The organism is uncultured Bradyrhizobium sp., from assembly GCF_947648125.1.
Taxonomy (GTDB): domain Bacteria; phylum Pseudomonadota; class Alphaproteobacteria; order Rhizobiales; family Xanthobacteraceae; genus Bradyrhizobium.
Genome location: NZ_CANSMR010000007.1, coordinates 113,111 through 228,453, shown reverse-complemented (window position 1 = coordinate 228,453; position 115,343 = coordinate 113,111). Strand labels below are relative to the sequence as shown.

General features: G+C 64.2%; 103 protein-coding genes (2 of these 103 running past the window's edge). 44 read left to right on the top strand and 59 right to left on the bottom strand.

All coding sequences use genetic code 11. The annotated features are described in order from the left end of the window. The 12 genes from phoU to Q0030_RS15675 all read right to left on the bottom strand — a co-directional run. Positions 1-58: the start of a phosphate signaling complex protein PhoU gene (gene phoU, locus Q0030_RS15730; RefSeq protein WP_050403109.1), read on the bottom strand. 659 nt of this gene lie to the left of the window's left edge; the window shows 58 of its 717 coding nt (coding positions 1-58); the start codon lies at positions 56-58; its stop codon lies off the left edge, out of view. Between the two features lie 122 nt (positions 59-180). Beyond that, positions 181-999 (bottom strand): phosphate ABC transporter ATP-binding protein PstB, encoded by an 819-nt coding sequence (gene pstB / locus Q0030_RS15725; protein ID WP_050403108.1) that lies wholly within the window; start codon positions 997-999, stop codon positions 181-183. Further along, complete coding sequence (gene pstA, locus Q0030_RS15720) at positions 996-1,841, bottom strand: phosphate ABC transporter permease PstA (RefSeq protein ID WP_298368574.1); 846 nt, start codon at positions 1,839-1,841, stop codon at positions 996-998. The genes pstB and pstA overlap by 4 nt, the downstream gene beginning before the upstream one ends. Positions 1,842-1,845: 4 nt before the next feature. Continuing rightward, positions 1,846-2,835, bottom strand: a complete 990-nt coding sequence (gene pstC, locus Q0030_RS15715) for a phosphate ABC transporter permease subunit PstC (RefSeq protein ID WP_298368571.1) — start codon at positions 2,833-2,835, stop codon at positions 1,846-1,848. Between the two features lie 228 nt (positions 2,836-3,063). Next, entirely contained in the window at positions 3,064-4,074 is a 1,011-nt protein-coding gene (gene pstS, locus Q0030_RS15710; protein WP_298368569.1) for a phosphate ABC transporter substrate-binding protein PstS, read from the bottom strand. Between the two features lie 136 nt (positions 4,075-4,210). Continuing rightward, complete coding sequence (locus Q0030_RS15705) at positions 4,211-5,524, bottom strand: ATP-binding protein (RefSeq protein ID WP_298368566.1); 1,314 nt, start codon at positions 5,522-5,524, stop codon at positions 4,211-4,213. An 84-nt stretch (positions 5,525-5,608) separates the two neighbouring features. Then, positions 5,609-6,664 carry a lysylphosphatidylglycerol synthase domain-containing protein gene (locus tag Q0030_RS15700; protein WP_245452840.1) on the bottom strand — a complete coding sequence of 352 codons (1,056 nt, stop codon included), beginning with the start codon at positions 6,662-6,664 and terminating at the stop codon, positions 5,609-5,611. Positions 6,665-7,017: 353 nt separating this feature from the next. Continuing rightward, complete coding sequence (locus Q0030_RS15695) at positions 7,018-7,245, bottom strand: Rdx family protein (RefSeq protein WP_298368562.1); 228 nt, start codon at positions 7,243-7,245, stop codon at positions 7,018-7,020. 19 nt (positions 7,246-7,264) lie between these two features. After that, positions 7,265-8,173, bottom strand: a complete 909-nt coding sequence (locus tag Q0030_RS15690) for a haloalkane dehalogenase (RefSeq protein WP_298368561.1) — start codon at positions 8,171-8,173, stop codon at positions 7,265-7,267. Further along, complete coding sequence (locus Q0030_RS15685; protein WP_298368559.1) at positions 8,170-8,760, bottom strand: TetR/AcrR family transcriptional regulator; 591 nt, start codon at positions 8,758-8,760, stop codon at positions 8,170-8,172. Before Q0030_RS15685 ends, Q0030_RS15690 begins: the two co-directional genes overlap by 4 nt. Positions 8,761-8,868: 108 nt before the next feature. After that, complete coding sequence (locus Q0030_RS15680) at positions 8,869-9,165, bottom strand: hypothetical protein (RefSeq protein WP_298368557.1); 297 nt, start codon at positions 9,163-9,165, stop codon at positions 8,869-8,871. Positions 9,166-9,167: 2 nt separating this feature from the next. Then, the gene (locus Q0030_RS15675; protein WP_298368556.1) at positions 9,168-10,562 is read right to left on the bottom strand and encodes an OmpA family protein; all 1,395 of its coding nucleotides are present in this window, start codon (positions 10,560-10,562) and stop codon (positions 9,168-9,170) included. A gap of 169 nt (positions 10,563-10,731) precedes the next feature. Between Q0030_RS15675 and Q0030_RS15670 the strand changes: the two genes are divergently transcribed. Together Q0030_RS15670 and Q0030_RS15665 are read left to right on the top strand one after the other, a co-directional pair. Continuing rightward, a complete protein-coding gene (locus Q0030_RS15670) occupies positions 10,732-11,784 on the top strand; it encodes a polysaccharide deacetylase family protein (protein ID WP_298368555.1) in 1,053 nt (350 codons plus the stop codon). A 187-nt stretch (positions 11,785-11,971) separates the two neighbouring features. Next, positions 11,972-12,772 carry an SDR family NAD(P)-dependent oxidoreductase gene (locus Q0030_RS15665; protein WP_298368553.1) on the top strand — a complete coding sequence of 267 codons (801 nt, stop codon included), beginning with the start codon at positions 11,972-11,974 and terminating at the stop codon, positions 12,770-12,772. A gap of 153 nt (positions 12,773-12,925) precedes the next feature. Here the strand turns inward: Q0030_RS15665 and Q0030_RS15660 are convergent, their stop codons facing one another. After that, entirely contained in the window at positions 12,926-13,351 is a 426-nt protein-coding gene (locus Q0030_RS15660) for a helix-turn-helix domain-containing protein (protein ID WP_298368551.1), read from the bottom strand. A gap of 116 nt (positions 13,352-13,467) precedes the next feature. Between Q0030_RS15660 and Q0030_RS15655 the strand changes: the two genes are divergently transcribed. Beyond that, complete coding sequence (locus Q0030_RS15655; RefSeq protein WP_298368548.1) at positions 13,468-14,340, top strand: NmrA family NAD(P)-binding protein; 873 nt, start codon at positions 13,468-13,470, stop codon at positions 14,338-14,340. 123 nt (positions 14,341-14,463) lie between these two features. Next, complete coding sequence (locus tag Q0030_RS15650) at positions 14,464-14,823, top strand: DoxX family protein (protein ID WP_298368546.1); 360 nt, start codon at positions 14,464-14,466, stop codon at positions 14,821-14,823. Between the two features lie 121 nt (positions 14,824-14,944). Here the strand turns inward: Q0030_RS15650 and Q0030_RS15645 are convergent, their stop codons facing one another. The 5 genes from Q0030_RS15645 to Q0030_RS15625 form a co-directional block, all read right to left on the bottom strand. After that, a complete protein-coding gene (locus tag Q0030_RS15645) occupies positions 14,945-15,784 on the bottom strand; it encodes an alpha/beta hydrolase (RefSeq protein ID WP_298368544.1) in 840 nt (279 codons plus the stop codon). A gap of 230 nt (positions 15,785-16,014) precedes the next feature. Next, positions 16,015-17,451, bottom strand: a complete 1,437-nt coding sequence (boxB, locus tag Q0030_RS15640; RefSeq protein ID WP_298368817.1) for a benzoyl-CoA 2,3-epoxidase subunit BoxB — start codon at positions 17,449-17,451, stop codon at positions 16,015-16,017. A 136-nt stretch (positions 17,452-17,587) separates the two neighbouring features. Then, the gene (boxC, locus tag Q0030_RS15635; protein ID WP_298368542.1) at positions 17,588-19,276 is read right to left on the bottom strand and encodes a 2,3-epoxybenzoyl-CoA dihydrolase; all 1,689 of its coding nucleotides are present in this window, start codon (positions 19,274-19,276) and stop codon (positions 17,588-17,590) included. 164 nt (positions 19,277-19,440) lie between these two features. Then, positions 19,441-20,250, bottom strand: coding sequence for an alpha/beta hydrolase (locus Q0030_RS15630; protein WP_298368539.1), 810 nt, complete (start codon positions 20,248-20,250; stop codon positions 19,441-19,443). 150 nt (positions 20,251-20,400) lie between these two features. Then, positions 20,401-21,933, bottom strand: a complete 1,533-nt coding sequence (locus Q0030_RS15625; RefSeq protein WP_298368537.1) for a benzoate-CoA ligase family protein — start codon at positions 21,931-21,933, stop codon at positions 20,401-20,403. 126 nt (positions 21,934-22,059) lie between these two features. On the opposite strand from Q0030_RS15625, the gene Q0030_RS15620 reads away from it, so the two are divergent. Further along, complete coding sequence (locus Q0030_RS15620; protein WP_298368815.1) at positions 22,060-23,010, top strand: helix-turn-helix transcriptional regulator; 951 nt, start codon at positions 22,060-22,062, stop codon at positions 23,008-23,010. Positions 23,011-23,248: 238 nt separating this feature from the next. Here the strand turns inward: Q0030_RS15620 and Q0030_RS15615 are convergent, their stop codons facing one another. After that, a complete protein-coding gene (locus tag Q0030_RS15615; protein WP_298368534.1) occupies positions 23,249-24,031 on the bottom strand; it encodes an IclR family transcriptional regulator C-terminal domain-containing protein in 783 nt (260 codons plus the stop codon). 105 nt (positions 24,032-24,136) lie between these two features. Here Q0030_RS15615 and Q0030_RS15610 point away from each other — a divergent pair, with 105 nt between their 5' ends. Then, positions 24,137-25,495 carry an aromatic ring-hydroxylating dioxygenase subunit alpha gene (locus tag Q0030_RS15610; protein ID WP_298368532.1) on the top strand — a complete coding sequence of 453 codons (1,359 nt, stop codon included), beginning with the start codon at positions 24,137-24,139 and terminating at the stop codon, positions 25,493-25,495. 130 nt (positions 25,496-25,625) lie between these two features. Next, entirely contained in the window at positions 25,626-27,062 is a 1,437-nt protein-coding gene (locus tag Q0030_RS15605) for a glutamine synthetase family protein (protein WP_298368529.1), read from the top strand. A 165-nt stretch (positions 27,063-27,227) separates the two neighbouring features. On the opposite strand, the gene Q0030_RS15600 is transcribed toward Q0030_RS15605, so the two are convergent. The 5 genes from Q0030_RS15600 to Q0030_RS15580 all read right to left on the bottom strand — a co-directional run bounded on the left by Q0030_RS15600 (position 27,228) and on the right by Q0030_RS15580 (position 31,986). After that, positions 27,228-27,956 (bottom strand): ABC transporter ATP-binding protein, encoded by a 729-nt coding sequence (locus Q0030_RS15600; RefSeq protein WP_298368526.1) that lies wholly within the window; start codon positions 27,954-27,956, stop codon positions 27,228-27,230. Beyond that, positions 27,949-28,716, bottom strand: coding sequence for an ABC transporter ATP-binding protein (locus tag Q0030_RS15595; RefSeq protein ID WP_298368812.1), 768 nt, complete (start codon positions 28,714-28,716; stop codon positions 27,949-27,951). Before Q0030_RS15595 ends, Q0030_RS15600 begins: the two co-directional genes overlap by 8 nt. Before the next feature lie 4 nt (positions 28,717-28,720). Continuing rightward, on the bottom strand, positions 28,721-29,668 hold the full coding sequence (locus Q0030_RS15590; protein ID WP_298368524.1) for a branched-chain amino acid ABC transporter permease: 948 nt from the start codon (positions 29,666-29,668) through the stop codon (positions 28,721-28,723). Beyond that, positions 29,665-30,582: a branched-chain amino acid ABC transporter permease gene (locus tag Q0030_RS15585; RefSeq protein WP_097673862.1), complete on the bottom strand. Its 918-nt coding sequence runs from the start codon at positions 30,580-30,582 to the stop codon at positions 29,665-29,667. Before Q0030_RS15585 ends, Q0030_RS15590 begins: the two co-directional genes overlap by 4 nt. A gap of 231 nt (positions 30,583-30,813) precedes the next feature. After that, on the bottom strand, positions 30,814-31,986 hold the full coding sequence (locus Q0030_RS15580) for an ABC transporter substrate-binding protein (protein WP_050426229.1): 1,173 nt from the start codon (positions 31,984-31,986) through the stop codon (positions 30,814-30,816). A gap of 396 nt (positions 31,987-32,382) precedes the next feature. Between Q0030_RS15580 and Q0030_RS15575 the strand changes: the two genes are divergently transcribed. After that, positions 32,383-32,937 carry a hypothetical protein gene (locus Q0030_RS15575; RefSeq protein WP_298368519.1) on the top strand — a complete coding sequence of 185 codons (555 nt, stop codon included), beginning with the start codon at positions 32,383-32,385 and terminating at the stop codon, positions 32,935-32,937. 181 nt (positions 32,938-33,118) lie between these two features. On the opposite strand, the gene Q0030_RS15570 is transcribed toward Q0030_RS15575, so the two are convergent. Next, entirely contained in the window at positions 33,119-34,015 is an 897-nt protein-coding gene (locus Q0030_RS15570) for a sigma-70 family RNA polymerase sigma factor (RefSeq protein WP_298368517.1), read from the bottom strand. 29 nt (positions 34,016-34,044) lie between these two features. Then, positions 34,045-34,353 carry a hypothetical protein gene (locus Q0030_RS15565; protein ID WP_298368515.1) on the bottom strand — a complete coding sequence of 103 codons (309 nt, stop codon included), beginning with the start codon at positions 34,351-34,353 and terminating at the stop codon, positions 34,045-34,047. Between the two features lie 193 nt (positions 34,354-34,546). Here Q0030_RS15565 and Q0030_RS15560 point away from each other — a divergent pair, with 193 nt between their 5' ends. Next, positions 34,547-35,953, top strand: coding sequence for an MFS transporter (locus Q0030_RS15560; RefSeq protein ID WP_298368512.1), 1,407 nt, complete (start codon positions 34,547-34,549; stop codon positions 35,951-35,953). A gap of 115 nt (positions 35,954-36,068) precedes the next feature. Then, the gene (locus Q0030_RS15555) at positions 36,069-37,343 is read left to right on the top strand and encodes an NAD(P)/FAD-dependent oxidoreductase (protein WP_298368510.1); all 1,275 of its coding nucleotides are present in this window, start codon (positions 36,069-36,071) and stop codon (positions 37,341-37,343) included. A gap of 23 nt (positions 37,344-37,366) precedes the next feature. Here the strand turns inward: Q0030_RS15555 and Q0030_RS15550 are convergent, their stop codons facing one another. Then, a complete protein-coding gene (locus Q0030_RS15550; protein ID WP_298368507.1) occupies positions 37,367-38,317 on the bottom strand; it encodes a helix-turn-helix domain-containing protein in 951 nt (316 codons plus the stop codon). A gap of 149 nt (positions 38,318-38,466) precedes the next feature. Here Q0030_RS15550 and Q0030_RS15545 point away from each other — a divergent pair, with 149 nt between their 5' ends. Further along, a complete protein-coding gene (locus tag Q0030_RS15545; protein ID WP_298368505.1) occupies positions 38,467-39,126 on the top strand; it encodes an isochorismatase family cysteine hydrolase in 660 nt (219 codons plus the stop codon). 326 nt (positions 39,127-39,452) lie between these two features. Here the strand turns inward: Q0030_RS15545 and Q0030_RS15540 are convergent, their stop codons facing one another. After that, the gene (locus tag Q0030_RS15540; RefSeq protein WP_298368503.1) at positions 39,453-40,631 is read right to left on the bottom strand and encodes an ABC transporter substrate-binding protein; all 1,179 of its coding nucleotides are present in this window, start codon (positions 40,629-40,631) and stop codon (positions 39,453-39,455) included. A gap of 117 nt (positions 40,632-40,748) precedes the next feature. Beyond that, a complete protein-coding gene (locus tag Q0030_RS15535) occupies positions 40,749-41,951 on the bottom strand; it encodes a cytochrome P450 (RefSeq protein WP_298368501.1) in 1,203 nt (400 codons plus the stop codon). A gap of 82 nt (positions 41,952-42,033) precedes the next feature. Here Q0030_RS15535 and Q0030_RS15530 point away from each other — a divergent pair, with 82 nt between their 5' ends. Further along, on the top strand, positions 42,034-42,558 hold the full coding sequence (locus Q0030_RS15530) for a MarR family winged helix-turn-helix transcriptional regulator (protein WP_029082941.1): 525 nt from the start codon (positions 42,034-42,036) through the stop codon (positions 42,556-42,558). 454 nt (positions 42,559-43,012) lie between these two features. Here the strand turns inward: Q0030_RS15530 and Q0030_RS15525 are convergent, their stop codons facing one another. Then, positions 43,013-44,872, bottom strand: coding sequence for a feruloyl-CoA synthase (locus Q0030_RS15525; protein WP_298368496.1), 1,860 nt, complete (start codon positions 44,870-44,872; stop codon positions 43,013-43,015). A 156-nt stretch (positions 44,873-45,028) separates the two neighbouring features. Between Q0030_RS15525 and Q0030_RS15520 the strand changes: the two genes are divergently transcribed. Then, positions 45,029-45,559, top strand: coding sequence for a MarR family transcriptional regulator (locus Q0030_RS15520; protein ID WP_298368493.1), 531 nt, complete (start codon positions 45,029-45,031; stop codon positions 45,557-45,559). Between the two features lie 205 nt (positions 45,560-45,764). Then, complete coding sequence (gene atzF / locus Q0030_RS15515) at positions 45,765-47,585, top strand: allophanate hydrolase (RefSeq protein ID WP_298368491.1); 1,821 nt, start codon at positions 45,765-45,767, stop codon at positions 47,583-47,585. A gap of 43 nt (positions 47,586-47,628) precedes the next feature. Here atzF and Q0030_RS15510 read toward each other — a convergent pair whose 3' ends face one another. The 10 genes from Q0030_RS15510 to ugpB all read right to left on the bottom strand — a co-directional run bounded on the left by Q0030_RS15510 (position 47,629) and on the right by ugpB (position 58,991). Continuing rightward, positions 47,629-48,366 (bottom strand): GntR family transcriptional regulator, encoded by a 738-nt coding sequence (locus Q0030_RS15510; protein ID WP_298368488.1) that lies wholly within the window; start codon positions 48,364-48,366, stop codon positions 47,629-47,631. A gap of 42 nt (positions 48,367-48,408) precedes the next feature. Continuing rightward, the gene (gene hpxZ / locus Q0030_RS15505) at positions 48,409-48,801 is read right to left on the bottom strand and encodes an oxalurate catabolism protein HpxZ (RefSeq protein ID WP_298368486.1); all 393 of its coding nucleotides are present in this window, start codon (positions 48,799-48,801) and stop codon (positions 48,409-48,411) included. A 1-nt stretch (position 48,802) separates the two neighbouring features. Then, entirely contained in the window at positions 48,803-50,179 is a 1,377-nt protein-coding gene (locus Q0030_RS15500; protein ID WP_298368810.1) for an AtzE family amidohydrolase, read from the bottom strand. Between the two features lie 28 nt (positions 50,180-50,207). Further along, a complete protein-coding gene (locus Q0030_RS15495) occupies positions 50,208-50,387 on the bottom strand; it encodes a DUF4089 domain-containing protein (RefSeq protein ID WP_298368483.1) in 180 nt (59 codons plus the stop codon). Between the two features lie 19 nt (positions 50,388-50,406). Beyond that, positions 50,407-52,221: an ABC transporter ATP-binding protein gene (locus Q0030_RS15490; RefSeq protein ID WP_298368480.1), complete on the bottom strand. Its 1,815-nt coding sequence runs from the start codon at positions 52,219-52,221 to the stop codon at positions 50,407-50,409. 97 nt (positions 52,222-52,318) lie between these two features. Further along, positions 52,319-53,218 (bottom strand): ABC transporter permease, encoded by a 900-nt coding sequence (locus tag Q0030_RS15485; protein WP_298368477.1) that lies wholly within the window; start codon positions 53,216-53,218, stop codon positions 52,319-52,321. 9 nt (positions 53,219-53,227) lie between these two features. Further along, complete coding sequence (locus Q0030_RS15480) at positions 53,228-54,241, bottom strand: ABC transporter permease (RefSeq protein ID WP_298368475.1); 1,014 nt, start codon at positions 54,239-54,241, stop codon at positions 53,228-53,230. A gap of 393 nt (positions 54,242-54,634) precedes the next feature. Then, a complete protein-coding gene (locus Q0030_RS15475; RefSeq protein ID WP_298368472.1) occupies positions 54,635-56,257 on the bottom strand; it encodes an ABC transporter substrate-binding protein in 1,623 nt (540 codons plus the stop codon). Between the two features lie 245 nt (positions 56,258-56,502). Continuing rightward, the gene (locus Q0030_RS15470) at positions 56,503-57,450 is read right to left on the bottom strand and encodes an aminoglycoside 3'-phosphotransferase/choline kinase family protein (RefSeq protein WP_298368469.1); all 948 of its coding nucleotides are present in this window, start codon (positions 57,448-57,450) and stop codon (positions 56,503-56,505) included. A gap of 230 nt (positions 57,451-57,680) precedes the next feature. Beyond that, positions 57,681-58,991, bottom strand: a complete 1,311-nt coding sequence (ugpB, locus tag Q0030_RS15465; protein WP_298368807.1) for a sn-glycerol-3-phosphate ABC transporter substrate-binding protein UgpB — start codon at positions 58,989-58,991, stop codon at positions 57,681-57,683. Positions 58,992-59,207: 216 nt separating this feature from the next. On the opposite strand from ugpB, the gene Q0030_RS15460 reads away from it, so the two are divergent. From Q0030_RS15460 to Q0030_RS15430, 7 genes are all read left to right on the top strand, one after another. Beyond that, positions 59,208-60,197, top strand: a complete 990-nt coding sequence (locus Q0030_RS15460) for a TRAP transporter substrate-binding protein (protein WP_298368466.1) — start codon at positions 59,208-59,210, stop codon at positions 60,195-60,197. 34 nt (positions 60,198-60,231) lie between these two features. Continuing rightward, positions 60,232-62,286: a HAMP domain-containing sensor histidine kinase gene (locus Q0030_RS15455; RefSeq protein WP_298368464.1), complete on the top strand. Its 2,055-nt coding sequence runs from the start codon at positions 60,232-60,234 to the stop codon at positions 62,284-62,286. Next, positions 62,256-64,004, top strand: a complete 1,749-nt coding sequence (locus Q0030_RS15450) for a DUF3369 domain-containing protein (RefSeq protein ID WP_298368462.1) — start codon at positions 62,256-62,258, stop codon at positions 64,002-64,004. Before Q0030_RS15455 ends, Q0030_RS15450 begins: the two co-directional genes overlap by 31 nt. Further along, positions 64,001-64,738 (top strand): response regulator, encoded by a 738-nt coding sequence (locus Q0030_RS15445; protein WP_029082958.1) that lies wholly within the window; start codon positions 64,001-64,003, stop codon positions 64,736-64,738. The genes Q0030_RS15450 and Q0030_RS15445 overlap by 4 nt, the downstream gene beginning before the upstream one ends. A gap of 206 nt (positions 64,739-64,944) precedes the next feature. Next, positions 64,945-68,010, top strand: coding sequence for a DNA polymerase I (gene polA / locus Q0030_RS15440; RefSeq protein WP_298368456.1), 3,066 nt, complete (start codon positions 64,945-64,947; stop codon positions 68,008-68,010). Between the two features lie 45 nt (positions 68,011-68,055). Then, positions 68,056-68,673, top strand: a complete 618-nt coding sequence (locus Q0030_RS15435; RefSeq protein WP_298368453.1) for a LysE family translocator — start codon at positions 68,056-68,058, stop codon at positions 68,671-68,673. Positions 68,674-68,921: 248 nt separating this feature from the next. After that, positions 68,922-69,557 (top strand): LysE family translocator, encoded by a 636-nt coding sequence (locus tag Q0030_RS15430; RefSeq protein WP_279710040.1) that lies wholly within the window; start codon positions 68,922-68,924, stop codon positions 69,555-69,557. A 105-nt stretch (positions 69,558-69,662) separates the two neighbouring features. Here the strand turns inward: Q0030_RS15430 and Q0030_RS15425 are convergent, their stop codons facing one another. Further along, positions 69,663-70,289 carry a glutathione S-transferase N-terminal domain-containing protein gene (locus Q0030_RS15425; protein WP_298368444.1) on the bottom strand — a complete coding sequence of 209 codons (627 nt, stop codon included), beginning with the start codon at positions 70,287-70,289 and terminating at the stop codon, positions 69,663-69,665. 225 nt (positions 70,290-70,514) lie between these two features. On the opposite strand from Q0030_RS15425, the gene pyrE reads away from it, so the two are divergent. Continuing rightward, complete coding sequence (gene pyrE, locus Q0030_RS15420; protein WP_092122894.1) at positions 70,515-71,078, top strand: orotate phosphoribosyltransferase; 564 nt, start codon at positions 70,515-70,517, stop codon at positions 71,076-71,078. A 407-nt stretch (positions 71,079-71,485) separates the two neighbouring features. Next, positions 71,486-72,283, top strand: coding sequence for a DUF2865 domain-containing protein (locus Q0030_RS15415; protein WP_298368805.1), 798 nt, complete (start codon positions 71,486-71,488; stop codon positions 72,281-72,283). Between the two features lie 19 nt (positions 72,284-72,302). On the opposite strand, the gene Q0030_RS15410 is transcribed toward Q0030_RS15415, so the two are convergent. Then, the gene (locus Q0030_RS15410; RefSeq protein WP_212317066.1) at positions 72,303-72,734 is read right to left on the bottom strand and encodes a hypothetical protein; all 432 of its coding nucleotides are present in this window, start codon (positions 72,732-72,734) and stop codon (positions 72,303-72,305) included. A gap of 197 nt (positions 72,735-72,931) precedes the next feature. On the opposite strand from Q0030_RS15410, the gene Q0030_RS15405 reads away from it, so the two are divergent. Next, entirely contained in the window at positions 72,932-73,225 is a 294-nt protein-coding gene (locus Q0030_RS15405; RefSeq protein WP_298368433.1) for a GIY-YIG nuclease family protein, read from the top strand. A 266-nt stretch (positions 73,226-73,491) separates the two neighbouring features. Here Q0030_RS15405 and Q0030_RS15400 read toward each other — a convergent pair whose 3' ends face one another. Next, positions 73,492-73,725, bottom strand: a complete 234-nt coding sequence (locus Q0030_RS15400; RefSeq protein WP_298368430.1) for a hypothetical protein — start codon at positions 73,723-73,725, stop codon at positions 73,492-73,494. Positions 73,726-73,968: 243 nt separating this feature from the next. Between Q0030_RS15400 and Q0030_RS15395 the strand changes: the two genes are divergently transcribed. From Q0030_RS15395 to rocF, 3 genes are all read left to right on the top strand, one after another. Next, positions 73,969-76,479 carry a glycogen/starch/alpha-glucan phosphorylase gene (locus tag Q0030_RS15395; RefSeq protein WP_298368427.1) on the top strand — a complete coding sequence of 837 codons (2,511 nt, stop codon included), beginning with the start codon at positions 73,969-73,971 and terminating at the stop codon, positions 76,477-76,479. Between the two features lie 224 nt (positions 76,480-76,703). Next, positions 76,704-77,522, top strand: a complete 819-nt coding sequence (locus Q0030_RS15390) for a thioesterase family protein (protein WP_298368425.1) — start codon at positions 76,704-76,706, stop codon at positions 77,520-77,522. 190 nt (positions 77,523-77,712) lie between these two features. Continuing rightward, positions 77,713-78,690: an arginase gene (gene rocF, locus Q0030_RS15385; protein WP_298368422.1), complete on the top strand. Its 978-nt coding sequence runs from the start codon at positions 77,713-77,715 to the stop codon at positions 78,688-78,690. Between the two features lie 242 nt (positions 78,691-78,932). Here the strand turns inward: rocF and Q0030_RS15380 are convergent, their stop codons facing one another. The 3 genes from Q0030_RS15380 to Q0030_RS15370 all read right to left on the bottom strand — a co-directional run bounded on the left by Q0030_RS15380 (position 78,933) and on the right by Q0030_RS15370 (position 82,172). Beyond that, the gene (locus Q0030_RS15380; RefSeq protein WP_298368419.1) at positions 78,933-80,549 is read right to left on the bottom strand and encodes a phosphoenolpyruvate carboxykinase; all 1,617 of its coding nucleotides are present in this window, start codon (positions 80,547-80,549) and stop codon (positions 78,933-78,935) included. A 180-nt stretch (positions 80,550-80,729) separates the two neighbouring features. Next, entirely contained in the window at positions 80,730-81,149 is a 420-nt protein-coding gene (locus Q0030_RS15375; RefSeq protein WP_298368417.1) for a hypothetical protein, read from the bottom strand. A gap of 288 nt (positions 81,150-81,437) precedes the next feature. After that, positions 81,438-82,172 (bottom strand): DUF2470 domain-containing protein, encoded by a 735-nt coding sequence (locus tag Q0030_RS15370; protein ID WP_298368415.1) that lies wholly within the window; start codon positions 82,170-82,172, stop codon positions 81,438-81,440. 240 nt (positions 82,173-82,412) lie between these two features. On the opposite strand from Q0030_RS15370, the gene Q0030_RS15365 reads away from it, so the two are divergent. The 5 genes from Q0030_RS15365 (at position 82,413) to Q0030_RS15345 (ending at position 86,409) form a co-directional block, all read left to right on the top strand. Continuing rightward, positions 82,413-83,114, top strand: a complete 702-nt coding sequence (locus Q0030_RS15365) for a response regulator transcription factor (RefSeq protein WP_016843287.1) — start codon at positions 82,413-82,415, stop codon at positions 83,112-83,114. A 110-nt stretch (positions 83,115-83,224) separates the two neighbouring features. Next, positions 83,225-85,033 (top strand): sensor histidine kinase, encoded by a 1,809-nt coding sequence (locus tag Q0030_RS15360; RefSeq protein ID WP_298368412.1) that lies wholly within the window; start codon positions 83,225-83,227, stop codon positions 85,031-85,033. Further along, positions 85,030-85,470: an HPr kinase/phosphatase C-terminal domain-containing protein gene (locus Q0030_RS15355; RefSeq protein WP_298368409.1), complete on the top strand. Its 441-nt coding sequence runs from the start codon at positions 85,030-85,032 to the stop codon at positions 85,468-85,470. Before Q0030_RS15360 ends, Q0030_RS15355 begins: the two co-directional genes overlap by 4 nt. Positions 85,471-85,684: 214 nt before the next feature. After that, positions 85,685-86,086, top strand: coding sequence for a PTS sugar transporter subunit IIA (locus Q0030_RS15350; protein WP_021076632.1), 402 nt, complete (start codon positions 85,685-85,687; stop codon positions 86,084-86,086). Then, entirely contained in the window at positions 86,083-86,409 is a 327-nt protein-coding gene (locus tag Q0030_RS15345; RefSeq protein WP_298368407.1) for an HPr family phosphocarrier protein, read from the top strand. The genes Q0030_RS15350 and Q0030_RS15345 overlap by 4 nt, the downstream gene beginning before the upstream one ends. 154 nt (positions 86,410-86,563) lie before the next feature. Here the strand turns inward: Q0030_RS15345 and Q0030_RS15340 are convergent, their stop codons facing one another. The 3 genes from Q0030_RS15340 to Q0030_RS15330 form a co-directional block, all read right to left on the bottom strand. Then, complete coding sequence (locus Q0030_RS15340; protein ID WP_298368404.1) at positions 86,564-88,177, bottom strand: glycosyltransferase family 39 protein; 1,614 nt, start codon at positions 88,175-88,177, stop codon at positions 86,564-86,566. A gap of 174 nt (positions 88,178-88,351) precedes the next feature. Beyond that, complete coding sequence (locus Q0030_RS15335) at positions 88,352-89,119, bottom strand: M15 family metallopeptidase (RefSeq protein WP_298368402.1); 768 nt, start codon at positions 89,117-89,119, stop codon at positions 88,352-88,354. Next, entirely contained in the window at positions 89,120-90,493 is a 1,374-nt protein-coding gene (locus tag Q0030_RS15330; RefSeq protein ID WP_298368400.1) for a YARHG domain-containing protein, read from the bottom strand. A 161-nt stretch (positions 90,494-90,654) separates the two neighbouring features. Here Q0030_RS15330 and lepA point away from each other — a divergent pair, with 161 nt between their 5' ends. The 4 genes from lepA (at position 90,655) to Q0030_RS15310 (ending at position 95,142) form a co-directional block, all read left to right on the top strand. Next, a complete protein-coding gene (gene lepA / locus Q0030_RS15325) occupies positions 90,655-92,466 on the top strand; it encodes a translation elongation factor 4 (protein ID WP_298368398.1) in 1,812 nt (603 codons plus the stop codon). 945 nt (positions 92,467-93,411) lie between these two features. After that, positions 93,412-93,774 carry a hypothetical protein gene (locus Q0030_RS15320; protein WP_298368395.1) on the top strand — a complete coding sequence of 121 codons (363 nt, stop codon included), beginning with the start codon at positions 93,412-93,414 and terminating at the stop codon, positions 93,772-93,774. 15 nt (positions 93,775-93,789) lie between these two features. Further along, positions 93,790-94,338, top strand: coding sequence for a hypothetical protein (locus Q0030_RS15315; protein ID WP_298368393.1), 549 nt, complete (start codon positions 93,790-93,792; stop codon positions 94,336-94,338). A gap of 30 nt (positions 94,339-94,368) precedes the next feature. Next, complete coding sequence (locus tag Q0030_RS15310) at positions 94,369-95,142, top strand: hypothetical protein (protein ID WP_298368391.1); 774 nt, start codon at positions 94,369-94,371, stop codon at positions 95,140-95,142. Between the two features lie 44 nt (positions 95,143-95,186). Here the strand turns inward: Q0030_RS15310 and Q0030_RS15305 are convergent, their stop codons facing one another. After that, a complete protein-coding gene (locus Q0030_RS15305) occupies positions 95,187-95,339 on the bottom strand; it encodes a hypothetical protein (RefSeq protein WP_298368390.1) in 153 nt (50 codons plus the stop codon). Between the two features lie 28 nt (positions 95,340-95,367). On the opposite strand from Q0030_RS15305, the gene Q0030_RS15300 reads away from it, so the two are divergent. From Q0030_RS15300 to Q0030_RS15290, 3 genes are all read left to right on the top strand, one after another. Continuing rightward, the gene (locus Q0030_RS15300; protein ID WP_298368387.1) at positions 95,368-95,703 is read left to right on the top strand and encodes a hypothetical protein; all 336 of its coding nucleotides are present in this window, start codon (positions 95,368-95,370) and stop codon (positions 95,701-95,703) included. 151 nt (positions 95,704-95,854) lie between these two features. Continuing rightward, positions 95,855-97,081, top strand: a complete 1,227-nt coding sequence (locus Q0030_RS15295) for an MFS transporter (RefSeq protein ID WP_298368385.1) — start codon at positions 95,855-95,857, stop codon at positions 97,079-97,081. Between the two features lie 146 nt (positions 97,082-97,227). Further along, complete coding sequence (locus Q0030_RS15290) at positions 97,228-98,400, top strand: acyl-CoA dehydrogenase family protein (RefSeq protein ID WP_298368383.1); 1,173 nt, start codon at positions 97,228-97,230, stop codon at positions 98,398-98,400. Between the two features lie 293 nt (positions 98,401-98,693). On the opposite strand, the gene Q0030_RS15285 is transcribed toward Q0030_RS15290, so the two are convergent. The 6 genes from Q0030_RS15285 to Q0030_RS15260 form a co-directional block, all read right to left on the bottom strand. Next, on the bottom strand, positions 98,694-99,746 hold the full coding sequence (locus tag Q0030_RS15285) for an adenylate/guanylate cyclase domain-containing protein (protein WP_298368380.1): 1,053 nt from the start codon (positions 99,744-99,746) through the stop codon (positions 98,694-98,696). Continuing rightward, positions 99,739-100,086 carry an Hpt domain-containing protein gene (locus tag Q0030_RS15280; RefSeq protein WP_298368377.1) on the bottom strand — a complete coding sequence of 116 codons (348 nt, stop codon included), beginning with the start codon at positions 100,084-100,086 and terminating at the stop codon, positions 99,739-99,741. Before Q0030_RS15280 ends, Q0030_RS15285 begins: the two co-directional genes overlap by 8 nt. A 7-nt stretch (positions 100,087-100,093) precedes the next feature. Next, positions 100,094-103,024 (bottom strand): response regulator, encoded by a 2,931-nt coding sequence (locus Q0030_RS15275; RefSeq protein ID WP_298368375.1) that lies wholly within the window; start codon positions 103,022-103,024, stop codon positions 100,094-100,096. Between the two features lie 11 nt (positions 103,025-103,035). Beyond that, positions 103,036-103,560, bottom strand: a complete 525-nt coding sequence (locus Q0030_RS15270; protein WP_298368373.1) for a cache domain-containing protein — start codon at positions 103,558-103,560, stop codon at positions 103,036-103,038. Positions 103,561-103,570: 10 nt separating this feature from the next. Continuing rightward, the gene (locus Q0030_RS15265; RefSeq protein ID WP_298368370.1) at positions 103,571-104,041 is read right to left on the bottom strand and encodes a cache domain-containing protein; all 471 of its coding nucleotides are present in this window, start codon (positions 104,039-104,041) and stop codon (positions 103,571-103,573) included. 709 nt (positions 104,042-104,750) lie between these two features. Further along, entirely contained in the window at positions 104,751-106,208 is a 1,458-nt protein-coding gene (locus Q0030_RS15260; RefSeq protein WP_298368368.1) for a calcium-binding protein, read from the bottom strand. A gap of 180 nt (positions 106,209-106,388) precedes the next feature. Here Q0030_RS15260 and Q0030_RS15255 point away from each other — a divergent pair, with 180 nt between their 5' ends. Continuing rightward, positions 106,389-107,426: an AraC family transcriptional regulator gene (locus Q0030_RS15255; protein WP_298368365.1), complete on the top strand. Its 1,038-nt coding sequence runs from the start codon at positions 106,389-106,391 to the stop codon at positions 107,424-107,426. Positions 107,427-107,655: 229 nt separating this feature from the next. Here Q0030_RS15255 and Q0030_RS15250 read toward each other — a convergent pair whose 3' ends face one another. Then, positions 107,656-108,618, bottom strand: a complete 963-nt coding sequence (locus Q0030_RS15250) for an alpha/beta hydrolase (protein WP_298368363.1) — start codon at positions 108,616-108,618, stop codon at positions 107,656-107,658. A gap of 625 nt (positions 108,619-109,243) precedes the next feature. Between Q0030_RS15250 and Q0030_RS15245 the strand changes: the two genes are divergently transcribed. The 3 genes from Q0030_RS15245 to Q0030_RS15235 all read left to right on the top strand — a co-directional run bounded on the left by Q0030_RS15245 (position 109,244) and on the right by Q0030_RS15235 (position 113,330). Next, positions 109,244-111,211: a methyl-accepting chemotaxis protein gene (locus Q0030_RS15245; protein ID WP_298368361.1), complete on the top strand. Its 1,968-nt coding sequence runs from the start codon at positions 109,244-109,246 to the stop codon at positions 111,209-111,211. Positions 111,212-111,281: 70 nt separating this feature from the next. Further along, the gene (locus Q0030_RS15240; protein ID WP_298368360.1) at positions 111,282-111,737 is read left to right on the top strand and encodes a DUF1801 domain-containing protein; all 456 of its coding nucleotides are present in this window, start codon (positions 111,282-111,284) and stop codon (positions 111,735-111,737) included. A gap of 321 nt (positions 111,738-112,058) precedes the next feature. Next, positions 112,059-113,330: an adenylate/guanylate cyclase domain-containing protein gene (locus Q0030_RS15235; RefSeq protein ID WP_298368357.1), complete on the top strand. Its 1,272-nt coding sequence runs from the start codon at positions 112,059-112,061 to the stop codon at positions 113,328-113,330. Between the two features lie 189 nt (positions 113,331-113,519). Here Q0030_RS15235 and Q0030_RS15230 read toward each other — a convergent pair whose 3' ends face one another. Beyond that, positions 113,520-114,422, bottom strand: a complete 903-nt coding sequence (locus Q0030_RS15230; RefSeq protein WP_298368355.1) for a LysR family transcriptional regulator — start codon at positions 114,420-114,422, stop codon at positions 113,520-113,522. Positions 114,423-114,601: 179 nt separating this feature from the next. Between Q0030_RS15230 and Q0030_RS15225 the strand changes: the two genes are divergently transcribed. Further along, positions 114,602-115,009 (top strand): GFA family protein, encoded by a 408-nt coding sequence (locus Q0030_RS15225; RefSeq protein ID WP_298368353.1) that lies wholly within the window; start codon positions 114,602-114,604, stop codon positions 115,007-115,009. A 244-nt stretch (positions 115,010-115,253) separates the two neighbouring features. Here the strand turns inward: Q0030_RS15225 and Q0030_RS15220 are convergent, their stop codons facing one another. Continuing rightward, positions 115,254-115,343 carry the 3' end of an EAL domain-containing protein gene (locus Q0030_RS15220; protein WP_298368803.1) on the bottom strand. It continues 2,019 nt past the right edge of the window, so the window shows 90 of its 2,109 coding nt (coding positions 2,020-2,109); its start codon lies beyond the right edge, outside the window — the gene reads right to left on this strand; the stop codon is at positions 115,254-115,256.

Below are 115,343 nucleotides of genomic sequence, written 5' to 3'. Positions count from 1 at the left end.
GGCGGGTCAACTCCTGCAGGTCGCTGTCGAATGCCTTGGCGGTATGTTCAGAAGCCATCGCTTGTCTCCCTCAATCATGATCCCGGGGATCATGATTTCGTGTCCTCAGTTTCGCATGATCCTTGCGCAAACGCTTCGCGTTTGTCGCGGGAAAACCGGTGCGGCTTTCCGGATCATGCTCTAGCCGAACCGGCCGGTGATGTAGTCCTGGGTGCGTCGATCGCTCGGCGAGGTGAAGATCTTGTTGGTATCGTCGAACTCGATCAGCTCGCCGAGATACATGAAGGCGGTCTTGTCGGAGACGCGCGCCGCCTGCTGCATGTTATGGGTGACGATCGCGATTGTGTAGTCCTCGGAGAGCTCCTGGATCAGCTCCTCGACCTTGGCGGTCGAGATCGGATCGAGCGCCGAGCACGGCTCGTCGAACAGGATCACCTCGGGACGCACCGCCACGGTGCGCGCGATGCACAGGCGCTGCTGCTGGCCGCCCGAGAGCGACAGGCCGGAGGCGTTCAGCTTGTCCTTGACCTCGTTCCACAGCGCGCCGCCGCGCAGTGCCTTCTCGACCCGGTCGTCCATCTCGGACTTCGAGATCTTCTCGTAGAGGCGGATGCCGAAAGCGATGTTCTCGTAGATCGTCATCGGAAACGGCGTCGGCTTCTGGAACACCATGCCGACCCGCGCACGCAGCAGATTGAGGTCGAGCTTGGGATCGAGAATGTTGGTCTGGTCCAGCATCAGCTGGCCGACCGCGCGCTGGCCCGGATAGAGATCATACATCCGGTTGAAGATGCGCAACAGGGTCGACTTGCCGCAGCCGGACGGGCCGATGAACGCCGTGACGCGGTTGGTGCCGAGCGTCAGGTTGATGTTCTTCAGCGCGTGGTGCTCGCCGTAATAGAAGTTGAGGTTGCGCACCGTGACTTTCGGCGGCGCTTCCGGCAGCGGCACCTGCGGAACATGGCTCGCGGCAGTCGTGGAGACGGAAAGCTCGGTCATTTTGCGGCCCTTTCGGCACCAAGGATACGCGCGCCGATATTCAGCGCGAGCACAGTGAAGGTGATGAGCAGCGCACCGCTCCACGCCAGCTCTTTCCAGTAGGCGTAGGGGCTCTGCACGAAGTTGTTGATGGTCACCGGCAGGTTGGCCATCGTCTTGGTCAAATCCCAGCTGAAGAACTGGTTCGACAGCGCAGTGAACAGCAGCGGCGCGGTTTCACCGGCGACACGGGCGGTCGCCAGCAGCACGCCGGTGATCAGACCGCTACGCGCAGCACGATAAGCGATCCGCTTGATCACCAGCGAGCGCGGCAGGCCGAGCGCGGAGGCCGCCTCGCGCAGCGGATTGGGCACCAGCAGCAGCATGTCCTCGGTGGTGCGCAGCACGACCGGGATCACGATCACGGCGAGCGCGAGACTGCCTGCGATCGCCGAGAAGCCGCGCATCGGCACCACCACCGCACCATAGATGAACAGGCCGATGATGATCGAAGGCGCGCTGAGCAGAATGTCGTTGATGAAGCGGATCACCGAGGTGAGCTTGTCGTGCTTGCCGTACTCGGCAAGGTAGGTGCCGGCGAACAGGCCGAGCGGCGCGCCGATGCCGACGCCGATCACCGTCATGATGACCGAACCGACGATGGCGTTGAGCAGACCGCCATCGGTCGAGCCCGGCGGCGGCGTGTTCTGGGTGAACAGCTGCACGCTGAGGCCGGCAACGCCGTTATAGAGCAGCGTGATCAGGATCAGCGCCAGCCAGGTGACGCCGAACAGCGCCGCACCGACACAGAGTGCGCGGATGACGATGTCGCTGCGGCGGCGGGATTTGTAGATCGGGTTCATGGCGCTATTTCCCCGCCTTCGTTTCAAGCCGCATCAGCATCAGCCGGGCGCCGGCGAGCACGAAGAAGGTCAGCACGAACAGCAAGAGGCCGAGCAGGATCAGGCCGGACTGGTGCAGGCCGTCGCTCTCGGCGAATTCGCTGGCGATCGCCGCCGAGATCGTGGTGCCCGGCGCGAAGATCGACGACGAGATGCGGAACGAGTTGCCGATGATGAAGGTCACCGCCATGGTCTCGCCGAGCGCGCGGCCGAGCGCCAGCATGATGCCGCCGATCACGCCGACCCGGGTGTAGGGGATCACGACGCTGCGGACGACTTCCCAGGTGGTGCAGCCCATGCCGTAGGCGGCCTCTTTCAGGACCGGCGGCACGGTCTTGAACACGTCGACCGAGATCGCGGTGATGAAGGGCAGCACCATGATGGCGAGGATCAGCGCGGCGTTGAACAGGCTGAGATAGGACGGCGGGCCAGCGAACACCGCGCCCAGCACCGGGACGCCCTCAAATATCCTGATCATGAAGGGCTGGAACGTGTTGGCCAGGAACGGGCCCAGCACGAAGAAGCCCCACATGCCGTAGATGATCGAGGGGATGCCGGCGAGCAGCTCGATGGCGATGCCGATCGGGCGGCGCAGCATTTGCGGGCAGAGCTCGGTGAGGAACACGGCGATGCCGATGCCGACCGGAATGGCGATCAGCATCGCGATGATCGAGGTGATCAGCGTGCCGTAGATCGGGCCGAGCGCGCCGAGCACCGGCGGATCGGCCGAGGGCGCCCAGCGCTGCGTCCAGAGGAAGGCAAAGCCGTATTCCTTCATTGCCGGCCAGGCGCCGGCGATCAGCGACAGGATGATGCCGCCGAGGATCAACAGGACCGAAATCGCCGAGATGCGGGTGATCCAGTAGAAGGTGAGATCGCCGAGCTTGAAGGCGCTGAGGGCCTTGGCGCGATCGTAAGGTCCGGCGGCCTCCATCACATCGCTCTGAACAGCCATGTCTGCCACGCCAATTCCCTCATTACTATGTGAAAGCCACGCAAACCGCTACGCCCCGAAGCGATCTTCACTGACGCATTTGGCCGGGCGTCGTTCCGGTTGCGCCTCCCGAGGCGCGAGCCCGGGCCCCGCCCCGCGTTTCCTGCCGCGGTGATGGAGCCCGGATCTCAATCGGTCCACCTGTGCCGCCCTTGAGAGGCGGCACAGGCGTTGTTCAAAGCGTCGGACTTAGCTCTTGATGTCCGAGGACCAGGTCTTCTCGATCAGCTTGACGACCGATTCCGGCATCGGGATGTAGTCGAGCTCTTCGGCCGCCTTGCCACCCTTCTCGAAGGCGTACTTGAAGAACTTGAGCGCTTCCTGCGAGGCCGCCTTGTCGGTCGAGTCCTTGTGCATCAGGATGAAGGTCGCCGCGGTGATCGGCCAGGAGGCTTCGCCCGGCTGGTCGGTCAGGATCACGTAGTAGCCGGGAGCCTTGGACCAGTCGGCGTTCGACGCAGCGGCCTGGAAGGCGGCGATGGTCGGCTGCACGGTCTTGCCGGTCTTGTTGACCAGCGCGGTGTAGGTCAGCTTGTTCTGCTTGGCATAGGCGTATTCGACATAGCCGATCGCGTTCTTGGTCTGGCTGATGTTGCCGGCAACACCTTCGTTGCCCTTGGCGCCGACGCCGACCGGCCACTCGACCGCGGTGCCGGAACCGACCTTGGACTTCCAGTCGGCGTTCGACTTGGAGAGGTAGTCGGTGAAGTTGAAGGTGGTGCCCGAACCGTCCGAACGGCGCACGACGGTGATCGCGTCGGCCGGCAGGGTCAGCTTCGGATTGAGCTTGGCGATCGCCGCGTCATTCCACTTGGTGATCTTGCCGAGATAGATGTCGCCGAGCACTTCGCCGGAGAGCACGAGATCGCCCGACTTGATGCCTTCGACATTCACGACCGGAACGATCGCGCCCATCACCATCGGCCACTGGACGAGGCCGTCCTTCTCGAGCTGCTCGGCCTTGAGCGGCGCGTCGGTGGCGCCGAAGGTCACGGTCTTGGCCTGGATCTGCTTGATGCCGGCGCCAGAGCCGATCGACTGATAGTTCAGACCGTTGCCGGTCTCCTTCTTGTAGGCGTCAGCCCACTTCGAATAGATCGGGAACGGAAACGTTGCGCCCGCGCCGGTAATATCGGCAGCGAAGGCCGACGTCGAAGCGACGACCATGCCGGCAGCGACGATTGCTTTGATGAAATTCATGGGGTGGTCTCCATCTTGTGAGCGAAGCGCCAATTGCGCCCGATCGCGCCCACGCCGGTCCATCTAGGAGCGGTCGGTGCTGCTTTTACGAAGGTTGGATGACAGTTGGATGACAGTGCTAAGCGACTGAAAACGCTTAGCTTTGGGTCGGTAACGGGGTCTTCGGCCGGGGAAAACAGGCGGTAAAAGTCGCGCCATTGTTCGGCACGCTTTCGATCAGAAGACGCCCACGATGACGGTTAAGAATATGTTTCACCAGCGATAATCCGAGGCCGGTTCCGCCCTGGTTACGGCTGTCGCCGACGTCCACCCGGTAGAACCGCTCGGTCAGACGCGGCAGGTGCTCCGGGGCGATGCCGGGGCCGAAATCCCGTACCATGACACGGATTTCGGGGCTCCCCTCGCCCGATGCGCCCGAAACGGCCTGATTGAGCGACACTATGACGCGGCCGCCCGAGGCGCCGTATTTGAGGGCGTTCTCGATCAGGTTCTCGAACAGGCGGAGCAGTTCCTCGCGGTCGCCGGCGATCGTGACCGGCGCCTGCGGCAGGTCGACATCGATCTCGACCTGGCGCTCGCTCGCCAGCGCCTCGAGCCCGTCGGCCACCTGGCGGATGATCGGCACGATATCGATCGAGGCCTCGGGCCGCACATGGGCCGACAGCTCGACCCGCGACAGCGACAGCAGGTCGTCGATCAGCCGCGCCATGCGGGTGGCCTGGGTGTGCATGATGCCGAGGAAGCGCTCGCGCGCCCGCGCGTCCTCGCGCGCCGGCCCCTGCAGCGTGTCGATGAAGCCGGACAACGCGGCGAGCGGTGTGCGCAGCTCATGGCTGGCATTGGCGACGAAATCGGCGCGCATCTCCTCGACCCGGCGCAGCGGCGTCAGATCGTGGAACGTCATCAGCATGCATTTCTCGGTGCCGCCGAACTGGGTCGGCACCGGCACCGGCGTGATGACGAGCTCCATCCAGCGATCGACCGGAACATGGTCGCTGTAGGTGGCGCGGCGCGGCTCGGTGGTCGCGATCGCCTCGCGCAACGCAGTGATAATCTCCGGCGAACGCAGGGCAAATTGCGCCAGCTCGTTCTTGCGCAGCGCCGGCGCAAGCTGGGCCGCGGCGGTGTTGAGATGGATGACGCGGCCGGCACGGTCGAGCAGCACGGCCGGGTCGGGCATGCCAGCGACGACCGCACTGACGGCGGTCGCCTCGACCGGATTGCCGTGGCGGACATCCTCGCGCGAGGTGCCGGCATCATGCAGCCGCCATGGCACCAGTGCCGCGGCCGCGATGCAGACGAACACCGTGCAGGCGCGCACCAGCGACAACTCTCCGAGCGCGACCACGACGCTCAGCGCCAGCGCGGCAGCGAGCAGGATCAGCGCAGAATGCCGCAAGCGGTCGGGCCAGGGCGAGAAAATCGAATGCGGCGTATCGTCAATGGCCATCGCGGCGGCTTTCATCCCGTTGGTTCATGTCTCGCCCAGGCACGGTCACATCGACCTTCCCTCGGGAGGCATCGGGCCGCGTCATCAGACCCCGGAATCACCGCGCTTGCGGACCAGAACCGCCTCATGATGCGGTTCGGCGCGGGGACCCGAATCAGTCTGCGGCAGCCGTTTGAGTCGGGCGCCAACGATAACCTCCCGAAACGTCAGCAAGATTACAGATATGACGAACGGCGCAATATAGTAGAGCAGCCGGAACAACAGCATGCCGCCGAGCAGGTCCTCGCGGTCCATCTGCCAGAGGCCGACCAGCATGGCGGCGTCGAACACCCCTAGGCCGCCGGGGGAATGGCTGGCGAAGCCGAGCAGGGTCGCCGACACGAAGATGACGGCGACCACGACGAAGCCGAGATTGGGCTCGTCCGGCACCAGCACGTACATCGCCAGCGCGCAGAAGCCGAGGTCGACGATGCCGATCGCGATCTGCAGCAGCGTCAGCGGGCCGCCCGGCAGGGTCACCGTCCAGGGACCGCGGCCGACCACCCGCGGCTGGGTCCAGACCCAGACCACATAGGCGACCAGCGCAATGATGATGCCGCACGCCAGGGTGCGGTTGAGCCAGGGCGGCAGCTGGTCGATGTTGGCAGCGGCTTCCGGATGATAGGCGATGCCGAGCCCGAGCACCGCGGCATTGCCGAGCCAGAAGGTCAGGCCGGCGAGAAAGCAGATCTTGGCGACGTCGATCGCGTTCAATCCCCAGGCCGAATAGATCCGGTAGCGCACCGCGCCGCCGGTGAAGACGCTGGCGCCGACATTGTGGCCGATCGAATAGGAGGTGAATGCCGCCAGCGCATTGATGCGGTAGGGCACGTGGGCGTGACCGATCGCGCGCACCGCAAACAGATCGTAGAAGGTCAGCGTGAAGTAGCCGGCTGCGACGAACAGTCCCGCCAGCGCGATTTGTCGCGGCTCGGTGCTCTTGATGGCCTCGAGCACCTCATTGGTGTCGATGCCGCGCAGCATATGATAGAGGACGTAGCAGGCGATGCCGATGACGGCGATGCTGATGACAACACCCAGCCGATGCAGGATTTGCTTCTGGCGCAGAAACGCCATCGCCCTGCGTATTGCTTCCAGCATCTAGACCTCGAATTGCGATCCCGCGACGGCGGCTCCCGGGCGAACCCCGCCGGCGCTTCGCTGTGCCCCGACCCCTGTAGCGCGTTTTAAGCCGGAGTGGAATTCGTCAAACGACAATAAAACGCGCATCTTCAAGATATTAGGGATGATTCATGACAGCGGGTGCACAAATATGCGCGTTTCTCGCCACCTTCGACAAGACTTGACATCGACGTGCGGCAGTTAGCCCGCCCAACGGTGCGCAAGGCCATCCGGGAAAATACGGGAGCGGGAGCGACGCCGCGGCGCTCGCGCAGCGAAAATCGCCGCCGCATTGGTGATGCGACGGCGATCAGGCAAGCCTGCGTCAATTTTTATGCCCGCGCCGTAGCCACTGCGGTGACGATTTCGGCGGCATCGGGGAAATGCCCCTTCACGCGCTTGGCGATCACTTTGCCGTCAAGCTTGACCTCGAAGACGCCGCCCTTGCCGGGCACGAGCTCCGGATCGAGCCCGAGCCGTTCGCGCAGCAGCGCGGCGGCCTCCCTGGCGCGCTTCTCGTAGCCGCAGGGACGGCAATAGATGATCGAGAGGTCGGTCATGGCGCGCTCTCCCATCCACTCATGCTGCGAGATGTTGCGCGTTCACGGCTTCGATCCCGGCGATCCACCCTGCAACCGAGCGACCGATCGCCTCAGGATGATCCTCCTGCAGATAATGCGCGCCCGCGCCGAGCTGAATGACCGCGCAATGCTGCAGCCTCGCCGCAAAATCCGCGGCGAAGGCCGGCGACACCAATGCGCCGGGAGACCCCGCAAACAGCAGCTTCGGATAGGTCGATGCCGCGAGCGCCGCGTGCGCGATGGTGAGCGCCTGATCGACATCGGCAGGTTCGCCCGAGATCGGCAGCTCGCGCGGCAGCATCAAGGTCGGCTTGCGGCTCTCGCGCGTCGCAAACGGCGCACGGTAGGCGGCCATCTCTTCCTCGCTGAGCGAGCGCAGGATCGAGCCGGGCAGTACGCGTTCGACGAACGCATTGTTGTCGAGGATCATCGCTTCGCCAACTCCCGGCGTACGGAATTTCCGGAACGTGTCCCGGGCGGCCTCGTGCTGGTGGAAGTCGGACCAGTCCCGCATCGGGCGGATGAACTCCATGAAGGCGAGCCCGCGCACGAGGTGCGGACGGCGCGCCGCGAGATGGAACGCGAGCGCCGTACCCCAATCCTGGGCGACGAGATACGCCGAACTGATGCCGAGCTCGTCGATCAGCGCATCGAGATAGTTCGCATGGTCGAAGAAGCAGTAGGCGATGTCGGGCTTGCCGGACTGGCCGTAGCCGATCAGGTCGGGCGCGATGCAGTGCCCGACCGGCGCCACCAGCGGCATGATGTTGCGCCAGATATAGGATGACGTCGGATTGCCGTGCAGGAACAGCACGTGCGGCGCGTCGCTGCGTCCGGTCTCGCGATAGGCCATCGTGGTCCCGAGCACCGAGCGATGATGCAGACTGATATCGGCAGACATGGTCATGGCAACTCCTTGAACACGGTTTGGAAGGCGATCGTCTTGAAACGCTCGAGCGCGGCCGCGCTGCGTTCGACCTTCATGCGCAGCATCGCGCCCTGCCAGGATGCGAGCAGGAAATCGGCAAGCGCATCGGGATCGAAGTCGGAGGCGATCTCTCGCTTGGCCTGGGCTTCGGCGATGCAGGCCGCAAACGGCGCACGCCATTCCCGGAAGATCTCGTCGAGCTGCTCGCGCAGCATCTCGCTCGAGCCCGACGCCTCGAGGCTGAAATCCCCGATCAGGCAGCCGCGGGTGAAGCCGTCATGCGCCAGCTTGCCGGTGATCAGATCGAGATAGCGCCTGAGCCTTTGGCGCGGCGGCAGCGTCGTGTCGCCGAGGGCTTCAGCGACGAGGCCGCGGACATAGAGGAAGTAGCGGTCGAGCACTTCCGACGCGAACAGCTCCTTCGAGCGGAAATGGTTGGTGAACGAGCCTTGCGGCGCGCCGGCCGCGGCGGTGACGTCGCGCACGCTGGTGCCGTGATAGCCGGTCCGGAACATTTCCTTCAGGCCGGCGTCGAGGATGGCATCACGGAGAGAGGGTTTTGGCATGGACACGATTTAATACGTACGTACGTATTGATGTCAAGCGGTAAAATGCATGCGGCTCGCCTTGCGCCTGGCGACACCGTTCAGACCTGCTGGATCAGGGGTTTGGGGTCAGCTTGCGGGCCTGCTGCGCGAAACCACCCAGTCGCGCAGCCAGGAGCCGATCGCGCAGCCGACCAGATAGAGCGCGAACATGATCAGGAAGAGATCGAGCCAGTAGCCGAAGCGGCCGGGCACGACCCGCGCAAACGACGACGCCACCAGCGCGGCGGCAAGCAGCGCGAGCCAGCGCATCCAGACCTTCGAGACGCCCTGCGCCCGATGCACCACCGCGATCCAGCCCATGCCGAAGCCGAGCAGCGCGGCACCGAGCAGCCAACCCCAAAAGAATGTCGCGAGCACGGTCATCGCTACTTCACCACGAATTCGATGCGGCGGTTCTGCGCCTTGCCGTCTTCACTCTCGTTGCCGGCGAGCGGCTGCGTGCTGCCATAACCGATCGGCGTGAAGCGGTTGGCAGGCAGTCCGGCGCGCACGAGATAATCCACCACGGCCTGCGCGCGGCGCTCCGACAAGGCCTGGTTGGCCGCCTCCTCGCCGTCGCTGTCGGTATGGCCGGCGACTTCGATCGTCGCATTGGGACAGCGCAACGCGGTCTCGATCAGACGGTCGAGCAGACCGGCGGAGTCAGGGACGATGTCGGCCTTGCCGGACTCGAAGCGGATCTTGCCCTTGGAGAGGATCTCGGAAAACAGCTGCTGACACACCGTGGGATCGACCGGCGCCGCCGCCGGCTTGACGGTGACCTCGGCCTTGTACTGCCAGCCCTGCGGAAAGTCCTTGCCGAGCCCGTCGCGGATCTGGCCGGCCGCGGCATCATAGAGCGCATCGCCCGACAGCTTCACCTCGCGGTCCGACACCACGAGCGTACCCGTCGACAGCCGCGACAGCGCGCCGAGCGCAGGCACCACCGCCGCTGCAAAGCCTGACGGTGCGCCGAGGCTGGCCTTGAGATTGTCGACAACCTTTTCGCTGAAGAACTTACGGCTGGCGGCGGCGACGAGCGCGGCATGCACGTTGTTGTCGGGCACGTAGCCGGTCAGCGTCAGCGTCACCGCGACCGGATCCTTGTAGGCCTGGAACACGTAAGGCGGCGCCTTGATGTCGTTGGTGGCGATCGAATAGCCTTCCGGCAGGTTCTTCAGCGCCGCCGCGACCGCTTCGCGTCCGCCGAGCTCGCGCGCCATGCCGGCAAGAGCGACCTTGTTGTCGGTCAGCGTGATCTTGCCTTCCTTCAGCTTGCCGATTTGGTCGAGCAGCAACAGCGCCGCCGGGTCGAACCGCGACGGCGCGCCACGGGCAAGCGCCATCTGATCCACCACCTCGACACCGCCGAGACTGGCCTTCGCGGCCTCGGTCAGCTTGCTCTTGCTCGACGGCAGGGGCGCATTGCCGCCAAGCGTGACCCGCACCACGTCGCGCTCTGCGGACCAGACAAAGGGCTTGGCCTCGGGAACGAGGCGGGTCTCGTCGTTGACCAGCCGCACGCCCGGCACGGCCTCGACCGATGCCACCGCGCTGAGACGGCCGTCCTCGGAGAAGGCATTGGCCGCAAAGGTCACGTCGCGGCCGTCGACGCTGATGCGGCGCTTGTCGAGCACGGTGTCCTTGAGTGCGGCATTAGAACGCGCAGCAAGGTCGGCTTCGACCGTTGCCGTTGAGGTCCAGGCCGCGATGCCCCACAGGACGACCAGTGGAATCACCCCCGGCCACCACTTGCTACTCCACTTGAAAAGTCCGTGCATTCAGCGTCCTGCGGGTCTGGAACCAGAGAGAAAACAAACCCTTGGCTGACTGTCAAACCCCAAATCAAAGGCCATGGCAGGGGCGCCATATTGGATCGGGATAACAGTTTCTTCAGTGGTCTTTCGCTAAGTTTGCGGCGGAATGCAAATCGGCCAGCCCGTGCCCCTCATGAAACAACTCCGCAACACCGTGATCCGTGCTGGGATGGAGGCGTTGTATTTCTCGGGTGCGCATTTCCTGCTACGGCCGATCTTTGCCGGTGTCGGCGCCATCTTCATGCTGCACCACGTCCGCCCGCGCCGCGCCGACGCGTTCCAGCCCAACCATCATCTCGAGGTCACGCCGGACTTCCTGCGCGCGATGCTGACGCACCTGCGCGCGCTCGACGTCGACGTCGTCAGCATGGACGAGGCGCATCGCCGCCTCACCGAACGGAATTTCGCGCGGCGCTTCGCGTGCTTCACCTGCGACGACGGCTACCGCGACAACCGCGATTTCGCGCTGCCGGTCATGCGCGAGTTCGGCGCGCCGTTCACGGTGTTTGTCGCGAGCGATTTTGCCGAAGGCTGCGGCAAATTGTGGTGGATCGCGCTGGAGCGGGTGATCGCGGCAGCATCGGTGATCGAGGTCCCGATCGCCGGCGTCATGACGCGGATCGACACGCCGCAAGCCAAGCGCACAGCGTTCAGCCGCATGCACGACTGGCTGCGCTCACTGCCGGGCGAGCAGGAGATGCAGGCCGAGATCTCAGCGCTGTGCACGCGCCACGGCGTCGACGAGGCCGGCATCGCGCGCGAGCTCTGCATGTCCTGGGACGAGTTGCGCGGCTTTGCCGACGATCCGCTGGTCACGATCGGCGCCCACACCATCACCCATTGCAATCTCGCCAAGCAGAGCGAGACGATCGCATCGTTCGAGCTCGCCACCAGCCGGGCGCGGATCGAGGAGACGCTGCAGCGTCCGGCGCTGCATCTCGCCTATCCCTATGGCGACAGGATCGCGGCTGGGCAGCGCGAATTCGCGCTCGCCAGATCGATCGGCTTTCGGACCGCGGTGACGACGCGGCCGGGCATGCTGTTTCCCGAAAGTGCCGACCATCTGACGGCGTTGCAGCGGGTTTCGCTGAACGGCAATTACCAGGACGCGCGGCTCTTGCCGGTGCTGACATCAGGCGCCGCCACCGCGGTGTGGAACGGTTTTCGTCGCATCGACGCGGCATAGCACCTGCTTTTCGTAGTGAGCGTAGCCCGGATGAAGCGAAGCGCAATCCGGGGCGGTCTCACGCCTGGATAATGCTGCCCCGGATTTCGCTGCGCTCCATCCGGGCTACTGGCTACCGATCCCTTCCCTCTTCTTGACTCGATCCCCGGCCGCGCCCAGAACCATCGGCAACGCAATGGAGGAGCGCATGTTCAAGGATCTGTTCTCACTGAAGGGCCGCGTCGCACTGGTGACCGGGGGATCGCGCGGCATCGGCAAGATGATCGCAGCCGGTTTCCTCGCGCAGGGTGCCGCGAAGGTCTACATCACCGCGCGCAAGGCAGGTCCCTGCGAGGCCACCGCCCAGGAGCTCACCGCCGCCTATGACGGCGAATGCATCGCGCTGCCGATCGACATCTCGACCGTCGAGGGCTGCGACAAGCTCGCGAGCGAGATCATCAAGCGCGAGCCGAAGCTCGACATCCTGGTCAACAATGCCGGCGCCGCATGGGGCGCGGACTTCGACGAATTCCCGGAGAGCGGCTGGGACAAGGTGATGAACCTCAACGTCAAGTCGATCTTCTTCCTGACCAAGGCGCTGGCCAAGCCGCTGCGCGCGGCGGCGACCCATGACAAACCGGGCAAGGTGATCAACATCGCCTCGATCGACGGCATTTTCGTCAACCCGATGGAGACCTATTCCTATGCCGCCAGCAAGGCCGCGGTGATCCATTTGACGCGCCGGATGGCGACGCGCCTGGTCAAGGACAACATCAATGTCACCGCGATCGCGCCCGGCGCCTTCAAGTCGGACATGAATCGCGCCGCGCGCGACCACGCCGACGAAGTCGCACAGCGCGTTCCGTCGCGGCGGGTGGGCAGCGACGAAGACATGGCGGGCACTGCGATCTATCTCGCCTCGCGCGCCGGCGACTATGTCGTGGGCAACACCATCGCGGTCGATGGTGGCGTGGTCTATGCGACCGCAGGGTTGGAGATCGCGGGGTAAGCGACCGCGCCTCTCACGCCCATCAGCGCATCACTGGTAATACAAAGGGCGCCTCGCCCGCAGCGGGGCGCCTTTTCCGACAACTCTGGCCAGCTCCATCTGAAGCACGCCGCGAGACCTCACACACGCGATGATGTGAACTTCCGTTTCACATCACTCACGCGGGACATCACAGGGGGCTCCGTCAAAGCGGACGCGCGCAGCGTGGATATCCGCATAGCGACGGTCGGCCCAATCGATGAGGCTCGCCATCGGGTCCAGCAGGGATTGGCCTAGCGGGGAAAGGCGATATTCAACGCTCGGCGGCTTGGTCGGAAAGACATGGCGGGTGATAAGTCCGTCGCGCTCCAGGTCGCGCAGCGTCTGTGTGAGCATGCGTTTCGAGATGTCGCGGATGGCTCGGCGAAGCTCGCCGAAGCGCTGCGGTCGCGTCGCGAGCGTCATGATCATGAGGATGCTCCACTTGTCGCCGATGCAGTCGAGCACGTCGCGCACCGGACAATGCACGGGCTCTACTGACTGGGCGTCGTCCGATTGATATCGGCTGAAGCGCTCGATCGCGCTCAATGCATCGCTCATGCCGGTCCCCTTTTCCTGTCCTGGTTACAAAAAACTGCCTCCTTACGGTGCAGGCCGGAGGTCTCTATGTGAGACCTACCCTAGAATATAGGCCATTTAGCACCCGGAGAATACGCATGTTTCTAGTCACTGGAATCACAGGAAAAGTCGGCGGCGCAACGGCCAGGCATCTGCTGGCGCAAGGCAAGAAAGTGCGCGCGCTGGTTCGCGACCGCGCGAAGGCGGCAAGCTGGACCGACCAGGGAGTGGAACTGGTGGACGGCGACTGGAACGACACGGCCGCCATCGAGCGGGCGCTCAAGGGTGTCGACGGCACGTTTGTAATGTTGCCAGCCGTCTGGGCCCCCTCGCCGGACTTCAAGGAAGCCAAGGGCATCATCGCGAATTATGCGGAGGCGCTGACCAAGGCCGCGCCGCCGCGGGTCGTCGGCCTCTCGTCGATGGGGGCGAACCGAACCAACGGGCTGGGGATGATCACGGCCCTGTCGTTGCTGGAGCAAGGCCTTCGCAACCTGACATCGCCGACCGCCCTCGTGCGCGCCGGCGGCTTTTTCGAAAACTTCCTTTACGGCCTGCACGTCGCCCAGGGCGGCACGCTCCCCGTCTACTACAACCCGACCAACCGGAAATCGACCATGGTCGCGACGAACGACATCGGTGCCGAGGTGGCGACGCTGCTGACGGGGCCGGCGTGGTCGGGGCATCGGGTCATCGAACTTGGTTCGATGATCAGTGCGGATGAAGTCGCCGCGCAACTGGGCGATGTCATGCAGCGCGAAGTCAGGGCCTTCGCCGTCCCGCGGGCCGAGTGGCCGGCGGCATTCGAGCAGTTCGGCATCCCGAAGGGCCAAACCGGACCGGCTGAAGCGATGTTCGACGCCGTCAACGCGGGCTGGATGGACCTCGGCGTAACGGGCACGGAGCGCGTCGCCGGCACAACGCTTCCCCGCGATGTCTTCGCGGCGGCCCAGAAGGCCGCGACGGCTTAGGTCCGCGGATCAGCGATGAGATGCGACTTTCGGATCTGTTCCGGAAATTCGCATCTCCTTCGGACTGAATGCGTCGGGGCCGGCCGTCTCGCCGCGACGCCCTCATCAGAAAGGGGTGGACAAATGTCAGAGATTTCCTGGCGCCAAGTCTCGGCCTTGGCGCTTGCAGCTTTCTTCGTCGTGGGATCGCTCAGCAACATCTTCGCCCCTGGGTCAATCTACGAAGAATATCTGCGGTGGGGATACCCGCACTGGTTCCACTTCGTAACCGGATCGCTGGAACTCACGACCGCCGTTCTGCTGGCGCGGGCACGGACGCGGCTGTGGGGCTCGGCGCTCGGCTGCACCGTGATGTTGGCAGCGCTCGCGACCGTCACACTCCACGGCGAATACGGGCACGGCGTGGCGCCGCTTGTCGTGGCAACACTATCGATAGCTGTCGGCTGGTTTGCCTGGCCGAAGCGGCTCCCCAGCTCGGCATGACTGTCGCCGCTGGAGGCCAAGGAAATGTCCGCATGCGCGCGTTCACGGGTGAAAATCTCAACATCCGGGTCTTTGAGCACCGCCGCTTCCGAACGGCGAGGAGCCGCCCCCTGTTGGTCGTTCAAAGGCTCGACGCGAACGCGTCGACGAGTCGGTCGAAGGCCTCGGCTCTTTCCCACTGCGTGGCGTGGCCGGCACCGTCGACCACCTGAACCTGGCCGCGCCATAGCGTCGGCGCGGGCAGCCGCTGCAGATAGCCGAGATCGACCATCTGCTCCTCGCTGCCATGCACGATCGCCAGCGGAATCCCGAGACCGCGCACGATCTCGACCTCGTCGGCAAAGCGGCCGGCCTGCACGCTGGCGCCGAGATAGCCGCGCGCATTGCCATCGGTGCGGCGGAAATCGGCGTCGACGAACGCGGGCAACGGCGCATAGTCCGGCGCGAAGACCGTTTTCAGCCAGGCCGCGATCTCGGCATCGCTGGGCGCCGGCGTAAAGGTGGTCGCCGACAGCCCCTTGAACCCGGAGAACCCGTCCGGCGCCTTGCTGATCGGCGGCGTCCCGAAAATCATCAGCCCGGCTGCCATCGGCAATGACGGGGCTGCGTTGAGCACGGCATGTCCGCCGAGGCTCCAGCCCACCACCACCGCGTCCTTCAGGCCGAGCTCTTTTGCGGCCGCCGCGATGCAGCCGGCGTAGCCTGCACCCGAATAACCGTGTTCCGGATCGGGCGCAGGCGACGAGCTGCCGTGACCGGGCAGGTCGATCGCGACCAGCCGGTATTTGGCGCCAAGCGGCCCCTGAAGTTGCTTCTGCCAAATCTGCGACGACGACGAATTGCCGTGGACGAGCAGGATGTCGCGGCCAGTGCCCGCGCTCTCGAAGCCCGCGATCGTCTGCTCACCGAAGTGGAGCTTGAGCGGACGCAGGGTCGGCCCCGGAAAAATCTCTTCGCTCATGATGGCCCCGCCGTAATCCCGACCCGCGACAACCGGCTCAAGCCGCCATTGCGGTTCATGTTGAAGGTGTGTGATCTCCGCGCGAAGGCATCGCGCTTGTCAAGCCGGGAAGCGCCAGCGCCTCATCGCGCACGCGAACGCACGTCTCAAAAAGAAAAGGGGCAAGCCAGGACCTTCTCGGCTTACCCCTTTTCGGCCCCTCCGGGAGGAGAGGAACTGCTAGCTGAAACTCAGCTCTCGATCCTCACATATTCGAAGTCGCCGGGCTTGTTGTCGATGCCGACCTTGGGCGGCGAGATCCAGGAGGCGAACTCGCCGGGTTCGGTCACCGGCTTCATCAGCGAGGCGATGAAGTCGCCGTCCGCGGTCGACGGCAGCCAGTCGTTCTTGCGCTTGGCCCAGGTGGCGTTGTCGATCAAGAGGCCATCCGGCGTCGCGTGGATGTCCTTGAACTCGCCGATCTGACGGTGGAAGGCCGTGTTCGGCACTGTGAGCTTGTAGTCGATGCCTGAGGTCGAGATCACCTTGTTCCAGCGCAGCATGCCCTTGACGCAATCCTGAGTGTAGTCGTCGCGCAGCCGCATGTTGAGCGCGGTCAGCGCCGGCTCGTCGACCATCTTGATCTGGCCGTCCACCATCTTCATGACCGGATAGGTCGAGCTCTTGAGCTGGTGATCGTCCTCGATCGTGGTTTCCTTGTAGCGGCCCTTGATGCCGGCGTTGAAGGCGTTCGCCGCATTGGTCGACACTTCGGAGCCGAACAAGTCGAGCGACAGCGAATAATGCAGGTTCAGCTTCTTCTGGATGGTCGGAAGATCAATGACGCCGAGCGCGCGGATCCTGGCGATGTCGTTCGGATCGGTGATGCCGGCTTCCGTCATCGCATCGCAGGTGCGCTGCACGACGCGGGTGATGCCGGTCTCGCCGACGAACATGTGGTGGGCTTCCTCGGTCAGCATGAAGCGGCAGGTGCGCGACAGCGGATCGAAGCCCGACTGCGCCAGCGAGTGCAGCTGCATCTTGCCGTCGCGGTCAGTGAAGTAGGTGAACATGAAGAACGACAGCCAGTCCGGCGTCGCCTCGTTGAAGGCCCCTAACATGCGCGGCGAATCCGCATCGCCCGAACGGCGGCGCAACAAATCATCCGCCTCCTCACGGCCGTCGCGGCCGAAATACTTCTGCAAGAGGTAGACCATCGCCCAGAGATGGCGGCCTTCCTCGACATTGACCTGGAACAAATTGCGCATGTCGTAGAGCGAAGGCGCGGTCTTGCCGAGATGGCGCTGCTGCTCGACCGAGGCCGGCTCGGTGTCGCCCTGGATCACGATCAGGCGGCGCAGCATCGCGCGGTGCTCGCCGGGGACTTCCTGCCAGGCCGGCTTGCCGTAGTCTTCGCCGAACGGGATGACCCGATTCTCTTCCTGCGGTGCAAGCAGGATGCCCCAGCGATATTCGGGCATCCGCACGTAGTCGAACTTGGCCCAGCCGCGCGGATCGACCGAATAGGCGGTGCGCAGATAGACCAGCGACTCCTGGAAGCCATCCGGGCCCATGTCGCTCCACCAGTCCATGTAGCCGGGATGCCAGCCCTCCAGTGCCTTGAGCACCTGGCGGTCTTCGGCGAGATTCACGTTGTTTGGAATCTTGGTCGAGTAATCGACGTTCATGATGTTCATGGCAGCCTCCTTGGGGCAGATTTCTTTCGTCATGGCCGGGCTTGTCCCGGCCATCCACGTCTCGCTTCGGTAAAGGAAGGAAGACGTGGATGCCCGGCACAAGGCCGGGCATGACGCAGCAAATTTCCTACACGCGTGTCATGTCGAATTGCGCCTTCTGGCCGGTGCCGTAGCGGCGCAGCGCGCCGTCCTCACCGACCGCGTTCGGCCGCTGGAAGATCCAGTTCTGCCACGCCGTGAGGCGCGAGAAGATCTTCGATTCCATGGTCTCCGGACCGACGAAGCGCAGATTGGCTTCCATGCCGGTAAGACCGTCGGGCGAGAACGAGGTGCGCTCCTCGAAGAACACGCGGACCTCGTCGTCCCAGTCGATGTCGTCGAGCGCGAAGGTGACGAGACCGAGCTCCTCGGCCTCCTCCGCATCGAGCGCCTTGCCGATCGAGCCTTGCGCGCGCTCCAGATCCATTGGGTCGGCCTGGAACCGCGATTGCAGCCGGGTCAAGCCATGGCTCATCGGGTAGGGCCCGAAATTCATCGCCGTCAGCTCGATCGCCGGCGGCGGGCGGTTGTCGCCCTGCTTCTGGCCGATCAGCATGTACGAGCGGTCGGCGGCGAACACGAGCTCGGCCAGAGTACCGACGAAGCAGGAGCCGGGCTCAACCAGCGTCACCAGCGTGCGCGAGGTGACGTCGATGCGCTTGAGCACGCGCTTCCAGTAATGCCTCACCTCATTGACCAGCCAGTGCGCCTTGTTGGCCTCCAGGAACGCGTCGTAGGACACGACATTGGCGCGGTCGCCATGGCTCTTGAACACCAGCATCGCGATCTCGAGCTCGTTGATGCGCAGATGCAGGATCGCATCGTCGAGCTCGCGGGCGACCTGCAGCGGCCAGAACGAAGCGCCCTGCGCGATCATGCCGTCGATGTCGGCAGGTGCGGCAGCTTCCGGCGCCTTGACCGAGATGGTGGCGATGCGCGCCGCGCGATCGATGTCGACGCTGACGAAGCCATAGCGGATGGCGCTGTCGTCGATGGTGCGGGTCAGCGGCGCCAGTGCGATGCCTTTGCCTGCGCCGTTGCGCTTCGACCTGGCGGCGAATTCCTTGACGCGCTCGGCGAGCTTGCCCTCGAGCTTGGAGTTCGGCGCGATCTCGTCGACCAGCCGCCACTGCACCGCGCGCTTGCCCTTGATGCCTTCCTCGATGGTGCAGAAGAAGTCGGCGTGGTCGCGGCGCACCTTGCGCTTGTCGACCACACGCGTGAGGCCGCCGGTGCCCGGCAGCACCGCGAGCAGCGGCACTTCCGGCAGCGCGACGGCGGCGGCGCCGTCATCGGCCATCATGATGTGGTCGGTCGCGAGCGCCAGCTCATAGCCGCCGCCGGCCGCGGTGCCGTTGACTACGGTGATGAAGCTCTGGCCGGAATTCTCGCTGGAGTCTTCCAGGCCGTTGCGGGTCTCGTTGGTGAACTTGCAGAAGTTGACCTTGTGGGCGTGAGTCGAGCCCGCCAGCATGCGGATGTTGGCGCCGGCGCAGAACACGCGGTTCTTGCCGGAGCGCATCACCACGACCTTCACCTCGGGATGCTCGAAGCGCAGGCGCTGCACGGCGTCGGCAAGCTCGATGTCGACGCCGAGGTCGTAGGAATTGAGCTTGAGCTGATAGCCCTCGAACAGGCCGCCGTTCTCGTCGACATCCATGGTCAGCGTCGCGACGTCGCCCGCCACGTCGAGCTTCCAGTGCCGGTAGCGCGACGGGTTGGTCTGGAAGTCGATGTACTTCGCCCCGCCTGCAAGGACGCGATCGTCACCAGCCATGGGCCACCCTTATCTGTTGTTCGTTTGAAGGTTCGTCGTCGAGGTCTTCATGCAAAATAATGCATGTTTTTGATCTCGTCTAGTTCAAATCTCAAAAACATGCATTTTGTTTCATGTTCGGGAATTCACCCGCTGGGCCAATGGCCTGGCACCGGCACCAAAAGTCAGGCCGCCAGTGCCGGATCGTCGCGCAGCGCCGCTTTGGCGAATTCGGTCACTGCGTCCAGCGTCACCGCGGGTGCCTCGCGATGCGGCGAGTGACCGGCGCCGGCGATGGCGGCGACATCGACCGGGCAGTAGCACTCGTCCCGGGCGATCTCGACCTGGCGCATCGTGCCGTATTGATCATCCGCGCCCTGCACGATCAGCACCGGCACGCGGATATAGGCGAGATATTCGGAGATATCCCAGTCGCGGAATGCCGGATCGAGCCAGGCGTCGTTCCAGCCATGGAAGGCGTTGTCGACATCCTTGTGCCAGCGCGCCAGCTTCTCTTTCAGATTGGTGGTCTCATACGCCGTCTTGATCTCGGCGATCGACTTCACCGAGATGTCCTCGACGATGAAGTGCGGCGCGAGCAGCGCAAGCCCATGCAGCCGATGATCCTGATGCGCGCCGGCATAGATCGCCGCGATCGACGCGCCGTCGGAGTGGCCGACCAAGAGGCCGCGGCGAAAGCCGATCCGATCGAGCAGCTTCGGCAACACGTCGAGCGCCTCGCGATGCATGTAGTCGACCGGACGCGGCAGCTTCGCCGGCGACGAGGAGCCATAGCCCGCGCGCGAATACGCGAACACGCCGGCGCCGGTCGCCGCCTGCAGCTTCTCGGGAAAGTCGCCCCACAGCCCGACGCTGCCGAGGCCTTCATGCAGCATCACGAGGGTCGGTGCCGTCTCGGATGACGGACCGATCATTCGGTATTCGAGATCGGCGCCGTCGATGCTGAGGAAGCCTGTGGGGTTTAGGTTTTGCATGCAGGACCTTCCTCATCGTCGTCCCTGCGAAAGCAGGGACCCATATCCACCAGGCTTTAGTTGTTGCGCCAAAGCCGTCGAACAGCATCTCTCAAAACAAAGGCCGCGGCGTATGGGTCCCTGCTTTCGTAGGGACGACGCGTGGAAACGTTATTGTGCGCCGTCCCGCAACTTGAAGCGCTGGATCTTGCCGGTCGCCGTCTTCGGCAGATTGTCGACCACATCGATCCAGCGCGGATATTTCCACGGGCCGATCTTCTGCTTGACGTGCTCCTTCAGCGCCTCGTGCAGACCAGTGGCCGAACTCTCGGGGCGCAGCACCACATAGGCCTTCGGCTTCAGCAAGCCTTCCGGATCGGCCTCCGGCACGACCGCCGCCTCCAGCACCGCGGGATGGGTGATCAGCGCGCTCTCGACCTCGAACGGCGAGACCCAGATGCCGGAGACCTTGAACATGTCGTCGGCGCGGCCGCAGAAGGTGTAACGGCCGTCGGCATCGCGCGTGTACTTGTCGCCGGTGCGGGTCCAGGCGCCCTCGAAGGTGGCGCGGCTCTTGGCGCGCTGATTCCAGTAACTCTCGCCGGCCGAGGGCGCATCGACCAAGAGCTCGCCGACCTCACCGTCCGCGACATCGGCCCCGAGCTCGTTGACCAGCCGCACCTTGTAGCCGGGCACCGGACGCCCCGAGGAGCCGTATTTGATGTCGCCGGGCGCGTTCGACAGGAAGATGTGCAACAGCTCGGTCGAGCCGACGCCGTCGAGGATGTCGACGCCGAACCGCGCGCGCCAGGCATTGCCGACCGATTCCGGCAGCGCCTCGCCGGCCGAGGTGCAGACGCGCAGGCGATCGCCAGCGGACTGCGTCTTCGTCGCCTCGTCGTTCAGCATTGCTGCGAACAGGGTCGGCACGCCGAAGAAGATGCTGGGATGATATCTGTTCATCAGCGCGAACATCACCGCCGGCGTCGGACGCTCCGAATTGAGCACCGTGGTGGCGCCGACCGACATCGGGAAGGTCAGCGCATTGCCGAGCCCATAGGCGAAGAACAGCTTTGCCGCCGACAGGCCGACATCGTCCTCGCGGATGCCGAGCACCTGTTTCGCATAGGTCTCCGCGGTCGCCGCGAGATTAGAATGCAGATGGCGCACGCCCTTCGGCATGCCGGTCGAGCCCGATGAATAAAGCCAGAACGCCGGCTCGTCGGCATGCGTCGGTGCGGTGGCGAACACGTCGCTCTCGCGCGCGATCTCGTCCGACAGCTTGTTGTAGCCGTGCGCATCCTTGCCGGAGACCACGACATGCTCGAGGTCGGGCATCCGCGCGATGATGTCTTTCACCACCGGCAGCAGCGCCTCGGAGACGAACAGCACGCGGGCGCGGCAGTCGCTGAGGATGTAGGCGTATTGCTCAGATGTCAGCAGCGTGTTGAGCGGCACCGGCACCACGCCGGCGCGGATCGCACCCAGGAACACGATCGGGAAATCGACCGTATCGAGCATGATCATGGCGACCCGCTCCTCGCGGCGGGCGCCGAGCCGGCGCAGCATGTTGCCGACCCGCCGCGTCTGCTGTTGCAACTGGCCGTAGGTGATTTGCGAGACCGTATCGTCGAACACGACTTTGTCGCCGCGACCCTCATCGACATTGCGGTCGAGCAGCCAGGAGACTGCGTTGTAAGTCATGGCCCGCTCCTCAGGTACAGGCGCGTCGCGCCTGCCCTCTCCCGTCAAGATTTAAGAATTATAATTCATACAAAGCCACTACATTGGCTTGCTGTCAATCCTCGTCGGCATTATGTTTCCTAGACCATTGGACCTGATTCAGTCAGGACCACGCGTCGCACGGGGATCATGACCGCAGCCAACGATCCGGAAACCGACTTCCTCGAACAGCTCGGGCAGCGGGTGCGCACCATGCGCGCGCTCCGTGGCATGTCGCGCAAGGTGCTCGCCAAGGTCTCCGGCATTTCCGAACGCTACATCGCCCAGCTCGAAAGCGGCAAAGGCAATGTCTCGATCGTGCTGCTGCGCCGTGTCGCAGGCGCGATGGGCGCGCATCTCGAGGACCTGATCCCCTCGAGCGAACCCATTCCGGACTGGGCCGTGATCCGCGATCTCCTGCGCAAGGCTTCGCCGAACCAGATCGCGCAGGCCAAGGACATGCTCGCCGGCAGCAGCCCGCTGGCGCCGCGCGGCGCCTCGTTCTCCGGCATCGCGCTGATCGGCCTGCGCGGCGCCGGCAAGACCACGCTCGGGCGGATGCTGGCGAAGAAGATCGGCTGGAGCTTCGTCGAGCTCAACAAGGAGATCGAGGCGCAGAACGGCCTTTCGGTTGCCGAGATCATCGCGCTGTACGGCCAGGAAGGCTTTCGCCGCATGGAGCAGGCCGCGCTGACGCAGCTGCTCGCGCGCAAGGAATTGATGGTGCTGGCGACCGGCGGCGGCATCGTCTCCGAGGCGCTGACCTTCGACCTGATCCTGTCGTCGTTCTACACAATCTGGCTGAAGGCCGAGCCGGAAGAGCACATGGCCCGCGTCCGCCGCCAGGGCGACCTGCGCCCGATGGCCGACGACCGCTCGGCGATGGCCGAATTACGCAACATCCTGGTCAGCCGCGAGCCGCTCTATGCGCGCGCATCCGCGGTGGTCGACACTGCCGGGCTTTCGGTTGATGCCGCGGCCGCGCGGCTGATCGATTCAGTGCGGCCGGTGCTGCAGAACGATGCGCGCTCGTTCGGCCTGCGCAGCGTGGCGCTGTAAAGCCGGTCACGTCAGGCTGGGTCGGTCCAACGGCAGTCTCGCTGCACCTCTCCCGCTTGCGGGGGAGGTCGACGCGCGACGAGCGACGCGAAGCGTCGTCCGGAGCGCGGCGGGTGGGGGCTCTTACCGCAATGCGACTCGCGGAGAGAGCCCCCACCCTAGCCCTCCCCCGCAAGCGGGAGAGGGGACCGCAATTCTGACGCCGCGGCCGCTCGGCTCACCTCACGTCCCAGGCGCATTAAAGCAACCTGCTCTTCACATCCTCCGCCCCTTCCCGTAGCAGCGGCAGGAAACGGTCGATCAATTCCTTGGCCGGCACGCGATCGACATGCGCGCCCATGTTGATGGCGGCGACGATGGTGCCGTCGTAGCGGCGCACCGGCACCGAGATGGAACGGAAATGCGGCTCGGCCTCGCGGTCGACCAGTGAGTAGCCCTGCGCGCGATCGGCGATGATGGTGGCGAGCAGCTTCTTCGGATCGGTCACGGTCTGCGGCGTCACTGGATCGCGGCGCATCGCCTTCAGCCGCGCCGCGAGCTCGGCGTCGGCGAGCCGGCCGAGCATCGCGCGGCCCACTGACGTGCAGAACGCCGGCAGCCGGTAGCCGATGTCGAGACCGGCGGAGAACACCCGCGTCGGGCTCGAGCGCGCGACGAATACGACGTCGTCGCCGTCGAGCAGTGCGAGCGAGGCGATCTCCTGCGCTGCCGTCGCGATGCGATCGAGCACCGGCTGCAGCACCGTCACCACCTGGTTGGATTGCAGGAACGAGCCCGCCAGCGTCAGCACATGCGGCGTCAGCGTGAACAGCTTGCCGTCGGTTGCGACGAAGCCGCCATGCGCGAGCGTGAACAGGATGCGGCGCGCGGTGGCGCGCGGCAGGTCGGCGGCGCGTGCCAGATCGCTCAAGGTTGCAGGACCCGAGGCGGTGCCGAACACCTGCAACAGGCGCAGGCCGCGGTCGAGCGCCTCGACGAAGTCGGTGGCGCGCTCCTGATCGGTCCGCTTCAGCTTGGGCATGGGCTTTGAACGGTTCAAAAATTGCGCTTGCTGTCCAAAACAGACATGGCATAATTCGCACATTCGTTCAATAGGCGAACAAATCCAAATTCGGGAGACGCCGCCATGATGAGCCAGGAAGCGAACGATCTGATCACCCGCACGGGGGCTAAGGACCCCTGCGGAAAGCTGATGCGGATGTACTGGCAGCCGGCGGCGCTGGTCGATGAGTTGGAAGGGCCGCGCCCGGTTCGGCCGGTGCGCCTGCTCGGCGAAAACCTGGTGCTGTTCCGCGGCGAGGACGGCAGCTACGGGCTGATCGATCGCCACTGCGCACATCGCGGCGCCGACCTCGCCTTCGGCCGGCTCGAGAACGGCGGGCTGCGCTGCGCATTCCACGGCTGGCTGTTCGACACATCAGGCCAGTGCATCGAGACGCCGGCCGAACCTGTCGGATCGCAGCTCTGCAAGGGCATCAAGCAACGCTCCTATCCGGTGGTGGAGAAGAGCGGCATCCTGTGGGCCTGGCTCGGCGAAGGCGTCCCGCCGGCCTTTCCGGAGCTCGACTGCTTCGTCGCACCCGGCAGCCATACGTTCGCGTTCAAGGGCCACATGAACTGCAACTGGCTGCAGGCGCTCGAGGTCGGCATCGACCCGGCGCACGCCTCCTTTCTGCATCGCTTCTTCGAGGACGAGGACACCTCCGCGGCCTACGGCAAGCAGTTCCGCGGCGCGTCCGCCGGCAGCGACATGCCGATGACCAAGATCCTGCGCGAATATGATCGGCCGATCATCAATGTCGAGCACACCGAATACGGCCTGCGCCTGATCGCGCTGCGCGAGCTCGACGAGGAGCGCACCCATGTGCGCGTCACCAACCAGCTGTTCCCGCACGGCTTCGTGATCCCGATGTCGACCGAGATGACGATCACGCAGTGGCACGTGCCGGTCGATGACGAGAACTGCTACTGGTACGCGATCTTCACCAGCTACGCGGCGCCGGTCGACAAACAGAAGATGCGCGACCAGCGGCTCGAGCTGTATACGCTGCCCGACTACAAATCGCGCAAGAACCGCAGCAACGATTACGGCTTCGATCCGCACGAGCAGGCGACCGAGACCTATACCGGCATGGGCAGCGACATCAACGTCCACGACCAGTGGGCGGTAGAATCGATGGGGGCGATCCAGGACCGCACCAACGAGCATCTCGGCCAGAGCGACAAGGCGATCGTGCAATATCGCCGCCTGCTGCGGCAGGAGATCGAGAAGGTCGGCGGCGGAGAGAAGCCGATGCTGTTCCTTGACGAGGCCTCCGCGCGCAGCATCCAGGGCCCGGCGACGATGGACGGCATCGGGCCGACGCTGGGTTGGGAGCTCTACTGGATGGAGGTCGACGTCAAGCGCCGCCGCGGCGCGCCGTGGGCCGCTCCCGTTCCGCGCGAGATCGCCGGCAAGGTGCATCACCTGACGGCGGCGGAATAGCTATGTGTCCGATACTTGCCGTCATTGCGAGGAGCGAAGCGACGAAGCAATCCATGTTCCAGCGTATGCCGAAAGATGGATTGCTTCGCTTCGCTCGCAATGACGATTGCCGAGACAAAGGAGTGACGCCGTGAGTTTCGTCGAACGTCACGGCCTGTGGTCGGACGAGCAGAAGGAGGCCGCACAACGCCTCCGCCGCATCGTCGAGGAGAAGAACCTCGAAGTCGTCCGGCTGTCATTCCCCGACCAGCACGGCATCCTGCGCGGCAAGACGCTGATCGCAAGCGAAGCGGTGCGCTCGCTGGAGGGCGGCTGCTCCATCACCACGACGATGCTCGCCAAGGACACCTCGCATAAGACGGTGTTTCCGGTGTTCACATCAGGCGGCGGCTTCGGCATGAAGGAGATGGAGGGCGCGGCCGACGTACTGATGGTCGCCGACCCCACCACGTTCCGCGTGCTGCCCTGGGCGGAGAACACCGGCTGGCTGCTCTGCGACCTCTATTTCAGCGACGGACGGCCGGTGCCGTTCGCGACCCGCAACCTCTATCGCAAGGTGCTCGATCAGCTCGGAAGCCGCGGCTACGATTTCGTCGCCGGCCTCGAGGTCGAATTCCATCTGTTCAAGCTCGACGACGCCCATATGGCGCCGGAGGATGCCGGCCAGCCCGGCCGGCCGCCGTCGGTCAGCCTGCTGTCGCACGGCTATCAGTATCTCACCGAGCAGCGCTACGATCAGATGGAGCCGGCGCTCGAGATCATCCGCCGCGACATCATCGCGCTCGACCTGCCGTTGCGCACGGTCGAGGTCGAGTTCGGCCCGAGCCAGTGCGAATTCACCTTCGCGCCCACTGTGGGGCTAGCGCCCGCCGACATCATGGTGCTGTTTCGTTCGGCGGTGAAGCAGATCGCGCGCCGCCACGGCTATCACGCGACCTTCATGTGCCGGCCGAAGCTGCCGAACGTGTTCGCGAGCGGCTGGCACCTGCATCAATCACTGGTGTCACGCGCGGGCGGCGAGAACGTCTTCATGGCCAAGGAAACCGGCGAGCCGCTGAGCCCGCTCGGCCGCGCCTGGCTGGCCGGCCTGATCGAGCACGCACGGGCCTCGACCGTGTTCACGACGCCGACCATCAACGGCTACAAGCGCTACCGTTCCTATTCGCTGGCGCCGGATCGCGCGATCTGGGGCCGCGACAACCGCGGCGTGATGATCCGCGTGCTCGGCGGCGCGGGCGATCCGGCAACGCGGCTGGAGAACCGGATCGGCGAGCCCGCCGCCAATCCCTATCTCTACATGGCCTCGCAAATTCTTTCCGGCCTCGACGGCGTCGACCGCAAGCTCGATCCCGGCCCATCCGCCGACACGCCCTACGAGACCAAGGCTGCACTCTTGCCGAAGTCACTGCGCGAGGCGGTGTTCGCGCTGAACGACGATCCGTTCTTCCGTCAGGCGCTTGGACCGGAATTCGTCGATTACTACGTCTTCATCAAGAACGCGGAGATCGAACGTTTCCAGGCCGAAGTGTCGGACTGGGAGCAGCGCGAATATTTCGAGATGTTTTGATCCCGCTTCTCTCGTCGTCCCGGCGAAGGCCGGGACCCATAACCACAGGGTGTTGTATTTGTCTCGCTGTGGCCCCGGCTTGCTAGACCCACATACGGCGGTGGTAATGGGTCCCGGCCTTCGCCGGGACGACGTCGAGTAGGGTGCGAGAGCGGGGTCCTTAAATCAAATCCCGAGATACTTGTGCTGCAAATCCGGCTCGGCGATCAGCTGCTCGCTGGTGCCGCTCCACACCGTCTTGCCGCGCTCGATGATGTAGTGGCGGTCGGCGATGCGGGTGAGGTTTCCGACGTTCTTGTCGATGACCAGCACCGACTGCCCGCGTCCCTTCAGCATCGACAGGCAGCTCCAGATCTCGTCGCGGATCAACGGCGCGAGGCCTTCGGTGGCCTCGTCGAGGATCAGGAGCTTCGGGTTGGTCATCAGCGCGCGGCCGATCGCGAGCATCTGCTGCTCGCCGCCGGACAGCGTGACGCCCATATTGCTGGTGCGTTCGGCGAGCCGCGGGAACAGCGCATGGATCTTGTCGATCGTCCAGGGATCGGAGGCGCCCAGCCGATTGCCGGACGCAGCGACGAGATTTTCGCGCACTGTCAGGTTCGGAAAGATCTGGCGTCCTTCCGGCACGAGGCCGATGCCGAGCTTTGCGATCCTGTACGACGGCAGGCCGCGCACCGCCTCGCCGGCGAAGCGGATCGCGCCTGATCGCGCGGGCGTCAGGCCCATGATCGAGCGGATGGTCGTGGTCTTGCCCATGCCGTTGCGGCCCATCAGCGCGACCATCTCGCCCGACTTGATCTGCAAGGACAGGCCGAACAGCACCTGGCTCAACCCGTAGCAAGTCTCGATCGCGTCGACTTCGAGCAAGGTATCGGAGGCTTTGATGTCAGCCATGGCGCGTCACCGCATGCTGATCGCCGAGATAGGCGCGCCTGACCTCTTCGTCCTTGCGGATCGCGTCCGGCACATCGCAGGCGATGACCCGGCCATAGACCAGCACGGTGATGCGGTCGGCCAGCGCGAACACAGCCTCCATGTCGTGCTCGACCAGCACGATGGTGACTTCCTTGCGCAGCTCCTTCAGCAGCGCGACCATCCGCGCGGATTCGGTGACGCCGAGCCCGGCCATCGGCTCGTCAAGCAGCAGCAGCTGCGGCTTGGTGGCGAGCGCGACCGCGAGCTCGAGCTCGCGCTGCTCGCCGTGGCTCAATTGCGAGACCACGACATCGGCGCGCTTGCCGAGGCCGACGCGCTCCAGCGCTGCGCGGGCGGTGTCGCGCAGATGCCTCTCCTTGCGCGCATTGCCCCAGAAGCGGAACGAGTGGCCGTCATGCGCTTGCGCGGCGAGCACGACATTGTCGATCGCGGAAAAGTCCTTCAGCAGCGAGGTGATCTGGAACGAGCGCGCCAACCCAAGCCGGCTGCGCTTGTAGGACGGCAGGTGCGTAACATCGCGGCCTGCGAAGTAGATGGTGCCGGAATTCGGCATCACCTGCCCCGTGAGCTGGCTGATCAGCGTGGTCTTGCCGGCGCCGTTGGGGCCGATGATGGCGTGCAGCTCGCCCGGAATGACCTCCATCGAGAGGTTGTCGGTCGCGGTGATACCGCCATAGCGGCGCACCAGATTGTCAACGCGCAGCAAGGGATTTGGCAAGGGATCAACCACGGCGCATCCTCCCGAGCAGGCCCATGATGCCGCCGCGCGCGAACAGCACGATCAACAGCAGCACTGGGCCGAGGATCAGTCCCGAATATTCGGTGAACTGCGACAGCAGCTCCTCGAGCAGGAGATAGACGATCGCACCGACGACGGGCCCGAACAGCGAGCCCATGCCGCCGAGGATCACCATCACCATCAGGTCGCCGGAGCGGGTCCAGTACATCACGGCGGGGCTGACGAAGTCGGTGTTGTTGGCAAGCAGCGCACCGGCCAGGCCGCAGATCGTGCCTGATATGACGAAACAGACCAGGCGATAGCGGTTGGCATGGAAGCCGATCGCCTGCATGCGCTGCTCGTTGGAGCGGACGCCCTGCACCACGAGGCCGAAGCGCGAATTAACGATGCGCCAGATCAGATAGAGGCCGCCGAACAGGCAGCCGAGGCAGAGATAATAGAACTGCGTACGGTCGGACAGATTGATCAGGCCGGCGAAATCGCTGCGCTTGTAGACGGTGAGCCCGTCATCGCCGCCATAGCGCGACAAAGCGGAGGCGACGTAATAGGCCATCTGCGCAAAGGCCAGCGTGATCATGATGAAATATACGCCGCGGGTGCGTAAGCTGAGCGCGCCGATCAAGAGCGCAAACAGCGCCGAGACCGCGAGCGCCACCGGCCACTGGATGAAGCCGGAGCCGATGCCCTCGGCGGCGAGGATGCCGACGGCGTAGCCGCCGATCCCGAGATAGGCGGCATGGCCGAAGCTCATCATGCCGCCATAGCCCATGATCAGGTTGAGGCTCGCGGCGGCCAGCGCATAGATCGCGATGCGGGTGAACAGCGTGAGGATGAAGATATTGCCCGTCACCGCCGAATAGACCGGCAGCAGGACCAGCGCGGCGCATAGCAGCGCCGCAATGGCATTGGAGACGTTGAGCTTCGGCATCATCGTTTGGCCGCCGGGAACAGCCCCTCGGGCCGCAGCACAAGGATGATCGCCATCAGGAGATAGATCAGCATCGAGGACAGCGCCGGCGCCGCGGTCGAGGCCGCCGCCCCGCTCAGCACCTTGCGCAGCAAATCGGGCAGGAAGGCGCGGCCCATCGTGTCGATGATGCCGACGAAGATCGCGGCCATGAAGGCACCGCGGATCGAGCCGATGCCGCCGATCACGATGATGACGAAGGCCAGGATGAGAATGTTCTCGCCCATGCCGATCTGCACGGTGAGGATCGGCGCCTGCATCAGCCCGGCGAGACCGGCGAGCGCGGCGCCGAGACCGAACACCAGCGTGAACAGCAGCTTGATGTTGATGCCGAGCGCCCCGATCATCTCGCGGTTGGAGGCGCCGGCGCGGATCAGCATGCCGACGCGGGTGCGCATCACGACGAGATAGAGCATCGCAGCAACCGCCAGCGCGACCACGATGATCATCAGCCGGTAGGCCGGATAGTACACCCCGGGAATGATCTGCACCGGCACGGTGAGCCAGGCCGGCAGCGGCAGCGCGAGCCCGGCCGGGCCCCAGATCAGCCGGACGGCGTCGTTGAAGAACAGGATCAGGCCGAAGGTCGCCAGCACCTGGTCGAGATGGTCGCGGCCGTAGAGATGCCTGAGCGCGACATATTCCAGCACGATTCCGAGCAGCAGCGTGGCGCCCAGCGCCAGCAGCGCGCCGAGGACGAAGCTGCCGGTCCAGGCCACGAAGGTCGCCGCGAAATAGGCGCCCATCATGTAGAGCGAGCCGTGCGCCAGATTGACGAAATCCATGATGCCGAACACCAGCGTCAGTCCGGCTGCCAGCAGGAACAGCAGCAGGCCGAATTGCAGGCCGTTCAGCAGTTGTTCGACGACGAGATACATCGTGAGGCTACATCATCCCTAAAAAAACAGCGGCAGTGCATGCCCACCGCCGCATTGCTCGCTGCGTGTTCTCCCTCGCCCCGCTCTTGCGGGGAGAAGTTTGGGGTGAGGGGCTGCCTCCACGAGTCGAACTCGCGGGAAAAGTCCCTCACCCGGCGCTACGCGCCGACCTCTCCCCGCAAGAGCGGGGCGAGGTAAGGCGAAAGCAAGCCGCAGGCCAAGATTGGCCGCTCACTTCATCGAACACTTGTCGTGGAATTTATCCTGGTCGTCCTTGACGATGGTCGCGACCGTCTTCAGCGAGAGCTGGCCGTCGGCGTCCTTGACCACGTCCTGAAGATAGAAGTTCTGGATCGGGATGTGGTTGTTGCCGTACTTGAACGGGCCGCGCAGCGACTTGAAGTTGGCCTTCTCCATCTCCGCTTTCATCGCGTCCTTCTTGGTGAGGTCGCCCTTCACCGCGACGACGGCGCTGTTGATCAGCTGGGCGGCGTCATAGGCCTGGGCGCCGTAATAGGTCGGGCGCAGGCCGGGATACTTCTTGCGATAGTCCTCGACGAACTTCTTGTTCTCGGCGTTCGGCAGGTCGTTGACCCATTCCTGCGCGCCGGGAATGCCAATCGCGTTGTCCTTCTGCAGCGGCAGCGACAATTCGTCGACCGTGAAGGCGGTATAGAGCGGGATCTGCGCCTTGATGCCGGCCTGGGCGTACTGGTTCAGGAACTGGACGCCGGCGGCGCCGGGATAGAACACGAAGATCGACTCGGCCTTGGAGTTGCGCGCCTTGGTCAGCTCGGCGGAGAAGTCGAGCTGGCTCGGCCACACCGTGTATTCCTCGCCGACCACCTCGCCCTTGAAGGTGCTCTTCACGCCCGCGAGCATGTCCTTGCCGGCGGCATAGTTCGGGCCGATCAGGAACACCGACTTGACGCCCTTCTGGTTCATGTAGAGGCCCATCGCGGCGGGCGTCTGGTCGTTCTGCCAGGAAGTTGAGAACACGTAAGGCGAGCACAGTTCGCCGGCGAGCTGCGACGGACCGGCGTTGGCCGAGATCAGGAAGGTTTTCGAATCGACCGCGGTCTTCAGCGACGCCAGCAGCACGTTCGACCAGATGTAGCCGACGATAAAGTCGACCTTGTCGGACTGCACCAGCTTCTCGGTCTTCTGCTTGCCCACATCAGGCTTCTGCTGGTCGTCCTCGTAGATCACCTCGACCGGCTTGCCGTCGATCTTGCGGCCAAGGTGGTCGAGCGCGAGCTCGAACGAATTACGCATGTCGTTGCCGATCACGGCGGTCGGACCGCTGAAGGTCGAGACAAAGCCGATCTTGACGCTGTCAGCCGCCGTCGCGGGCTGCGCGAGCGCCAGAGCCATGGCGCCTGCCAGCCAGAATGCCTTTTTCATATTCACTCCCCTCCTCAACCAAAGATCCCGCCAGGCTTGATCACGAGGGCCCGGGGGTCACGCTTTGCGCGCGTCGTTCTGTGACGTGTTTTGTGCGCGATATCGCAAGTGTGCAGCAAGCACGAACCGATGGCCCTCGATTAGAACCTTCGGCGCATACCCCAGCACCGTGCATCATAATTCGTCCAAATCGACGATGGCAAGAAATATAATGCCGGTTGCGTAGGCAACGATTGTCGCAGGGCCCGACACTCTTCCAACGACCAGCCCCCGCCCACAGCCGCAGGCTTTAACGATCCGGTAAAGCACCCGGAAACCACAGGCCGGCAAGGTGCTGCGGGCTTCATGGTCCGGAAAGTATCGCCGCGCGACGCTGCCGCCAAAGGGGTGCGTCACATGTTGGGATTTCTATTCGGCTTGAACGCCCGGATCGGCCGGTTGCATTATTTCCTCGCCTCGGTTGCCCTTGGCATCGCGGTGACGGTGATGTGCATGGGGATTGCGAGCCAAGCCTATCAACAGGTCCGTTACGGCGCGCCGCTGACAATGGAGCAACTGGGCTGGCCCGTGCTCGCAGTCGCCGGCATCTTCATTGTGGCCTCGTTCACGCTCCACTGCATGCGCATCCGCGACATCGGATGGGATCCGGTCGTGGTGGTCGTGGGCTGGGTCGCGTTCACGATCATCGACGGGTTGATCGCCCAGAAGTTTCCGGCGTGGGCGATCGGCACCAGGCATCACGCAACTGCCGTTGGCGCCTTCGTCAATTTCGGGCTGACACTCGCCCTCCTGTTCTGGCCGAGCGGCTATGCCGACGATGAACCGCCGGCGCGGCCGCGCGATACCAGCGGCGGATCGGATGGCTTCTGGAGCAGGAGCAGTGCACCGACCACGCCCACCAGCCGCATCGCGCGCGTCGCCAACGGCGAATTCGGCGGCAAGACGCGCTAGCCACCGTCGTCCCTGCGAAAGCAGGGACCCATAACCACCGCCTTGTGTTGTCGAAGCCAGCCGCTGCCCCAGCATCGCAAACCAATGACCATTCGTGGTTATGGGTCCCGGATCGCGCTTCGCTTGTCCGGGACGACACGGAGTTTGTGGCGCGATCAGTGCGCCACACGCTGATAGGCGGTCACCCCTGATCCACCGTCCATTCGGCGCCGTCGATCGCATAGGCCGCGTGGCGAAAATCCCTGATCGTCGCGACCTTGTCGGCGGACCAGTCGAGCAGCATGAACGATCGCGGCGGCCCGCCCAGAGCGTTCGGATCGAACACCAGGATCGCGGGACGTCCCTCGACCTGTCCGGTCACCAGGTGCCAGTCGTCGATCTTCGCATAATTGCCGAAGTAGCGTGACACCTCGGCCTTGCCGTTCAGCCGCGTCCGGTTGACGAGCTCGAGCCTGACGTCGTCGGCGATCATGGCGCGGATGGCATCGAAGTCGCGGGCGTTGAAGCGGCCGACATAGGCATTCAGCCTGTTGCGATCGGCCGGCGACAGGCCGGGCCGCGGCGCATCGTCCGGCTCGCGGGCGAACGCGCGCAGTTGCGTACGTCCGCGGTGCAGCGCGGCCTTCACCGCGGGCAGGCTGAAATCCATGATGCCGCAGACCTCCTGCAGCGAACAGCCGAGCACGTCCATCAGGATCACGCTGGAGCGCTGCGCCACCGGCAGCCGCATGAAGGTGCGCAGGCTGCTTGCAGCGATCTCGCGGCGGCTGACGTCGTCAAGCTCTCCGGCCATCATGTCCACCTCCTCTGGCGCGTGGAGCGCGTCCTGGCGGTTGCGCCGCCTGAGGAAATCGAGCGCCGTATTGTGCGCGATCCGGAACAACCAGGCTTCCGGATGCTGGATCGGGGCTGCGGACACGAAGGCTTCCATCGCCTTGATCAACGCGTCCTGCAGCACATCCTCGCCGTCGATGACCGAACCGACCATGCGGGCACAATAGCGATGCAGCCTGGGCCGCATCGCTGCCAGCAGCGCGTCGACATCGGTCGCGGTCGGCGCCTGGGGTGATGACGTCATGATGGCTCCGCCAGATCGGTTCGCTCGGTTCACGGCTCATCCAGCATACGATAGTTTCCGACAATCACAGCACTGCGAACCAACGGCGGCTCGGCGCAACGATCGCGGATGCCGTCCTGGAATGCCTGGAAAGCCGCTAGCTTCGGGATCGGGCTCGAACCGTCGTCGGCGGCGGTTTCGACCATATGGATGAAGGTGTCGTCGTCCAGCCGCAGGGTCAAATAGCGCACGCCATCCGGGTTTGCCGCCTTCAGCTCGGCGAACACCGCCGCCACCAGCGCGGCATTCTTCTCCGCCATCTCCGGCTTGGCCTTGTACCTGATCAGGGTCCGTCTCATTGCAGCCTCCTTGGCCTCGGTTTTTCGGCCTGAACCGGCCGTGTCAGACCCAAGGACGTTTGCGGACGGCCAAAGGATGCGGTCCGGCAAAAAAAATTCAAAAATAGTTCTTCGCCGCATCCTTTGCCCATCCCGGTTCGTCCTGGCCTGCGGAGCGCGCCGCAAGCCTGCGGCGGACCAACGGAGAACGACGATGCAAACCTCACAGCAGCGCGCCGAACAGCGCTGGGTGCTCGGCCTCACCGCGCTGGCATCCTTCATGATGGCGCTGGACGCCATGATCATGACCACGGCCTTCGCCACCATCCGCGCCGATTTCGGCAGCCGGGTCGAGACCCTGCAATGGACCGTTAACGCTTTCAATCTGACCTTCGCGGTGTTGCTGCTGACCGGCGCGGCGCTCGGCGACCGCTTCGGGCGGCGCAGGATGTTCGCAGCCGGGATCGGCCTGTTCGTCGTGGCCTCCGCGGCCTGCGCATTGGCGGGCGACGCCGCGGCATTGATCGCCGCGCGCGCCCTGCAAGGCGCAGGCGCGGCGCTGGTGATGCCACTGGCGATGGCGATCCTGAGCGGCGCCTTCGGCCGCGAGGAACGCGCCCGCGCGCTCGGCATTTTCAGCGGCATCACCGGATGCGCGCTGATCATCGGCCCCGCGATCGGCGGCTTCATCACCGAACATCTCGGCTGGCGCTGGATCTTCTGGATCAACCTGCCGATCGGCCTGATTGCGATCGCCCTCGTGCTGGCGCGCCTGCGCGAAAGTTTTGGCCCGACGGCGCCGCTCGACATCACCGGTCTGTCGCTGGTCGCGCTCGCGGCGCTGGCACTGGTCTGGGGCCTGTTGCGCGGCAATGGCGTCGGATGGGCCAGCGCGGAAGTGACGGGCGCGCTGATCGCCGGCGGCGCGCTGGCAGCGATGTTCGTGCTGTGGGAGCTGCGTGCGACGAGCCCGATGGTGCCGATGCGGCTGTTCGCAGCCAGACCGTTCGCGGCCGGCATCGTCGCAAGCGTGCTGTTCTATGCCGCGATGTATGGCGTGCTGTTCCTGCTGCCGCAGTTCCTGCAGATCGCGCTCGGCTTCGACGCCTTCGGCGCCGGGCTGCGCCTGTTGCCGTGGACGGCGACGCTGTTCGTCACGGCGCCGATCGCCGGCGCCGTGGTCAACCGATTCGGCGAGCGAACGCTTGTCGTCACAGGCCTCCTGATGCAAGCGATTGGTCTCGGCTGGATCAGCGAGATCGTGAGCCCCACGGTGCCCTATTCTGCGCTCGTCGTGCCGCTGGTGCTCGCCGGCGTCGGCGTCTCGATGGCGATGCCGGCCGCGCAGAACGCGGTGCTGAGCGCGGTGGCGGTCAGCGAGATGGGCAAGGCGTCGGGCGTGTTCAACATGGGCCGCTTCCTCGGCGGGATGTTCGGCATCGCGGCGCTGGTTGCGAGCTTCACCGCCCATGGCACAGCCGATTCGTCCGGACATTTCAGCAGTGGATTTGCTGCGGCGATGAGCCTTGCGGCAACGCTGTCATTCGCCGGCGCGGTGGCGGGACTGTTCCTGCCGATGCGGCGACAAGCGGTCACCGCAACCGTGCCGCAGGATGCGTGAGCCGCACGGCGATTGGGTTTCGCTATCGGGTGATCGGGCATTTCGTGTTGGAATGAGGCTGCGAATGACTACATAATCAAACGACGAAGCCGTTCGAAACCGAGGGCGACATCAGATGACGCAAGCGCCGGCCAAACCTCATCGCGTGGTGATCGTCGGTGCCGGCTTCGGCGGGCTGGAAGCCGCCTTCGGTCTCGCAGGCGCGCCGGTCGAGATCACGCTGATCGATCGCCGCAACCACCATCTGTTCCAGCCGCTGCTCTACCAGGTCGCGACTGCTTCCCTCGCCACCAGCGAGATCGCCTGGCCGATCCGCTATCTGCTGCGCGACCGGCCGGAAGTGACAACGCTGTTCGCAAATGTCTGTGGTGTCGACGCAGCAGCAAAGACCGTGCAGCTCGATGATGGCGGCAGCATTCCCTACGACACGCTGATCCTCGCCACCGGCGCGCGCCACGCCTATTTCGGCCATGACGAATGGGAGCCGTTCGCGCCCGGCCTGAAGACGCTGGAGGACGCAACGACGCTGCGGCGGCGTATCCTGGTCGCCTTCGAGCGCGCCGAGCGCGAGACCGATCCGGACGCGCGCGCCGCGCTGCTCACCTTTGTCGTGATTGGCGCGGGCCCGACCGGCGTCGAGATGGCCGGCACCATCGCCGACCTCGCCAAGGACACGCTGCCGCAAGACTTCCGTCACATCGACACGCGCAAGGCGCGCGTGGTGCTGATCGAGGCCGGCTCGCGCGTGCTGGCAGGATTTCCCGACGATCTCTCGGCCTACGCACAAGCGTCACTGGAAAAACTCGGCGTCGAGGTGATGTTGGGCGAGCCGGTCACCGAATGCTCGGCCGACGGCGTCGTGTTCGGCGGCAAGAGGCTGGAGGCGCGCACCATCGTCTGGGCCGCCGGCGTGCGCGCCTCGCGCGCGGCAGAGTGGCTGAACGCGCCGGCCGATCGCGCCCATCGGCTGCAGGTAGAGCCCGATCTCACCGTGCCGGGCCATCCCGACATCTTCGCGGTCGGCGACACCGTCACCATCAAGGGACCGGACGGCAATCCAGTGCCCGGCATCGCGCCGGCCGCCAAGCAGGAGGGACGCTACGTCGCCGCGCTGATCAAGGCGCGGCTCAACGGCAAGACGCTGCCGCCGTTCCGCTACAAGCATGCCGGCAGCCTCGCCCAGATCGGCAAGAAGAAGGCGGTGATCGATTTCGGCTGGCTGAAGCTGCGCGGCTCACTGGCATGGTGGATTTGGGGCCTTGCCCACATCTACTTCCTGATCGGCGTGCGCCATCGGATTGCGGTGGCGATGAACTGGCTCTGGATCCACACCCGCGACCAGCGTGCCGCACGGCTGATCACGCAAGGCAGCAGCAAGGTCGCGCAGTAGGCGTTGTTGGCCGATACAATCGCTCACCCCATCACTTGATGCGGCGAGCGGCCGAACGCGGCCTTGAAGGCGCGGCTGAAATGCGAGATGTCGCTGAAGCCGAAGCTGAGCGCGACATCGGTGACGCTGCCGAACCGCCGTTCGGCGAGCGCCTGGTAGGCGCCGGCGAGGCGCTGCTGCCACAGCCAGCGGATCGGCGTGGTGCCTTCGCGCGCGAACAGGCGGTTCAGCGTGCGCGGCGCGATGCTCTGCGCCGTGGCGATCGCATCGAGATCGAGCTCGGGATCGTCGAGATTGGCGAGGATATGGGCCTTAACCCGTGCCAGCCGGTCATCGCCGCGCTGCGGCACATCGTCCGTCAGCTCGGTCTGGAGCGTGGTCGCGAAAATATCGAGCATTGAGGCGCCAAGCCTTATCGCAGCAGGCCCGGCCCCGTCATCGAGCCGCATCAGCCGGCGGATCAACGATCCCGCCAGCGCGCCCACTTTTGACGCGTTGCCGACCCGTCGTGCCGTCAGCCGCTGCGCATCCGGCAGGCGCGCGAGCAGCAGCGGCCGCGGGATCGACACCATGATCGAACGCGCGCTCGGGGCGAATTCGAGCGTGAACGGCTGCGCCTGGTCATGGAGCATGAGATCGCCGCGGCGCATCCGCACCTCGCGGCCGCCCTGTGCGAAGCTGACCTCGCCGCGCAACGTCAGCCACAGCATGAAATAGTCGCGCGGGTCGCGGCGGACGTCGCTCGCGCTGCGCATCACCCGGATGCGGTCGGCGGCTGCGGTCGACGACCAGATGTCATTGATCGCAAGCGGACCGAAATTCCGGATCGAGATCGATGCCTGGAACGCCTCGTCCGCGACGCGGCGGCATTCGGTCAGCGAGAATTCGCGGCAGGTGACGTGATGCCAACGGTCAAAGCTGTCACCCGGCGCAACCAGCGTTTGCGCGACGATCGTGTGATCTGAGATCTGCATCGGACCTTGCTCCGCTCAACCCGGCAGCGGGATATTCTGCGTCCGGCACCCGCTTCTGGCAAGCAGAGTCCAGCAACTGGCCGGCGCAGCCAAGAACGACTGCCGCCGCGGATGTAGAAAAGGTCTCCCTTCAGGAGAGGAGACACCACATGGGCTACCAATGCGACATCATCGACCCGGCGCGAACCGTCATGATCGTTGTCGACATGCAGAACGATTTCGTGGCCGAGGGCGCCAAGCTGCGGTCGGCGCAGGCCGCCGCCATGGTGCCGCGGCTGGCGCAGACGCTGAAGGCCTGCCGCGACAAGGGCATCCGCGTCATCTACACCGCGCATGTGCATCGCCGCGACGGCAGCGATATGGGGCTCTATGACGATCTCTACTCGCCGATTGCCGACCGCTCGTCGCTGGTCGACGGCACCGATGGTGTCGAGATCTTCAACGATCTTGCACCCGCACCGGGCGAGCACATCATCAAGAAGCACCGCTACAGCGCATTCTTCGCCACCGACCTCGACCTCATCCTGCGCGAATGGGGCATCACGACGGTGATCATCTCGGGAACGACCACCGAGAACTGCTGCCACGCCACCGCGCGCGACGCCATGTTCCACAACTACAAGGTCGTCTTCCTGTCGGACGCGACGGGCACGTTCGACTATCCCGATGTCGGCCAGGGCGCCCTATCCGCCGAAGAGGTGCATCGCGCCACGCTCACGATCCTCGCGTTCTCAACCGCGCATGTGATGACGGCGGCCGAGATGCTGGGGCGGGTGAAGGCCGGTGATGGAGCGGCGAAGGCTGCGTAGTTAGTCGCGAACACCGCGCGGCACATTCGGTCCGCCTGTCCCCTTGTGGGAGAGGCCGGATCGCATGAAGCCGAGCGAAATGCGATCCGGGTGAGGGGTTGCGGTCCCTCCACCCGGTACGCCGCATGGAGAGAACCCCTCACCCTCCCCTGGAGGGGGAGGGTCGGATCACAACGAGCGAAGCGAGGTGCGATCCGGGGTGGGGTGATCTCTCAACGCGGGCACTGTTCGACTGGAGGGACCTTCACCCCACCTCGGTTCGCATTCTCATGCGAACCGATCCTCCCCCTCCAGGGGAGGATGCGGTCGTGTCCCCGGCGGCAACCTCACTTCACCAGCGAGCACCCGCCATCGGCGATCGGCCGGAACGCCTGCTCGGCCGGGATAGTCGCGATCAGCTTGTAATAGTCGTAGGGGTACTTCGACTCCTCCGGCTTCTTCACCTCGAACAGATACATCGGGTGGATGACGCGGCCGTCCTGGCGGATCGTGGTGTCGCCGAACAGCTTGTCCTTGCCCTTGAAGGTCTTCATCTGCGGCACCACGACCTTGGCGTCGTCGCTGCCGGTGGCGGCGACGGCGTTGAGATAGGCGAGCGTCGAGGCGTATACGCCGGCCTGGTTGCCGCTCGGCATCTTGCCGTTCATGCCGGGCCGCGCGGCGAAGCGTTTCGCGAACGCGCGGGTGTCGTCGTTCATATCCCAGTAGAAGGCTTCGAGCAGTTGCAGGCCCTGCGCGACCTTCAGGCCCATGCCGTGGACGTCGTTGACGAACAGCAGGAACGCCACCATGGTCTGGCCGCCCTCCTGGATTCCGAACTCGGCCGCCTGCTTCACTGCGTTGATGGTGTCGCCGCCGGCATTGGCGAGGCCGATCACCTTTGCTTTCGAGTTCTGCGCCTGCAGCAGGAAGGAGGCGAAATCCGACGTGCCGAGCGGATGCTTGCTCGATCCCAGCACCTTGCCGCCGTGCTTCTCGATGTAGTTGGTCGCCTCGGCTTCAATGCCTTTGCCGAGCGCGTAGTCGACGGTCACGAAGTACCAGTCCTTGCCGCCACGCTGCATCATCGCGGCCGCGGTGGTGTTGCCGGTCGCCCAGGCGTCGTTGACCCATTGAATGGTGTTCGGCGAGCAGGCCTTGCCCGTGAGGTCCGAGCTTGCGGTCGACGACGCCAGGAACGTCATCCTCGAGTCGCGCAGCACGGTGTTGATGGCGAGCCCGACCGCCGAGTTCGGCACGTCGACGATGGCATCGACGCCTTCGACATCGAGCCATTTGCGCGCGATCGCAGAGCCGACGTCGGCCTTGTTCTGGTGATCGGCATAGACGATCTCGACCTTGATGCCCTTGCCGCCGCCATTGAAATCCTCCGCCGCCATGCGCGCGGCTTCCACCGAGCCCATGCCGTTGGTGTCCTGGAAGATGCCCGAAATGTCGTTGAGCACGCCGACGCGCACGACATTGTCGGATATCTCCGCACGTGCGCTGCCGGCGGCGCAGGCCAACGCCAGCGTAAGTCCAATCCTAAATCGTCCAATCCTCAATCGCCCAAACCCGAAGCCCCTCATCGTATCCCCTCCCATGTTTGCTCAACCAACCTTTTGGCGGTATTGAGCGTCTCGTCAGGCCGGCGTGATCTCGACCGGCAGGCTGCTCAGCCCGCGTAGCGTGTTGTTGAAAAGCCGCTTCGGCTCGCCTGATATTTCGATCCTGGCGACACGACGCGCCAGCGCCGCCATCATCACTTCGCCCTCAAGGCGGGCGACGAGCTGGCCGACGCACATATGGATGCCCGAGCCGTAGCCGACATGGCCCGACGTCCGGCGCGTGATGTCGTAGCTGTCGGGCGCTTCCCAGCGGCGCGGATCACGATTGGCCGCGGCCAGGAACATCAGCACCTTCTCGCCTTCGGGAATGGTGGCCCCGCTGAGCTCGACGTCGCGGGTCGTGGTGCGGAAGAAAGTCTGGACCGGACTTTCGAACCGCACGGCTTCCTCGAATGCGTTGCGCGCCAGCGTCGGATCACTGCGCAACCTCTCGAACTGGTCGGGGAAGCGGGCGAGGCAGTAGACGGCGGCGCCGATGCCGTTGACGGTGGTGTCGAGACCGGCCGAGAGCAGCGAGCGCACCAGCAGCGGCGCCTCGGTCGCGGTAATGGCGCCGCTATCGACGTGGGCGTGGATACAGGCGCCGATGCCGCCTGGGGTGAGATTGTCGCGCTGACACTGCTCGGCGATGTAGCTCTGGTGCGGCGCGGAGCGCTCGATCGCCTGCTTGCGCAGTTCGTTCGGCGGCCCGAAGGCGTTGAACACCAGGCTTGCGTAGGGCAGCAGATGCTCACGGCCCTCCGGCCGCAAGCCCAGCGCGTCCGGGAAGATCGACAGCGGATAGGCTTCCGCGAGGTCCTCGATCGCGTCGAAACGGCGCTTCTCCAGCAGCACATCGACCCGGGCCTCCGCCGCGGCGGCAAATTGCCCGCGAAGCTGCTTCATCACGGTCGCCGACAGCACGGTGCTCAACACGGTGCGGGTGCGGGTGTGCGCCGGCGGGTCGGCCTCCAGGATCAGGCTCGGCGGCCGCCATGGCTTCTCCTTGGAGAAGTCGCTGAGGCCAACGCCGCGGCTGGAGCAGAACGTCGCGGGATCGTTCAGGACGGCATGGACCTCGGCATAGCGTGCCACGCCGTAGACATTCCACTTGTCGAGATAGACCACCGGCCCGGCCTCGCGCAGCCGCTGATGGGTCGGGAACGGGTCGGCGAAGAACTCGAGCGCGAACGGATCGACGTCGAGATGCGGGACGGACGCGGCTTCTGTTGCAGTCATCGGGACCTCCCGAGGTTTGATCTTGTCAATACGGGCCGCATGTCTATTGCTCCCGAACAGTTTCGCAGCGATGATTTGAGAAATGAGCAGCCAGCCCCTCCCCCGAAAGCCCCGCCGGCCAAGACCGGCCGATCCCGCAGATGCCACCGATGGCCCGCTGCTGGACCTCAATCGCTATGTGCCGGCGTTCATCACCTTTATCGGCAACAAGCTGTCGAACAGCGCCACCGCGTTTTACCAGAAGAATTTCGGCGTCAACGTCACCGAGTGGCGGATCATCTCGCAACTGGCGATCGAGCCGGGCATTCCCGCCTCCCGGATCTGCCAGGTGATCGGCTTCGACAAGGGCCCGGTCAGCCGCAACCTCGCGGCGTTGCAGAAGCGCGGCCTGCTGACGATCCGCACCGCGCCCGACGACGGCCGCACCCATTCGATCACCCTGACAGCGCGCGGCCGCGCGATCCACGACAAAGTCATCGTCGCGGCGCTGGAGCGCGAGCGGCGGCTGCTGTCGTGCCTGAAAAAGGACGAGCGCGAGGTGCTGATCGACCTGCTGCGCCGGCTGCATGAGAATCTCGGCGCCGTGACCGGGCAAAGCACGACCTGACCGGACGGCGGGACCGCCGGCGACGCCCTGGGCCCTCGTGATACTCGCCCGGTTGTCCATTCGTGCCGTTCGCGCCGTGCTGCGCAACATTGTCCTCCCAAATGCATGGCCGTTGACCGGCCCTGTCCCTATGGGTGCGGAAACTCGCACAGCTTAGTTGCTATGGCAACTAAAAACGCGAGCGTGTGCGGCGCGGCGAGAGGAAGCAGGGCGGAACCGGCTCGGACGAGGGGGGCGAACGTGCCGCTTTTTGCCGACTGTATCCGCTGGCTCCCTTTACCTCTCCCGCTTGCGGGGGAGGTCAGATCGCATCGCAAGATGCGATCTGGGTGGGGGCTCTCGCCACGATGCGATTTGCGGAGAAAGCCCCCACCCTAGCCCTCCCCCGCAAGCGGGAGAGGGAACATACTTCCGATGCGGCGACTGGAAGTGTCGGTCAATTCAGCGAGTAATCTCAGCCCGCGCAGGCTATCGGCTCACCCGACGCGTCGTCCTCGAGCACCGCCACCGCTGCGCTGCGGCGCGTCAGCACGGCGCGCTGGTTGATGTAGCCCTTGTCGGTGATCTCCCCGCCGTCGACCGAGGCAGGCTCAGCGAGCAGCAGCGCGCGGGTGGCATGGCCGGAGGAATGGCCGCCCTGCGCCTTCAGCCGTGCCAGCCCCTGCCCGATCGCGGAACGGACCGCCGGATGGCCGATCGCCTCCTGCGCGCCGGCGCTCTCGGGCAGTCCTGCGAGCGCACGGCAGGCGGCGAGGTTCGGGAACACCAGGAAGCGCACCTCGTCGCGGCCGTGGCCGGTGACGACGATATCCTGCGCAAGCGGCGCCAGCGCCGCGATACCGGCCACGCGCAAGGTGCCGACGCTGACCCAGGTGCCGGAATTGAGCTTGAAATCCTCCGCCACACGGCCGTCGAAGAACAGGCCGAGATCGGGCCGGGCGGGATCGGCGAAGGTGACGGCGTCGCCGATTTTGTAAAAGCCCTCGTCATCGAAGGCCTCGGCGGTAAGTTCGGGCGCCTTCCAGTAACCTGGCGTGACATTGGGCCCGCGCACGCGGACCTCGAGCTTGTCGCCGGAGGGCACGAGTTTCAGCTCCGTGCCGGGGATCGGCACCCCGATATTGCCGGAGCGCTTTGCGAGGAAGTGGCAATCAGTCGCCAGCGGCGAGGTTTCGGTCGATCCCCAAGCCGACACCATCGGCAGGCGTCGTCCCACGGTTTGCAGCGACAATTCCTCCAGCGCGTCCCACAGATTCTGCGGCAGCGCCGCGCCGGCATAGAAGGCGAATTTGGTGCCCTCGAAGAACTTGCGGCGCAATTCCTCGTCGGTGCGCAGCGCCGCGATCAGCATGTCGAAGCCGCGCGGCACGTTGAAATAGACCGTCGGCACCACGGTGCGCAGATTGGCGAGCGAGGTCGCGAACAGGCCGGGCGCCGGCTTGCCGCCGTCGATATAGAGCGTGCCGCCGTTGCGCAGCACCAGATTGAAATTGTGGTTGGCGCCGAAGGTGTGGCTCCAGGGCAGCCAATCGAGGATCACCAACGCCTCGCGGGACTGCTCCAGGAACGTCCAGGTCTGCGCCTTCGCCTGCTGGCTCGAGGTCAGCATGCGCTGGGTGTTAATCACGGCCTTCGGCGTGCCTGTCGAGCCCGAGGTGAACAGGAATTTCGCGATCGTGTCCGGCGTCACCGCGGCGAAGGCGGTGGCGACATCAGGTGATTCAGGCGTCGCCGCGACAGTGCGGAACGCCAGCGCATCGGCATCTTCGGGATTGCCGCTGACGACGGTCGCCCGATGCAGCGGCGCGATCGCCGCAAGCGCCGCGGCGAACGATTTTGTGCTCGCGACATAGATCGCACCGGGATCGAGCAGCGCAATCATACTCTTCAGCTTGTCGAAATCCCGGGACATCAGCGAATAGGCCGGCGAGATCGCAGCCGAAGGCACGCCGACATGCTGGGCGGCGAGCGCGAACAGCGCGTGATCGATGCCGTTGTCGGCGAGGATGACGAGCGGCCGTTCCGTGCTCAGCCCTTGTGCCAAGACCCACGATGCGGCCCGCCGCACGATGGCGACCGCATCGCGATAGCTGACGGTGCTCCAGGGCGCTTCGGCGCTGGCGCGCTCGCCGAGGAAGATGCGATCCGGCGCCTGCCGCGCCCAGTGCTCCAGCCAGTCGCCGACGCAGCGGGCGCTGTCTTGCAGCGGCGTGGTGGAGCGGACCAGGATGCTGCCGTCATCCCTGATATCGGCAACGATCGCAGGCGTCGCGAACAGGCGGTGCGGATCGTCTCCGCTGGCGGCCATCGTCATGGTTTCCTCCTCGCCCGTATCTTATCAGGATCGCGCTGCAACATGGTGCGGCGGCGCAGTCCCGGCCGGGCTCTTTGGCCATAATGTTGCGGACATCAATTGTTGTCGTCAACAACAATCTTTCCCTCCCGCCTCAAGCGCGCTAGCGTTACGGTCATGGCAAGCCAGCAAAAGACGTCGCGCAAGGCGGCAGGAACAAGAGCGGCAATCCGCCGCCCCCAGGCGCGCGCGGCGAATGGCCGGGCGAATGGCGGTGACACTGGCGATGACATCGGCCTCGACGCGCTGGTCGGCCACGCCGGCTATGCGGTGCGGCGCTTCCAACTCTGGATATTCCAGGACTTCGTCAAGACGCTGGCAACGGTCGACATCCGCCCGACCCAATATTCGGTCATGACCGTGATCGGGGCCAATCCGGGCCTGAGCCAGATGGCAGTCGCGAAACGGCTCGGGATCGAGCGCGCGCGGCTGGTGCATCTGCTCGACAGTCTGGAAGAGCGCGCCTTCGTCAGCCGCATCCCTTCCGCCACCGACCGCCGCTCCCACGCGCTGCATCTGACCGGGCGCGGCAAGACCGCGCTGGCCCAATTCAAGCGGCTCGCCGCCGAGCACGAGCGGCATGTCGCCGACAAGATCGGCAAGGAAAACCGGGAGCGGCTGTTGCAGATCCTTGCCTGCTTCACCTGATCGATCGACCGGATTTCGGCTTGGTCAAATCTGCCCTCAAATTGGGCAATCACGTCTCTCACACCCGCGCTCCGCGGCACCCAGCGGCCATTTCAAGCAACTGATATTGTGCAATAATCCGTCGCGCCGCGGGTGCAGGCAAATTGTACACAATGGCACATTGCTTGCTTCGATCAGGCTGCAATTCCCTCGCGGCGGGCACCCGATGCCTCACCGCGCCAGAGACGAGGCCAACCACGTGACTGAAACTGTCGCCGCGATCGTTGCTGCACACCGCGCCGGAACCATGACGCCGTCGCAAACGGTGGCGCGCAGCTACCAGCGCATCCGCGAGCACGACGATGCGGCCATCTTCATCAGCCTCCGCGACGAGAGGGACGCGCTGGCCGAGGCCGCGCGGCTTGCGGACCCGACGCTGCCGCTTTATGGCGTGCCGGTCGCGGTGAAGGACAATATCGACGTCAAGGGCCTGCCGACCACGGCCGCCTGCCCGGCGTTCTCCTATGTGCCGGCGAAGGACTCCACGGCGGTGGCAAAACTGCGCGCGGCCGGCGCCATCATCATCGGCAAGACCAATCTCGACCAGTTCGCCACCGGCCTGGTCGGCGTGCGCTCGCCCTACGGCATTCCCAAGAATCCGGTCCGCGGCGATCTCGTGCCGGGCGGATCGAGCTCGGGCTCCGCGGTCGCGGTGTCAGCGGGCCTCGTACCGCTATCGCTCGGCACCGACACCGCGGGCAGCGGCCGCGTGCCGGCGATGCTCAACAACATCGTCGGCCTCAAGCCGAGCCTCGGGTTGATCTCGAACGCCGGGCTGGTGCCGGCCTGCCGCACGCTCGACTGCATCTCGGTTTTCTCGCTCACCGTCGATGACGCATTGACCACGCTTGCCGTGATGGCCGGGCCGGATGAGGCCGATCCGTTCTCGCGCGACCGGCCGCTGGCAGCTCTCGCGGCGTTTCCGGCCAAGCTCAAGCTCGGCATTCCCAAGGGCGGCCAATTGATCTTCTTCGGCGACCGCGAGGCCGAGAAGGCCTATGGCGAAGCACTGAAACGCTGGCGGACGATCGGCGCCGAGCTCGTCGAATTCGACCTCGAGCCGTTCTACGAGACCGCGCGGCTGCTCTATGAGGGCCCCTGGGTCGCCGAGCGCTATCTCGTGATCCGCGACCTCCTGGCGTCGTCGCCGGACGCGATCCATCCGGTGACACGCGAGATCACGATCGGCGGCGCGCGGCCGACCGCCGCCGATACCTTCTCCGCGCTCTACCGCCTGCAGGCGCTGCGCCGCATTGCCGCGCGCACCTTCGCGCAGTGCGATGCCATCGTGCTGCCGACTGCCCCGACGATCTATTCCACCGCCGACGTGCTGGCCAACCCGATCGAGCTCAACTCGCGGCTCGGCACCTACACCAATTTCGTCAACCTGCTCGATCTGTGCGGCCTGGCGCTGCCGGCGGCGATGCGGCCTGATGGCGCGCCGTTCGGCATCACGCTGCTCGCTCCCGCGGGCCGCGACGCGGAGCTTGCCGGCATCGGCCGCGTATTCCACGCCGACACCGGACTTGCCGTCGGCGCCAAGGCAGTGCCGCAGCCACCGCTCGCCGCAATCCCGGCGACGGCCGGCGCCGACGAAATCACGATCGCGGTGGTCGGCGCGCATCTCTCCGGCATGGCGCTGAATCACGAGCTGACAACGCTCGATGCGCGCCTGCTGGAACAGACGGTCACCGCACCGGACTACAGACTCTACGCGCTCGACACCACGCCACCGAAACCCGGCATGCTGCGCATCGAGGCGGGTGCGGGTCATACGATCAAGCTTGAGCTATGGGCGATGTCGCCGGCCGCGTTCGGAAAATTCGTCGCCGCGATTCCGCCGCCGATGGCGATCGGCACGCTCCGGCTCGCCGACGGACGGCAGGCCAAGGGCTTCATCGTGGAGCCCGCCGCGATCGCCGGCGCGAAGGATATCTCCGCCTATGGCGGCTGGCGGACATTCATGGCGGAGCGGACGAAGACGTAACCGACTTTCCTGCCGTCATTCCGGGGCGCGCGAAGCGCGAGCCCTACACCGACACCGCGTAGGTCTCGTATTCGCCGCGCACCTGCTCGATATGGGCGCGCATCGCAGCCGCAGCACCTAGCTTGTCGCCGCGCAGGATGGCGACGACGACGCGGTCGTGCTCGGCGTGGGATTTTGCCAGACGCCCGAGATTGCGGAACTGGGCGCGGCGGAACGGCTGCACGCGCACCCGCGTCGCCAGGGTGATCTCGGCGATATAGGCGTTCTGCGACCCGACATAGATCGCGTTGTGGAAGCGCTCATTGACCTCGTGGAAGCGCTCGGGATTGCCGGTGTAGCTCAGCACCCGCAGCTCCTCGTGGACCGCCTCCAACGCGTGGCGCTCCGCCGCCGTCATCCGCTCGGCGGCGAGGCCGGCGCACATCGCCTCCAGTTCGGCCATCGCCTCGAACATGCCGGTGAGCCGCTCGAGCGAGGGCCGCGCGACCACCGCGCCACGATGCGCACGCGCGTCGATCAAGCCGCTGGCGGCCAGCTGCCGCAGCGCCTCGCGCACCGGCGTGCGCGAAACGTTGAAGCGGCGCGCCAGATCGGTTTCATCGAGCCCCGCGCCCGGCGGCAGCGTGCCGCGCACGATCTCGTCGGCGAGCTGCAGCCGCAGCTCTTCGGCGCGGGTGGTCTTGTCGATCAGCGACGACGCGCGATCGACACGCCGCACCAGCGGCTCCGGCTCGGTGCCCTGCGGCTGCGGCACGCGGGTCGGAAGATCGTCCAGGCTCATGGCTGAAACGCCCTTTCAATCACCCTGATCAAGCCCCCTTGTTCAAACACCCTTGGGTTCATCAATGACGCTGACATGTGCGGCGACGATTCTCCAGCCCTCAGGGAAGCGAATCCATGTCTGCATCTGCCGCCCCACCCGGCTAGGTGCGCTGTCCCGATAGAACAGCGTCGAGGCGATCGCGGTGTCGCGGCCATAGGTCGTGATCACGGTACGGTCGATCTTGCGCATCAGCCCGGCCGCCAGCCGCCCCGCACGAAACGCCGCGATCTCGGCGTAGCCGTAAAGGTTCTCGCCAATGCCATAGCGCAGCGTCCGGCTGTCGTTGCGGAACAGCTCGTCGAGCACGGCGACATCGTTCGAGACCAGCGCTTGCTCGTAACGCTCGAACTGCGCGGTGACCTCGGCGAGCACGTCGGGAAGATCGATCTCCATTTTAGATCCCTCTTGGCGCGGGAGCCGCCACGACACCCATCTGTTCCAGCGCGTAGGCTACCCGCAGCGCGATGTCCTCGCGCCAGGGCGCGGCAATGATCTGCACGGCGATCGGCATCGGTTCAAGCGGCACCGGCACGGCGGCCACCGGCAGGCCGATGAAGGAGATCGGCTGGGTGTGGATCCCGATATTGGGGCGGACCGGAAGATCGACCCCGTCGAGCGTAAAGGTGGCCTGACCGATTTTCGGCGCCACACATGGCGTTGCCGGCGCCAGGATCACGTCGACCGACTGGAACAGCTCCAGCACTTTGGCGCGGTACCAGCGGCGGAATTTCTGCGCCTTGTCGACATAGACCGCCGGAATCATCGCGCCCGCGATCAGGCGGTCGCGCACCGGCGGGTCAAAGTCGCGGGGCCGTTTGCGCAGCCGATCGAGGTGCAGCGCGGCGCCCTCGGTCGTCGTCATGATGAAGGCGGCCGCGCGAGCGCGCGCCGCTTCCGGCAGCTCCACGGTCTGCGTTGCGCCGAGCGCCTTTGCCACGCGCGCGACCGCCTCGACAGCCTCCGGCAGCAAGTTCTCTTGGAAATAGCCGCCGGCGATCGCAACCCGCAGCCCGCTGATACCCTCGGAAAGTAGCGGCACTGTCGGCTCAACCGCTCGCGCGACGCAGGCGGGATCCTCAGCGTCGGGCCCCTGCATCACGTCATAGCCGAGCGCGAGATCTTTCACGCTGCGCGCAAACGGACCGAGATGATCGAAGCTTGCGACGAACGGAAAGGAGCGCGCGCGCGACAGCCGGCCATAGGTCGGCTTCAGGCCGAACGTGCCACAGAATGACGACGGCACCCGGATCGAGCCGTTGGTATCGGAGCCGAGCGCGATCGGCACCAGCGCGCCGCCGACGGCGCTGCCGGAGCCGCCCGAGGAGCCGCCGGCCATCCGCGTCGGATCATGCGGATTGCGCGACGGACCGTCATGCGCGTTCTCGCCGGTGAAGTCGTAGGCGTATTCGCCCATGTTGAGCGCGCCGACCAGCACGGCGCCGGCCGCTTCCATCCGCTCGATCAGCGTGGCATCGCGCTGCGACGGCGGCAGGTCGCGGTTGATCTTGGAACCGGCACGGGTCGCAAGGCCCTGCACGTCGAACAGATTCTTCACCGCGAAGGGCACGCCGGCAAGCGGGCCGGCCGGTTGGCCCGTCGCGATCGCGGCGTCGACCGCCTTGGCTTTGGCCCGCGCGCGATCGGCGGTGACGTCGGTGAAGGCATTGAGGACCTTGTCGTGCGCCGCGATGCGCGCGAGGACCGCTTCGGTCGCGGCGAGGGCGGAGATCTTGCGGCTCGATACGGCCTGCGCGATTTCGGCGGCCGACATGAAAGCGGGAGTTTCGGACATCGCGATCTCAGGTCGAGTAGACGGCGGCCGAGGCGACGTCATCGGGCAGCGGGAAGTCATCGACCAGCCGCGCCAGCCGCAGCGCGACCTCGAGATTTGCGCGCACCGCCGGACGCCAGGTTTCTTCCAGCGGCAACGCCATCGTCCGGGCGACGGCGTTCATGTAATCGTCGAGATGATCGTCCATTTCGCTCCCAATGAGTTTCTCAAGCCACCGGCAACGGCGGATGCGGGATCGCCGTGAGCAGCTCCCTTGTATAGGCATCCTGCGGATTGCCCAAGACGTGTTCGGATGCGCCCTGCTCGACGATGCGACCGCTGCGCATCACGATGACGCGATCACACAGCAGGCGCACCACGTTGAGATCGTGCGACACGAACAGATAGCTCATGCCCATCGACTGCTTGAGGTCCTGCAGCAGATTGAGCACCACCGCCTGCACCGAGACGTCGAGTGCTGCGGTCGGCTCGTCGAGGATGACGAGTTTCGGATGCAGCGCAATCGCGCGCGCGATACCGACACGGGCCTTCTGGCCGCCGGAGAGCTGATGCGGAAAGCGGTCCAAAAAATTGACCGGCAGGCCGACCAGCCGCGCCAGCTCCTCGCAGCGGTCGCGGAGCGCGTCGCGCCCCCTGATGTCGCCCAGCTGCATGATCGGGTCCGCGATCGCGCGCGCCGCGGTGAAGCGCGGGTTGAGGCTGTCGGTCGGATCCTGGAACACCATCTGGATCTGGCTGCGTCGCGGCAGCCGCGCGAAGGATTGCGGCATGATGCCGCCGATGTCCTCGCCATCGAACACGATGCGGCCGGAGGTCTGGTCGAGCAGCCGCATCACCATCATCGACGTTGTCGACTTGCCGCAACCGGATTCGCCGACCAGCCCGACGCTCTCGCCATGGTCGATCGAAAAGCTGATGCCGTCGACGGCGCGGAAGATGTCCTCCTCGACCGGCGGCTTGCGACCGAACAATTTTGCCAGCACGGAGCCTGTGCCCTGGCGCGGGTATTCCTTGACGAGCTTTTCGACGAGCAGGAGGGGTTCTCTTCTCTCGTCGCCCCCGGGCTTGACCCGGGGGTCCATCGAGGAAGGTGAGTCTTGCGAAGGTTGATGGATGGCCGGGCATAGGCGAGCGGAAGCGACGCCGTCCTTCGGACGGCTATGCCCGGCCATGACGGACGGAGATGTTGGTGCCTCCTCCTCCGGCAACAAGTCCCTGAGCGACACCCCGATCCGCGGCGTCGCGCGCATCAGCTTCTTGGTATAGTCATGCTGGGGCGCGGCGAAGATGTCGGCCGACTTTGCGGTTTCGACCACGCGGCCCTTCTCCATCACCACGACACGGTCGCAATAGGCGGCGGCGAGGCCGAGATCGTGCGTGATCAGGATCGTCGACATCGATCGGCGCCGGGTCAGCTCCACGATCAGGTCCATCACCGCCTTCTGGGTGGTGACGTCGAGGCCGGTGGTCGGCTCGTCGGCGATCAGAAGCTGCGGGTTGCAGGCCAGCGCCAGTGCGATGACGACGCGCTGGCACATGCCGCCGGAGAGCTCGAACGGATAGGCGTGATAGCGCTCGCGCGGACGCGCGATCTTGACCTGCTCCAACGCCTCGATCGCCTTCTCGCCGCGATCGGCGACCTGCGCCTGCTGCACATGCTGGCGCAGCACGTCCTCGATCTGGTGCCCGACCTTGCGGATCGGATTGAGCGCCGCGCGCGGATTCTGGAAGATCATCGAGACTTCGCGGCCGCGCAGATCGCGCATCTGGCTCTCCGAGGCCGACTTGACGTCGATGCCGGAAAACATCACCGAGCCTTCGGCGATCCGGCCGGCGCGATCGAGGATGCGCATCACCGCATATGATGTCACCGACTTGCCGGAGCCGGACTCACCGACGATGCCGACGGTCTCGCCCTTGCCGACCGATATGTTCACGTGCTGCACCGCCTTGACGATGCCCCGACGCGTCGTGAACTCGACCGTGAGGTCCTGGACGTCGAGCAGGGGCTGGGCGGTCATGCGCGGCTCCCCTCACGCGGGGCGTCATCCAAAAATCTGCAAAACAACCCCATGCAAAGTAGCGAAACGGTAGCGTAACACCGTGCTGAGACAGTCATCACGTCCTCCGCTGCGGGTCGACGATGTCGCGCAGCCCGTCGCCGAGCAAATTGAAGCAGAACACCGCGATCATCAGCGCAAGGCCCGGGAATAGCGCGATCCACCATTCGCCCGACACCATGAAGCCGGCGCCCTCGGCAACCATGATGCCCCACTCCGCGGTCGGCGGCCGGACGCCGAGGCCGATGAAGGAGAGACCCGCGGCATTGAGGATTGCATAGCCCATGGTGAGCGACATCTGCACGATCATGATCGGCATGATGTTGGGCAGGATGTGCCCGAGCAGGATGCGGTACTCGCCGTTGCCGGAGAGCCGAGCCGCCTGCACGAAGCCGGCGTTGCGGCGGACGTTTGCTTCGGCGCGTGCGACGCGGGCATAGAGCGGGAAGTTCACGATCGCGGTCGCGATGATGATGTTCTGCACGGTGTTGCCGAGCGCCGCGACGATGCCCATCGCCAGCACGAACAGCGGGAACGCCATGATGGTATCGGCGATGCGGCCGACGATGCGATCGGTCCAGCCGCCGAAATAGCCGGCGGCGATGCCGGCCAGCCCACCCATCAGGAACACCAGCACCACGGAGGCGACCGCGATGAAAGTGTCGAGCCTGGTTGCCACGATGACCCGGCTGAAGATGTCGCGGCCGAGCTGATCGGTGCCGAACCAGTGCGCGGCGGACGGCGGCTTCAGTGCCGCAGCGGTGTTCGAGGCAAGCGGATCGTAAGGCACCACGTAAGGCCCGAACAGCGCGGCAAACATGATCAGGATCAGGAGTGCGAAGGCAAAGCCGGTGACCTTGTTTTCGCTCAGCACGTAGCGGGTCTGCTCGAAGACTGCGGCGAGCCCGGAGGTGCGCGCGGGACCGACCGGCTCAACAGTGGGGGCAACGCTGCTCATCTGTCCTCCCTACCCTTCCAGCCTGACGCGCGGATCGATCACGCCATAGAGGATGTCGATCAACAGATTCAGCAGCACGTACATGACCGCCATGGTCAGCACGAAACCCTGCACCGGCGCGAAGTCGGACGCGATCAGCGCTTCCACCGCGTAGGAGCCGATGCCGGGCCAGGCGAACACCTTCTCCACCAGCACGTTGGCCCCGAGCAGGAACGAGAACACCATGCTGAGCGTGGTGATGACCGGCAGCATCGCGTTACGGAACGCGTAGGTCACAATCACCTTGCCGGGCGACAGGCCGCTGGCGCGCGCGGTGCGAACGAAATCGGACGCCAGCACCGCCAGCATCGAGGCGCGCGTCATGCGCGCGATCGGCGCCAGCGAGAAGATCGCGAGCGTCACCGCCGGCAGGATCAGCTGGCTGAACGCCGAACGGAACGCCTCGAAGTCGCGCGCGATGAGCGTATCGATGAGATAGAAGCCGGTGACGGTCGGCGGTGCGCTGTAGAACACGTCGAGCCGGCCGAGCGGCGCCGGCGACCAGCCGAGCCGAAAATAAAATACGTAAACCAGCACGAGGCCGGTGAAGAACACCGGCAGCGACACGCCCGCCGTCGTGGTGACGCGACAGAGATGGTCGATCCAGGAGCCCGGCCGCGTCGCCGCCAGCACGCCGAGCGGGATCGCGATCACGATCGAAACGACAAGGCCGAGCAGAGTGAGTTCGGCCGACGCCGGCAGACGGTTGCGCAGCTCGGCGGCGACCGGCTGCCCCGTGGTGAGCGACGTGCCGAGATCGCCATGAGCGAGATCATTGGTGTAGCGGACGAACTGCTCGATCAACGGCTTGTCGAAGCCGAGCTTCTTCCTGATCTGGTCGACCGCCTCCTTGGTCGCCGCAGGCCCTGCAAAATACGCCGCCGGATCGCCCGGCAGCGCACGTGTCAGCAGGAACGTCACGATCACGACCCCGATCAGCGACGGGATCGCGAACAGCAACCGCTTGCCGATGAGGGTCAGCATACGATGCCCCGGCTTGAAGAGCGTGAGGCAACGGGACTGACGGGACTCCCTTCCCCCTTGCGGGGTAGGGCTATCGCATATGACGTCTGCGGAGATCGTCCGCGGGCCCCCTTCGCCTCTCCCGCTTGCGGGGGAGGCCGACGCGCGCTCAGCGCGCGGCGGGTGGGGGCTCTCTCCACGATATGACTCGCGGAGAGAGCCCCCACCCCAACCCTCCCCCGCAAGCGGGAGAGGGAGCCGGCTGCCGATGCCGTTACCACTCCAATTTCATGTGCGATTGCACTGCCCCCTTGCAGGGTGCTCCGCAAAGAGGAAGGGAATAAGAGAGCGGTGCTCACCTCACCTGGAGCGATCGAGAGAGACGCGAACACGCTGCGCGCGCTCATCATGATCTCACCCCTTCGCCATCGCGCGATAGTCGAGGCGGCGGTGGAACCAGTATTGGTAGCCCGAGATGTTCTTCTGCATCGCGACGTTGACGAACGGCTGATACAGCGGGATGCGCGGGATGTCGGCGAAGGCGAGATCGATGAAGCCCTTGACGTCGGCGTCGTAGGCCGCGGTGTCGCCGGTGGCGGCAGCGATGCGCGCACCGTCGATGAGCTTGTCCATCTCGGGCGACTTGTAGCTCATCGTGTTGAAGATCGAATTGTTGCCGTGATAGCACCAGTAGAAGAAGTACTCGGGGTAATCGAGCCAGCCCGAGAACACGTTGGTGAACAGCGGCATTTCCTTCTTGGTGAGTTCGGTGCGCCAGTTGGCGCCGGGCACCTTGTTGATGGTGGTCTTGATGCCGAGCTGCGCGAGGCTCTCCTGCACCAGCACGCAGAGCGGCTCGTTGACGCCGGCGAAGTTCAGATCGAACGAGATCGTGGTCTCGAAGCCGTTGGCATAGCCGGCTTCAGCGAGCAGCGCCTTGGCCTTTTCCATGTCGGTGACATATTTGGTCGGCTGCGGCCAGGCGACCTCGGTCGGCTTGTCCTTTGGTGCGCCGAACATCGGGTTGGCGAGGCCGAACAGCACCGCATCCATGATCTTCTGATACGGCATCGCGTAGGCCATCGCCTGCCGTACCTTGGGATTGTCGAACGGCGGCTTGGTGACGTTCATGCCGATGTACTGGATGCCGTTGGAGAACGGTAGCGAGACCACGTTGAGCTTGCCGTTCGCCTTCATCTCCTGGAAATCCTTGAACGGCAGCTCATAGGAGATATCGGCATCGCCGCGTTCGAGCAGCGCACGGCGGTTGCCGGCCTGCGGCACCATGCGCCAGATCACGCGCTTGATCTTCGGCATCGGACCGCAGACCCAGTCGTCGTTGCGCTCCATGACCACTTCGGTGCCCGCGGTCCATTTGGTCACCTTGTAGGCGCCGGAGCCGGCGGTCTGCTGCTTGGTGAATTCGAGGCCCCACGGATCCTTCTCGCTGGCGTTCTTCTTCACGAGCTCGGAGTTGACGACGCAGGGCACGATGACCGCGAGGTCGGGGATCGTGAGCTTGTCTTTCTTGAGGAAGTCGACGCGCACCGTGTGGTCATCGACGACAACGAACTGCTCGGGCTTGGTCAGCGAGCCCGCGCTCATCTGGAAGGTCGGGAAGCCGCCGACGCTGACGGCACGGTCGAGCGACCATTTGACGTCCTTCGCCGTCACCGGCGTGCCGTCGTGGAATTTGGCGTTCTTGCGCAGCTTGAAGGTGACCGACATGTCGCCGATGTTGAAGTCCTCGGCGAGCTCGGGCTTGAATTTGTCGCGGTCGTAATAGGGCACGCCGCCCGGACCGCTCTTCATCTCGTGGCTGATCAGCCGGTCGTAGCAATTCCACGACACTTCATAGCCGGGCACGTTGGTGCCGATGCCGTGGATATCGAGATTGTTGGGACCGCCTTCGGAGACGATCAGCAGCGTCTCGGAGCGCGCGTCGGCCTTGGCCGGCGACCAGATCGCGGGCGCGGTCGGCGCCAGCGCCCCCGCTGCCAGCCCGGACACCGATTTGAGGAAATCGCGACGCTTCATGTGATGCTCCAACGCCCTTGAGAACGGCCTTGGAACTCGAATCGCAAGGATTGTGCCAACCCTTAACGAAACCTTATGGAGCGCTAACACGCAGGAGATATGGAAGAAATCGTCGAAGGCACCTTGTTCTGACGTCGATCAGCACGGCATGCATTGCATACAAAGGAAGGCTGTCTGCTCAATGAATGAGCACTTCCCAGACACTGCTCGCTTTCTGGCTGGCGACCGATATCGCACCCAACCAGCTAGCCGGGCCAGATCAGCTCCTGCAACTGCACGAGATCGTCGACCCGGTCCGGCCAGCCCGCGATGCAGATGTGCCGGAGCGGATCGCTGGCCGAGTGCAGCATCATGAGCGCCATCAGCCGCCGCTTCAGCGCGAACGTCACCTCGCTGCGCGGGATGCCGTAGCCGTCGAACAGGCTGCGGACCCGGCGCGGATGACCGGCGGCCATGAAGGCGCTGGGACCGAGCAGGTCGTACTCGCCCCACCCCGTGCGGACGTCGCCGAAGTCGAACAGGCCGGCGACGTGCCAGCCGTCGGCGCGGCGGCCGAGCAGGAAATTCTCCGGAATGTACTCGCCGGTCAGGATCACCGGCGGCGCGCGCATCGGGATCAACTCAACGGCGTCACGCAGGAGATCGTCGAGCGAGGTGAGGAATTTCGCCGGCAGACCGAGCCGCTCATGCCGCGCCCGGCACTGCGCGATCTGCCCGCGCATGAAGGCCTCCCAGCGCGGCTCGATCGCCAGCAGGCTGCCGGGCGGCACGCGCTGCACCTCGGCGATCACGGCGCCGATCTCACCGAGCACGCGCTCCCGTTCGGCTTCCGACAGCGATGGCCATACCTCCGAGCCGACGGTGCCGGCGAGGTGCGTGATGACGAGATAGGGCCAGCCGTCGCGCTCGCCCTCCGCGACAAGATCGGGGATCGGAATGCCGAGCCGTCCGCGCAGTTGTGCGAGCGCACCGCGTTCGGACACGAATTGCGGCCGCAGAAACGGCGGGAACAGTTTCAGGATCAGCTCACGGTCGAGCCCGACGACGAGATTGGTGCCGGTCGAGAACACATGCGGATCGTCGCAGCGCAGGCCGTGGCCGTCGGCGATGTCACGCGCCACCGGCAGCCAGCGCGACGTGTCGCCGCGCCAGGCGCGGTAGGAATCGTAGTCGGTGAGGGAAGGAAGATGCATTCGCGCGCGGCCTCTCAACACTGTCGTCCTGGCGAAAGCCAGGACCCATAACCACCGAATTTGATTGTAAGCGGGATCGCGGCCCTAGCCTCGCGCAACGATGAGCGGCCGGGGTAATGGGTCCTGGCTTTCGCCAGGACGACCCTGAGTGTGTGGCGCCGCTTGTGAGCGATACATTCACATCCTCTCAGGATGACGGACAAGGAGTTGAGCAGACCAGACGGCCACCCTCACCGGTCCGGATTGGCGCGCTCGAACTGGCGCAGCAGGCGGTTGCCGCGTTCGACGGCGTTGTCCATCGCGGCCTGCGCCGAACGCTTGCCGGCGAACACCTGCTCGAGCTCTTCCTCGATCACGTCGCGGATCAGGACGAACGAGCCGAGCCGGATGCCCTTGGAATTGTCGGTCGGCGGCTTCAGCGTGACCTCCTCGATCGAGATCGAGGCGCCGGGATTGCGCTCGTAGAATCCCTGCGTGCGACTGAGATCGAATGCGGCGCGGGTGATCGGCAGGTAACCCGTGTTCTGGTGCCAGGCGGCCTGCACCTCGGGCCGCGACAGATAGGCGAAGAATTTTGCCACCCCGGCATATTCGGCGCGCGGCCGGTCGCGCAGCACCCACAGCGTCGCGCCGCCGATGATCGAATTCTGCGGCGCGCCCTGCACGTCGGGATCATACGGCATCATGCCGTAGCCGACCTCGAATTTCGAATTGGCCTTGATGTCGGCGCGCGTGCCCGACGAGCCGATGAAGACACCGCACTCCCCCTTCTGAAAGCGCGGCTCGGCGGTCTGGCCGCGGCCGCTATAGTCGAAGGTCTTGTCGGCCTGCCACTGCGCGAGTTGCGCGATGTGGCGCACCACCAGCGGGTTGTTGAAGATCAGCTGCGCGTCGAGCCCGGAGAAGCCGTTGGCCTTGGTCGCGATCGGCAGATTGTGAAACGCCGAGAAGTTCTCGACATTGATCCAGGATGGCCATGATGTGGTCACGCCGCACATCGCACCGGCCGCACGCAGCCGCTTGGCGACGACGCCGAGCTCCGGCCAGGTCTTCGGAGGCACGCTCGGATCGAGCCCGGCGGAGCGGAACATATCCTTGTTGTAGTAGAGGATCGGCGTCGAGGCATTGAACGGGAACGACAGCATGTTGCCGTCGACATCGGCATAGTAGCCGGCCACCGCGGGCAGATAGGCCGACGGCGCGAACGCCTCCGATTGATCGCGCATCAGCTCGAACACCGGATAGATCGCACCGCGCGCCGCCATCATGGTTGCGGTGGCAATCTCATTGACCTGAACGATCGCCGGCTGGCTGCGCGAGCGGAACGCGAAGATCGCCGCGGTGACGGTCTCCGTATAGTTGCCCTTGTAGGCGGGCACGATCCGGTAGTCGGATTGCGAGGCGTTGAAGTCGGCGGCGAGCCGCTCGAGCTGCTTGCCGAGCTCGCCCGACATCGCGTGCCACCACATGATCTCGGTTGCCGCCTGCGCTGGCGCCACAAGCAGAAGGGCCGCGACGACGAGGTGCGGGACGAGGTGCAAGAGCTTCAAGGCGAGCTTCAAGGCGAACTTCACGACGAGCCGTTCCCGGATGCCAACACGCGGTCATACGGCGCTACAACCGCAAATTCAATCGACACCGCTGGTTGCGGCGCGGTTTTAACGTTTTGGCCGATGGGCGAACCACTGCCCTTCTGCTAAAAGCGTTGAACCTTTTGCTCCCGTCCCGGACACAAATCACAAGGGGAATTGTAGCCTGTGTATCGCCGCGCCGGCCTTTCGCGGACAATAACGCTTGCCGTTGCGCTGCTATGGACAGCGGTCTCGGCGAGCGCTTTCGCGCGCGAATTCCGCACCGCCGATACCCAGAATGAAGACTATCCGACGGTCCAGGCGCTGAATTACATGGACCGCCTGATCGCCGAGCGCACCGGCGGCCGACACCGCATCGTGGTCTTCCATTCCCGCCAGCTCGGCGAGGAAAAGGAGACGCTGGAGCAGACGCGGGCCGGCGCCATCGACCTGAACCGGACCAATGTGGCGCTGATCGGAACCATGGTGCCTTCCGTGAATGTGCTGGCGATGCCGTTCCTGTTTCGATCCCTTGAGCACCTGCAACATGTGCTGGATGGACCGATCGGCAACGAGATCCTGAACAGTCTCGAGGCCCACGGCTTCGTCGGGCTGACCTTCTACGATTCCGGCGCCCGCTCGATCTATAACAGCGTCCGCCCGGTGCGTTCGCTCGACGACCTCAAGGGGCTGCGGCTGCGTGTGCAGCAATCCGCACAGATGTCGGAGATGATCCGCGCGCTCGGCGCCCAGCCGGTCGAGATGGCCTACGGCCAGGTGCTGACCGGGCTCGCCAACCGGCTGATCGATGGCGCGGAGAACAACTGGCCGTCCTTCGTCACCACCGGCCACTACAAATACGCCGGCTACTACACCTTGACCCAGCACACCGTGAGCCCCGAAGTGCTGGTGATGTCACGCAAGGCCTGGGCCAGCCTCACGCCGGACGAGCAGACCATCTTCCGCGAAGCCGCGCAGCGCTCCAGCATCTACATGCGCGAGAAGTGGCGGGAGCTCGAGGAGCGCTCGCGCAAGCAGGCGGAGCTGGCCGGCGTCAAGGTCGTGACCGATTTCGACCGTAAGCCGTTCGAGGCGGCGATGGCCGGCATCTATGCCAAGGCGGAGCGCGATCCGACGATATCAGCGCTGATCGAACGCATCCGCAACATGGAGTGACCGGATCTTGGACGCGCCCAAACAGGACGGGACGATGCGACGGCGGGCGGCCTTTGGGCCGCAGGGCCGTTTCCGGATCGTCCAGTTGCTGCGCGCGGTGCCGATCCGCTGGCGCATTCTTTCGATCGCGCTGCTCAATTCCGCCGTCGTGGTCGTGCTCGCGGTGCTGATCTGGAACGGCTCGAAGGTGCTCGGCTCGGCCTGGGACGATGTCCGCCAGGTCCGGGAATCCGACAAGATCCTGGCCAAGCTCGAAAGCGAGACCAGCCGTCTGCAGAACCTGATCCATCGCTACATCAACCAGCCGAGCCCGGACCTGTTCGCGGAAATCCTGCTGCTCCGCGAAGCGGTGCTCGGCACGCTGACCAACCGGGCTTCGACCGACCCGATGCTGTCGGGCTCGGTCGAGCAGCTGGAGCGCGTCACCAGTCGTTTCCTCGACGGCTTCGGCGAATTGCGCACCGTACAGACCAAGATCTCCAAGACCTATGACGAAGAGGTGCTGACGCCGACCAAGGACATGGCGGGGCTCTATTCGATCATCGAGGGCGCCACCGGCCATCGCGACGCGCTGATCTGGCCCGCGCTCGGCAAGTCGCGCGAAGCCTTCACTTCGCTGCTGGTCGCCGCCAACGCCTACTACCTCTCGCTGGCCTCCTCGTCGGCCGAGGAAGCCCGCCGCAACATCGATACGATCGAGAAGACGATTCCCGTCATGACCGATCTCGCCGAGAACGATCTGCAGCGCATGGCGCTGGCGCGGCTCAAGGTCAAGACCGCCGAGCTGCGCGACGGATTAGGCAAGCTCAGCGAACAGCTCACCAACCGCACCGATCTGTTGCGCAACTCGATCGACGCCAGCCAGGCGGATGCGATCGGCGCGATCGACGATCTCTCGGTGAAGATGCGCCAGCGCGAGCAGAAGGCGCAGGAGACGTTCGACAAGACGCTGACGTCGATCTCGCGCCGGGTGCTGTCGATCGCCGTGATCTTCCTCGGCGTCATCATGTCGGCCGGCGTCATGATTGCATTGTCGATCCGGCTGCCGCTGGCGCAGATCATGGCCGCGATGCGCACCATCACCTCGGGCGACCTCGACCGGCCGGTACAGGGCACCTCTGCCAAGGACGAGGTCGGCGCGATGGCGCGTGCGGTCGAGGTGTTCCGCGAAAACGCGATCGCCAAGCGCAAGACCGAGGACGAGCTGCGCACCGCCAAGGAGAAGGCCGAGAGCGCGCTGCTCGAGCTCAACGCCGCCCAGCAGAACCTGATCGATGCCGAGCGCCTCGCCGCGCTCGGCGGCCTCGTTGCGGGCGTCGCCCACGAGGTCAACAACCCGATCGGCATCAGCCTGACGGTCGCCTCGAGCTTTGCCCGCCGCAGCGAGATGTTCGAGAACGACCTGAATACCGAGCCGCTGCGCCGTTCCAAACTCGACGAATTCGTGCGCGCCTCGCGTGACGCATCGCAGCAACTGGTCTCGAATCTGCAGCGCGCCGGCGAACTGATCCAGTCGTTCAAACAAGTCGCCGTCGATCGCTCGCATGCCGAGCGCCGCCAGTTTGCCTTGAGTGAATCGACCGACCAGATCGTGGCGAGCCTGCGGCCGGTGCTGAAGAAGGCCGCGATCGCGCTGTCCGTCGATGTGCCCGACGGCCTCCTGATCGACGGCTATCCCGGCGCCTATGGCCAGATCTTAACCAATCTTTTCCTCAACGCCGTCAATCATGCCTTCGCGGGCGGCCGCTCCGGCAACATCACGATCTCGGCCCGCGGCCGCGGCGCTGATGATGTCGAGATCATCTTCGCGGACGACGGGGCTGGCATGACGCCGGACGTGCAGCGACAGGCGTTCGACCCGTTCTTTACGACGCGCCGCAACGAAGGTGGTACGGGCCTCGGCCTTCATATCGTCTATAACCTCGTCACCCAGCAGCTCGGCGGACGCATGATGCTGGAGTCAAGGGTAGGACAAGGCACCACTTTTCGCATTATCATGCCCAGGATCGCCAAGGGACAGCCCACGATCACTGACGCAGCAGCCGACGGAACCAGTCAATGGCCGAACAGGACGATGTCCTCCAACTGATCGACGACACCGAGAGCCCCCAGGAGGACTCGCCGGTACGGAAATGGAAGATCGCCGTGATCGACGACGATCACGCCGTCCATGAAGGCACCCGTTTTGCACTCAGCGATTACAATCTGAACGGCGCGACGCTGGAGATCCTGTCGGCCTACTCTGCGGCCGAAGGCCGCACGCTGATGCGGGACAATCCCGACATCGCAGCCGTGCTGCTCGACGTCATCATGGAGACCGACGTCGCCGGCCTCGAGCTCGTCGAGTACATCCGCAACGAGATCAAGAACGAGACCGTCCGCATCATCCTGCGCACCGGCCAGCCCGGCCAGGCGCCGGAGCGGCGCGTCATCGTGCAATACGACATCAACGACTACAAGGCGAAGACCGAGCTCACCGCCGACAAGCTGTTCACCTCGCTGACCGCCGCGCTGCGCAGCTACCAGCAGCTCGAGCGCATGGTGCAGACCAGGCGCGGCCTCGAGATCATCATCGACGCGGCCTCGACGCTGTACGACTTCAAGTCGATGCAGCGGCTGGCCGAAGGCGTGCTGACGCAACTCGCCTCGCTGCTCAATGTCGATTGCGCCGGCATCCTGGTGCTGCGCGACGACGGCAATTCGGCGGCCGCCGATTTCTCGGTGCTGGCCTGCTCGGGCTGCTACAGCCGCTTCATCGGCACGACGTCCTCGAAGGCGCTCGATCCCGACCTGCGGCACATGGTGGAGGAAGCCTTCCAGCGCCGCAAGAACGAGTTCGCCGACCACCGCAGCGTGCTCTATTCGCGCACCGGCAGCGGCCGCGAGGTCGTTGTGCTGCTGCAGGCCGAGCGCCAGCTCTCCGACACCGACCGCGCGCTGGTCGAGATCTTCTCCAGCCGGCTGTCGATCGCGTTCGACAACGTGATCCTCTACCAGCAGCTTCAAGAGGCCAACGCCCAGCTCGAGGACCGCGTCGCGCAGCGCACCCGCGCGCTGATGCAGGCCAACCGGCGGCTGTCGGCGCAATGGCTGCGGCTGCAGCGCGCCAACGGCTTCAAGAATGAAATCCTCGGCACCGTCGCACACGATCTGAAGAATCCGCTCGGCGTGATCCTCGGCCGCACCGAGATGCTGACCGAATTGATCGGCGCCGGCTCGCCGAAGGAAAGCGTCACCGCCCAGGTCGAGCACATCAGGGACGCCACCAAGCGGCTGACCTCGATGGTCGACCATTTGATCTCGGACGCGATGGCCGACGCCTTCGACATCACCATCCGCCGCGAGCCGGTCGACGTCGCGGCGCTCGTCAACGAGGTCACCGAGGCCAATTTGCCCTCGGCCGTCAACAAGCAGCAGAGCATCTCGGTCTCGGGGCCGCAGCACTTCGTCACGATGTGCGACTCCGACCGTATCCGCGAGGCGATCGACAACCTCGTCAGCAACGCGATCAAATACTCGCCGATCGGCGGCAAGATCACGGTCGCGGTCAGCCACGAGGGTGACGACACGGTGATCCGGATCGCCGACCAGGGCCCCGGCCTCAGCCCCGAGGATCTCGGCCGGCTGTTCGGCCGGTTCCAGCGGCTGTCGGCCAAGCCGACCGCGGGCGAAAGCTCGACCGGCCTCGGCCTTTCCATCGTCAAGCGCATCATCGACATGCATGGCGGCCATGTGACCGCACAGAGCCCGGGCCCCGGACAGGGGTCGACCTTTACGGTTACACTCCCGGCGACAGAGACATCATGAACCAGAACCCGCATATCTTCATCGTCGACGATGAGGCGCCCGCCCGCGAGATGGTCGGCGATTACCTCAAGATGCACGGCTTCGGCGTGACGCTGTGCGATGGCGGCAAGAGCCTGCGCAAGGAGATCGAGAGCAGCACGCCCGATCTCGTGGTGCTGGACCTCAACATGCCCGAGGAGGATGGTCTGTCGATCATTCGCGACCTCAAGAGCAAGATCAACGTCCCCGTCATCATGCTGACAGCTACCGCCAGCCCGATCGACCGGGTGGTCGGGCTCGAGCTCGGCGCCGACGATTACGTGGCAAAGCCCTGCGAGCTGCGCGAATTGATGGCGCGCATCCGCTCGGTGCTGCGGCGGAGCGGGCCCGCCAAGACTGCCGCGCCGGAACCGGCAAGCGCGAAGGCCGAAAAAGAGCAGCTGGTGCGGTTCGGCACCAAATGGCTCGATCTCGAGGCCCAGGCGCTGCGCGACGACGAGGGCAATGAGCATCCGCTGACCGCTTCCGAATTCGGCCTGCTGAAGGTGTTCGCGGCCAATCCGAAGCGCGTGCTGTCGCGCGAGCGGCTGCTGGAACTGGCCAATGCCCGCGACGCGGAAGCCTTCGACCGCGCCGTCGACCTGCGCATCATGCGCATCCGCCGCAAGATCGAATTCGACCCGACCAAGCCGTCGGTGATCCGGACCATCCGCGGCGGCGGCTATCTGTTCTCGCCGACCGGGGACAAGGCGTAGCTTCTCGGCGTCGTCCTGGCGAAAGCCAGGACCCATAACCACCGTTTTTGATTGTGAGCGGGATTCACGGCCCCAGCGTCGCATTACGACTGACATCTGGGGTAATGGGTCCTGGCTTTCGCCAGGACGACAAATCGTTGTGTGGCACGGGTGGATTCAACGACACAAAGGCTGTCAATCCGCGCAAAAATCCCTAAGTTTCGGCCATGCCGAAAACAGCCTCCAAAGACCCCGCCAAGCCCGCCCCGAAGACCTCAGCCAATCCCGTCGCCGCCAAGCCGGTTGCGAGCAAGCCCACGGCCAAGGGGGACCACGTCTTCCTGGTCGATGGTTCGGGCTACATCTTCCGCGCCTATCACGCGCTGCCGCCGCTGAACCGTAAGTCCGACGGGCTGCAGGTCAACGCCGTGCTCGGCTTCTGCAACATGCTGTGGAAGCTGCTCCGCGACATGCCGGAGGACCACCGGCCGACCCATCTTGCGATCGTCTTCGACAAGTCGGAGATCACGTTCCGCAACAAGCTCTATCCCGACTACAAGGCGCACCGGCCGCCGGCGCCCGACGATCTGATCCCGCAATTCGCCCTGATCCGCGAGGCGGTGCGCGCCTTCGAGCTGCCCTGCCTCGAGCAGGCCGGCTTCGAGGCCGACGACCTGATCGCGACCTATGCGCGGCTCGCCACCGAGCGCGGCGCGACCACGACGATCGTGTCGTCCGACAAGGATCTGATGCAGCTCGTCAACGACAAGGTCGTGATGTACGACACGATGAAGGATCGCCGCATCGGCCGCGACGAGGTGATCGAGAAATTCGGCGTGCCGCCCGAGAAGGTGGTCGAGGTGCAGGCGCTGGCCGGCGATTCCACCGACAACGTGCCTGGTGTGCCCGGCATCGGCATCAAGACCGCAGCCCAGTTGATCATCGAGTATGGCGACCTCGATCAGCTGCTGTTCCGCGCCGGCGAGATCAAGCAGCCGAAGCGGCGCGAGGCGCTGCTCGAGAACGCCGAGAAGGCGCGCATCTCGCGCCAGCTCGTGCTGCTCGACGACAAGGTCGATCTCGAGGTGCCGCTCGACGACCTCGCGGTGCACGAGCCCGACTCGCGCCGGCTGGTCGCCTTCCTCAAGGCGATGGAGTTTTCCACCCTCACCCGCCGTGTCGCCGACTATGCGCAGATCGACCCCGCCAATGTCGATGCCGATCCCGGCAACAAGAGCGGCGCCAGCGTGTTCTCACCCTTGCCGCCGTCGGACGTGACGCCCGCGCCGGGAGACACTCCGTCGGCCGCCGCGCCGGCGGGTTCGCCAACGAGGGAGCGCACCAAACCGACCGGCGCACGCGACGACAAGAACTCCAGCCTGAAGGGCACGCCGGCAATCTTGGCCGAGGCCCGCGGCGAAGCGATCCGCAAGACCGGCTTCGATCGCAAGGCCTACCAGGCGATCGGCAGTCTCGATCAGCTCAACGCCTTTGTCGCGCGCGCGCACGACAGCGGCTACATCGCAATCGAGGCGATGTCGGAATCGATCGACCCGATGCAGGCCGAGTTGTCGGGACTGGCACTGGCGGTGGCGCCGAACGATGCCTGCTACATCCCGCTCAGCCACCGGCAGGCTGGTGGCGGCGCCGGGCTGTTCGATGCGGGCCTCGCGCCCGGCCAGATCAAGACTGCCGATGCGTTGAAGGCGCTAAAGCCGCTGCTGGAGTCCGCCGGCATCCAGAAGGTCGGCTTCAACGTCAAGTTCACCGCAGTGACCTTGGCGCAGCACGGCGTCACGCTGCGCAACATCGATGACGCCCAGCTGATGTCCTACGCGCTCGATGCCGGCCGCGGCTCGCATGCGCTGGAGGCGCTGGCCGAGCGCTGGTTCGGCCATGCCGTCGTCAGCTACGGCGGCCTCGTCGGCAGCGGCAAGGGCAAGTTGACCTTCGATCAGGTCACGATCGACAAGGCCACCGAATACGCGGCCGAAAGCGCCGACCTGATCCTGCGGCTGTGGCGGGTGCTGAAGCCCCGCCTCGTCGCCGAGCGGATGATGACGGTCTACGAGACGCTGGAGCGGCCGCTGGTGTCGGTGCTGGCGCGGATGGAGCGTCGCGGCATCTCGATCGACCGCCAGGTGCTGTCGCGGCTGTCGGGCGATTTCGCCCAGACCGCGGCACGGGTCGAGGCCGAGATCCAGGAGATCGCCGGCGAGCCGGTCAATGTCGGCAGTCCGAAGCAGATCGGCGACATCATCTTCGGCAAGATGGGATTGCCCGGCGGCACCAAAACCAAGACCGGCGCCTGGTCGACCACCGCGCAGGTGCTCGACGATCTCGCCGAGCAGGGCCACGAATTCCCGAAGAAGATCCTGGAGTGGCGCCAAGTCTCGAAGCTGAAATCGACCTACACCGACGCGCTGCCGACCTACGTCAACCCGCAGACCCACCGCGTGCACACGACCTACGCTCTCGCCGCGACGACCACAGGACGGCTGTCGTCCAACGAGCCGAACTTGCAAAACATCCCTGTTCGTACCGAGGACGGCCGCAAGATTCGCCGCGCCTTCATCGCAACACCCGGCCACAAGCTGGTGTCGGCCGATTACTCCCAGATCGAACTGCGGCTGCTGGCCGAGATCGCCGACGTGCCGGTGCTGCGCCAGGCGTTCCGCGATGGGCTCGACATTCACGCCATGACCGCCTCCGAAATGTTCGGCGTGCCGATCAAGGACATGCCGAGCGAGGTGCGGCGCCGCGCCAAGGCGATCAACTTCGGCATCATCTACGGCATCTCGGCGTTCGGCCTTGCCAACCAGCTTGGCATCGCGCGCGAGGAAGCTTCCGCCTACATCAAGAAGTATTTCGAGCGCTTCCCCGGCATCCGCGCCTACATGGACGAGACCAAGGACTTCTGCCGCCGCAACGGCTATGTGACGACGCTGTTCGGGCGCAAGTGCTACTACCCCGACATCAAGGCGTCCAACGCCTCGGTGCGCGCCTTCAACGAACGCGCCTCGATCAACGCGCGCTTGCAGGGCACCGCGGCCGACATCATCCGCCGCGCCATGATCCGGGTCGAGGACGCGCTCGCCGAGAAGAAGCTCTCGGCACAGATGCTGCTGCAGGTGCATGACGAATTGATCTTCGAGGTGCCTGACAACGAGGTCGCAGCGACGCTGCCGGTGGTGCAGAAGGTGATGCAGGACGCGCCGTTCCCGGCGGTGATCCTGTCGCTGCCGCTGCAGGTCGACGCCCGCGCCGCGAACAACTGGGACGAGGCGCATTGAGCCAAGTCGAAAGCTTCAGCAGCCCGCCGGGTCGGAGGGAGGTCGTTGGCTGACCTCCATCCCTTGCTTGCCTTCGCGCTGACCGCTCTCGTCATCGAGATCACGCCCGGCCCCAACATGACCTACCTCGCCGCACTGTCGCTCTCGAACGGCATGCGGACCGGGTTCGCCGCAGTCGCCGGCATCGCACTTGGCCTGATGACTTACGGCGTGATCGCGTCCTTCGGCCTCGCAGCCGTGATAGACAATTCGCCGCTGCTCTATGGCCTCTTGCGTTGGGGCGGCGTGCTCTATCTGCTGTGGTTGGCGTCGGAGGCCTGGTCGGGCCATGGCGGCTCGGAAGCGGTCGACCTCAACGAGCGGCCGCGGCCAGCCTTCCGTCGCGGCCTGATCACCAATCTGCTCAATCCCAAGGCCGCAGTTTTCTATGTTGCCATATTGCCCGAGTTCGTTCGTCCGGAGGCCGGATCTGTCACGTCGCAAACGCTTTTGCTGAGCCTCATCTATGTCGCGATCGCAACGCTGATCCATGCTGTGATCGTCACCCTGGCCGGTTCGATGCAGTCGATGATCGACGTCGCCAGCAACCGCCGGATCATCCGCGGCGGATTCGCGCTCGCGCTTGTCGGCATCGCTATCTGGTTCGCGGTCGCGACCGGCTAGTGTGCTGAATGCGAAGTTCGTGCGATTTCGCGGCAGCCGCTTTCACGAACTTCGCATTCATAAAGCACACTAGAATCATAAGTTTGCTAGTGTCCTTATCGAATCCGAAGTTCGATCCGAAGGTGTGGCGAATGATACGAACTTCGGATTCGGGACACTAGCCGCTAGATTGCTCCGAGAGCAATTCCAGCATGGCCGCGCGGCGGATGACACGCTAGAAGTGCGTGCATCCCCAAGCGAGACCCGTCATGCCCCACACATCCGCGTTGCTCGGCTTTGCGCTCGTCTGCCTCGGCATGGTGCTGACACCAGGGCCGAACATGATGTACCTGATCTCGCGCTCGATCACGCAGGGTCCGGCGGCCGGCATCGTCTCGCTCGGTGGCGTGGCGCTCGGCTTCGTGTTCTACATGCTGTGTGCAGCGTTCGGCATCACCGCGCTGCTGTTTGCGATTCCCTACGCCTATGACGCGCTGCGTTTCGCCGGCGCCGCCTATCTGCTCTGGCTGGCATGGCAGGCCGTGAGGCCCGGCGGCCGCTCGCCGTTCCAGGTCAAGGCGCTGAAGGTCGACGGCCCGCGCAAATTGTTCGCGATGGGCTTTCTCACCAATTTGCTGAACCCGAAGATCGCGATGCTTTATCTCGCGCTGCTACCGCAGTTCATCGATCCCGCCGGCGGCAGCGTGCTGACGCAGTCGCTCGCGCTCGGCTCGATCCAGATCGTGATCAGCGTCAGCGTCAATGCGATGATCGCGCTCGCCGCCGGCTCGATCGCGGTGTTCCTCGGCACCCGCCCGACCTGGCTCCTGGTGCAGCGCTGGCTGATGGGCACGGTGCTCGCGGGGCTTGCGATGAAGATGGCGCTCGAGGCGCGAAGGGCGTAGCGCGAGCACGTAGGATGGGTAGAGCGCAGCGAAACCCATCATGTCTGCCGCGGATTCGAAGTGATGGGTTTCGCTTCGCTCTACCCATCCTACAATCAGCAACCCTCAATCCAGCTTCGCGTCCATGCCGCGCTTCGTCGCCGGGCGGGCCATCAACGCCTCGTACCAGCGCTTGACGTTGGGAAAGTCGGCCAGATCAACCTTGTGGCGCGGATGGCGCCAGGCCCAGCCGAGGATGGCGAAATCGGCCACCGACAGATCGCCCGCGACGAATTCGCGGCCATCCAGCCGGCGGTCCAGCACGCCGTAGAGCCGCCGAGTCTCGGCCATGTAGCGCTTCAGGCCATAGGCGCGGTCCTGCTCGTTCTCCAGCGCGATGAAATGGTGCACCTGGCCCGGCATCGGGCCGAAACCGCCCATCTGCCACATCAGCCACTCATAGACCGGGATCCGCTCGATGAGCGGTTTCGGCAGGAACTTGCCGGTCTTCTCGCCGAGATAGAGCAGGATCGCGCCGGACTCGAAGATGCTGACCGGCTTGCCGCCGGGGCCGTCGGGATCCACGATCGCCGGGATCTTGTTGTTCGGGCTGATTGCCAGGAAGGCGGGCGCCATCTGCTCGCCCTTGCCGATATTCACCGGGATCACCTTGTAGGGCAGCCCCATTTCCTCCAGCGCCACCGAGATCTTGCGGCCATTGGGGGTGTTCCAGGTGTGCAGCTCGATGGTCATTTCCGCTTCCCGTACAAATGTTTGGCCGAGCGTTTTGCGAGTCTTTGGCGCCTGCTTACGGGGATTGGAACGGCCGCACAACCCGCGCTTTCCGCACGCGGCTGCGCTGAAATGGCGGCGCGGGCACTGTTGACGGCGGGATTGACCCGCTGGAATGTGCGGGAGACCGCCGATAGATTGCCGGCCGCCTGAAAGCCTCCAAAGAACCCCCAAGGGAAAAAGCCTTTGTCCAAATCAGCCTCCCGCGCCCGCCTCGCCGAGATCATCCGCAAGCGCTCGTTCGGCCGCGGAGAGATCACCTTGGCGTCGGGGCGCAAGAGCGATTTCTATTTCAACCTGAAGCCGACGATGCTCGATCCCGAAGGCGCAGCGCTGCTCGCCGAGCTCACCTATGAGGCGCTGAAGGACGACCGGCTCGATTTCGTCGGCGGGCTCGAGATGGGCGCGGTGCCGCTCGCCGGCGCCATCGCGCAGCTGTCATGGCTGAAGGGTCATCCGATCGCCGCCTTCTTCGTGCGCAAGAAGCCGAAGGAGCACGGCGCGCGGCTTGCCGTCGAAGGGCTCGCCAAGGGCGAGAGCCTGGCGGGCAAGCGCATCGTGATCGTCGAGGACGTCACCACGACAGGCGGCTCGGCGCTGAAGGCAGTGGAAGCCGTGCGCGAGGCCGGCGGCGAGATCGCGCTGGTCTTCACCATGGTCGACCGCGAGGAAGGTGCCACCGAGACGTTTGCCGAAGCCGGGCTGCCGTTCCGCGCGCTGTACAAGGCCGGCGAGTTTTTGAAGGATTGAGGGTCTTTCCCTCCCTCCCCCGTTCTCCGCGCTTACACCTATCGAGGGACCTATACCGGGTCGATCCGCGAACTCGCTTCGCCTCTCCCGCTTGCGGGGGAGGCCGGATCGCATCGACAGATGCGATCCGGGTGGGGGCTCTTTCCACGAGTCCCATTGCGGTGAGACCCCCACCCCAGCCCTCCCCCGCAAGCGGGAGAGGGAGCGCTGTACCGATGCGGTTACACCTCAAACCACATAAGCGATAGTCCTGCCGCCAGCGGCGCGACGTGGAAGTAGTCTGCAGCCGCACAATCAATCGCTCGTTTACCATCCCGCCTTAAGGTGAATCTGCCGGGGCACCTTGTCGCCGCGGCGAGGCGCGTCGGGTGGAGTTGGCGTTGCGTACAGAGTTGAGTGATCGGCGCATGCGGCGCTGCGTGATGCTTGCCGCCGCTGCGTTTGCGGGTTCCATCCTGGTCGTGCCCGCTCCCGTCTCAGCCGAAGGGCTGTTCGACTTCTTCTTCGGCGGTTCCCAGAAGCAGCAGGGCCGGCAGGCCCCGCCGCAGGCCAATTTCTTCGCCGATCCGTTCGGCCTCAACCAGCAGCCGGAACGGCAGCAGTCTGCGCCGGTCTCGGCGCCGCGCGTGGCCGGTTCCGGACCGGCGTATTGCGTGCGCAGCTGCGACGGCAAGTATTTCCCGCTGACGATGCGCGGCAACGCGACGCCGGCGCAGCTCTGCCAGGCGTTCTGCCCGGCGAGCGCGACCAAGGTCTATTACGGCAGCCATATCGACAGCTCGGCATCGACCACGGGCGAGCGCTACGCCGACAGCGAGAACGCCTTCGCCTATCGCAAGGCGCTGCGCGCCGACTGCACCTGCAACGGCCGCGACCCGGCCGGGCTCGCGCCGGTCGACCTCGCGCTCGATGCCTCGCTGAAGGCCGGCGACGTGATCGCAACCACCGACGGCCTCGTCGCCTATACCGGCGTCCGTGTCGGCAACGAGCAATCGTTCGACTTCACGCCGATCGCCTCATATCCCGGATTGACCGCAGCGGTTCGCGCGCGGCTCGGCGAAATGAAGGTCGCGCCCGTCAACGCCGAGATCGCCAGCGACGCGCCGCTGCCGGAAACCAGCCGCGACGCCGCGCCGGCGACGCCATCGTCTGTTGCGCCGAAGGGCAATGCCGCCAAGCCCGCCAAGCGGGCCGAGGCGAACTGACGGCTTCGAGCTGCGCCACTCAGCGCGCCACGATCACGCCGATCACGTTCGGCGCGGCCATGTATTTCTCCTCGATCGCGGCCCGCGCCGCGGCGCGGTTCTCCGGGTTGAGCAGGCCGCGCTTCTCGGCGAGGATCATCCAGCAATAGCCCCACCAGTCCGTCAGCATGCCGTGATCGTCGACGAGGTCGTAACCCTGCTCGCCCGCGAAGATCCGCGCATGCGCTTCATCGAGCGAGTCGAGCCAGGCGTGATCCTCGTTCGAGAACAGCTCGTCGCTGAAATCATCCGTGGTGTAGCCCCAGATCGACATGCAGACCGCATTGAACTCGCGGTCGAGCTGGTCGTCGTCGATCGGCTGGCGCCGCGAGGCCTGGTGCAGCCGCGACAGCGACCGCGCGAAATCGGCAATCCGGGTCAGAGCGAATTGATCAAAGGCGATGGTGGACATGTAGTCCTCGCGGAGACTGGGAGACCATAGATATTGTGTCGGCGCAGGCGCCGAATCACAATGATATATCAAAGACTTGCTAAAGTGTTCTTAATTCGTTCTGATGGGTTAATAGGCGTCGCCCACAGACGTCGTCCTGGCGAAAGCCAGGACCCATTACCCCGGCTGGTCGCCGTCTCACGAGCTTGGGCCAAACCATGAGCGCTGCAAGCTGCTACTACGTCTACATCCTGGCAAGCCGCCATCACGGAACGCTTTACATCGGCGTCACCAACGACATTCGCCTGCGGCTCGAACTGCATCGTTCGGGCCGCGGCTCCACGTTCGTCTACAAGTACCAGATCTTCCGTCTCGTTCACCTCGAGGAATTCGCCACACCGCAGGAAGCCATCGCCCGCGAGAAGCAGCTGAAGTTCTGGAAGCGCGATTGGAAGATCAAGCTGATTGAAGTGGAAAATCCGGATTGGAACGACCTGTCGGGCCTCATTTGACGATTGGGGTAATGGGTCCTGGCTTTCGCCAGGACGACGAAGGAGGCACCATCGCTCTGTCACGCATATGCCTGTCCGCAAAGCAATTCGGGCCGCTGACTAGGTCAGCGGCCCGGTGAAAATTGCTTCGGAATGAAATGCGTCGGAGCTGAAAAATGTGCCCGCCCCATGCGCGACAGCTGTGTTTGTAAAGAACTCGTTAAGCCTTGGAAATCCGTATCACTCCGGTGTTCGCGATCGCGCGTGAGGGCGATTTGTGCAGCCACCTAATTCGTTGCGGACAGCAGCTTGTCGCCGCAGGCATTCGCGTAGAACTTGCCGCCGCATTGCCGCTTGATGGCGGCACAGCGCGCGGCCGGCGATGCGTCCTGCGTCACGCTGAAGCTGCAGCTCAGGCCGTCGGCGCTGCGGCCCGGCTTGCCCGCCGCATAGGCTGCGCTGGTCGCCGTGATGCACACCATGAGCAATGCCGCTGCCGCGATCTCGATCAAGAGTCTCATCACGCATCCTCCGCCAGATTGCCGCAAAATCCCGGCTTCACGGCCGATCGTAGCACCGGCAATGACGGTTCCGAAGGCCTCTAAATCGGCCCGGTCCTTGCATAAAATATCGGCAGCGCGATGCGCGGCAACGCTTCGGGCGGTTTCGATTGCCATGCAACGCGCGTATCATCGACTTGGGGCATGATCCGGACAATATGATCGCATCATGATCCGGAAGTCTGAACGGCAGGGATTGGCGCATTGCACGAACAAACAAACTACCCGGCATTGAACCAGCCGATCGACGAGCTGGCGCTGACCGAGATCAAGGGCGCGATCCTCGCCAAGCTCCGGCTTGCGATCGGCAAGGACGCCACCGTTGCGACCAGGCGTGACTGGTACAAGGCGGCGACGCTGGCGCTGCGCGACCGCATCGTGCACCACTGGCTGACGGCCGAGAAGCAGACCTACGACGCCGGCTCCAAGCGCGTCTATTATCTCTCGCTCGAATTCCTGATCGGCCGCCTGTTCACCGATGCGCTGAACAATATGGGATTGTTGCCGCTGTTCGAGGCCGCGCTCGGCGACCTCGGCGTCGATCTCTCGGACCTGCGCAAATGCGAGCCGGACGCGGCGCTCGGCAATGGCGGTCTCGGGCGGCTCGCGGCCTGCTTCATGGAGAGCATGGCGACGCTGGCGATCCCGGCGACCGGCTACGGCATCCGCTACGATTTCGGCCTGTTCCGCCAGATCATGAACCACGGCTGGCAGCAGGAATATCCCGACGAGTGGCTCGCCTTCGGCAACCCCTGGGAATTCCAACGGCCGGAGGTGGTCTACAATGTCCACTTCGGCGGCCATGTCGAGCATGTCGACGAGCGCGGCCGCGACCGCGCCACCTGGCATCCGGCGGAAACCGTCGAGGCGATGGCCTACGACACGCCGATCGTCGGCTGGCGCGGCCAGCACGTCAACGCGCTTCGCCTGTGGTCGGCGCATGCCCCCGACCCGCTCCAGCTCGACGTCTTCAACACCGGCGACTACGTCTCGGCGAGCGCCGAACAGGCGCGCGCCGAAGCCATCTGCAAATTCCTCTATCCGAACGACGAGAGTGCGGCGGGCCGCGAACTCCGGCTGCGCCAGGAATATTTCTTCGTCTCGGCCTCGTTGCAGGATCTCGTGAAGCGGCATCTCGCCTCCGACGGCGGCCTGCGCAACCTCGCGCAGAAGGCGGCGGTGCAGCTCAACGATACCCATCCGAGCCTTGCGGTCACCGAGCTGATGCGCATCCTGGTCGACCTGCACAATTTCCGCTGGGACGAAGCCTGGAAGATCACGGTCGCGACCCTGTCCTACACCAATCACACCCTGCTGCCGGAGGCGCTCGAGACCTGGCCGGTCGAATTGTTCGAGCGGCTGCTGCCGCGGCATCTCGAGATCATCTACCGCATCAACGTGGCCCATCTCGCGCTCGCCGAGGAGCGTTTCCCCGGCGACATCGAATACCGCGCCTCGGTCTCGCTGATCGACGAGCGCAGCGGCCGCCGCGTGCGGATGGGCCAGCTCGCCTTCGTCGGCTCGCATCGCATCAACGGCGTCTCCGCGATGCATTCCGACCTGATGAAGGAGACCGTGTTCCACGACCTTCATCATCTCTATCCGTCCCGCATCACCAACAAGACCAACGGCATCACCTTCCGCCGCTGGCTGATGCTGGCCAACCCGCGGCTGACCGCGCTGCTGCGCGAGACCTGCGGCGAGGCCGTGCTCGACGACTTCTCGCTGCTCGAGCGGCTCGAGACCCACTCGAGCGATCTGGAATTCCAGAAGCGCTTCCGCGACGTCAAGCATCACAACAAGCTGGCGCTGGCGCGGCTGATCCGCGAGCGCAACGGCATCCAGGTCGACCCGTCGGCGCTGTTCGACGTGCAGATCAAGCGCATCCACGAATACAAGCGGCAGCTGCTCAATATCCTGGAGACCATCGCGCTCTACCACGCGATGAAGGACGATCCGGGTGCGAACTGGGTGCCGCGGGTAAAAATCTTCGCGGGCAAGGCGGCGGCGAGCTACCGCTACGCCAAGCTGATCATCAAGCTGATCAGCGACGTCGCCGAAATCGTCAACAATGACGCCTCGCTCGGCGGCAGGCTGAAGGTCGTCTTCCTCGCCGACTACAATGTCAGCCTCGCCGAGGTGATCATCCCCGCCGCCGATCTCTCCGAGCAGATATCGACCGCCGGCATGGAGGCCTCGGGCACCGGCAACATGAAGCTCGCGTTGAACGGCGCGCTGACCATCGGCACGCTCGACGGCGCCAACATCGAGATCCGCGACAATGTCGGCGAGGAAAACATCGCGATCTTCGGCCTCGAGGCCGGCGACGTCATGGTCCGCCGCAAGCAGGGGCTCGATGCCAGCGACATCATCCGCAAATCGCCGCGGCTCGAGCGCGCGATCCGCGCCATCGAGAGCGGCGAGTTCTCGCCGGGCGATGCGGCGCGCTTCGCCTCGATCGGGCATGCGCTGCGCTATCTCGACCACTACATGGTCTCGGCCGATTTCGATTCCTACTACGACGCGCAGCGCGGCATCGACACGCGCTGGCGGGTGCCGCCGGCATGGACCCGCGCCTCGATCCTCAACGTGGCGCGCATGGCGTGGTTCTCCTCCGACCGAACCATCCGCGAATACGCCGAGGACATCTGGCACGTGCCGGTGCATCCGAGCGCATCGCCGCAGCTCGGCAATCAGCGCGAGGCGAAGGGGTAATCCCGGGACGCGGAAATCGATTACGTCCGACATCATTGAATTCGGCACGATAGCCCGCGATATAGTCAGTGAACTTCACGCAGTCATTGCGAGCCACCCGGTCGGCGCAAGGCGCCGCCGGATGACAGGCTCCGCGAAGCAATCCATCGCGCGTCATATGCGGATCGATGGATTGCTTCGTCGCTTCGCTCCTCGCAATGACGGATTGGTACTTGAGGAATTGCATGCTCACCAAGGCTCCGCACCTCTTCGATGAAGCCACCGCTGTGACTGCCGGCGACAGCCGCTGGCAGGGGCGGACCAGCCCGGATTACTGGGCGTTCGTCGGCCCGTTCGGCGGCTGCACGGCCGCGACGATCCTGCGCGCCCTGATGCAGCACCCGCAGCGCGCGGGCGATCCGCTGGCGCTGACGGTCAATTACTGCGCGCCGGCCGCCGAGGGTGTGTTCGATCTCGATGTCCGGCTGGTCAGGGCCAACCGCTCGAGCCAGCACTGGTCGATCGAGATGACGCAAGGTGGTGGCGAGGTCGCGACCTTGGCGACGGCCGTGTTCGCCGAACGCCGCCCGTCGTGGTCGCACCAACCTGCGGAGTTTCCCGGCGCCGTGCCGTTCGAAGAGCTGCGGCCCTATCCGAAGCTCGCGATGACCTGGGCCAACCAGTATGATTTCCGCTTCGCCGAGGGCGAGCCGAAGCTCGGCGGCCGCGCCGCGAAGCAGCCGTCGAGCCCCTATTCAAAACTCTGGATCGCCGACCGCGTGCCGCGCAAGCTCGATGCGCTGTCGCTGATGTCGATGTCGGACGCGTTCTTCGGCCGCGTCTTCCACGCGCGGCACGAGCTGGTGCCGTTCGGCACGGTGTCGCTGACGACCTATTTCCACGTTGATACGGCCGACATGGATGCGGAGGATACCACCCGCGTGCTCGCCACCGCCGACGCCAAGACCTTCCACAAGAGCTACGGCGACCAGCACGGCGAATTGTGGTCGCCGTCCGGCCGCCTGCTCGCCACCACGACGCAGATCGCCTATTTCAAGGCCTGAAGCGTTTTCGAGCGAAGCCTGTCCCGTACGTGATGCGGGATGGGCGCCGGTTCGCGGTGCAGAAAACGCGTCAAATCCGGACGCACAACTCAACTATCCACATGGCCGGATTGGACCGGGTTGCCTATTTCAAGGGTTGAGGGAACATTGGCGCGTCGCTTCTGTTCCACGCCTTTGGGAGCCCTGCCGCATGTCCGAAGCCGACAATTCCAAGCCCTCGCGCATCGCCTTGCTGGGCGTTCCCATCGAGATCGGCGCGTCGCAGCCCGGCCCGCTGATGGGCCCGGATGCGCTGCGCACCGCGGGCATCGCGCGCCTGCTCGAGCAGCTCGACTTCCACGTTGACGACCACGGCAACCTTGCGATCCCGGGCGTGGTCGCCGACGGCCCGGTGCCGGCAAACACCAAATTTTACGACGAGGTGAAGACCTGGACCCGCGCGCTCTCCGAGCGCGCCTACTGGCTGGCGCATTCCGGCGCGATCCCGATCTTCATGGGCGGCGATCACTCCTTGTCGATGGGGTCGATCAACGGCGTCGCACGCTACTGGCAGGAAAAAGGCCGGCCGCTGTTCGCGCTGTGGGTCGACGCGCATGCCGACTACAACACGCCGGCCACCACCATCACCGGCAACATGCACGGCATGTCGGCGGCTTTCCTGTGCGGCGAGCCCGGTCTCGACGACCTGCTCGGCGGGCTGCCGCGCGCCTCGATCCCGCCGGATCAGCTCGACCTGATCGGCACGCGCTCGGTCGACCCGCTGGAGCGCAAGCTGCTGCGGCAGCGCAACGTCTCGATCGCGGACATGCGCCAGATCGACGAGTTCGGCGTCGCCGTGCTCACCCGCCGCGTCATCGACCGCGTCAGGGCCAAGAACGGCGTGCTGCATGTCTCGTTCGACGTCGACTTCCTCGATCCGGAAGTCGCGCCCGGGGTCGGCACCACGGTGCCGGGGGGCGCGACTTATCGGGAAGCCCATCTCATCATGGAGCTGCTGCACGATTCCGGACTGGTGCGCTCGCTCGATATCGTCGAGCTCAATCCGTTCCTCGACGAACGCGGCCGCACCGCGCGCGTCGCGGTCGAATTGATCGGCAGCCTGTTCGGCCTGCAGATCACCGACAGGCAAACGCCGAGCAATGCGGTGTTGCCGGAGTTGGGCGAGTAGCGAAGCACTCTTCTAGTCCCGTCATCCTGAGGTGCGAGCGGAGCGAGCCTCGAAGGATGCACGGCCACAGTGCGGCCGTCGACCCTTCGAGACGCGCTTCGCGCTCCTCCAGCGACAAAGGCTTCGCCCTTTGCGCGGGGGTGACGGATTGAGGAAGTGTCGCGCGTATTGAGGAAGACAACTGCAAACAAAAAAGGCGGCCACGCAGGCCGCCTTTTCAAATCGCGTATCGCTTGCGCTGTCTACTCCGCCGCGAGCTTCACTTCCGGCGCGGCGGCGCGGACTTCGGCGTCGACCTGCGCTTCGAACTTGGCAAAGTTCTTCTGGAACATGCCGACCAGCGCGCGCGCGGTCTTGTCGAACTCGGCCTTGTCGGCCCAGGTCTTGATCGGATCGAGGATGTGCGGCTCGACGCCCTGCAGCGAGGTCGGCACCGCGAAGCCGAAATACTTGTCGGTGCGGAAGTCGGCGTTGCGGAGCGAGCCGTTCAGCGCCGCGGTGAGCAGCGCGCGCGTCACCTTGATCGGCATGCGGCGGCCGGTGCCGTACTTGCCGCCGGTCCAGCCGGTGTTGACCAGCCAGCAATCGACATTGTGCTTGGCGATCAGCTCGCGCAGCATGTTGCCGTAGACCGACGGATCGCGCGGCAGGAACGGCGAACCGAAGCAGGTCGAGAATTCCGGCTGCGGCTCGTTGCCGAGACCACGCTCGGTGCCGGCGACCTTGGCGGTGTAGCCGGACAGGAAGTGATACATCGCCTGTGCCGGCGTCAGCTTGGCGATCGGCGGCATCACGCCGAAGGCGTCGGCGGCGAGCATCACCACGTTCTTCGGGTGCGGCGCGCAGCCGGTACGCGAAGCGTTCGGAATGAAATCGAGCGGATAGGCCGAGCGGGTGTTCTCGGTCTTCGAGCCGTCGTCGAAATCGGGCACGCGATCGTTGGCGCCGAGCACGACGTTCTCCAGCACCGCACCGAAGCGCTTGCTGGCGGCATAGATTTCCGGCTCGGCTTCGCCGGACAGCTTGATGCACTTGGCGTAGCAGCCGCCTTCGAAATTGAAGACGCCGTCCTCGCTCCAGCCATGCTCGTCATCGCCGATCAGCGTGCGCTTGGGATCGGCCGAGAGCGTGGTCTTGCCGGTGCCGGACAGGCCGAAGAAGATCGCGGTGTCGCCGTCGGGGCCGACATTGGCCGAGCAGTGCATCGGCATCACGCCCTTCTCGGGCAGGTAATAGTTCAGCGTGGTGAACACGCTCTTCTTCATCTCGCCGGCATATTGCGAGCCGCCGATCAGGACGATCTTGCGGGCGAAATCGATCGCGACGACGTTCTCCGACTTGCAGCCGTGGCGTTTCGGATCGGCGCGGAAGCTCGGCAGATCGATGATCGTGAGTTCGGGCACGAAGCTCGCGAGCTCCGACGCCTCGGGGCGAATGAGCAGCGTGCGGATGAACAGCGAGTGCCAAGCGAGCTCGGTGAAGACGCGCGTCTTGATCCGATGCTTCGGATCGGCGCCGCCATAGAGATCCTGCGCGAACAGCGTCATGCCTTCGGCATGCTTGAGGAAGTCGGCATGGAGCGTGGCGAACTGCTCCGAGGTGATCGACTGGTTGCCGGCCCACCACATGTTCTTGTCGGTGAGATCATCGCGGACCGTGAACTTGTCCTTCGGGCTGCGGCCGGTGAACACGCCGGTGTCCGCGCAAAGCGCACCGTCCGCCGAGAGCACCGCTTCGCCATTGCGCAACGCGTGCTCGTAAAGCTGCGGCGCGCCATAGTTCCAAAGCACGCCCTTGAGATTTTTTAAGCCGAATTTGTCGGCACCGAAGGCACCGTTATGCACGCCCGTCTCTTGCACGAAGAACCTCCTCGAACCCGCGTATCCTTGTTCGCGCGAATGTCGCTAGTCGCGCCTCGTCGCGGTGATGACCGTCATCAGAATATAGCCTCTCGGCCCCGGTCCGGCGACCTAATAGTGGGGATCGCCGGGCTTGCCAAGCCAGTCGAACGGCTTTTGGTTTATTCCAAGGCGGGTACATCATTGGGCGCAAATACCGCAGCGCGAAACGCTTTCGCTTTGCTTTCGCTTTCTCATTGTTTTCGCCGCGATCGGGCGACGTTTCGTCGCCTTTCCCGCTGCGAGCAAGGCATTGCGATGCACAAAGAGTGCCAGCGATTGGCGTGTACACGCACCGGGCAACGCAGCAGGCACGGAGAATGCCGGGTATGCGTTTCGCGCTGAGGATGTGTCGTTGAAATGGACCGCCGCGAGTTGACGCTGCGCTACGGTGCCAGGCATGTCGTCCACGACCATGTTGCACGCGGATAGCACCACTTGGTCGGCATTGAGCCGCATTCGATCGAGCTCAACACCTCGTCGTCGAAGCTGGATGATTTCAATGCCCGGCCACGGCGAATGTTCCGCAACGCGGACTGCGTTCGGCGGCAGCAAGATCACCGACCGCAACGATCGATGATAACGCAATCACCGCGTTGCACGTGCGCTCAGCGCGATTGAACCTCGCGATCCGAACGATTTCCCGGAGCAGCAGCGCCGGAAATTCTCGCAACCCGCATCGCGCTCACCGGCGACCAGATCGGGGGAGGCGCGAAATGATCGCGCTGTCAAAGACGCTGCACCCGGCCACGGCAACCGCGCGCAGAGCCGCACTATGCGACACCATGCCTCGTCGCGCACGGGACCGCCGCTCGGGGTGTCGGCAGATCGTGCTCCCGATCCCTCCCTCTATCCCTTGGCGCGCGCCTCGCCGGCGAGCCGCACCAGCATCTTGCGCAGCTCGGTGCCGTTGGTGACCCGCTCCGGGAAATCGAGCCGCAGGGTGTCGCGGCCGGCCTGCATGTCGATGCCGCCGGGGTCGCAGCCGGTGCACAGCCACTCGGCGCCTTCCGCAGCCAGCAGCCGTGTGGCGTAGAGGTTCATGGCCTCGCGGTGATCCTCGTTCATATGCGCCACCGCGCCCGGCTCGGCCTCCAGCAGTGCTTCGGCACCACCGAGATCGGTCAGAAACTGCGCAGGCTTGAGGTCGACGATCCGGCCGAACCCGGCGACCAGATGGGCGCCGCTCGGCCGGATCACGAAAAACGAGAAATCCTTAAATTCTACAAAGGCTTCCGCCGATGGATGAGCGCCAAGGTAGCGCCGGCGGACGAGCTCCTGCTCGGCCTCCGCGACCTCCTCCGCCCGGCCGGCCAGCATGATCCGGGCGCCCTCCAGCGGGTCGCCCTCGGCACGCTCGTCCAGCATCAGCGACACCCTGCTGTCGGCCAGGATATTCCTGGTGTGCAGCGCCAGCCGGGAAATCAGCAGGATCGGCGAGCCATCGGGGTGGCTGGCCAGGTTGACCAGCGAGCAATAGGGATCGCCGGAGCCGGCCATCAGCGTGGCGAGCGCGCCCTGGCGGCTGCGGCGGAGCAGCGAGCGGGCAAGGTGGGCGGGGTCGAAGTCGGCGGTCGGTTGCATGGGCCTATCGGGTCATTTTGAAGGCGAATCGGGCCGGTTCCCGTTGAAAAAAGAGCCTTTTCTCACGGTCTCAGGGTGCTATATGGGGGTCCAACGCGTGGGTCGCAGAACGTTTTTTGCGGAACTCGGTCACACTTCAGCCCAGCTTGCATTGCTCGTTGACCGCGTTCGAAGCCCATATTCTACGGCGAGTCGCCAGAGTGCCCGCCGTCTAAGCCACTCTCATTGTGAAAGCAGCTCATGCCCACAATCGCCTTGGTCGACGACGACCGCAACATTCTCACGTCGGTCTCGATCGCGCTCGAAGCCGAAGGCTATCGCATCATGACCTACACGGACGGTGCGTCGGCGCTGGATGGGTTTCGCACGTCGCCGCCCGATCTTGCGATCCTCGATATCAAGATGCCGCGCATGGACGGCATGGAAACGCTGCGCCGGCTGCGCCAGAAGTCCGACCTGCCGGTGATCTTCCTCACCTCGAAGGATGAGGAGATCGACGAATTGTTCGGCCTGAAGATGGGCGCCGACGATTTCATCCGGAAGCCGTTCTCCCAGCGCCTCTTGGTCGAGCGCGTCAAGGCCGTGCTCCGCCGCGGCCAGCCGAAGGATCCGACCGCGGCACCGAAGGAGCCGGACGCCCGCGCGCTCGACCGCGGCCTGCTGCGGATGGATCCGGAGCGCCACACCTGCACCTGGAAGAACGAGCCGGTGACGCTCACCGTGACCGAATTCCTGATCCTGCAGGCGCTCGCCACCCGGCCCGGCGTCGTGAAGAGCCGCAACGCGCTAATGGACGCGGCTTATGACGACCAGGTCTATGTCGACGACCGCACCATCGACAGCCACATCAAGCGGCTGCGCAAGAAGTTCAAGGTGGTCGACGACGATTTCGAGATGATCGAGACGCTGTACGGCGTCGGCTATCGCTTCAAGGAAGCCTGATCTGCGCTTCCGGAACGGCTTGTTAACTGACAGGCTCCGCACGGCTGGGGTAAGCTCGGGCGAGGACCTGCTTCGCGGGACGACATCCATACCAACCGGCAGCTTTGCCAGTGCTTGATCGAACGCAGCTCGAGCAGGGACTGAACCCCGAGGACGCGTCACAGCTCCTCGATCAAGAGGCCGTGGCCGACGATTTGGCGCAGGACAAAGGCTGGCGCCGTCCGCTCGGCTGGGTGCGCCGCGCCGGTCAGTTTTTCTTCGCGCTGTCGTTCTCGAGCCTGACGCGCCGCATCGTCTCGCTCAACCTCGCCGGCCTCGTCGCGCTAGTCGCCAGCATCCTCTATCTGTCGCAATTCCGCGCCGGCCTGATCGAGGCGCGCACGCAGAGCCTCCTAGTCTATGCCGAGATCATCTCGGAGGCGATCGCGGCGTCTGCGACCGTCGAAGGCAACACCGTCACCATCGATCCCGACCGGCTGCTCGACCTCAAGCCCGGCGAGAGCTTCGGCCAGCCGGATGAATCGGCGGATTTCCCGATCAATCCCGAGCGCGTCGCGCCGACCCTGCGCCGCCTGATCGCGCCGACCAAGACGCGGGCCCGCATCTTCGACCGCGACGGCGGCCTGATCCTCGACAGCCGCAATCTGTTCGCGCGTGGCGACGTGCTGCGCATGGAGCTGCCGCCGCCGTCGGAGAAGCCGTCGCTGTATGAGAAGACCAAGGCCACGATCAAGACCTGGCTCAATCGCGGCGACCTGCCGATCTACCGCGAGCTCGGCCCCGAAGGCGGCAAGGGCTATTCCGAAGTCGCACAATCGCTCGAGGGCATGAAGGGCAGCGCGGTGCGCGTCACCGACCGCGGCGCGATCATCGTCTCGGTTGCCGTTCCGGTGCAGCATTTCCGCGCCGTGCGCGGCGCATTGATGCTGACCACGCAGGGCGACGACATCGACCAGCTGGTGATGTCCGAGCGCCTCGCCATCCTCAAGATCGGCGGGGTCGCATCCGCCGTCATGATCATGCTGTCGCTGCTGCTGGCGAGCACGATCGCGGGCCCGGTGCGGCGGCTCGCCGAAAGCGCCGAGCGTGTCCGTCACCGCATCCAGACCCGCGTCGAGATTCCCGACTTCACCGGACGCCGCGACGAGATCGGGCATCTCTCGGGCGCGCTGCGCGACATGACCAACGCGCTCTACAGCCGCATCGAGGCGATCGAGATGTTCGCCGCCGACGTCGCCCATGAGCTGAAGAACCCGCTGACCTCGCTACGCTCGGCGGTCGAGACGCTGCCCCTGGCGCGCAACGAGAACAGCCGCGCGCGGCTGCTCGCCGTGATCGAGCATGACGTCAGGCGGCTCGACCGCCTGATCTCCGACATCTCCGACGCGAGCCGGCTCGACGCCGAATTGCAGCGCCAGGATATGGCACCGGTCGATCTGCGCCGGCTGCTGACCACGTTGACCAGCGTCGCCAACGAGACCCGGCTCGGCCACGACGTCGCCGTCGAAGCCCGCTTCGAGGGCCGTGGACCGACCGACACGCTCTCGGTGCCGGGCCATGATTCCCGGCTCGGCCAGGTGATCTCGAACCTGCTGTCGAACGCGCAATCGTTCTCCAAGCCGGGCGACAAGGTCCGTATCGTCTGCCGCCGCACCCGCGGCGAGGTCGAGATCGTGGTCGACGACGACGGGCCCGGTATCGGCGAGGACGCGCTGGAGCGGATCTTCGAGCGCTTCTACACCGACCGGCCGCACCAGGGCTTTGGCCAGAACTCCGGCCTTGGGCTCTCGATCTCGAAGCAGATCATCGAAGCGCATGGCGGGCGCATCTGGGCCGAGAACCGCGCGGGCCCTGCGGACGAAGACGGCAAGCCCGCGGTCGCCGGCGCTCGTTTCGTGGTCAGGCTGCCAACACTATGAGCGACAATTCAAGCGTGCACGCATCCGCCGTTCTGGTCGGCGAGCGTGCCGTGCTGATCCGCGGCCCGTCGGGCGCCGGCAAGTCGCGTCTGGCCTTCGATCTGATTCTCGCCGGACGCACCGGAGCGCTTCCGCCGGCCATTTTGGTGGGGGATGACCGTGTCCATCTCGACACAGCCGGCGAACAATTGTGGGTTCGCCCGGCACAGCAATTGGCCGGTCTGATCGAGATCCGAGGCCTCGGAATCCGCCATTGTCCGTTCGCCGGCGAGGCCGTGGTCGGCTTGGTCGTCGACCTTGCCGCGGATGACGCCGAGCGGCTGCCGCCGCCCGAGGCGCTCAATATCTGCCTTAATGGTGTTTCAATACCGAGAATTCCCGTGCCGGCCGGCTTCCAACCCCTGCCGCTGGTTGTCGCTGCGCTGACGACAACCTGAAAGTTCATCCTCCCGTAATCTTGGGGCCAATTGTGGGAAGGGAATTGGTAACCATATCACATCCACTATCGCGTCGGATTTTGCCGGCGCAGCCTCCCCTCTCTACCGCCAGGAACCGGGAGACTAGCCAAGATGCCCTCTTGCGCAGGGCCTCTGGATGGTCAAAGTGGCGCGTTCGTGCGGTGCACCAAAGGGCGCCCGCGAGGAGTTTCCGATGATTGGTCTAGTGCTGGTGACCCATGGGCGCCTTGCCGACGAGTTCCGAGCCGCGCTCGAACACGTCATGGGTCCGCAGAAACAAATTGAAGCAATTACGATCGGGGCCGAGGACGATTCCGATCTCTGTCGAAGCGACATCATCGAAGCGGTGAACCGCGTCGATAGCGGCGACGGCGTTGCGATCCTCACCGACATGTTCGGCGGCACGCCGTCGAACCTTGCGATCTCCTGCATGAGCCGCCCGAAGGTGGAAGTGCTCGCGGGCATCAATCTTCCCATGCTGGTCAAGCTCGCCAAGGTTCGCGAAGAGCGTTCGCTGCCCGACGCGATCGCGATGGCGCAGGAAGCCGGCCGCAAATACGTCACCATCGCCAGCCGCGTTCTCGCAGGCAAATGAGCGGCGCGGCCCCGGGCGAAAACCATGTCGGCCCGGGCGTGCCAGCGGGCGCCATTTCGCGCGAACTCCTGATCGTCAACAAGCGCGGCCTGCATGCGCGGGCATCGGCCAAGTTCGTCCAGCTGGTCGAGCGCTTCAACGCCGAGATCTGGGTGACGCGCGGCGGCGAGACCGTCGGCGGCACCTCGATCATGGGCCTGATGATGCTGGCCGCAGGGCCCGGCACCACGGTCGTGGTCTCCGCGAAGGGCGACCAGGCGCAGCAGGCGCTCGACGCCATCGCCGAGCTCGTCGCCAGCAAGTTCAACGAGGAAGGCACGTAAGGGCCGCCTCTCCCTGAGCGGCCGTGATCTATCCGTCCCGTCATTGCGAGCGAAGCGAAGCAATCCATCGCGCGTCAGGTACAGAGATGGATTGCTTCGTCGCTATCGCTCCTCGCAATGACGAGTTGGCTAATTCGCGGCCTTTGAGGCGGCGCTACTTCGCCGGCGGCACCAGATAGACCTTCCACACCGTCGACGGACCGGGATGGCCGTTGAAGAAGCGCATGGTGTTCATCACCAGCGGCTCGGCATTCTTGGCATGCTCCGCCATCCACGCCTCGCATGGCTGCAGGAACACCGGATCGGTGGTGTCGCAGACGCCGATGAAGCCGAGGCGCTTGGCTTCGTCGAGCGACGTCAGCCCCGACGACCACGCTTCGCCCGGCACGAGCGAGGCCGGATGATCCGGACTGTAGAACGTCATCGGCTCGCCGATGTCGGAGCGTGCAACGACCACCGCCCAGCGCGAATGGAATCTGTCCTGCCAGGTCTGGGTGAGCTCGCGCGCCAATTCGGAGCGCGCGGCGTAGGTCGAGCCGCCGACACGGTTGGACGCGATCTCCTGCGTGGCGATGCTGGGCGCGGCGATCAGCGTGGCGATCGTGGCCACGAACCAGACCGCCGTGATCGAGAACAGCGCCATGCGTGGGAAACGCAGCGAGGGGATCGCAACAAGCGCAAGCGGCACCAGGAAGAACAGCGGGATGCCCCAATCGGTCTTGATATAGACGGTGAACGCCAGCGCACCGAGCGGCGGCCCGATCGCGACGATCAGCTGGATGATCCAGATGTTGAGCGCCTGCGGAAAGTTGACGGCCGGATTGGGACCGCGCGACCAGATCCGCGCCAGCACGTCCGACGGCCGCCACGGCACCGACCCCAGCAGCAGCGCCACCAGGCCCAGCACGGTCGGAATCGCGAGCAGGCCGAGATTGTGCACGATATAACCGATCACGAGCTGGACGTTGAGCTCGCGGCTCGACAGCGCGTAGACGTCGCCGGCATAGGTGAACGGCACGAAGTTCACCTCCTCCAGCCACACCAGATGCGGGATCATCGTCACGACCATCGTGCCGATCGCAACCCATGGCGCCGGCGAGCGCAGGAATTGCATCCGCTGCGGATGGATCAGCGCGGCAAGCCCGATCGCGCCGATCATCGTCACCACCCAGTACTTGGTCATCAGCGCCAGCATGCCGGCAAAGCCGAGCAAGAGCCCCGATTTGAAGCTGCGCTTCTCGAACGCGTTCAGATAGGCCAGCACCAGCAGCGGCAACGGCACCAGCTGTGCGAGGTCGGCGTTGTACTTGAAGCCCTTGAAATTGAAGATCGGGTAGAGCGCCAGCATCACCACCATGAAGAACGCACGCCGGCGATCGACGACACGCAGTGCGATCAGCCAGCACACCACCAGCGCGAAGCTGGCAGTTGCCATCGCAAGCGCGTAGGTCGACCAGTTGGTGACCGGGAAGATCCTGAACCAGACCCCGGCGATCCAGCCCGACAGCGGCGGATGCTTGCCATAGCCGAGCAGGAAGCGCTGGCCCCAGGCATAGGCCTCCGCGACATCCATATGGACGTCCTGCGCAGCCTTGAGCCTGACCAGGATCAGCGTCCACAACACCGCGTGAACCAATGCGAAGCCGATCACGAACCACAGGCTGGTCCTAGGATCGGTGGCGCGCGAGGCAATCCAGGCGGCGATCCGCCGGATCGTCAGTCTGCGCGTGCTGCGCCTTGCGGCAGGGAGAGTGGTGGCGGTCGACATGGCCTGTGCCTGAGGCATGACCTGGAAACGTGGAAAGCGGTTTCCCGGAACGATCATGCCGAATGGAAGCGGAAGGGGCGATGAGTGATTGCTCACCAGCATTTCCTCGCGCTTTAGCGCGTTTTTGTGGCCAGTGTAATCAGCTTGGCGTGAGAACGCCTCCAATCGGCCCCTTCACTTCTCGAGAAGCTCCGGCCGGTACTCGAAATGCATGGTATCGTAGTGGTACCACTTGCCGCCCCAGATGAAGCCGTGGCGCTCGAAAATGTCGACGATCTCGCGCGGCATCCGGTTTTTATAGGGGATGGTTTTGCTCTTGCCCGCCCATAGCCAGTAATCCGAGACTTTCAGGTTGAGGTCGATCGCGGCCGCATAGCCATGCATGCTCATCCGCCCGGTATCGGCGACGGCGCGACAAGATAGCACACCCGCGATCGGAAAGGCCGCGGCGCGCAGCGCCGGATCGAGCGCGTCGATCTCGGCGGAGATCTGCTTCAGACGCTCGGCGACGCCATTGACCCGCGTGACCTGAACCGGCTTGCCCCAGGACCGCGGTAGCCAGGTGATGGTCACCAGGTTCCGCCTGACCTCGGCCGTATGACAGTCGCCATACATCTTCTTGAAGAACGCCTCGTTGCGGAAGCGGCCCGGATCGACATCCGGGGCCGGCGCCGCCGCCGGCCCGGACGGATAAGGCTGCCGCATCTGGTCCAGGATCGATGCATTGCGCAGCAGCTGATCGAACGGCTTGCCGGAGACGCCGTCGTCGACCGGCATCACCGTGCCGTCGCGCCAGGTGATCGTGGTGTCGTCATGGGCGGACAGCGCATCGGGATAGGCGCGCACCAGGCGGTCGAGCAGTTCGCTGTTGCTCTCAGCGTGCGCGAGTGGCGGCAGCAGCGCCAGCAAGGCAACAATGCAGGCTGTGCCGCGCGCGGCCATTCAGCGCTTTCCGGCCTGATCGATCAGCGCGACGTTGGCCTCCTCGATCGCATTCAGCTTCGGATTCCAGCTGTTCGGCGCGTACCACGCGAAGCGCGAAAAATACGCCTTGAGATCGGCGGAATCGAAATAGCGTCCCCTGCGGGCGAAGATCTCGTTGCGTGCGATCCGCAACTCGTCGCGCGACAGCCGACGCAGATCGGCCGGCGTCAGCAAGCGCCGGTCGGAGTCCGGGAAGATGAAACCGCTCGGCGCCGCACCGCCACCGGACTCGAAGCGATCGATCAGCGCGACATTCGCGCTCTCGATCGCATTGAGCGGCGGATCCCATGAGCGGGGCACGTACCACGCGAACCTGCTGAATCGCGCGGTGAGGTCCGGCGCGTTGAAGTAGCGTCCGCGCCGCGCGAAGATTTCATTACGGGCGATCCGCAGATCGTCCTTGGTCAGTGCCCTAAGATCGCTCTCCGACAGCAGGCGGCTGTCGGAATCCGCAATGATGAAATCCGATTGCGTGCGCACCACCGGCGGCGCCGACGGCGACACGTTTTGCGGCGGCAGGCTTTGCTGCGGCGGGATCACGGTCGCCGGCGGATCGGCGGTCGCGACCTGAGCCGGTGTGTTGCCGGCGAAATAGAACGAGCCGTCGATCGGCGAGGTCGAGACCCAGGGCTGCTGCGCGCTGCCGGTCGCGCGTTTGACGACGAGGCCGACCTGATTGAAAGCCTGCAGCACGTCGAGCCCGGGCTTCTGCATGGTGTCGACAAGGGCGCGCGTGTAGGGGCTGTGGCCATCGTCGCCATCCAGCGCAACGTTGCCCGGCTGGGTCGCGTAGGACAACAGCGTGCCCTCCGGCGCGCGGATCTGGGCGAGGCCACCGTCGGCGGCGCGCAAGCCGCGCCCGCCGAACGGATTGTTCCGGCAGGCGTCCAGGATGACGATGTTGAGCCGCGTGCCCGCGCCTTCCATCTGCCGCAGCACCAGGCCGACATCGACCATCTGGAAATCGACATCGGCTTCGCGCGTGGGGTTCGCCGAGACCGGCACCAGATAATTCGTTCCGCGCACCTGGATGCCATGCCCGGCGTAATAGAACAGCGCGACGTCCGCGCCGATCAGCTGGCTGCCGAAGCGCTGGATCGCGGCATCGAAACCGGCCTTGTCCAGATCGACCTGGGCCTGCCCGCCGACCAGCGCAAAGCCGAGCCGCTGCAGCGTGCCGGCCACCAGCTCTGCATCGTCCTTCGGGTTCTGCAACCGCGACACGTTCTGATAGGTCGAATTGCCGACCACCAGCGCGACACGCTTGTCGGCGGCCGCCGGCGCGGCGAACAACACGGCGAGCAATCCGGCGGCGAGAAGGGTCCAGCGCATCGTCAGATCCAGGGTTTTGGGCCGAAACACCTAGCAGAAACATGCCCGAAAATCGATCACGGCAGATCTGACTGAAACACGGCCGTGATTCGCCGTCACATCCCTGCAAAATACCGCAATATGGTTGCCCGTGCGGGGGTGCGGATGCTATCCCGCGCCCCATGACAACTGCCCCGATTTCGAACATCCGCAACTTCTCCATCGTCGCCCATATCGACCATGGCAAATCGACCCTTGCCGACCGCCTGATCCAGATGACGGGCGGCCTGTCGGATCGCGAAATGGCGGGCAAGGAGCAGGTGCTCGATTCGATGGATATCGAGCGCGAGCGCGGCATCACCATCAAGGCGCAGACCGTCCGGCTGAACTACCGCGCCAAGGACGGCAAGGATTACATCTTCAACCTGATGGACACGCCCGGCCACGTCGACTTCGCCTACGAGGTCTCGCGGTCGCTGGCGGCCTGCGAGGGTTCCCTGCTCGTGGTCGACGCCAGCCAGGGCGTCGAGGCGCAGACGCTCGCCAACGTCTACCATGCGCTCGACGCCGGTCACGAGATCGTGCCGGTCCTGAACAAGGTCGACCTGCCCGCGGCCGAGCCCGAGAAGGTCAAGCAGCAGATCGAGGACGTGATCGGCATCGACGCCTCCGACGCCGTGATGATCTCGGCCAAGACCGGCCTCGGCGTGCCCGACGTGCTGGAGGCCGTCGTCACCCGCCTGCCGCCACCGAAGGGCGACCGCGACGCGACCTTGAAGGCGCTGCTGGTCGACAGCTGGTACGACGTCTATCTCGGCGTGGTCGTGCTGATCCGCGTCGTCGACGGCGTGATGAAGAAGGGCAGCCGCATCCGCATGATGGGCACCGGCGCGGCCTATGACATCGAGCGCGTCGGCTTCTTCACGCCGAAGATGCAGCAGGTCGAGGAGCTCGGCCCCGGCGAGATCGGCTTCATCACCGCGGCGATCAAGGAAGTCGCCGACACCCGCGTCGGCGACACCATCACCGACGACAAGAAGCCGGTCACCGAGATGCTGCCAGGCTTCAAGCCGGCGATCCCGGTCGTGTTCTGCGGCCTGTTCCCGGTCGACGCCGACGATTTCGAGACGCTGCGCGCGGCGATGGGCAAGCTGCGCTTGAACGACGCCAGCTTCTCCTTCGAGATGGAAACCTCGGCCGCACTCGGTTTCGGCTTCCGCTGCGGCTTCCTCGGGCTGTTGCATCTGGAGATCATCCAGGAGCGGCTGTCGCGCGAGTTCGACCTCAATTTGATCGCGACCGCGCCGAGCGTCATCTACAAGATGAAGCTGACCGACGGCACCGAGCTCGAGATCCACAACCCGGTCGACATGCCCGACGTGGTCAAGATCGCCGAGATCGAGGAGCCGTGGATCGAGGCCACCATCCTGACGCCAGACGAATATCTCGGCAGCGTGCTGAAGCTGTGCCAGGACCGCCGAGGCGCGCAGAAGGAGCTCACCTATGTCGGCTCCCGCGCGATGGTGAAATACGACCTGCCGCTCAACGAGGTGGTGTTCGATTTCTACGATCGCCTGAAGTCGGTCTCCAAGGGCTACGCCTCGTTCGACTATCATCTGACCGACTACAAGCCGGCCGATCTGGTCAAGATGCAGATCCTGGTCAATGCCGAGCCGGTCGACGCGCTGTCGATGCTGGTGCATCGCACCCGCGCCGAGGGCCGCGGCCGCGCCATGGTCGAGAAGATGAAGGAGCTGATCCCGCCGCACATGTTCCAGATCCCGATCCAGGCGGCGATCGGCGGCAAGGTGATCGCGCGCGAAACCGTGCGCGCGCTGCGCAAGGACGTCACCGCGAAGTGCTATGGCGGCGACATCACGCGCAAACGCAAGCTTCTGGAGAAGCAGAAGGAAGGCAAGAAGAAGATGCGGCAGTTCGGCAAGGTCGACATCCCGCAGGAAGCCTTCATCGCCGCGCTCAAGGTGGATAGCTGAGGCGACGTCACGGCTGTCGCCGGCTTGACGACAAGCGGGCCAGTCCCGCTCTGGGTGAAAATCTCGAAAACAACCCCATGCAAAGTAGCCGGTAGGCGTCGGCCAGGGTGTTCGGGCAACGCTGAGGACATGTGACATGTCGGGCAAAACAGCGGCAGCATGAAGCTTTCATCGCCGCGCTCAAGGTGGACAGCTGAGGCATCTCACTAGACGGCCGAATCCTTGATCTTCGTGGGACCACCGGCCTCACGACATCACAAATGGCATACTGAACCGTCAATCCGAACGACAGAGGCATCGCCTCGGCCCAGTCCGGCGAATTTTCCCTGCCGCAGGCAACTATTCGGCGCATTTGAATATTCGCTGGCTGTCGGTTATGGCCAGAATCTGGCCGGGAAATCGCATTTGACGTCCGAACTCCCAACCTTCAAGGGACCTACGACCTCGCTCTGCCGTTTCCAGCGGCAGACTCCACATCCAACATCGTCGTATATAGACAGTCGGAATAACGCAATAAAATACCATGATATCAATTAGTTATATTATATTTCCATATCAATACTGAATCAACAATCCGAACGACAGAAGCATCGCCTTGGCCCAGTCGGGCGAATTTTCCCCACCGCAAGCAACTATTCGGCGCATTTGAATATTCGCTAGCTGTCAGATATGACCAGAATTTGGCCGAGAAATCGCATTTGGCGTCCGAACTCCCAACCTTCAAGGAGCCTACGACCTCGCTCCGCCGTTTCCAGCGGCAGACCCCACGTCCATCATCCTCGTTGATAGACGATATGAATAACTGAAAATCATCGTTAACGACTGATGTTGCCAAGGATACCTGCCATCTGCACTGTAGTTATTGCAAATATTGGTTCTTTATATGTTCTTGACGGCCTCCTAGATTTCAGTTATTGAACTTTCCGTCAACTGAAGGAGTGAAGCATGCCGAGAGCGGTCATCACGACTCCAAGCGGCGCAACCGTTGCAATTGAGGGGACCCAGAGCGAGGTAACGGCGTTGCTTGGCCTATTCGAACAAGGCGAGCGGAAGACGTCTTCCCCGCCTGAAGCTAGATCAACACGGTTGGCGCCGAAATCCAGGCCAACTCCGATGGGTTTGTTAGCCGAGTTAATCGGAAGCGGGTTTTTCTCAACTCCCAAGGAACTGGGCTCAGTACGACAGGCTTTGGAAGAACAGGGCCATTTTTATCCGGTAACGACTTTGTCCCCGTTGATGCTGCGACTTGTGCGTCGCAAGGAATTGCGCCGCCTCAAGGACGGAAAGCGCTGGACGTATGTCGGCTAGCAACAGGCAACTTCAATGACCCAGAAAAGCATCACAGACATTGTTGCGGCAATCGTCGCTGAGCTAACACCACTACAATCTGATGAACGACAACGCGTCATCCAGGCATCGCTCGTTTTGTTGGGCGAGTCGCCCTTGGCAGTCGGCAAGAAATTGCCTGAGGCGCAAAGCGAAACAGATTACGGCAATGACGTTCCTGCTCGCGCCCGCACATGGATGAAACAGAACCATCTGTCGGTAAATCAAGTTCAACAAGTATTTCACACAAGCAGCGACGGAGTTGAAATCATCATCTCGGAGATTCCTGGTAAGGGAAATCGAGACAAGGTTCGAAACGCGTACGTCCTGCTCGGAATTGCCGGATTGATTTCATCGAATGAGCCGAGATTCGATGACAGAGAGGCTCGAGCCCTATGCGAGCGCTACGGCTTTTTCGACGGCACCAACCATATGAAGTACATGAAGGGTGGAAATGAATTTACGGGATCAAAGGAAAAGGGCTGGACGCTAACTGCGCCCGGACTAAAGCAAGGCGCAGCAATCATTCTCAATCTGACAAAGTAAGTTAGTTAGCCACAAAACCGAGCACCCATCATGACGTCATTCGTGGAGATTGAACACGGCCTCAAGAAGTCGTTCGATGGAAAATTGGTGGACGAGCTCTTAGCCGCTTACAACGACGCCAAGCGCAATTTCTATCTAGGCGGACTTCGACTCAGCGCGGTCGAGGGTGGGCGCTTCTGCGAAGCAGCCTTTCGAATGCTTGAGCAGGCAGTCGGCGGAAGCTTTACGCCCATAGGAACCCAGCTTCGGACAGAAAAGATAATCGCCACTCTGGCTCAAAGTACACAGGCGTCCGATTCTATCCGGCTTCATATTCCACGTGCGCTTCGCGTTGTTTACGACATTAGAAATAAGCGAGATGCTGCTCATCTGGGAGATGGAATAGATCCGAATGAGCAAGATGCGACGTTTGTATCCTCGACACTGGATTGGATTCTCGCTGAGTTTGTTCGCCTGCATCACGGGGTGTCCGCAAACCAAGCCCAGCAAATTATCGGCAATCTTGTCGCCCGGCGAGCTCCAACCGTGGAGGATTTTGCTGGATTTTTGAAGGTCTTGCGGACTGATCTTCAGGTTAGCGATCGCGTCCTACTGTTGTTGTATGAACGCGGGGCGGAACGCGCATCGTTCGAGCAGTTGTCGACCTGGGTTCATCCAAAAATGAGAAAGAACCTCAGGCGCACTCTTGATCAATTGGAGCACGATCGAGCCTTCATTCACTCTGAAGTGGACAAATTCCAGATAACGAAGTCGGGGATTCAAGAGGCAGAGCGAAGAAAGCTGCATAACGCCGGTCAAGCGTAACATCCGGGAACATTCTCATAGAAATTCTTCTGGTTCGGGTCGTTTCATACGTTCGCCCGGCAGTTCGGCAGGTCGACATCCCGCAGGAAGCCTTCATCGCCGCGCTCAAGGTGGATAGCTGAGGCGACGCTGTCGCAGGCGCACTTGTTGCCCATTCTTGTCCCGGCAACAAAACGCACCATGATTTGAATCGCCATCGCACGACGGCCCGACTAAGCTGCCGTCATGTTGCGCATCCTGTCCCTCTCGATCGTCATCCTCGCACTGCTGCAGCCGGACCTGAGCTCGGCCGCCTCCCCGAAGAAGCGGCACGGCAGCACCAGCTGGCATGGCTACGGCTTCCTGCCCGGCTACCGCCAGCCGCCCAACGAGACCATTCCGGTGCTCGGTCCGCGCGGCGCCGCCCGCGGCTATCCGGACTTTTCGCCGGAATATTACTATGGCGGCGATTGGCACTATTTCGGCCGCCCCGGCTTCCACGGCGGCGGGCGCTATAATGGCGGCAGCTATGGCCCGTGCTGGGTCTGGACGCCGATCGGCCGCGCTTGGCAGTGCGGCTAGCCGCGCGTCGCTGCGACATCTTGCGCATGCAACGCACGATCCGCTGATCCCGGAATGAGAGGCATGTTGCCCGTCATATTGCCCCCGGACCTCAGATAGGCCACCATCCTCCCTGCGCGCACCACAACAAACAACAGCGCCGGGGAAACGCATGAGCAAGGACGCTCGGTTCGACTATGGCTGGGTCGTCGTCGGCGCGGGCGCGCTGATGACCTGCGTCGGCTTCGGCACCATGCTGTCGCTCGCCGTGTTCCTGCAACCGATCTCGGATGCGATGGGCTGGTCGCGCGCCGGCGTATCGGCGGCCGCGACGCTGGATTTCCTCTGCATGGGTTTTGCGGCGTTCGCCTGGGGCACGCTGTCCGACCGCTTCGGCACCCGCGTCGTGGTGCTGGCCGGCAGCGTGCTGCTCGGGCTTGGCCTCGTGACAGCAAGCCAGGCGCAGACCCTGTGGCAATTCCAGCTCTGCTTCGGCGTGCTGATCGGGATCGCCGCCGGCAGCTTCTATGCGCCGATGATGGCGCTTGCGAGCGCCTGGATCGACAAGCATCGCAGCCTCGCCGTCGCACTGGTGTCGGCCGGCATGGGTGTATCGCCCCTGACGGTCGCACCATCCGCCAGCTGGCTGATCACGGCCTATGACTGGCGCTTCGCGATGCTCGTGATCGGCATCGCCGCATGGGCGCTGCTGATCCCCGCATCGTTCCTGGTGCGCCCGGCACCGCAGGGAACGACCGTCGCGATCGCAACGGCGGGCAACGCGCCGCAAGCGGAATGGACCGTCGCGCAGGCGCTGCGCACGCCGCAATTCATCACGCTCGCATTGGCCCATTTCGCCTGCTGCGCGGCGCATTCGGGTCCGATCTTCCACATGGTGTCCTACGCCATGGTGTGCGGCATCGCGCCGCTCACCGCGGTCACGGTCTACAGCCTCGCCGGCTTCTCCGGGCTCGGCGGACGGCTGCTGCTCGGGGTGCTCGCAGACCGGCTCGGCGCCAAGCCGGTGCTGGTCGGCGGCCTGCTGGTGCAGGCGCTGTCGATCGCGACCTATCTCGCGGTGGCGCAACTCGGCGAGTTCTACGCGCTGTCGGTGGTGTTCGGCCTCGCCTATGGCGGCGTGATGCCGCTCTATGCCGTGCTGGTGCGCGAGTTCTTCGGCGCGCGCATCATGGGCACCGTGTTCGGCGCGGTGTCGGCCTTCGCGAGCCTCGGCATGGCGCTCGGGCCGTGGGCCGGCGGTTACGTGTTCGACACCTTCCACGGCTACACGTGGCTGCACGCCGGTTCCTTCGCGATCGGCCTTGCCGCGGTCGCCGTGGCGCTGAGTTTCTCGACCAAGCGCCAGCCGGCGCTCGATCTCGGCCGTGCCGCCGCCTGAGCGCGGATGCATCCGTCGATCGCGCGCCGCCGCGATGGATAGCTGATCTGCATCGGCGCCGCCCCGCCTTGCCCTCCTTTGCCGGATGGGCCACCATCGCCTCAACCCGCCCAACAAGAACGTCAGAAGGGGCGCCGAGGACACGCATGAACAAGCCGCAGGGATTCGACCTTGTCGAGCGGGCGCGCGCGCTGGCGCCGCTGATCATGAGCGAAGCCGACGAGATCGAACGGACGCGGCGGCTGACGCCTTCCGTCACCGCGGCACTGGTCGAGAACGGGCTGTATCGCGCGCTGCTGCCGAAACGCTTCGGCGGCGCCGAGGCGACGCTGGACGCGTTCATGCAGATGCAGGAAGAGATCGCCAAGGCCGATGCATCGACCGCCTGGTGCCTCGGCCAATGCAGCGTCTGCGCCATGACCGCGGCCTATCTCGAGCCTGACGCAGCAAACGAAATCTTCAACACCGCGCCCGGCATCCTGGCCTGGGGCGCGATCGCCCACGAGGTGCGCGCCGAGCCCGGCGGCTATCGCGCCACTGCGCGCTGGGATTTCGCCTCGGGCTCGCGGCAGGCGAGCTGGCTCGGCGCCCATGTCCGCGTCGTCGAGGCCGACGGCTCACCACGCAAGAAGGCCGACGGCTCGCCGGAGATCCGCACCATCCTGTTTCCGGTGTCGTCAGCTGCGATGTACGACGTCTGGGACGTGATCGGCCTGAAGGGCACCGGCACCGATTCCTATTCGGTCGATAACCTCTTCATCCCCGAGGCATTCGCCGCGCTGCGCGACGATCCCGCCGCGTGCCGCGAGGGCGGCCCGCTCTACAAGCTCTCCACCAACATGGTGTTCAGCATGGGCTTTGCCGCGACCTCGCTCGGCGTCGCCCGCGCCATGCTGGATGCGGCGACCGAGCTTGCCCGCGGCAAGACCCCGCAGGGCCTCAAGGCGATGCGCGACAACAACGCCGTGCAGGGCCAGATCGGCCGCACCGAGGCAAGCCTGCGCGCCGCGCGCGCCTATCTGTATGCGACGGCGAACGAGGTCTGGAGCGATCTCACCCGCGGCGATCCGATCAGCGAGGCGCATCGCATCGCGATCCGCATCGCCTCGACCTGGACCATCCACCAGTCGGCCTCGGTCGTCGACATCGCCTATCACATGTCGGGGGCCACGGCGGTGTTTGCGAAGAATCCGTTCGAGCGACGGTTTCGTGACATGCATGCGATCGCGCAGCAGATCCAGGCCCGTGACACCCAGTATGAGGACGCCGGCAAGGCGATCCTGGCTGGCAATCTCGGCGCTCCGCCGACCGCGCGGTGAAGCGCGATGAAATCATATTGAACCGTGGCGTGTACTCATCAATCCGCCATGTCGGCTCTACCTCCTAAAACCTGATATCGCCGGGTGACCACGGCATGTCGGTTTTGGGCCAGCAGCCGACATATGCACTGCAAAATCCGGCGAAGATTTCCGCCCCTCGTCGGCTGAAACGAGCAGCGTCGTTGATAAGAGCAGGCAAAGGTTTCGCATGATGGAACCAATCGATTCGTTGGAACGAGAGCATCCGCGATAGTCGAGGGCCGCGCCAGGATGTAATTCAGTTCGTTCGAAATTCAGGGTTGTTCGTTTGGCTGGCCGGCCATCACCGAAAAAATTCCGATGGCAGCGGCCTTGCCCTTGAACGACACCTCGCCCAACGACTGCGTCGGCACACTGCCGCCCAGGGCACGTTGGGTAGCGTCATCAATCAGGATGCCGCACCCAGCCACTTTGGTGTGCGCCTCCAGCCGTGCCGCCAAGTTCACCGCGTCGCCAATGCAGGTATACATGGCGCGCTGCTGGGTTCCGATATAGCCCGCCACGACATCGCCGGTGGCAACGCCCACGCCAATCCTAATCGCTGCTCTGTCTACAGCCTTGCGCTCATGGTTGAATTGCTCGATCAGCTCGACCATTTCCAGCGCTGCCGCCACGGCACTGACGGCACAATTGTCGAGTGGGAGCGGCGCGCCAAACAACGCCATCAGGCCGTCGCCGATCATCTGGTTGACGACGCCGCCATGGCTGCCGATGGCGTCGAACATCAGCATGTAATACGTGTTGAGCAGATCGATCGTTTCCTCCGGCCCCTGGCTCTCGACCATGGCCGTGAACCCGCGGATGTCGCAGAACAACACTGACGCGTGGATGCGTTTCCCGCGTAGCGCGAAGCCCGACTGCAGGATGTCATCCGCCACCTCGGAGGTGACAAAGCGTCGTACCATTGCCTTCTGCTGATCGCGCAGGCGCTTCTTCTCGAGACTGGCGCCGATGCGCGCTTTTAGGAGTACCTGGTTTACCGGCTTGTGCAGATAGTCCTCGGCTCCCAGGTTGATGCAGCGGACGATGGTATCTAGCCCTTCGACCGACGAGGTGACGATGACCGGCATTTCACGCAACTGTGGATCGGCCTTGAGCTGCTCGAGTACCGCGAAACCATCCAGTTCGGGCATTTCGATGTCGAGCAGCAGTAGATCGAATGGCTTGGTTCGCAACCACTCCAGCGCGATGCGGCCGTTCTCGGCGAGCGAGACATCGTGCCCCAGCAGCTCGACGCTGCGCGACAGCAGCAGGCGATTAACCTTGTTGTCGTCAGCGATTAGCACACGAGAACTGTCTTTAGCCATTACGTAGGGCTTTCAGTTCGGCTGCGGCACGGACGTATTCTGCTTCCAGCGCCGCCAAGCAGGCCAAGTCGCCGGCCGGATCAGCATCCAGTCCTTTGAGCTCGAACTCTCGCGCCAGCGTCGTCAATTTCACTGCACCGAAGATTCTCCCATTTGATTTGAGCGAGTGCGCGGCGCGCCGGAAGCGTTCGGCATTGCCGTCAGCGTGGGCAGCGCGCAGCTCTGCGAGCATGCCAGGCGCCTCCTCGATGAACGTGTCAGCAAGTTCGGCCGCGAATTCAGCACCGGTTGTGTTCCGCAGCTCCGCGTAAACTGCCCGGTCAATGACTGATTCGTCCATGTTATCCTCATTGCGGAGGTATCGGTACGGACATCAAGGCCGCGATCAGCTCATCCACCCGGATCGGTTTGCTCACGTAATCGTCCATGCCCGCAGCCAGGCACAGTTCGCGGTCGCCCTGCATCGCGTTGGCGGTCATCGCTATGATGCGCGGGCGCTGGCCCGCGGGCCACCTCGTGGTGATATGGCGCGAGGCCTCGAGGCCATCCATCTCCGGCATCTGCACGTCCATCAACACCACGTCATAGGTCTGGCGAGCAACGCACTCGATCGCCTCAAGTCCATTGCTCGCGAGGTCGGCGCGGTACCCCATCTGTTGCAGCAGGCGAAGCGCGAGCTTTTGATTCACCACATTGTCTTCGGCCAGAAGGATGCGAAGCGCGTGGCAGGAAGCCATCTGGGGATCGATGCGGGGCTGGGCTGGCGCAGCGACGCGTCTGGCCGCGCCCTCGTGCGCCAGCAGCGTTACCAACGTGTCAAAGAGCTGGCTTTGCCGGAGCGGCTTTGCCAACCGGGCGGCAAAAAGACCATCGCTGAGCTCCTTGCTGCTGCCGGCTGAGCTGAATAGCACGAGCGGCAGGCCATGGCCGGCTTCGCGAATCCGTGCAGCCAGCGCGGCGCCGTCGATACCGGGCATGTGCATGTCGAGGATGGCCAGATCGAAGGAATCGCGCATGAGCACTTCCAGCGCTTGCTCGGGCGCTTCGATATCATGAACCACCATTCCCCATTTGGCCGCCTGCAGTGCCAGGATCCTACGATTGGTGGCATTGTCGTCGACCACCAGGATGCGCTTGCCTTGCAGCGCCGGCTGCGCGCCGACGAAGTCGCGCCTCGTGCCTTTCAGCAGATCGGTCCGCTGGCAACGAATTGTGAAATAGAAGGTGCTTCCATGCCCCGCGCCAGCGCTTTCCACCCACATTGTGCCTCCCATGAGTTCCGCGAGCTTCTTGCTGATCGCCAATCCCAGCCCAGTGCCACCGTATTTGCGTGTGGTGCTGGTGTCGGCCTGGGAGAACGACTGGAAAAGACGGGTCCGGGCCTCTTCATCTAATCCGATGCCGGTGTCGCGCACAGCGAACTCCAACTGCTCGCCCTTCGTCGTGACGGTCAGCACCACTTCGCCCCGATCGGTGAACTTGACCGCGTTGCTTAGTAGATTCAGGAGGATCTGCCGCAGGCGAGTGACGTCGCTCTGGATAGCCGGCGGCACTTCACCCTCGAACAAATACGCGATTTCCAGGTGCTTCTCGGCAGCGCGGTTGCTCACAAGGTCCAGCGCCGATTCCACACAGTCACGGAGATCGAACGGCTGCGCCTCAATGTCCATGCGCTCCGCTTCGATTTTCGAAAAGTCGAGAATGTCGTTGATAATCGTGAGTAGTGTTTCGCTGCAATTGCGGACAGTGCTGGCATAGTCGCGCTGCTCCTCACTGAGCCCGGTATCGAGCAAAAGGCCGCTCATGCCGATGACGGCATTCATCGGCGTGCGGATTTCGTGGCTCATATTGGCCAAAAACTGCGATTTGTGCTTGCTCGCCTCGGCGAGTTCTCGGCTCTTCTCCTCGATCTCGCTGAAGAGGCGCGCGTTCTGGATCGGCAGTACCGACTGGTGGGCGAAGGTTTCGAGAAGATCGACCGTGCTCCGAGGAAATTCGCCGGGTGTCTTGCGCCGGACAACCAGCGCGCCGACGATCTGACCTGGGCCTAACAGCGGCACAACGAGCATCGCTCGGTAGCCGGCACGCACGACGATATCGAGGACCAGAGGCGTTTCCTTGGGCACATCCGATATCTGAATCGGGGCTCGTTCCGCAGCTGCTTTGCCCACCGCCGTCTCCCCGGCAGCGATGTGTCGGTCTCGGAGGGCCGCGATCAACGCCTCATCCATACCATGGGTTGCGCGGAGATCGAATTCTTGCCGTGCTTCGTCGAATGTGTAGATCGTGCCGGCGTCGGTGCCGGATAGCTGCACTGCCTTGGCAACGATCGTCGTCAGCACTGTTTCCAGGTCTAGCGTCGAGTTCACGGCCTGGGATACTTCACCGAGCGCCCGCAACTCCTGGCTCGCCTCTTCGGCGCTTGTTCGCGCCTCGCGCAGTTCGGCAAGGTGCCGGTTGATCAAGCCCGCCATACCGGCAAAGCTGCGCCCAAGCGCGCCGATCTCGTCACGGCTGTCGCTGGCCGGTATCGCCAATTCCGCGCTACCCGGAGAAAATTCGGCCGCCGCTGCTGCCAGATTTCGGATCGGCCCGCTGATGCGTCTGCCGACAACCAAAGTCAGAAGCAGCGCTACGGCAACGGCGAGAACGCTGATCACGGCATAGCGGAGACGGGCGCTATCGTTGTCGGTTTGGACAGCCTGATATGTGGCTCGGCTTTCGTCGGAGGCAGCGCGTGAGAGCTTGTCGAGCCTCGCGATCAACTCCATGAATTTCTGGTCGGCGTCGGCGAGAAACGGAATCGCCAGCGTGCGGTCCAGGGCGGCCATGGTAACGACTTTCTCGGCCGCCTTAACGTAGATTTCCATGCTGCTGTTGATGTCTTCCCAGCCCTCACGCTCTGCGGCGGGTTGCGAAGGATCTTTGCGAAGATCCGCGAGGGTGCCCTGAGCTTCTGCCAGATTCTGCCGCATGGTGTTGGCGTAGGCGGCCAGCTTGGATTCTTCGATGCCGGACTGCGTCAGAGCCAGCAACCGGGACACCGCACCGTGCGCAATGTTGACGTTTTCGACTACCTTTTCAGCTCTGGCGGCTCGCTGAAACGCGACCTTGACTACGGTTTCCAGGGCGCGCCCTTCGCGATCGAGCAGGTAGACCGAATAGGCGACAGAAATCAGCAACAGCATCAGCACCACGAGGGGCGCCAGAGCCAACTTCACCGATACTGGAAGATTCCGAAAGGCAAAACTTGCTTTGCGATCTCCCGTTGGAATCATTACAACTGCTCTTATTTTGAATTGTAATATCCGGAGCACGCGTACAAATCGGTTCCCAGAATGCGCTTCACGTACGTCGATTTGGGTTCTATCCTCCCGGTCGCCGGATTATTCCAACGATAGTCGATCCAACCTTCACCTTTAGTGGTGGCGATCTCATTCATTTGCTTGACCAGCAGTTTTCCATCGGGGTCCTGCACCTCAAGTGCAGACAAGCCCTCGGCGGCAGGTTTCGGTGGGAAGCATCGCCAAACGCCCTTGAGGTCCATGATGAAGGCGTAGGTCTCGCCCTGATAGAAATAACCGTCAGGAGTGCGCATCTCTGCGCAACCGCCTTCGAGCCCCTTCTTGCGGATCAAATCCGCAGCCTCGATCGCCAATTGTTTTGCGTGGTCTGCTTTTGCTTGGTCACCGGTCGATTGGTCCGCCTTTGCTTCGGTTGCTCTTGTCCGGTCCGCTGCTGGTTGCGCAAGAGCTGGGACGGCTGCGCTTGTTAGGAGCAGCGCCGCCCAGATAGGAATCAATAGCCACCGCATGTCGTCGCCCTCAATGATAGTAACCGGATGCCGCAAAGAGTTCGGCGCCCGGCACACGTTTCACAAAGGTGGATTTGATCTCGATCTTGCCGTTCACCGGATCAGTCCAATGATAGTCCAACCATCCTTCCCCCCGCTCTTTAGCGAGAGAGATCATGTCCCGCACCAGCGGCCTGCCATCAACAGGATCCCTGAGATCAATGATCGACTGGCCTTCCGCCTCGGGATGGGGTGGGTAGCAGCGCCAGACACCGGCAAAATCGAAAACAAAGACGTAATACTCCCCATGGAAGTAGGGTCCGTTCTGCACGCGAAGCATCTTGCAAGCGTTTTCGATGCCTTCGCCGGCAATCAAGGCGGCGCCGTCTGTCGCCAGCTTCTTCACGCGCTCCGAGTCGTTTTCCGGAGTGCCCGCGAAGGCGAGGCCAAGCCCTGCCGTCGCCACGGCAATGGATAAGACCCATAAAATCGATCTCGGCATCTCTCTGGTCTCGCCTAGGCCCCCTCCGGAGAGGGGCGATCACCCCAGCACTCCATTTACCTCAGCATCATCCACGTAAGAGACCCGCCAATAATTGCGGCCAGAGCTCGCTCTCGGCCAAGCTGGCCAAACATTGTCTTCGAAGCTCAAATAATAGCCCTTGGAGCCCAAATAATAACCGGTCGCCACCTTCCGAGCAATGCGGGTTCTATCGGCCTTCGGCCCGGCCGCCTGGACGCCGCTTACGCGGATGATCGGATCACGCTCTCCCGCGCTTGCAAGCAGCTGGCGCCCCTTCTGCATGACTAAGGGCACCACGTTGTCGGTACGATCCGCTCGAGGACCAAAGGCGACGCGCTGCGCGCCGCAAGCGGCCACGTCGCCGCGCCGCCGAGGAGTGTGATGAACTCGCGCCCTCATGTGCTCCCCTCAAGCAGAGGATCGCACCTCTGCCACGTTCGTTGAAGGACCAGACCGACCACGTCGTTGGAAAAAGCGGTGTTATGCATCGCAGCATTTTGACCCGGCCGACTTCCGCAACGGGGTCAAAAGCGTCGCCCTCTGCAACACTCGGCTGTCCGTCAACTTCCGCTATGCCCTGTTCGCGACCGAGGTCTTGTGGCGGTGCAATATGTCGTGAAGGGCCACAACCTTCCATGCTGGCGTATGCCCCGGCACGGGGGCCCGCCGGGAGCGTATCAATCCGCGTTCATACGAGATGAAAGTCACTCGTGTGGAGCGCCGCCGAATGGACGCCGACCAGCGTGATCGAGTCCTGCGCATCATTCTGAAAGGTGATCACTGCGTTCCCGCTGGCGTCATCGTGCACGCTGTAGGGGTTGGTGTTCTGCAACGCTTGTTGGAGGACAATGACGTCCTTGCTCGGATCGAAGCCGTTGATCGTGACTGCGCCAATCGTACTCGGCTGCGTCTGGTCGAACACGAAGCTATCCTGACCTGTGCCGACCGTTACTGCGTTCGCGGTCCCCACGTAAATGGTGTCGTTGCCATTGCCGACACTGATGATGTCGCCGGTGCTGCCTGAAGCACCCACGAAATCGTTGATGCCATTCCCAACGGTGATGATGTCGTTCTCGGTGCCGGTGGCATCGACGCGGTCACCGGCGCCGTTACCCAGCGTGATCGTGGTGCTGGTGCTCGATTCGGCGCCCACCAAATCCCCAATGCCGTTGCCGAGGGTGATGATGTCTCTGGCGGGGCCGATGCCGGAGCCGTTGTCGATACTGACTTGATCATCGTTGCCATCACCAAGCGTGATTTTGTTGTCGGAGGCGGAACCAAACGAGTTAAGGTGTATCAGGGCGTTCACTACGTCACCGATGCCGTTGCCGAGCGTGATCGTCTGGTTATGGCTGTCCACGGCTTCCACGCGATCATTGTTGCCATCGCCGAGTGTGATCACGTCTTGTGTGGTGCTGATCGAGCCCGTGAAGATATTGCTGGCGTTCACCGCGTCACCGGCACCATTGCCGAGGGTGATCGTGGTGCTAATGCTGCCGTTGGCGTTCACCACATCACCGGCGCCATCGCCGAGGGTGATCGTGGTGTTATTGGCGCCGTCGGCCTTCACCGCATCACCGTTGCCGCTGCCGAGGGTGATAGTGCTGTCACCGGCAATCGAAGCGTCCACCGTGTCACCGAAGCCATTGCCAAGCGTGACGCTGTCTCCACGGCCATGGCTGACGTCTACCGCGTCATTGTTGCCGGTGCCGAGCTGCACGACCTCGAATAGTGCAACCTGTGCATCCACGACATCATTGTTGCCGTTGCCGAGAGTGATCGTGCCAAAATTGGCGAAGTTGGCGTTCACCGCATCACCGGCACCACCGCCGAGGGTGATCGTGGTGTTATTGGATTGGTTGGCGTTCACCACATCACCGATGCCATTGCCAAGCGTGATGCTGTCCGTAACGCCAGAGTCGGCGCTTACGAAGTCATGATCGCCGTTGCCGAGGCTTATGACATCGAAGCGGCTTCCCACAGCAGCCACGACATCGTGAAAGCCGTTGCCGAGCTGGATGACGTCGAATTGCGCATTTTGCACATTCACAACATCATTGGCGCCGTTGCCGATCAGGTACGTGTCGCCATTGGAGCTCACCGCAATCGTCAGATCATCCGCGTTGCCGAACGTGAAAGTCACCATGTCATTGGCCTCCTCAGTTTGAGCCGGAGTTGCGGTGGTCCAACCGCAATGGTAGCCCGGTTGAGACCGGAGGGCCGGGCCAAAAAACGAAGGCGCAGGCCGAAAAACGAGATTCTTTGGTGGTGGCAGCGGATCGGCGTTGCTGATAGGCTCGAATGCCGTTGGCTCGAGGAGCGCGTGATGGCTGGATCGATCACAACCGTCGAGGTTTGCGACCCGCACGAGATCACTCCCACGATGTGGGAGCTGTTCACCCCGACCCCGACCAGTGCGATCACGCCGCCGCAGTTTCTCGCGCGCACCTATCGGGCGGGCGATTGGAGCTGCTACAAGCGCGAGAAGGACGCCTATCGGACCACGGTGTCGGTGGGAAAGCTCGGCCGCACCTGCTTCGTGCGGATGGTCGATCGCGAGCCGACCGACATGGTCATCCAATCGCCTGGCCTCGACCACTACTGCCTCACCATTCTCCAGCGCGGGAACGGGATGCTGGCTCAGCCGCGCAGGGCCTCACCAGCAGGGCTCGGCGCCGATGGCGCAGCGATCTTCCATGGGGAGCCCGGGACGGTGTTGAAGACCGACCGCCACGCCGCCAAGATCAACGTGTGGATTCCGGCTGGTTTGTTGCGACGGCAGGCCGCCGCGATGCTCGATGGCGCGGACCTCGATTCCCTGAACTGCAATGTGGGGATCGATACTTCCAGCCCTGCCGGAGCCGGCTTGCAACGCATGACGGAGTGGCTGTGGAACGAAATCGGTCAGGCCGGATCGCCACTCTCGCAGGATATTGCCGCAGCGTCGGCACAGGACATGTTTCTACGCACTGTCGTGTTGGCGCTCACCGAGGGGCGGGCCGCTGCGCTGCGCGATTCCGCAAAGGCGGCTGCGCCTGCCACCGTGCGGCGCGCCGAAGAGTTCATGCGGGACAGGGCTGAGGAGCAGTTGACCGTCGACGACATTGCCATTGCTGCAGGGTGCTCGAGCCGTGCGCTGCAAGCCGCGTTTCGTCGCTTTCGCGGCATCACACCCATGACGGCGCTGCGCCGGATCCGCCTCGAATCCGCGCATGAAGCGATCATGCGATCCGATGGATCAATTTCGACCACGGAGATCGCGGCGCGATTCCGGTTTTTCAACTCGGGGCGCTTCGCGAGCCAATATCAGCATGCATTCGGCGAGTACCCGTCGCGGATCGCAAGCAGGCGTCCCGCGCGCTGAGGATGCATGGCCAATGACGTTGCATATTCATCGCGAGCTTGGTGCGACAGCCGAACCATGGTTTTCCGATTCGTCCGCTTCGGGTCAATCTCGACATTCTTGCAGTTGGCTAGCCGCGTCCGATCTGCCCCCGCTTTCAGACATACCGCTGCACTGCGCCAACTGAAGCGATGGGCCAAAACGCGACATTCCGTTGCTTGCCGCGTCTACGCAAGTCCCCGTTCGCGATCTATAACTGTTTCAGGAATTCCAGGAGCGCATTGCTTACGTCTTTGGCGTGCTCTTGCTGAGTCCAATGACCGCAACCTTTCAAGACTAGTGTCTCGCGAAGCAAGGGCACGAACTGTTTCAGGCTAGGGACGAGATGGCTCCAACTCGGCGATCTGTAAACCCCGTCTCGATCGCCAACGACATAGAGTGCCGGGACCTTAACCTTTGCGCCGGACCATGGTGCGAGCAACTCCCAATTGCGATCAATGTTGCGATACCAATTCAAACCTCCTCCAAAGCCGGTGCGCTTGAACTCCTCAACGTAAAATTCGATGTCGCTGTCCGTGAGCCACGTCGGCAATGATTGGGTTGTAGGCTTCCCATCAAGCCACCCCCCCTCACTAGGAAGCATCGTGAGCGACGCAGGATCCTCAACCGGCGCATCGCCAGATAGGGCGAACAATGTCGTCTTGATTGCGTTGTGGACGTCTTTTTCGAGTTCTGCCTCGGCAACGCCCGGCGTCTGGAAATACAGTTGATAGAAGCGCTGCTTTTCGGTCCTCGGCATGACAGTGGTTGGTCGGTCGGGTCCACGCACCGGAAACGGCACGCTCAAGCCAACGACAGCCCTAAATCGATCCGGTCTAAACAGGGCGCAGCGCCAAGCGACCGGCGCTCCCCAATCATGTCCGACAACGACTGCTTGATCCGTGCCGATCGCGTCGAGCAATCCGACCATGTCTCCGGTCAAATGCAATAGAGTGTATTGATCGATCGCATCCGGTTTGTCCGTCTGCCCGTAACCACGCATGTCGGGCGCGATGGCGCGATATCCGGCGGCAGCGAGCGCTTCCAATTGGTGCCGCCACGAATACCAGCACTCCGGAAAGCCATGGCAGAGAAGCACGGTGGGGCCGCTCCCTGCTTCGGCCAGGTGCATTCGAATGCCATTTGTCTCTATAAATCGAAGCGAGATCGTCATTGCCAACCTCCGCAAGATCATTGATCTGATAGCTAATCAGTCACATTGTGAGCTCCAGCCACAACCGAAGGGGCCCCGCCGACACCCAGTCGAACGGCGGACCGCCAAAACGACATGCTCTACGAGTTTATTTTCGAGCCCGCGCCCGCCTCCGGCAGCATCGGCGCAAGGTCGGCTTCGGGTCATTCTCGATCGATTTCAACGTGGCTTCGTGATGTCCGCTTGTTCTCCGGAAGCGGACATCGGGCCGCCGGCGTTTATGAGTGCACGCCCGAACGACCGCGAGGACGCTGCTCCCCCTCCCGCTTGCGGGAAGGGCTGAGGTGGGTATCGCCCCGATTCCCATCGTGGAGAGAGCCCCCACCCACCGCGCTCCGGACGATGCGTCGCTCGCCGTGTGTCGGCCTCAGAGCGAGCTTCGCTCGTCTCGACCCCGCAAGCGGAGAGGCGAAGCGAGTCTGCGGTCCGACTGGTTCAACCCAATCTCATCGCGCTTTGGCGGACAGTACGAAAGTAGCACCGGCGGCCATGGCCGCGGCACGAATACCGGCGGCGCAACATCCGGTTGTTAAGCTTTTTCTGAGACTTTGCGGCCGGCGCTAATGCCTGGAGTTCCACTGGCCCCATGTTCAAGCTTCGATCGATTGCCGCCCGCCTGATCCTGGCGATTTCACTGACCGTTGCAGTCGCCTGCGCCATCCTCGGCAGCTTCTGCATCAGCCAGCAGCGCACGCTGACGCGGCTCGCGCTCGATCAGCAGCTCAAGCTGCAATATGACAGCGTGATTGCGGCGATCGAATACGAGGGTCGCGCCGCGCTTGCGGTCTCGGCCGTGATCGCCGCCCTGCCGCCGGTCGAGGATGCCATCGCCAAAGGCGACCGCGATGGCCTCGGCAAGCTGCTCGGCGCGCCCTGGGCCGCGATCAAGGCGCAAGGCATCCCGCTGATCTCGTTCTGGCAGGCTCCGGCAACCAGCTTCTACCGGGTCCATGCGCCAAAACTGTTCGGCGACGACGCCTCCACGCGGCGCACGACGGTGGTGGAATCGATCAAGGCTGGCAAGCCGATCGTCGGCGTCGAGCCCGGCCGTGAAGCGCTGTCGATCTTCGGCATGACCCCGGTCATGCACGACGGCAAGACGCTGGCCAATGTCGACATCGGCGTCGCCTTCGGCAAGGAATTCGTCGATCGCGCCAAGAAGCGCTTCGGCATCGACCTCGCCGTGCATTCCTTCGACGGCAAGACCTTCAAGCGGCTGTCCTCGACCTTCGGCGACACCGTGGTCGCGACCCAGGACGAGCTGAAGAATGTGATGAACGGCGCGGCACTACTGCGCGACGCGAAGCTCGATGGCCATGCGGTCGAGCTCTATCTCGGGCAGATCAAAAACTATGCCGGCGAACCGGTCGCCGTGCTCGAGATCATCAAGGACACCAGCGACTATGAAGCCGCCGCGGCGAGCGCGCAGCGCAATCTGATCCTCGGCACCGTCGCGATCCTGGCCGCGGCGGTATTGCTCGCATTCCTGCTCGGCCGCGGCCTGTCACGGCCGCTCACCGCGATCACCGCGGTCATGAACCGCCTGTCCAGCGGCGACACCAGCGTCACGATATCAGGCAGCGAGCGGCGCGACGAGCTCGGCACGATGGCGAAGGCGGTCGACGTGTTCCGCCGCGGCATGCTCGAAACCTCCTCGCTGCGCGATGCACAGGAGGCCGACAAGGTGAAGGCTGCGGCCGACAAGCAGGCGCTGCAGCGGCAGATGGCCGACCGCTTCGAAGCCGACGTCAAGGGCATGGTCGCCGCCGTCGCGCAATCGTCGAGCGCCATGCAGCGCGTCGCGGGCGAGATCACCACCAGCGTCAACGGCACCTCCGAACGGACCGCGGCGGCCGCCGCCGCGTCCGAGGAGGCGTCGGCCAGCGTCAATGCGGTCGCAGCCGCCACCGAAGAACTGGCCTCCTCGATTACCGAAATCGGCCGCCAGGTCACCCATTCCAGCCGCGTCGCCGACAACGCCGTGGCCAAGGCGATGGAGACCACGGAGATGGTGACGAGTCTCGCCGCTTCCGCAGAGAAGATCGGCGACGTGCTGCGCCTGATCAGCGCGATCGCGAGCCAAACCAATCTGCTGGCGCTCAACGCCACCATCGAGGCTGCGCGCGCCGGCGAAGCCGGCCGCGGCTTTGCCGTGGTCGCCGCCGAGGTGAAGGAACTGGCGAGCCAGACCGCGAAGGCGACCGACGAGATCGCCGGCCAGGTCGGCGCGATCCAGTCCGCCACCGGCAATTGCGTCAGCGCGATCGGCGACATCAGCGGCACCATCCGCGAGATCTCGGGCATCGCCACTGCGATCGCAGCCGCTGTCGAGCAGCAGGACTCGGCGACGCGGGAGATCGCCCGCAGCGTGCAGCAGGCATCTTCCGGGACCGTCGAGGTCTCCGCCAATATCGCGGGCGCGAGCGAAGCCGCCGGCCAGTCCCGCGCCCTCACCGGCAATGTGCTGGATACGTCCAGCGAGCTCGGCGATCACGCCTCCGCGCTGTCGCACAGTGTCGACACGTTCCTCGCCGGCCTGCGCAACGCGGCTTGAGCGGTGGGCTATGTGACGTTCAAGGCGCTATGGTAGATTGACGCGATACGTGGTCCTCGCGGAGCCCTCCATGCGCAAGCCGGCAACATCGACCAGCAAGGCGGCACGACGACCGCACCCGAAAGCGGCGGATGCGCTGTTCGACGCTTATCCTGCCCCGGTGAAGGCCAAGCTGCTGGCGTTGCGGCGACTGATCTTCGACACCGCGAAGACGACCAGGGGCGTCGGCGCGCTGGAAGAGACGCTGAAATGGGGGCAACCGAGCTACCTCACGCCGGAAACCGGCAGCGGCAGCACGATCCGGATCGATCAGGTGAAGCCCGCCGCCGATCAGGTCGCGGTCTACTTCCACTGCCAGACCAATCTGGTCGAGACCTTCCGCGAGCTCTATCCCGAGCTCAGCTACAGCGGCAATCGCGCGATCCTGCTCGATGTCGCGGCTAAGCTTCCGGAGCCCGCGCTGCGCCACTGCGTGGCGCTGGCGCTGACGTATCATTCGAGGCGGAAGACAGGCAGCACGGCCTAGCTCCACGTCATTGCGAGGAGCGAAGCGACGAAGCAATCCATCTAGCCGCGCGTGAGGCAAGGGCGCGTATTCATCATTCCGGGATGTCCGCTTTCGAGGGGTAAGCGGACACGCGGTCCAGACCGCGAGGATGTCGCCTTGTGACCCGAAGCCGACCTCGCCCCGACAGGTCGTTTGGCGCCTTTCTCCAGTGGAAGTGATCACGTCCGTCAGCGGCGACGTTGGTCTCCGCAGGAGAGAGAACGTCTGGTGGCGGCAACGATGGTACCATGTTACGCTTTCATCGCCATCGACCCTGTGCAGCTCAGAGGACAACATCGGATGGCGAACAGCGCTTTTGAGGAAGAAGCGGCGCGTGTTGCCGCCGTTCGCAGCTACCAGATCACCGGCACCGCGCCGGAGCCGGATTACGACGAACTCGCCCAAGTCGCGGCGCAGACCTGCGGCTGTCCTGCCGGCCTCATCAACATCTTGGATGATGCCTCGCTCTACTCGAAGTCGCGCTACGGCATCCCCTACAGCGGCGAGCCCCTCCCGCGTGAACTCTTCATGTGCTCGACCGCGGCGATTGGCTCCGACATCCTCGAAGTGCCGGATTGCGCGGCGGATGAGCGTTTTGCTCATCTCCCTGTCGTCAAGCACGACCCGCATGTGCGGTTTTACGCGGGGATGCCGCTGGTCAATAGCGACGGCTATCACCTCGGCAGCCTCTGTATCCTCGACTTCAAGACGCACGAGCCGCTCACCCTCGAGCAACGCGACGCGCTAAGGACACTCGCGCGCCATGTGGTGACGCTACTCGAGCTGCGGCGCACTCTTTTCGAGCTCGAGCGGGCGCGCCAAGAGGCCGCTGCGGAACGCGAGAAGTCGGAGCGGTTGTTGCGGTGCATGTTGCCGGATACCGTGGCGCAAGAGCTGAAGGAAAACCAACGGGTCGCACCCCGTTTTTTCGATTCCGCCAGCATCCTGTTCACCGATTTCGAAGCGTTCACACGCCATGCTGAGCGCACTGAGCCCAAGGCGCTCGTCGAACAGCTCAACGAATTCTTCTCCATGTTGGACCAGATCGCGCGGCGTCACGGGCTCGAGATGCTGAAGACGATCGGCGACGCGTATATGTGCGTGGGCGGCGTGCCCGAGCCTCGCCGCTCGCATCCCGTCGACGCTTGCCTGGCGGCGCTCGAGATGCAAGGCGAGATGGACGCGGCCAATCGGCGTCGCGACCGCTTTCGCCTTCCGCGCTGGGACATCCGTATCGGCATCCACAGCGGGGCGGTGATCGCCGGCGTCGTCGGCCAGCGCCGCTTCACCTACGACATTTGGGGTGATGCGGTTAATGTCGCAGCCCGCATGGAAGGCGCCGGCGCGGCGGCGCGCATCAACGTCTCGGAGACGGTCTATCATCGCACCCGCACGCTCTTCGACTTTGAGCCGCGCGGCAGCATCGAGGTGAAGAACAAGGGGGCTCTTGAAATGTTCTACCTCACCGGGATCAAACGCGAGCTCGCGGAGGATGAAGCGCGGCGCCAGCCGAATGCGGTTTTCAACATAGAATGCGCGCGACTCTTTCCCCGTCGCCCGGGCGCGAGGTAGCGAGCCGACAACCTGTGGCAGATCTTGAGCGCCGGAAGGAGGGTGCGAGTCCGGATATGGCCCCGAGCGACGCGCTGCACCGCCACAAGACCTCGGTCGCGAACGGGGCATAGCGGAAGTTGACGGACAGCCGAGTGTTGCAGAGGGCGACGCGAATGACCCGAAGCGGACATTGCTCCAGCCGAATTTTTAGGACTGCTGCGCTACAGCGGCGAGCGTTTGCCGAAGCCAGACGTGGCGCGCGTCGTCACTAACGCGTGGATGCCAACTAGCCACGACTTCGATCGGTGGAATGTCCAGACCTGTCTCGAATTTCTTGACTTCAATCCGCCGTCCGCGCAGGACACGCTCGGGGACGAAGGCCACAAAATCATCGGCGGCGAGCAGTTCAAAAAGCATGTGAAAGGTCGGCACGGCGACTGCGACCCGACGCTTATGGCCACTCGCGGCCAGCACTTCGTCAGCTGGGCCCCACAGGCTCCGTCCTGTAGGATGCACAAGCAAATGATCGAACTTGCATAGTTCTCGGAGTGAAAGTCGGCGCCCGTTGAATGGGTGACGCTTGCGCGCAACGCAGACAAAGCGGTCAAGGTAAAGCGGAATCGACGGCAGGTCCGGATCGGACACATCGCGCGAGCTGATGTAGAGATCAATCTCGCTACGCGCCATTCGCTCGGTCGCTCCAAGTTCCTGTCGCGGAGCAACCAACACTTTGAGCTTTGGTGCGTGTCGCCGCAACGCGCCGATCAATGGCGCAACCACCGCGTGCTGGATGTAATCGCTTGCCATCAGCTTTATCGTGCCTTCGGCTTTCATGGGCGAGAACGTGGTGGCGCTGACAAGCAAGTGTGCTCTCTCGAGCAGCTCCTTGATGGGGCCGGCAATGGCTTCGGCACGCGGGGTCGCCACAATCCCGTGTGAAGAGCGCACAAAGAGCTGATCCGAAAACATCTGTCGCAATCGGAGGAGCATGCCGGATACGGTTGGCTGCGTGAGCGAAAGCCGCTCCGCGGCGCGCGTGACGCTGCGCTCATCGTACAGCGCGTCAAAAGCGGAAAGCAGGTTCAGGTCGATGCTTCTGATATTGGTCAAGGTAATATCACCTATTACTAAATGCGATTTGTATTATAATAGCCCCGCGCCGATACTCAATGGCGGCTGGCACGGGCCTCCTATTCGTCGGATTTTGGGTACGCTCCATACAGGATACGACTAACCGGGATTGACCGGCGCAACGTCGGTCAGTTGCACGCCAACAAGGAGGCAGCGACATGTTAAGTGGAAGCTGTGCGTGCGGTGCAGTGGCCTTTGAGGCGGATGCGTCCCCTGCGCCCATCGCCTTTTGCAATTGCCGCACGTGTCGCAAAGTGAGCGGCACTGCCTTCGGCGCAAACATGTCCGTGCCGCGTAATTCTTTCCGCTGGCTGCGGGGAGAAGACCGCCTCATTAGTTATGAATCGTCGCCTGGCAAAGTCCGGAGGTTCTGCGGGACCTGCGGCTCAGCAATGACGGCCGAGCGCCTCGGCAACCCGGACGCAGCGGTGCGCATCCGCCTCGGCACGCTGAACACACCGATCTGCAATCCCACCTTTGTCGGCCACATTTGGCGCTCGGAAGCGGCTGACTGGTTTAACCCGAAGCAGATAGTGGCGGAGTGGCCAGAGGCGGCTACAGCGTGACGGGCTGCGACTACGGCATATGGTTGGTCGGCTTGGCTAATGTCAGCTTGTGGCCGTCCGCGGACATTCGCTTAGGCAGCGTCGATGCCTGCTTTTGAGGGCAACCAGGACCTCGCTATTCCCGCGCACACGCGTACCGGCTTCATGAGTACACGTCCTAGACGGATTGCTTCGCGGAGCCTGTCATCCGGCGACGCTTCGCGCCGACCGGGTGGCTCGCAATGACGCGGTGGAGGCGGCTTCGCTATGCCGCCGTCGCGACGCGCTGCGCCTTCAGCAGGCTGATGACTTCGGCATTCGGCCGCGCGCGGCTGAACAGAAAGCCCTGGCCTTC

Coding starts and splice junctions, on each gene's coding strand:
- Q0030_RS15400 (WP_298368430.1), bottom strand. CDS start 73,725: ATGAGACTCTTGATCGAGATCGCGGCAGCGGCATTGCTCATGGTGTGC.
- Q0030_RS15680 (WP_298368557.1), bottom strand. CDS start 9,165: ATGACCGTGCTCGCGACATTCTTTTGGGGTTGGCTGCTCGGTGCCGCG.
- Q0030_RS15660 (WP_298368551.1), bottom strand. CDS start 13,351: ATGAGCGATGCATTGAGCGCGATCGAGCGCTTCAGCCGATATCAATCG.
- Q0030_RS15510 (WP_298368488.1), bottom strand. CDS start 48,366: ATGAGCCTGGACGATCTTCCGACCCGCGTGCCGCAGCCGCAGGGCACC.
- Q0030_RS15525 (WP_298368496.1), bottom strand. CDS start 44,872: ATGACGATGGCCGCCAGCGGAGACGATCCGCACCGCCTGTTCGCGACG.
- Q0030_RS15655 (WP_298368548.1), top strand. CDS start 13,468: ATGTTTCTAGTCACTGGAATCACAGGAAAAGTCGGCGGCGCAACGGCC.
- Q0030_RS15600 (WP_298368526.1), bottom strand. CDS start 27,956: ATGGCTGACATCAAAGCCTCCGATACCTTGCTCGAAGTCGACGCGATC.
- Q0030_RS15340 (WP_298368404.1), bottom strand. CDS start 88,177: ATGTCGACCGCCACCACTCTCCCTGCCGCAAGGCGCAGCACGCGCAGA.
- Q0030_RS15330 (WP_298368400.1), bottom strand. CDS start 90,493: ATGCGCTGGACCCTTCTCGCCGCCGGATTGCTCGCCGTGTTGTTCGCC.
- Q0030_RS15390 (WP_298368425.1), top strand. CDS start 76,704: ATGCTCACCAAGGCTCCGCACCTCTTCGATGAAGCCACCGCTGTGACT.
- Q0030_RS15625 (WP_298368537.1), bottom strand. CDS start 21,933: ATGACTTACAACGCAGTCTCCTGGCTGCTCGACCGCAATGTCGATGAG.
- Q0030_RS15650 (WP_298368546.1), top strand. CDS start 14,464: ATGTCAGAGATTTCCTGGCGCCAAGTCTCGGCCTTGGCGCTTGCAGCT.
- Q0030_RS15560 (WP_298368512.1), top strand. CDS start 34,547: ATGCAAACCTCACAGCAGCGCGCCGAACAGCGCTGGGTGCTCGGCCTC.
- Q0030_RS15265 (WP_298368370.1), bottom strand. CDS start 104,041: ATGCCGAGATCGATTTTATGGGTCTTATCCATTGCCGTGGCGACGGCA.
- Q0030_RS15685 (WP_298368559.1), bottom strand. CDS start 8,760: ATGCCAAAACCCTCTCTCCGTGATGCCATCCTCGACGCCGGCCTGAAG.
- pstB (WP_050403108.1), bottom strand. CDS start 999: ATGACCGAGCTTTCCGTCTCCACGACTGCCGCGAGCCATGTTCCGCAG.
- Q0030_RS15580 (WP_050426229.1), bottom strand. CDS start 31,986: ATGAAAAAGGCATTCTGGCTGGCAGGCGCCATGGCTCTGGCGCTCGCG.
- Q0030_RS15535 (WP_298368501.1), bottom strand. CDS start 41,951: ATGACTGCAACAGAAGCCGCGTCCGTCCCGCATCTCGACGTCGATCCG.
- Q0030_RS15335 (WP_298368402.1), bottom strand. CDS start 89,119: ATGGCCGCGCGCGGCACAGCCTGCATTGTTGCCTTGCTGGCGCTGCTG.
- Q0030_RS15585 (WP_097673862.1), bottom strand. CDS start 30,582: ATGTATCTCGTCGTCGAACAACTGCTGAACGGCCTGCAATTCGGCCTG.
- pstS (WP_298368569.1), bottom strand. CDS start 4,074: ATGAATTTCATCAAAGCAATCGTCGCTGCCGGCATGGTCGTCGCTTCG.
- Q0030_RS15240 (WP_298368360.1), top strand. CDS start 111,282: ATGCGCAAGCCGGCAACATCGACCAGCAAGGCGGCACGACGACCGCAC.
- Q0030_RS15675 (WP_298368556.1), bottom strand. CDS start 10,562: ATGCACGGACTTTTCAAGTGGAGTAGCAAGTGGTGGCCGGGGGTGATT.
- Q0030_RS15545 (WP_298368505.1), top strand. CDS start 38,467: ATGGGCTACCAATGCGACATCATCGACCCGGCGCGAACCGTCATGATC.
- Q0030_RS15255 (WP_298368365.1), top strand. CDS start 106,389: ATGGCTGGATCGATCACAACCGTCGAGGTTTGCGACCCGCACGAGATC.
- Q0030_RS15260 (WP_298368368.1), bottom strand. CDS start 106,208: ATGGTGACTTTCACGTTCGGCAACGCGGATGATCTGACGATTGCGGTG.
- Q0030_RS15225 (WP_298368353.1), top strand. CDS start 114,602: ATGTTAAGTGGAAGCTGTGCGTGCGGTGCAGTGGCCTTTGAGGCGGAT.
- Q0030_RS15565 (WP_298368515.1), bottom strand. CDS start 34,353: ATGAGACGGACCCTGATCAGGTACAAGGCCAAGCCGGAGATGGCGGAG.
- Q0030_RS15495 (WP_298368483.1), bottom strand. CDS start 50,387: ATGGACGATCATCTCGACGATTACATGAACGCCGTCGCCCGGACGATG.
- rocF (WP_298368422.1), top strand. CDS start 77,713: ATGTCCGAAGCCGACAATTCCAAGCCCTCGCGCATCGCCTTGCTGGGC.
- boxB (WP_298368817.1), bottom strand. CDS start 17,451: ATGAACGTCGATTACTCGACCAAGATTCCAAACAACGTGAATCTCGCC.
- Q0030_RS15250 (WP_298368363.1), bottom strand. CDS start 108,618: ATGACGATCTCGCTTCGATTTATAGAGACAAATGGCATTCGAATGCAC.
- Q0030_RS15310 (WP_298368391.1), top strand. CDS start 94,369: ATGACGTCATTCGTGGAGATTGAACACGGCCTCAAGAAGTCGTTCGAT.
- boxC (WP_298368542.1), bottom strand. CDS start 19,276: ATGGCTGGTGACGATCGCGTCCTTGCAGGCGGGGCGAAGTACATCGAC.
- Q0030_RS15475 (WP_298368472.1), bottom strand. CDS start 56,257: ATGAAGCGTCGCGATTTCCTCAAATCGGTGTCCGGGCTGGCAGCGGGG.
- Q0030_RS15555 (WP_298368510.1), top strand. CDS start 36,069: ATGACGCAAGCGCCGGCCAAACCTCATCGCGTGGTGATCGTCGGTGCC.
- Q0030_RS15455 (WP_298368464.1), top strand. CDS start 60,232: ATGCGACGGCGGGCGGCCTTTGGGCCGCAGGGCCGTTTCCGGATCGTC.
- Q0030_RS15425 (WP_298368444.1), bottom strand. CDS start 70,289: ATGACCATCGAGCTGCACACCTGGAACACCCCCAATGGCCGCAAGATC.
- Q0030_RS15500 (WP_298368810.1), bottom strand. CDS start 50,179: ATGTCGGCCGCCGAAATCGCGCAGGCCGTATCGAGCCGCAAGATCTCC.
- Q0030_RS15315 (WP_298368393.1), top strand. CDS start 93,790: ATGACCCAGAAAAGCATCACAGACATTGTTGCGGCAATCGTCGCTGAG.
- pstA (WP_298368574.1), bottom strand. CDS start 1,841: ATGAACCCGATCTACAAATCCCGCCGCCGCAGCGACATCGTCATCCGC.
- Q0030_RS15520 (WP_298368493.1), top strand. CDS start 45,029: ATGGCAAGCCAGCAAAAGACGTCGCGCAAGGCGGCAGGAACAAGAGCG.
- Q0030_RS15490 (WP_298368480.1), bottom strand. CDS start 52,221: ATGACCGCCCAGCCCCTGCTCGACGTCCAGGACCTCACGGTCGAGTTC.
- Q0030_RS15415 (WP_298368805.1), top strand. CDS start 71,486: ATGCGGCGCTGCGTGATGCTTGCCGCCGCTGCGTTTGCGGGTTCCATC.
- Q0030_RS15700 (WP_245452840.1), bottom strand. CDS start 6,664: ATGCTGGAAGCAATACGCAGGGCGATGGCGTTTCTGCGCCAGAAGCAA.
- Q0030_RS15665 (WP_298368553.1), top strand. CDS start 11,972: ATGTTCAAGGATCTGTTCTCACTGAAGGGCCGCGTCGCACTGGTGACC.
- Q0030_RS15670 (WP_298368555.1), top strand. CDS start 10,732: ATGAAACAACTCCGCAACACCGTGATCCGTGCTGGGATGGAGGCGTTG.
- Q0030_RS15290 (WP_298368383.1), top strand. CDS start 97,228: ATGAACAAGCCGCAGGGATTCGACCTTGTCGAGCGGGCGCGCGCGCTG.
- Q0030_RS15280 (WP_298368377.1), bottom strand. CDS start 100,086: ATGGACGAATCAGTCATTGACCGGGCAGTTTACGCGGAGCTGCGGAAC.
- Q0030_RS15270 (WP_298368373.1), bottom strand. CDS start 103,560: ATGCGGTGGCTATTGATTCCTATCTGGGCGGCGCTGCTCCTAACAAGC.
- Q0030_RS15295 (WP_298368385.1), top strand. CDS start 95,855: ATGAGCAAGGACGCTCGGTTCGACTATGGCTGGGTCGTCGTCGGCGCG.
- Q0030_RS15235 (WP_298368357.1), top strand. CDS start 112,059: ATGGCGAACAGCGCTTTTGAGGAAGAAGCGGCGCGTGTTGCCGCCGTT.
- Q0030_RS15470 (WP_298368469.1), bottom strand. CDS start 57,450: ATGCATCTTCCTTCCCTCACCGACTACGATTCCTACCGCGCCTGGCGC.
- atzF (WP_298368491.1), top strand. CDS start 45,765: ATGCCTCACCGCGCCAGAGACGAGGCCAACCACGTGACTGAAACTGTC.
- Q0030_RS15575 (WP_298368519.1), top strand. CDS start 32,383: ATGTTGGGATTTCTATTCGGCTTGAACGCCCGGATCGGCCGGTTGCAT.
- Q0030_RS15550 (WP_298368507.1), bottom strand. CDS start 38,317: ATGCAGATCTCAGATCACACGATCGTCGCGCAAACGCTGGTTGCGCCG.
- Q0030_RS15690 (WP_298368561.1), bottom strand. CDS start 8,173: ATGACCATGTCTGCCGATATCAGTCTGCATCATCGCTCGGTGCTCGGG.
- Q0030_RS15305 (WP_298368390.1), bottom strand. CDS start 95,339: ATGGCGATTCAAATCATGGTGCGTTTTGTTGCCGGGACAAGAATGGGC.
- Q0030_RS15450 (WP_298368462.1), top strand. CDS start 62,256: ATGGCCGAACAGGACGATGTCCTCCAACTGATCGACGACACCGAGAGC.
- Q0030_RS15370 (WP_298368415.1), bottom strand. CDS start 82,172: ATGCAACCGACCGCCGACTTCGACCCCGCCCACCTTGCCCGCTCGCTG.
- lepA (WP_298368398.1), top strand. CDS start 90,655: ATGACAACTGCCCCGATTTCGAACATCCGCAACTTCTCCATCGTCGCC.
- Q0030_RS15355 (WP_298368409.1), top strand. CDS start 85,030: ATGAGCGACAATTCAAGCGTGCACGCATCCGCCGTTCTGGTCGGCGAG.
- Q0030_RS15410 (WP_212317066.1), bottom strand. CDS start 72,734: ATGTCCACCATCGCCTTTGATCAATTCGCTCTGACCCGGATTGCCGAT.
- Q0030_RS15300 (WP_298368387.1), top strand. CDS start 95,368: ATGTTGCGCATCCTGTCCCTCTCGATCGTCATCCTCGCACTGCTGCAG.
- Q0030_RS15695 (WP_298368562.1), bottom strand. CDS start 7,245: ATGACCGACCTCTCGATCATCTATTGCCGTCCCTGCGGCTACGAGAAG.
- Q0030_RS15345 (WP_298368407.1), top strand. CDS start 86,083: ATGAGCGGCGCGGCCCCGGGCGAAAACCATGTCGGCCCGGGCGTGCCA.
- hpxZ (WP_298368486.1), bottom strand. CDS start 48,801: ATGGAGATCGATCTTCCCGACGTGCTCGCCGAGGTCACCGCGCAGTTC.
- Q0030_RS15285 (WP_298368380.1), bottom strand. CDS start 99,746: ATGGCTAAAGACAGTTCTCGTGTGCTAATCGCTGACGACAACAAGGTT.
- Q0030_RS15570 (WP_298368517.1), bottom strand. CDS start 34,015: ATGACGTCATCACCCCAGGCGCCGACCGCGACCGATGTCGACGCGCTG.
- Q0030_RS15320 (WP_298368395.1), top strand. CDS start 93,412: ATGCCGAGAGCGGTCATCACGACTCCAAGCGGCGCAACCGTTGCAATT.
- Q0030_RS15485 (WP_298368477.1), bottom strand. CDS start 53,218: ATGAGCAGCGTTGCCCCCACTGTTGAGCCGGTCGGTCCCGCGCGCACC.
- pstC (WP_298368571.1), bottom strand. CDS start 2,835: ATGGCTGTTCAGAGCGATGTGATGGAGGCCGCCGGACCTTACGATCGC.
- Q0030_RS15630 (WP_298368539.1), bottom strand. CDS start 20,250: ATGCAAAACCTAAACCCCACAGGCTTCCTCAGCATCGACGGCGCCGAT.
- Q0030_RS15645 (WP_298368544.1), bottom strand. CDS start 15,784: ATGAGCGAAGAGATTTTTCCGGGGCCGACCCTGCGTCCGCTCAAGCTC.
- Q0030_RS15430 (WP_279710040.1), top strand. CDS start 68,922: ATGCCCCACACATCCGCGTTGCTCGGCTTTGCGCTCGTCTGCCTCGGC.
- Q0030_RS15275 (WP_298368375.1), bottom strand. CDS start 103,024: ATGATTCCAACGGGAGATCGCAAAGCAAGTTTTGCCTTTCGGAATCTT.
- Q0030_RS15245 (WP_298368361.1), top strand. CDS start 109,244: ATGTTCAAGCTTCGATCGATTGCCGCCCGCCTGATCCTGGCGATTTCA.
- Q0030_RS15445 (WP_029082958.1), top strand. CDS start 64,001: ATGAACCAGAACCCGCATATCTTCATCGTCGACGATGAGGCGCCCGCC.
- Q0030_RS15610 (WP_298368532.1), top strand. CDS start 24,137: ATGATGAGCCAGGAAGCGAACGATCTGATCACCCGCACGGGGGCTAAG.
- Q0030_RS15405 (WP_298368433.1), top strand. CDS start 72,932: ATGAGCGCTGCAAGCTGCTACTACGTCTACATCCTGGCAAGCCGCCAT.
- Q0030_RS15615 (WP_298368534.1), bottom strand. CDS start 24,031: ATGCCCAAGCTGAAGCGGACCGATCAGGAGCGCGCCACCGACTTCGTC.
- Q0030_RS15590 (WP_298368524.1), bottom strand. CDS start 29,668: ATGATGCCGAAGCTCAACGTCTCCAATGCCATTGCGGCGCTGCTATGC.
- polA (WP_298368456.1), top strand. CDS start 64,945: ATGCCGAAAACAGCCTCCAAAGACCCCGCCAAGCCCGCCCCGAAGACC.
- Q0030_RS15530 (WP_029082941.1), top strand. CDS start 42,034: ATGAGCAGCCAGCCCCTCCCCCGAAAGCCCCGCCGGCCAAGACCGGCC.
- Q0030_RS15705 (WP_298368566.1), bottom strand. CDS start 5,524: ATGGCCATTGACGATACGCCGCATTCGATTTTCTCGCCCTGGCCCGAC.
- Q0030_RS15350 (WP_021076632.1), top strand. CDS start 85,685: ATGATTGGTCTAGTGCTGGTGACCCATGGGCGCCTTGCCGACGAGTTC.
- Q0030_RS15480 (WP_298368475.1), bottom strand. CDS start 54,241: ATGCTGACCCTCATCGGCAAGCGGTTGCTGTTCGCGATCCCGTCGCTG.
- Q0030_RS15365 (WP_016843287.1), top strand. CDS start 82,413: ATGCCCACAATCGCCTTGGTCGACGACGACCGCAACATTCTCACGTCG.